Consider the following 115,343-nt stretch of genomic DNA (forward strand, 5'->3'; position numbering starts at 1 on the left):
GATTTTGCATAGCTTGGGCAAAACCATTCAATTGGTCTTCTTCCATGCCTGTTTTTCCAAAAATTGGTGTTGAAACTGGACCAGGATTTACGGAGTTCACACGAATCTTTCTTGGCGCCAATTCCGTTGCCGCAGTCCGTGTAAAAGAATTTAAAGCCGCTTTTGATGCCGCATAAACTGCTGTATTTGGCATTCCTGTATAGGCGTTTACAGATGACAAGTTGATAATTGAGGCACCATCATTTAATATCGGCAGAAATTTCTCAGTCGTAAAAAATGCACCTTTAAAATTAATAGCCATTTGGTGGTCAAACATATTTTCACTTATTTGCCCTATAGGTGCAGGCTGAAAAATCCCAGCATTTACGAATAACACATCAACTTTACCAAATTCTGCTTTTACTTGTGCTACCAAATCTTCTATTGCAGAAATATGTTTAACATCTGCAACGATACCTTTTACACCAAGTTCTTGAGCTGCTGCCTCAACTCTATCTGAATTTCTTCCTGTGATGACAACAGTGGCACCTTCACTCTTTAATGCTTTGGCAGATGCATAACCAATACCGCTATTACCACCAGTAACTACAGCAACTTTTCCATTTAATTTACTCATTATTTTTATGTTTTTATTCATTAATAATACTGGAACAATCATTCCGAATGCAAACATACAAATAACAGAACGTACATTCCAAATAAAACTAAAAGTTTAGCAAAAAAATAAAATAGGTGTTAAAAGGGCATATAGAAAATGACTATTAAAAATTATTTAAGCAACTTTGGTACGCTTACAAAATCAACTTCTATCGCTTAAAAACTATGTTTTAATTGGTCCACAATTTCATTGCCTCTATAAATGGCACCTTCCATATAACCACCATAGCTTGGTGACGTTTCAGAACCTGCAATTATAAATTTACCATTTAAATACTCTTGTTGATATACAGGATGGCCATTGTTGGCATGCGGATTTAGAAAGCTAGGAGTCGCTGATTGTAACAAGTTTTCTTGGCTCCAAACTTTTTCTTCATAAGAAAGATAGTTTTTTCCGGCTTCACCAAAGAATTTAAAAAGTTGCGCCTTTATGTTTTCTTCTCTGTACGCTTTGCTTTCGTTAGCTAAACCTGCGTTTAAAAAGCCCATTAATGCAAAATGAGTATTCTCAAAATCAGAATGGTCATAGAGTTCTGTAAAAGGACCTACATTACTAAAACCAATGCCAGACAAGCCTTTTTCTTTCCAAAAAGGCGTTTTATAAACCAATGCAAACTTAATGGAGTCTTTCATCCAAGTATGTGTGTTATTGGCAATCTCTAAAAGATTAGCATCTAATGGCGCAGAAAAAGCAACCGTATGCACTAAGAGTTGTGGTGGCAGTGTAGAAATAACTAGATCTGCAGTAAAGGTTGCAGTTTCTGTGCGTACATCTACTGAATTTTTGTTAGCATCAATGCGCACAACCTTCTGGTTGAGTTGCAATTCATCTCCTGAAAAATCCTGAGACAGTTTTTCTAAAATAGTTGCAGTGCCGCCAACAATTCTATAACTAATATCCTGGTTTCTTGGTAATTGAAAACGTTCTGGCATAGTGGTATTTGCAGCTTCATATAAAGCATCACCTGTCATGTTTTGCTCATATAAAGAAATTTGTAGTGCAGCACATAATTTGATTAGTGCTTCATTGTATCTCCAGAGCCAAGTGGCACCTAATTCTACTTTTGTATGATTACTGTCTTTGGTGAAAATTCTGCCACCAATTCTAGTATTCGCTTCTAGAATTTGAATAGAAAAGCCTTCCTTTTTTAATTTATATCCTAAATACAAACCTGAAAGTCCACCGCCAATAATTATTACTTTTTTCTTCATTAGGTCAAAGATAACTAAGATAGCATAGAAAATAATGTTTGAGAAAAGCCATTAAATTGACGAAAGTGAAAACTATAACATCGTCCATAAGTAATGGATGGCTTCTCGCCTATTTGCAAAATCCTTATAGTTTTTCTATTCGGTTTTTATTTGCTAAATTAGGTAATTAAACCACGTCAATACACATCAACGTTAGTTCTAATTTATGAGAAAAGCCGGAAATATTATTTTGATTTGTGTTCTGATATTTTTGGTTGGTTTGTTCGTTCATCCTAAAAAAGTCATATACATACCAAAAATAATGGGGAAAGTAGTTGACCAAAACGGAAACCCAATCCAAAACGCAACAGTCGCGCGCATTGAGAAAAATGAAATAAAAAATAAGGAATTTGGATATTATCAAGACGAGGAATTCAAATCACAAATCATTAAGACTGACATAAATGGGAATTTTGTGCTTACCGAAAAATCTGAAATTAATTGGTTGCATACACCTATTGATTTGCCATTTGTTTGGTGTTATGCAAATTTTGAGGTTTCAAAAGAAGGATATGAAACTTATAAAACTGGATATAATGCAGAGAAAAATAGTAAATTCAATGAAAACCTAAATGGCTGTAAAGACATTGAATTTAATCCAAGAATAGAATTAAAAAAACTATAGCTAACATAGTATATAAAAAATTGCTAGTTTTAGCTTAACCAATGTGAGTTACAATGTTTACTTGCATCGATTTTCCTTCGAACACGCAACACCCGAGCGCAGCGAACAGACGAAGTAAATCTTATACAAAACCGTAAGCAACCTAAAAAACTAACCTATTAATGAACTACTATTTCGATACAGAAGATGGTCCAACAAGAGAAACATCACACCCGAATTTTGTTAGCGCTATGACTTCTGAGTTTTATTATGATTGTACAGATGAATTTTCACCTTTTGGAAATGACGATGGAGCAGATTTATTATACAACCTTGAGGATTGGTATCGTGAAAAAAGACTTATTCGGAATACAGCAAAGTGGATGTTTAATCAAATTGACGAAATGGGATTTGAATATAAAAGTAAAGACTGCTCTGAATTAATGGATTTGAAGACAATTAATGAAATTCAAGAAAAAGATAACTACTTAATTTTATCAATGGACAATTCTATAATAGCTACTGGATTTGGACAAATTAAAATCACTGGTAAAATTGATACTAAAATAAAATTCTTGACTTTAAAAGCTCTCGACAGACAAATATTGGTAAATAGTGAAGACAGAAACAGGGTAGATTATATAAGTCGAATGGAAAAAATGAAATTAGATTTATCAAATTTTGAATAAAAAATAGCTTACAACACTGTGTATAGTTAATTGCTTCATTGAGCTTACTTGCGCATATTCCATCGGAATATTCACAGGTTCTTAAATGTTTGCTAACTTAGTGGCGCAACTACGTAACACTCGAGCGCAGCGAACAGACGAAGTAAAACATACACCAACGTTAGCAGCAACCCTCCATAACACTTGAAACTATCCGAATACTTAAAAATGACTAGTCGTAAAAACATAGTACTGAATAACAAAACAAACATAATTTACGGTGTAAGTTTAGCATTGCTTTTAATTCTTCTTAAATGGTTAGAACTTCGATTTATTATTTTTAATCATTCGTATGAAATATATAGCGGTGCAATTGCAGTTATTTTTACGGCATTGGGTATTTGGCTAGCTTTAAAACTTTCAAAACCGAAAACACAAACGGTTATAGTTGAAAAACAAGTATATATTAAACGTAAAGAAAATTTTGTCATAAACACATCGCTTATTGCTGAACTGCAACTCAGCAAACGGGAATTAGAAGTATTAAATTTATTGGCACAAGGACACAGTAATCAGGAAATCGCATCACAGCTTTTTGTTTCACTAAGCACAATAAAAGCGCACAATCAAAATCTTTTTAAAAAATTAGACGCGAAAAGGCGAATACAGGCAGTAGAAATGGCTAGAAAGCTAAATATCATTGCATAAAGACTAATACTTTAGTATAAAATTGGGTGTTTAACCAAAAAAATAGCCGAAAGTATAACCGAAAAAATACTTGCATTCGACACCTTTACACAAATAAAAAATAAATTAAAATGCGAAAAAATAGTCTCATTTACGGACTTATTGCAGGCGTTATCGTTTCGATTATAATGCTTATTTCTATGAATTATTATAGCCATTGTGAGGGCAATGTGGATTGGAACACAAGTATGCTTATCGGTTATGCATCAATGCTCATAGCCTTTTCGTTGGTTTTTGTCGGCATCCGCAATTATCGTGACAAGTTTAATAGCGGTGTAATTACTTTTGGGCAAGCATTTAAAATTGGCATTCTGATAGTGTTGATAGCTTCTACAATTTATGTTATTTCGTGGCTCATTTTCTACTTTTTCTTCATTCCCGATTTTATGGATAAATATGGTGCACAAGAACTTGCAATGATGAAAATAAACGGGGCAACTGCTCTGGAAATAGAAAATAAGACAAAAGAAATAGCGGACTTTTCCAAAATGTATAAAAATCCGTTCTTCAATGCAATGATGACTTATGCAGAAATTCTACCTGTAGGATTAATGATAACCCTCATCAGTTCATTAATTTTAAAAAGAAAAACAATTAAAAACTAAGCCATATGAAATTAGGAGCATTCTCTATTAGTCTTACAGTAAAAGACATTCATAAATCAAAGGAATTTTATGAAAAATTAGGTTTTACTTACAAGGGAGGGAACATAGACGAAAATTGGATTGTCTTGAAAAATGACAATGCCGTTATTGGACTTTTTCAAGGAATGTTTGAAAAAAATATTATCACCTTTAATCCAGGTTGGGATGGCAATGCACAAAATTTGGAGGAATTTGACGATGTAAGGCAAATCCAAACAAATCTTAAAAGTAGCGGTGTAACTTTAACCCGAGAAGCAGACAAATCAACATCGGGACCTGAATATATCACATTGACCGACCCTGATGGAAATGATATACTTATAGACCAACATCGTTAAGAGCAAAAAGGGCAACTGCTAATAATGTATCTAAGAAATAGCAGTTAAGAGTTAAAAAAAAACAGCATATTTATTTGCTACTTCTCACATACAAACACATTAGCTTACATAACCAAAATGAATTTACTAGACATCTTATTGGGTAAAAAAAAGACAATAAGTGATGACTTATTCAAAACTATTGAGAGTAGTCGAATTAAAAGCCAAAATCCTAATAAAAACTATTCGTGGTTAACTGAATATAAAATACCCAATGCAAAAGAGTTCACAGTTATCATTCTTGAAGGAAATAACCAAAAACCAAATTTAGTACAACTTAACAGAATTAAAAATATCCTGCAGAATCTTGATGAATTTTATCAAAAAATTGATATGGAATTAAAACCGCACTTGAAAAATATAGCTATCAATAAAAGGTATATTTATGAAAATTGGAAATCAGAATTTTATTTGGAAGCTATTTATCCTCTTGATGATAATAAAGTAGAATTTGAATTTTGTTTTAGCAGAATTAATAAGGAAAAAGAATTTATGATAATAACTTATCGCAATGGAAAACTAGAAAACGTTGATCTTAAAGCTTAAGTATTACGAAAGCCAACAAAGTACTGTGGCAAAGAACAAGTAAAAAGGCATTAATTTTTAACTAAAGTACATTTATAGTTTCCATCATATATTAATCCCGATTTAGCAATTGCAAAAGCCTATTTTAGTAGCTTATTACAGACCGCTGTTAATACTATTTTTTTACGCTTTCCTTTAGCTAAGATTCACTCGTAAAGATCTCGACAAGCTTTGTTGTGTAAAATTAATACTTGGTTATCAACTACTTTAAAAGAGCCTCACTAATTTCCTATTCCGTTTTTATTTGCTAAACTCCGTGCTTAACTACGCAACACCCAAGCGCAGCGAACAGACGAAGTAAACCATACACAAAATCGTTGTGCTTCGAATATATTTTTTAGAGCAACTTGTAATGAATTTATAAATTGGGAAATAATAATTTCACAAATACATATTAAGAGGTTACGATTTCAATAAAAAGTCTCCGGTAAAATGCTGCTGCTCCTTTTCGGGTAAGGTATGAAAACTTGCAGCTTGTACATCACGGAAGAGTCGTTCAAGGTGATGCTTTTTATAAAAACTTTGTCCGCCTACGATGCCCATAGCTTTGGTAACCGTGTCCTTGCAGGCATTAGCAACCAATGTCTTTCTAGTCAATACGGCAACACCCATTTTAGCTTCAGGCTGAAAATCTAAATTATTGGTAATGGCAATCATATCGTTATGGAGCACCTCAGCCAATGTAAGACTATTATAAATGTCGCCTAGCATAATAGTAATATGAGGTGATTTACACTGTTTTACTTTTAACATTTCAAGGGTAAGCGTCATTGCTTTCTCAGCAATGCCAACATAAGGTGCCATAGTTAAGGGTAATGCAACGGTAAGCACGGCATTCCAAAACATTGGAAATTCGCCTTTCAATCTTTTCATCACAATAGCAGCATTAGGAACAAACACATTGTCAAGGGTTACAGTCTGCGAACCGGTACCACGCATCCCAAGCGTATACCAATCATCTAATAACGCAATGCCTTCAGAAGTCATAGCAACTGTAAAGTGCAAGACCTGCCAACCTTCTTTTGGATCATGATAAGGCATGCTGGTCACCAAAACATCTCCGAGTGCAGATTGGCTAGCAAATTGCTTCCGACCCGAAACCAAATAACCTGTATCCGTTTTTATCATAGTGCCATTAGAATCAAGCCAATCACGTGCACCTGTACTCACCAAAACCAGATTGTTTTTAACCACCTCTTTTAGAAATGAACCTCCAGTGCCATGGTGTGTGTATTTCCATATATTGGCCGCAAGAAGATGTTGATGCATAGAAAGTGCCAATGCCGTAGAGGGGCAATAATGAGCAATTTTTACCAATATGTCGCACATCTCCTTAAAGGGCACTCCTCCTCCACCCAAGACTTTAGGAATCATAGCCGTTAAATAGCCGTTTGCTTTTAACAAGGCATAATTATCGGCGACAACAGTAGCGTTATGGTCATGGGTAATGCCGTTTGCTGCCAATTCTTCGCCTAGCGCATCTATAAGAGACAACCAGCGTTTAGAAGAGGTTTTTGTTGCTTTAGTTTTATCCATTTCCATAATCAGAGGTTAGACATATTGTTATACGGTTCTTAAACGGTCAGTTGTGCTTTTTGAAATTTTAAAGGAGTAATACCATGTTCAGTCTTAAAAACTCTTGTGAAATGTGCTGGACTTTCAAAACCACAATCAAAAGCCACTTCATATATTTTTTGCTGCGTATGTTCTAATAATGTTTTAGCATGAAGGAGACGCTTTTTAGTGAGCCATTTTCCGGGAGAAGTGTCGTAGATATTATAAAAATCACGGTTAAATGTACTTAAGCTGCGATGCGTTAGTCTGGCAAACTCATCTAGAGATAGATTATATATAAAATTAGCCTCCATGATATTTTGAATAGAGGGCTTTACATCTTGCGAAATCTGCTTAAAGTAACTCCCAATCTTGGGATTAGATGAGAGTGATAAAATATTGACTAATAATTCCTGAAATTTAATTTCCATCAAATATTTTGAAGGCTTTTCCTGATTAAAAAAGTACTCCACCATAGATGTAAAATAGGTGTTCAACGTCCTATCTAATTTTAGAGGGATCACACTATCACTAGGGATCTTGGTTTTTAGACTGCTGCCTATATCTGGTTTTTGGGAAATAAAATCTTTTATATAATCATCCGGAATAAAAATGACCATGGCACAAAAATCGGCATCAAAAAACTTATGAATAACGTTAGCTCCTTTTTTTACAAAAAGCACCTCATTAGCATGAGCCATATAACTATGTTCTAAGGTTCGCCATTTCTTTTTACCTTCTAATATATAAATAAAGTAGTTGAGATGAGACCATGCGGTGAAAATCGATTTTTCCTCCATACATCGATATTCCGAAAACATAAGTGAAGACACTTCAATTTTCTTGAATGTAGGATTGCTTTTTGCTGTATCGTAACCGTTTCCCATAGTTTTCAAATAATATAGATACTTTAAAGTTACAATTTAATAGCAGAATCAACGTATAAGAATCAGAATATCAAATATTAAGCTCTGTTTTTTAACACTGTAAAATTGAGTATTGATAAATAATAGGCGTGATGCCACCAATTCAAAGTGAAAATAAAATGCTAATCAATTTTTGCTGGCTTTAAGATCATATCATTTTCTATTGCCAGTGTTGCAAATTCTTCTGCACTTAGTGCTGTAGATTGTTTTCCAGGTGATGCACTTACTTTTTTAAAGAAATTCAACAAGCCGTGTTTAGCATTTGGTATCGTAGCGAATACCAATTTTAAAGGGGTATCTCCTGTGTTTTTAAAAGAATGCCATTCCCCTGGTGCGGTATACCATACGTAGCCTTCCTTAACAACGGTCTCTATGCGCTTAGCGTTCTCGTAACTTATAACAACACCCTCTCCTGAAATAAAATAAGCAATTTCTTCCGTTTTATTATGCTTATGTTCTGGGAGCGCTCCACCGACTCCTAACTCATATTTTGCAAAACCTGAAGACGCATTAGGGTGACTTTCAGCATCCATATAAATTTGAAGCATACCTCCCGAACCTAGATGGTCTTTACGTTCTGGAAAAATCCACAATTCATCAATAGAATCTGGATTCATGATGCGCTTACCAGTATCAGATTGAGAAGAATGACTATGGGTATGCGGTTCTGTTTCATCTGCATGATGATGTGGTGCTATGCCTTCTTCATCAATAGAAAGTTTGGCAATTGCTTCATTAGTTTTTTTGTCATGGTTAGCCTTTTCACCACAACCTACAACAACATTAAATAGGAGTAATAAAACACCTAATACCAATACTTTAATAACATTCTTATTTTTAATCATAATTATTTTTTTTTTAGGTTTTACAAAGGTTTAGTTTATGATATTACAAAATTAAAAAGAATATACAGGTCTCAATTGACCATGCCTTTCAATAAATTGACTGAGTATGTCAAAACTATAAATTTGAAAGAAATTGCATCTTGACTTTAACTCGGAACAATAAATTACGAGTGAGAACAGCGCATATCGTGTATAGCCAATTCTAGCCAACACAAAAACTAAAGACTAAAAATAACCCCATAAACAGTTATAAGTACATCTAAACTCCAAGCCATTACAAACATTTCAAAACCGTAATACCCACACTGTCTTTAGCATTTAAGACATATAAAGCGCCAGCCACTTCTTGGTAAAACCGCACACCAAGCACACATAGCGCAGTACCAATCCCACTTGGCAAAGTATCGGGTTCTAATGTCAACGTAGAACCAGCATAAGAACGATCTAAAACCAAAGGAGGCGCCATATGTAGGGTGTAATTCAAATCGTCAAAATCAAAATCCAACACACCATAAGTGAGTGCAATATGAGTAGCACCTTCCACAAAATCGACTTGCGTAATATCAAAATCAGTAAGTGTTAAAGCCATATTGGCACTAGAAACATCAAACGCAAAGGGTAAAACTTGCCGTACATTACACACTGGCGTATAGCTAAACTGTTCTAACAATTTAAAACCATCCGCCTGCCCTATCCCAATAGCAACAGACCGATTGCCGCGTTTATGAATTGTATCTAAAGCCTTTAATCGCGTAAACAAGCCCATCAAACGACTATGAAAATGTGTAAACTTATGTCCCTTATAAAACGGATACAAAGCAGATCTAAACGCCTTATTCACCGCTGAGCAATGTCCAAACTCATTGGCATTTTCACGTACGCGTTTCATACTAACCTTCGTTTTTATCGCTTTTCTAGTAAATCCACCACCCGCTTTTCGTGCAATCGGCTTACCATTCAAATAATAAAAATTAATGCCATTTAATGTCCCTACTAAAGGGATAATTCCGGTCTGTTGTGCCATAACATCATATTTTAAGTTAAACACTTGCAAAACAGCAATATACAAAATATTTTAATACAGGTTATAGCGTGGTTATAGCATACTTATAAGGGGCTTAAAACAAGCTTATAGCATAATAGAACACATTGAGTGAGGAATAATACTAATATCCAGAACAGTAATACGAGCTTATAACCTTAAGAGGTGTATCATTAATGTCGTAATTCTAACCTGCTGAAGAAAATCCTATCAGATGTTCTATTACGTTTATATTTGCTAAATTAGATATCAAAAACACATAACATAATCACACAAAAAATCGTAAGAATCAATATTACATACAATACTCCCCAATTCAAGGCCACATGAAATCATCACATCATCATTATGCCATTGAAGACACCACGCGTTCACCACAAGCGCATTGGTTGCCTCACTTACTTAATGGCGCATATAAATTACCAGGATTAGAAGGAAAAAAAGGGGTTTTATTTTCAAATTCTGTTTTAGAAAAATATATTCAAGAAGAAGAAAAACACGATAATTTTGAGTTAACATCGAGAATAAACAGAAGCATTAGAACATTATCTACTGGTGAGCAAAAAAAAGCATTGCTATCTTATCTACTGCAACAAAACCAAGATTTTATAGTATTAAATAATCCTTACGAAACCTTAGATAAAGCGTCTGTTTCTGTATTAAAACAACAGTTAATTACTTTGTCTAAAAGCATGCCTATTGTATTTATTTTCAACAGACAGGATGATCTATTACCCGTAATTACCCATATCATTACATTTGAAAAAGAGGAGCTCAAAGCATTAGTACCCATTGAAGACTATATTTTTAAAAGAAGTGCGTTTGTTTTTGATAAAGATATCCCAACGGCAATAACAACGTACACCAATATTCCAGAAGTGCTAGTAGAACTTAAAAATGTACATGTGAATTATGAGGATCGTTCCATTCTAAAAGATATCAACTGGACCATTAAAAAAAAAGAGTTTTGGCATTTAATTGGCCCTAATGGCTCTGGTAAGACGACGTTACTATCTATGATTTATGGAAACAATACTAAAGCCTATGGTCAAAACGTATATCTCTTTGGTAATAAAAAAGGCAGTGGCGAAAGTGTTTGGGAAATAAAGCAGAAAATTGGGTTTATTAGTCCTGCAATGTTAGAATTATTTAAACGAAGCTATACGGTTGAGCAAATGATTATTTCGGGCTTTTTTGATAGTGTTGGCTTATATCAATCACCATCGACCTTACAAATAAATACGGCTGCTCAGTGGATGGATGTCTTAAATTTAAGTAACCAAAAGAACACCTCTTTTCTTAAATTATCACCAGCTATTCAACGTTTGATATTGATAGCAAGAGCTATGATTAAGCATCCGCCTTTATTGATTTTAGATGAACCATTAATTAATGTAGATGATGAAGGTACAGCACTTGTTTCTGCTTTAATAAACAAAATAGCAAAGGAAAGTGATACGAGTATTTTGTTTGTTTCTCATCGTGACGAACCTAATATCCACCCAGATTTTATTTATAAGCTTCACCCTTCCCCAAATGGTTCTATAGGTATACAGAAATAACAAGAAAAGCCAATTTTAAAGAAACAACAAAAGGACTAGAAACTAGTCTGTAAAATTTATACTAAAAATAAACGCACCTCTTTAAATGCTTAAAGAGGTGCGTTATTTTTAAATACGATATTTCTATTGTTTATTAAAGTTCATTTTTTAAGTCTTCAATAGTTTTAGCCATCACAACACCTGGTAATTTTACTGGTGCAGCAACTTCTGCCAAAAATGTTCCCTTAACCTCACCTTTTTTATACGTCGTAAAACCTATACGATACAAGCCAGCAGTTAATGCTTTTGTTGGACTTCCTACTTCACTTTTGTAACGCAATAAAGAATTGTAGCTACTTCCACTTGGTTGTTTTGGCATTTCGCTACTATCATCATTAGTTGCTAATGTAGTCCATGTTGCACTTGCTACAGCATCTTCGGTAATATCTTCTTTCTTAAAAATTGTAGATCGTTCTAATGTGATATAAGTATCAAAAAAATCAGTAGAAGCAGCGTTTTCTGTGTATTCTTCAGTTTTAATAGCGTCTTTAACTTTGTTATTTCCAACAGGAGAAATCATTCTTACACCTAATTCTGGAGCCACTGCTGGTACCCAAACATAAATGTAATACATTTTTTTACCGTCTTTAATCTCGTCTTCATTTCCTGGAGAAGCATAACCTGCATAAGATATGACATCAGTGTATGGCACTTTCACCGTTTTTGGTCCAATTTTCTTTTCTGTTAAACCTCCAAACTTCTTTAATTTTTGTGCTTGAACGTTATACATTGTGCATAAAGCAAATACTGATAATACTACTAATTTAATTTTCATCTTTTTTAAATTTATTAATTAATTATACGTGTTATTCTTATTTTAATTCAAATGTGACAGTTACTCCATATACTTGTAAAGTAGACGTTTTTATTTATAATTGAACGACTTCCTATATTTAATATGTTTCTCATATTCTTAGGCAAATTTATACCAATAGACACCTTTATATAACCCTATATTTAGTGAAACTGAACACCCTGAAAACAGTAACAAAACCTACACTTTAATCATTTTCAAGCACTTAAAAACATTTTATTTTAAAGATGAAATAGTTTTTTAAGATTCTATTTACTTAAAATGAAAAATTAGGGCATAAAAAAACTGAATTCAAAAAAAGCTTTACCAGCTCATTTTAAATTCAGTTTTTAATTTTAATCAACGTTTCTACTAGCTTAAAAGCGCAACAATTTCAGAAAATTGCTTGTCCTTAGCATAATCTAAAGCCGTTTTACCTTCATTATCTTTAATGCTCGTATCTGCTTTATGCTCTAATAATAATTTTACAATATCTATTTTGTTGTACTGTGTGGCAAAGGTTAACGCTGTGGTTCCGTTATTATTAACCGCATTAACATCTGCCTTGTTTTCTAATAAAGTAATTGCCAAAGCTACATTGCCTTTAAAACTTACACCTATCAAGGCTGTATTACCTGAGCCGTCTTTAGCGTTTATATCTGCTTTATTTTCAATAAGTAGTTCTGTTGCCACGTCGTTATCAAAATAAGTCGCCAAAATAAGTGGTGTAAACCCACGAGCGTCGGTTTCATTTACCAATTGTGGATTAATACATATTAGGGCTTTTAAACGGTCTTTATCACCTGTACGGATGGCTTCAAAAAAAACATCTATATCTTTTTTCATGGTCTCTAAATTTTATAAAAAAAAGGAATGCGCTGTTACCGTGCATTCCTTTTTAATTACTGTAACATTTTATTATTTTATATCAAAACGGTCTGCGTTCATCACTTTAGTCCAAGCCGCAACAAAGTCTTTTACAAATTTTTCTTTGCTATCGTCTTGCGCATACAACTCTGCATAAGCACGTAATATAGAGTTAGATCCAAATACTAAATCTATACGTGTTGCTGTGAATTTTACTTCGCCTGTATTACGGTTTTTAATTTCGTAAACACCATTGTCTAAAGATTTCCATTCATAAATCATGTCAGTAAGGTTTACAAAGAAATCGTTAGTTAATGCACCTTCGTTTTCTGTAAACACACCATGTTTTGTACCGCCATAGTTGGTACCCATAACACGCATACCTCCTACTAGAACTGTCATTTCTGCTGCTGTTAATCCTAAAAGTTGTGTTTTATCTAATAACATTTCTTCAGGACTCACTACATATTCTTTTTTCTGATAGTTTCTAAAACCATCTGCAAGTGGCTCCATAGATGCAAAAGATTCTGCATCTGTCATCTCTTGTGTAGCATCACCTCTACCTGGAGCAAAAGGAACACTAATATTTAATCCTGCATTTTTTATTGCTTTTTCTACACCAACATTACCAGCTAACACAATAGTATCTGCAACGCTAATACCAAACTCAGCAGCAATAGGTTCTAATACAGACAATACCTTTTGCAATTGTGCTGGTGCATTACCTGCCCAATTTTTTTGTGGTTCTAAACGGATACGTGCACCATTAGCTCCTCCTCTAAAATCTGAACCTCTAAATGTTCTTGCACTATCCCAAGCTGTAGATACAAGCTCTGCAAGCGTTAAATCTGTACTTGCAATTTTAGCTTTTACAGCTTCTACATTATAATCGTAATTTCCTTTTGGTACAGGATCTTGCCAAATTAATTCTTCTTGTGGAACGTCTGGTCCAAACCAACGGTCTTTTGGTCCCATATCTCTATGCGTTAACTTAAACCATGCACGAGCAAAAGCATCTGAAAATGCGTCGAAATCATTTTTAAATCTTAATGAAATTTCTTTGTAGATAGGATCCATTTTCATGGCCATATCTGCATCTGTCATCATTGGGTTGTGCTTTGTAGTTAAATCTTCTACATCAACAGGCATATCCTCTTCGTTAATGCTTACAGGTTCCCATTGGTGTGCTCCTGCCGGACTTGTACGTAATTCCCACTCGTGGTTAAATAACATTTCAAAAAAGCCATTATCCCATTTGGTTGGGTGTGTGGTCCATGCACCTTCTAAACCACTAGTAACAGTATATCTTCCTTTTCCTGAATTTGTTGGGTTAGACCAACCTAAACCTTGTGCGTCTACATCTGCACTTTCTGGATCAGGTCCTAAAATACTAGCATCACCATTTCCGTGTGTTTTACCTACGGTATGTCCACCAGCTGTTAAAGCCACTGTTTCTTCATCGTTCATGGCCATACGCTTAAACGTCTCTCTAACTTGTAAAGCCGTTTTTAAAGGGTCTGGTTTTCCATTTACACCTTCAGGATTCACATAGATTAATCCCATTTGTACGGCTGCTAAAGGATTTTCCATCGTATCAGGACTATCAACATTACCGTAACGCTCATCACTTGGCGCTAACCATTCCTTTTCTGCGCCCCAATACACATCTTTTTCTGGATGCCATACATCTGCACGACCAAAGGCAAAACCATAAGTTTTTAATCCCATACTTTCGTAAGCAATAGTACCAGCAAGGATAATTAAATCTGCCCAACTTACTTTATTGCCATATTTCTTCTTAATTGGCCATAGTAAACGTCTGGCTTTATCTAAACTTACATTATCTGGCCAAGAATTTAAAGGTGCAAAACGTTGGTTACCAGTTCCGCCACCACCACGTCCATCTGCTAAACGGTAAGTTCCGGCGGCATGCCATGCCATTCTAATCATTAATCCTCCATAATGTCCCCAATCTGCAGGCCACCAATCTTGAGAATCGGTCATAAAATCATGCAAATCTTGCTTAAGTGCAGCAACATCTAATTTTTTTAATTCTTCGTGGTAATCAAAATCAGCACCAAGCGGGTTTGTTTTAGTATCCTGTTGGTGTAAAATATCTAGATTAAGGGTGTTTGGCCACCAATCTGTTACTGATTTCTCAGTAGTAGTCATTGCGCCTTGCATAAAAGGGCATTTGCTTGCGTCTCCGTTATTACTATGATCCATATTTCAGTTTTTTGTTTTTTAGTTTCGATAAAATTATATGAAAATGACGTTTCAGTTTGAAATCTCACATTTTAATATTTTATGTTTTAATAAGCAAAAACTATAGCTTTAAAATTAACGATAGCTGTTGTCAATAAAATTATGAAATTTTTAGCAATAAATATCAATTTATTTTTGTAACTTTTCTAAACAATTAAAACTACTAATTATGAGCACTACAGAATATACAAAAGTTTATTACGGGAATTTTATTTTAGCAACTCGTGTTAAAGACGAATTAGAAGTTGTAGGTATTATACCTATAATTAAAGATGAAGGCGAATCGCAACGTTTAGGAGGGCAAGGATCACTTAGTAATGGCATACAAGAAATCTACGTACATAATGATGAGTTAGAAAAAGCAAAAGCCATTGTTGCACGTGTTGAGGCAGATATGGAAGCGGCTTCTTAATTACAGAAAGTGCATTCCAAAATAAGACGTTCTTAGTATTTGTTGAATCAGAGAACGATTCTTTTATCAGGGATTCTATTATCATAGGTTTTAATGATTCAACATATCAACAAATATATTTTAGGGAAGAACCAGAACAATGGCATATAGCAAATTATAATAAGTCTACATTTCTTGTATTGAATAATAGAGTCTCTGGAATTAAACAGCTTAATGATTCTACCTTCAAAGGTGTTAATTTAAGCTATGAAGGTATAGAATTTGTTATGAAATTGCAAAAGCCAAAATGGAATAAAGAACAGATTTACAGTAAATGGGTAGAGGAGATTTATATAGATAAACCTGAAAGTTTTTTTCCTCCGCCACCTCCGCCCAGACTAGATAACGGTTACAGTTGGCCTCCATTTTATAAAATTTCGGAAGATGGAATTTCAAGTAGTCATTACTTTTATGATACATCAAAGTATAAAATAAATAATTCAGGTGTTTATATATCTATGCGCTTACGGAATTATTTAAACGGTGAAGAATTAAAATGGACTATAAAAGATGTAACCGATTCAACAATGGTTATTAATCGTTTGTTTGACAAAACCTTTATTGATATTGAATCAGTGAGTGAATATTCTGAAGATTTTAAACTTATTCGTGTAAAATGAGTCCTATATAAAACCAACGGATTCAATTATGAAAATAAGACTTCCTTTAATTATTGCAACTATTCTATTTGCAACGTCTTTAAATGCTCAAACATCAACACAACATGGACCAGATGGTTTTGTAAAAATTGCCCAGGGATCGGGTGGTTTTATTGCTAACATTGAAAGTGGAGACCGTTTTAGTCGTGACCATGATGTGGCTGGTGATATAAATGGTGATGGTGTTTTAGACTTAATTGTAGGTGCACGATCAGATGATGATGGTGCTACTGATGCTGGTGCAGTTTATATCTTGTTTATGAATTCTGATGGTTCTGTAGCATCAAATCAGAAAATATCAATGACCTCTGGAGGTTTTACAGATACACTTCCTGCCAACAGCTTTTTTGGATATGGTGTTGCTGGTATTGGTGATTATGATGGTGATACAATACCAGATATCGCTGTTTCTTCTACTTCACCTCAAAACACTGCATTATATATTATTCATTTAAACACTGATGGTACCGTTAAGAATTATGTAAAAAATGCCAATATTATGGCTCTAGGATTAACAGCCATTGGAGATATTAATGGTGACGGAAGAATAGACCTCATAGCAAGTGATCCTAAATCTGATGATGGCGGAACGAATAGAGGTGCCATAAATCTTATTTTCTTAGATGCAACATCTCAAGTCGTAACAAGTGATATTGTCACTATAAGTTCTACTCAAGGTGGTTTTGGAACCGGATTAGCAAATGGTGACGAGTTTGGTGGTAGAGAAACTGCAATGCTTGGTGATATAGATGATGATGGCACTTTAGAATTAGCGGTTGGCGCGTTTATGTCTGATGGCGGAAAAGGTGCTATATGGATGTTATCATTAGACGCAAATATGTTTAACGTAGTTAGTAAACTTAAAATTACAGAAGGTTTAAATGGGTTTACTGACGCATTAACTTTAGGTACAAATCCTAATGGTTCAGTAGGTGCGCAATTTGGACATGCATTGGCAGCTGTTGGTGATTTAAATGGCGATGGAATACCTGATTTGGTTACTGGTGCGAATCAACAAAATGAAGGTTGGGCTTATATATTATACTTAAATCCTGATAAAACAGTAAAAACATTTACTAGACTAAATAATACAGATGGCGGTTTTGATATTGTACTTGATAGTGAAGAACGATTTTCTAGATCTATTTCATTTGTTGGAGACCTAAGAGGTGATGGCACTATTGCTGTTAATATTGGTGGTGGAGCTGCTGGACCAGAAGGTGGGATTTTATATTTGCTATTTTTTAAACCTTGTGATTTTAATTTAACAAGTGGGAATAATTTTTATGCCGATGGCAATACACTCTTTACTAACTGGAATCATAATACCCAAACTGTAACTGACCCTCTAACTTTTGAGCAATGTACATTTAAAGCATTTGAAACAGATGCACCTTTTATGACGTATCAAGCAGATGATGGTAGATGTATTTGTAAAGATGAAACAGCTGTTTTAAGTGCAAGTACAGAAGGCAGTTCTGCTTATAGTAATCAATGCTACAGTGCACTATTATCTAATGATGAAGTGGTATTAAATCTATCTCAATTAAATATATATCCCAACCCTACAACAGATAAATTAAATATTGAATTATCTGAAGACTTGACCAACAATAATGTGGAAGTTTTTATTTACGCTACAGACGGTAAACTCATAACAACTAAGACTTTAGAGTTAAACACGTCACAAATTAATGTAAGTTCACTTGCTGAAGGTATTTATTTTGCTCGGTTTAATTTTAATGGCACTTATAAAAATATTCGCTTTATAAAACATTAAACAAAAAAAGCTAGTATTTTCATACTAGCTTTTTTTAAATATTAAAAACGTTTATAAAGACATTCCGTACATCTTTTCACGTAACTCCTTTATTTTCTTATCACTCATGTACTCATCAAAAGTAGTGTGACGATCAATAACGCCATTTGGTGTTAACTCAATAATTCTATTACCAACAGTTTGTGCAAACTCGTGATCGTGAGTGGTTAACATTATGGTTCCTTTAAAGTTTTTTAAAGAATTGTTAAACGCTGTAATACTTTCTAAATCTAAGTGATTTGTTGGTTCGTCTAACATTAAAACATTAGCTCTTGTCATCATCATTCGACTAAGCATACAACGTACTTTCTCACCTCCAGATAATACATCTGACGTTTTTAAAGCTTCTTCTCCACTAAAAATCATTTTACCAAGGAATCCTCTAATATTCACTTCCTCTCTCTCCTCTTCCGTTTGTGCCCATTGACGTAACCAATCTACTAAAGTTAATTTGTTATTAAAGAACTCACTGTTATCTAATGGCAAATAAGATTGTGTGGTTGTAACTCCCCAATTAAACTTACCAGAGTCTGCCTGTTCTTTACCATTTAATATTTGATAAAATGCGCTTGTTGCTCTAGAGTCTTTAGAATACACGACCACCTTATCTCCTTTATTCAAATTAATGTCTATATCCTTAAATAAAACTTCATTTTCTAAACTTGCGCTTAGACCTTCAACATTTAGAATCTGGTCACCAGCTTCGCGATCACGCTCAAAAATAATAGCAGGATAACGACGACTAGAACGTTTAATGTCTGAGATATTTAATTTATCAATCATTTTCTTTCTACTCGTTGCCTGTTTAGACTTTGCAACGTTAGCTGAGAAACGACGGATAAAATCCTCTAATTCTTTCTTTTTCTCTTCGGCCTTTTTATTCTGTTGTGCGTGTTGTCTTGCTGCTAACTGAGATGACTCATACCAGAACGTATAGTTACCAGAGAAATGGTTAATTTTTCCGAAATCAATATCAGAAATATGTGTACAAACAGAATCTAAAAAGTGTCTATCGTGAGAAACAACAATCACACAATTATCGTAGTTAGCTAAGAAGTTTTCTAACCAAGTAATAGTTTCGTAATCCAAGTCATTGGTAGGCTCATCCATGATTAACAAATCCGGATTTCCAAATAAAGCCTGTGCTAATAATACACGTACTTTTTGCTTACCATCTAAATCTTTCATTAAAGAATAATGGTAATCTTCCTTAATACCTAAGTTAGATAACATCGCTGCAGCATCACTATCTGCATTCCAACCATTCATTTCTTCAAACTGAACCTGAAGCTCACCAATTTTCTCTGCATTTGCATCTGTATAATCAGCGTAAAGTGCATCGATTTCTGTCTTTAACTTATATAATGGTTTGTTTCCTTTTAAGATGGTTTCTAAAACAGTGTCTTCATCATGCTTATTATGATTTTGTTCTAAAACAGACATACGTTTTCCGGGCTCTAAATGCACGCTTCCAGAAGTTGGATCCATTTTGCCAGCAATGATTTTTAAAAATGTAGATTTTCCGGCACCATTGGCACCAATAATTCCGTAGCAATTACCATTGTTAAATGTGGTACTTACTTCATCAAATAGTATGCGTTTTCCGAATTGAACCGAAAGATTAGAAACTGATAACATAATTTATAACTTTATTCTGTTGACCTTATTGAAATTTAAGGTGATTTTTTGAGATTGCAAAAGTAGAAAATTAAACGCAAACTCAACTAATTAACAAGACTAGGAATTTTAAATAATTCTTATTTTTTGAATTATTGGAGATTTATCTTCCTTTTTATGACTTAAAAATTAAGAAATGCTTTTGTTTATTGCTTTAATACATTAGAATAAAACATCTAATCACCTTAACTTTATGTGATTAGTCGAAATTTATAATCCTTATAACAAGTTTTAACGAGGTATTAACAAGAGTTGAGCTCATCAACGTATATTTTTGTTAGACAATCTTATACATAAATCCCATGCTTACTCGAAATATCGTAATTGCTGTTACTTTGCTGTCTGTTACTTTTGGATGCCATTTTAAAGGAGCCAATACTAGTGAGTATGCGTATATCGGTGGTGAAATTGTAAACCCAAAAAATAAGAGTGTTGTACTTTACAACACCAAGGGTAAAATTGTAGATTCTATTACTTTAGATGAGAATAATAGATTTCTACATAAAATAGAAAATCTTCAACCTGGTTTGCATTCTATTACACATGGTGGCGAATATCAAATGATGTTATTAGAGCCAGACGATAGCATAATGATAAGATTAAATACTTACGATTTTGACGAATCTTTAGTGTTTACTGGTAGTGGTGCCAAAAAGAACAATTACCTTCTTAAAACCTATTTATCTAACGAAAAGGAAGCTAAGCAACTGGTTAAGTATTCTAAAATGGAACCCGAAGCTTTTTTTGAGTTTGTAGAAAAAAGACGTTTAAGGCAGTTGGCAGATTTTGATGAATTTTTACTTAAAAATGAAGAGTCTGAATTTTTTAAATCTATTGTAGAAGCTAATATTAACTACAATACTTATGCAGACAAGGAAATTTATCCGTTTGCGTACTTTGGGAATAATAAAATGATTCATATCAAGGATTTACCTGAAAACTTTTTTAATCATAGAAACGACATTGATTATAATGCCAATCACTTAAGTCATTTCTTCGCTTATAACCGTTTTTTATTCTCTAACATTGACAATTTAGCAATCAACGATTATTACAAAAACAACCCTTACCATAGCAAATTTAATAGACATGCAATGGGTTATAATAAAACAAAGCTCGATTTAATTGATAGTATTATTAGTGATACAGCTATAAAAAACAACTTACTTAAATACAAAGCGAGAGAATATATTAGTAATAATCACACTGAAGATGAAGCTAATGAATTACTTGATTATTACTTAAGGAAAAGCACTAACGAGGAAGACAAGTCTTATATGAAAGAACTTGTTTCTTCTTTAAAACTATTACGTCAAGGCAATCCATTGCCAAATATTGAATTGGTAAGTTATAATGATACAGAACATTATATAGATTCCATTATTACAAAACCAACAATCATATATTTTTGGTCTTCTAATTCTAAATCGCAATATAGAAATAGCCACTATATGGTAGAAAGGTTGAAATCAAAGTATCCTCAAATGGACTTTATTTCTATCAATGTTAATGATAATGACGATAAATTCTGGAAGAATATTATTAATAATTACAATTTCCCAACTATTAATGAATTTAAGTTTAAGAACTCTAAAGCTGCCCGAAAAACATTAGCGGTTAATTATCTTAATAAGTCTATTATTGTAGATAAACATGGCATTATACTTCATCCTAATGTCAATATCTTTAGTTCAGAATTTGATGAGACACTTGAAAATTTGCTACAAAAAAAGCATCTTATTGTACAACAAGATGCTCTTTAAATAGTATAAGTTTAAAACTTAGTTTCCTTTATTATAATCTGCTAAGAATTTAGCTAAACCTGCATCAGTTAAAGGGTGCTTTAATAAACCTGTAATAGAACTTAAAGGACCTGTCATAACATCTGCACCTAATTTTGCACAATCAATAATATGCATTGTATGACGTACAGAAGCTGCTAAAATTTGAGTTTCAAAAGCGTAGTTATCATAGATGTGTCTAATTTCTGCAATAAGGTTTAATCCATCTGTAGAAATATCATCTAAACGACCAATAAAAGGAGATACATAAGTTGCACCAGCTTTTGCTGCTAATAAAGCCTGACCAGGAGAAAATACTAAAGTAACGTTTGTTTTAATTCCTCTATCAGAGAAATACTTACAAGCTTTAATACCATCTTTAATCATTGGTAATTTAATAACAATTTGATCATGAAGTTCAGCCAAAGCTTCACCTTCTCTCACCATGCCTTCGAAATCCGTAGAAATAACTTCTGCAGAAACATCACCTTCTACAATATTACAAATGTCAACATAATGCTTTAATATATTGTTGGTACCCGTAATACCTTCTTTTGCCATTAATGATGGGTTTGTTGTTACACCATCTAAAATACCCATGTCTTGAGCTTCTTTAATCTGCTCTAGGTTTGCTGTATCGATAAAAAATTTCATGTAAAATAAATTTGAATTGTTGTGATTTTAGTTGTTGCTAAATTACGACTTTCAACTATTTTAAATGTATGTTTTTAGGAATATATTATCATAGCGAAATCAATTGATAATAATGGTAAATTCTTTTGAAGTTGAATAGGAACACAAATTATCTTCCCATTCTTGCGTATCTTCATCATAGTATTCTGGCGGATCCACAGACAGATGAATTGTAAAAGTAAAACTCCCAGAAACTTCAGGAAAACCTTCAATAGAAGCAGTTCTAAAATCTGAATATAGTTCTAAACCATCTGGTAAATTTCCATAAACATCATAATAATAGTCATAGTAATTATCGTTAGGTTCATTCTTAATTTCTGAAGTTAATTCTTCATTGTAGTAATAGCCAATATTCCCTAAGTCAAAGGATTTATCGGGAATCTCTGGTCTTCTATTAATAATACAATCTACAATATTCTCGCAGCTAAGACATAACACACAAACGAAGAGAATTAAAAATTTTAATGATTTCATGATTGATGATTTGTGCGTAATGGCACAAATAATGTACCAATTCTGTGCTTTTAAGAATTAATAAATTACGATTCTATGATTAAATCAATTATCACTTCGCCTTTATCATTTTTTCTAATTACAGCAGCTGGCATAACAAGATCACCAATATCATGTCCCCAAATTCCATAGGTTCCGTTGGTTTCATTTCTGTTTCTTAAAGTTTTTCGCTCTTCTATAGGAATGGTTTTTATTTCTGCAGACTCCTCCTCTATTTTATAAATCATCTTATACGATAGACTTATCTGTAATGCTAAATCTTTACGAGAAAATCCTTTGGAATCTGAAGCAGTTATTTCAATCTCTACAGGATTTTTTAGAGGATAATCAATAATTAAAATGGCTTTAGTCTCAGTAAGTACAATCTTATCTTTATCAATTAAGTTATTTAATTCGGGTTCTGTGTAGGCTATAGAAAACCAAGGAATAATTCCTTCTTCATAATAATCAACATCATCTTTATCTGTTGCTTTTACTTGAAATAAAATCTCTGTTGCTTCTTGAGACACCTCTTCTAAAGGCTTTTCTGTTTTTTGTTTACATCCTATAATTAAAATTGCAAATAGTAATGTGATGGTTCTGTTTTTCATTTCTTCCTAATATTTCAATTGAATTAGCCATTTACCAACCAAATTCTCTGATACAATTGTTCCCCAACCTTCTGTCCCTGGATTATGCTCTTTGAATAAATTAAGATTAAATTCTCGATTAATTTCAATATCACACAACTCTTGTACATGATAAAGTAGTTTATAAGTTAAATCCGAATTCCAAGAACCATAAATTTGAGAGGCGCTAATCTCTCTTATATTTTGAGTAATTAGATCTAATTTTAAACTATGCTCTGGATATTTTTCAACTAGATCTATCGGAAAAGGATCTCCAAGTCCTGTAACTTCCACAGAGCTAAATTCATTATTCCATTTTAATAAATCTTCAGCAATCAATAATTTCAAATTTAAATCAATGAATTCATCTAAATCCGAATTATTAATATGATATTTCTTAGAATAAAGTTTCAAAGAAAAGGTTCCTAAAGCAACCAATGCTCTTATAGAAAGACCTTTAAATTCGTTATTTTTATTCAGCATATAAATCTCTACAACTTATAATGATTCATCAACATTTTCTCATAAACAGCATCTGGAAGAATTCGTTTTAAAACAATTGAGAATTTCTGTAAAAAAGCACCCACTTTATAATGAATTTTAGGGTTTTTAGACTCAATAATTTTATAAATAGCTTCCGCCATTTGTTTTGGGTCACTGCCACTATCGACGTGCTCATCCATCATACTCAAGGTTTTTCCATATGTTTCTTTGTATGGCGAATTCTCTAAAGCTGGTGCGTGATAACGACCTGCTGCAATGTTGGTGGCAAAATCTCCAGGTGCAACATTTGTCATATTAATATTAAAAGCTTTTAATTCCATTCTAAAGGCTTCCGTAATTAACTCTAAAGCGCCTTTACTCGCGCTATAAACACCTCTATATGGTAAACCCATATAACCAGCAATAGATGTAACGTTTATAATTAAACCTGAATTCTGTTTTCTCATAGACGGTAAAACGGCTTTAATAACATTGATTGGCCCAAAGAAATTGGTTTCAAAATTGCGTTTTATTTCTTCATCTGGTATTTCTTCAATTGGTCCTGTGATACCTGCACCTGCATTATTCAGTAAGATATCAATCTTAGATTCTTGAGCTAAAACATCAAAAACACACTTAGAAATAGTATCTGGTTTGGTAACATCTAAAGCAACAATAGGAAATTTACTATTAGGATAATTATCAGGATTCCTGCTCGTTCCATAGACTTTAAAACCTTTAGTTTGAAGAAACTCACCTACAGATTTTCCTATTCCAGAAGATCCACCTGTTATTAATACAACTTTAGACATACCTTATAATATATTATGATTTCGAAAATACAAATTCTTAAATTAGTAGACATTTATAAGAACATTAATAATTGCTATAAAACAAAAAAATCTTGATGCGCTGTGGCTTTCAAGATTTCAGTTTATTGTATAAAAAAAGGCAAGCTACCTACATCACACCGCTACGACCATTTACCTTTGCTGCGTTCCCGCCCTGGAGGATTCAACAGGAGCTGGTTGTGTAGGACTTGCCAGCCGCAAATATACAATCTTTTAATACTTACACAATAATTATATAGAGATTTTTAAACTGAATTTAATTTAATAACTTGCTGAAAATTCAAACCCAACTTATGCAACTTTCTAAATATTTCATTCTCTTTACATTAAGCCTATTTTTAACAAATTGTGGTGATACAAATTCATCTAAAAAATCTAATTTATCTATAAAAATTAATGAGCAATCATTAATGCTAGGCGATACACTTCAGTTATCTATTAATAACCCTAAGAATCTAGATGTTGCTAGTGTTAGCTATGATCTAAGTGGTAAACCTATAGAAAGTAATGCCGTATTAATTAACACAACTGTTGGTAACAAAACAATTACAGCAACGGTTAAAGTTGGTGATAAAACAGAAACGCTAACAAAATCTGTTGTGGTTTATAATAATGTAATCCCAACCATTTACACTTTTGAAATTGTAAACACCTACCCTCACGATATTACATCTTATACGCAAGGTTTAGAGTTTCATAATGGCAATTTATACGAAAGTACAGGGCAAAAAGGAGAATCTAAGCTAAGAAAAGTAAATTTTGAAACAGGTGAAGTCTTAAAGAATATAGATTTAGAAGATCAATATTTTGGAGAAGGTTTAACTGTACTTAACGATAAAATCTACCAACTGACTTGGCAAGCTAAAAGAGGATTTGTTTACGATGTAAATACATTTGAAAAACTAAGTAGCTTTAATTACGGAACTAGTAAAGAAGGTTGGGGAATTTGTAATGACGGAAAAACATTATATAAATCTGATGGTACGGAAAAAATCTATCTTTTAAATCCTGAAAACCTTACAGAGCAAAGTCATATTGAAGTTTATACTCAAAAAGGAAAAATACCAAGTCTTAATGAACTGGAATGGATTGATGGAAAAATATTCGCAAATATCTATCAAAGAAACGGAGTTGCCATTATAAACCCAAAAACAGGAGGTGTTGAAGGTGTTATTAATTTTGAATCTTTAAGAAAATTAGTAAAGCAGCATCCAGAACTAGATGTACTTAACGGAATTGCTTATAACCCAGAACGTGAAACTATATTTGTTACTGGTAAAAATTGGGATAAACTTTTTGAAGTTAAAATAGAGGCACAATAAAAAATTATAGCCTTTACTCACCCAAAAGGTCTGTTTACTCATTCTTAATTATATAACTAAATTAACTTTTGGTTCTTTGATATATAAATCAAAGCAACCATGAGAAAAGTTATTACTATAAACATACCTAAACCTTGCCATGAGGATTGGAACAAAATGACACTTAACAATCAAGGTCGTCATTGTGCATCTTGTAATAAAACCGTTGTAGACTTTACCAAACAAACTGATGAGCAAATTATAAAATCTCTAGAATCTAAAGGCAATCTGTGTGGTCGTTTTAAAACCCAACAAATAGATAGAGAGCTTGTTTTAGCCAGAAAAGACAAAAATAATTATTGGTCGTTAGCTGCTTCTGGCCTATTTGCTTTTATGGCTTTAGGAAGTCAAAACGCATTTGCACAAGGCGAACCAATAAAACAAGACACCATAATAAGACCAATGTTAAAAGGCAAAATAGCAACTTCTATTTTGAATGAACATATATATGTTGGCACAGTTACAACAGCTATTGATGGTTTACCTCTACCTGGTGCTACTATAATTCTTAAAGGAACATCAAGAGAAGCACATACAGATTTTGATGGAAATTTTACAATTAAAGGAAAAATAGGAGAAACTCTAGAATTGAGTTATGTAGGCATGGAAACTCAAAAATTGATATTAAACACAACCTATACAATGACTATTGCATTAAAAGACGATAGTTGTTTTGATGATTATGCTGCAGTTGTTTTTGTTTCCTACAATTATCAAAGCAATATAGACTGCAAAAGGAAAAAACGAAAAGCTAAACGCTTAACCAAAAAAGAAGCAATAAATAACGGAGAACAAGAAAGAACTGCTTTTGGTAAATTCTTCTACGGAATTAAAAGGTTGTTTAGCAATAAATAATATCTTTATACATCAAAAAACAAGGATGAAAGTATTCGAAAAAACCATAACTGTCTCACAAGATGATATCGACGACCTTAACCATGTTAATAATGTGCGTTATGTGCAATGGGTTCAAGATATTGCTAAAGACCATTGGTTAACTTATGCTACAAAAGACATATTAGAAACTTATTCTTGGTTTTTGGTTAATCATTTTATTGAGTACAAAAGTCAAGCGTTACTAGGCGATAAACTGCTTTTAAAAACTTATGTCCCAAAAGCCGAAGGTGTTTCAACCATTAGACATGTCGAAATCATCAATGCAGAGACCGATGAACTCATTGTAAAATCCAAAGCAAAATGGTGTTTAATTGATAATAAAACACAGCGACCTACTCGTATTATTCCTAAAATTGGTGAGCTTTTTGATTAAAGTGTTTTACTATAGATTCTGGTTGCACTTCCACTTCATTCAATGACCACATTTCACTTAATAATGACCTAATAAATTAATTACCTTAACATTTCTTTAGGTTAAAGTTTTTTTAATGAATTACTGATTATCAATTGAATCCCTTTTCTTTAGGGCATCAATCAATTCAATCATGCAAAAAACTACTATTCTTCTATTTCTATTAGTCTTACCTTTTATTAATAATGCTCAGACTTTAAGCGGAAAAATTTATGATGAAAAAGGCGTTGTAAAAAACATAAAAGTTTACAATAAAACGCAAGGTAGATTAACTCTAACCAATACAGATGGTGATTTCAAAATAGAAGCAAAAGTGAACGACAGTATTTTGTTTGAATCTTTATTCTATCATAAAAAAACAGTTGTTTTAAAAGATATCCATTTTAATGGTGTTGCCGTTTTTGAACTTAAAGAAATACTAAACGAACTCGATGAAGTTGAAATCATAGCAGAACCGGAACAACCTGTTTTCAAAGAAGAAACCTACAACAATGACCTTCAACATATATTAAAAGAAGACATAAAGAATAATCCGCACTTGTACAAACCTGCAAATGCAACAGGTGGAGTAGATATTTTAGCAGTCATTGGCTTGGTTGCTAAACTATTTAAAGATAATGATAAATACGTCGCTCCTATTTATCAACCCATTACATACACTCAAATGGATTCTTTATTCGAGAAAAGTTCATTTTTCAATAAAGAATTAATGACTAAAGATTTAAAAATTTCAGAAGATAAAACGCATCTATTTTATGATTTCTGCGAAGCCAAACAAATAAGTTCTGAATTACTAAAAGACGAAAACAAAATGCTATTACTAGAAGAGCTTGTTTTAAATAGTCAACTATTTTTAATTCTATTAGAGCAATATGGCGAAGAGTCAGTAACTAAGGATTAACCTTTATTTTTACTTTATTAGCTCGTTATTTAGATTGATTTTTAAGAATGAAAAATCGTATCGAGAACCTAATAGTAAATTGAATATAATATTCTCGATACAAATTTGATGCAAAAACGGCATCACATTCACTCAAACTGACGGAAACTACTAAATTATATTATAAAATAAAGATTCTTTGGTCATGCTTTCCTCAGAATGACAAACCTCATTTAATTTATACCCAAACTATAATAAATCCTAACTTCAAAAGTTATATTTTTAAGCCCTAATTATATTTATCACTTTATGAAGCGATTGCTATCATTTTTACTTTGTTTCGGAATCTTACTTTTTTGGAGCTCTTGCCGTAACGATTTTGAATTTTCACCAAGCCAAGGAAACTTAGAATTTGCAAGAGACACCATCTATTTAGATACTGTTTTTTCAACTATAGGTTCAAGTACGTATAACTTAAAAGTATATAATCGCAGTGATGATGATATTGTGATTCCGACAATACAACTTGAAAACGGTACTAGTTCATACTACAGAATGAATGTTGATGGCACAACAGGTTTAGAGGGTGAACAAGAAGGGAAATTTTTTGAAGATGTAGAATTATTAGCAAATGACAGTTTGTTCATTTTTATTGAAACAACCATAGATATTTCAACACTAGGAAGCTTAGGTAATCAGTTTTTATATACGGATCGTATTTTATTTGATGCAGGTAGTAATCAACAAGATATAGACGTGGTGACATTAGTAAAAGATGCCGTTTTTATTTATCCATCTAGAGATGAAGATACAAATATTATTGAGACCTTAACGTTTGATGTTGATGGCGACGGTACACCTGATGAAACAGCATTGCAAGGACGTTTTCTTGAAGATAGCGAACTTACATTCACCAACGAAAAACCTTATGTCATCTATGGTTACGCAGGCGTTGACACAGGTAAAACCTTAACGATGGAAGCTGGTGCACGTGTGCATTTCCATGCCGATTCTGGGATTATTGTAACTGATGGTGCCACTTTAAACATCAATGGAGACATAAGTACAAATCAAGAAACTCTTGAAAACGAAGTGATTTTACAAGGTGACAGACTAGAACCGCTTTACGAGGATATCCCTGGTCAATGGGGAACTATTTGGCTTTTTAACGGAAGTGAAAATATCAGCATTAATTATGCAACAATAAAAAATGCTACAATTGGTATTATTGCAGATGGAAATCGAGATGCTACTAACGATAAATTAACCATTACAAATTCGCAAATCTATAATACAAGTAGTTTCGGAATTAGAGGAACTGCGACTTCTATTACAGCAGAAAATATAGTCATAAACAATTGTGGTCAATCTGCTTTTGCAGGCACATTAGGCGGTAAATATAATTTTACACATTGTACCATTGCTAATTACTGGAATAGCAGTTTTAGGGATTTCCCTGCACTACTATTAAACGATTTTATTTTAGATGAAAACGGAACACCTACTGTATTTGGTTTAGTTGAAGCTAATTTTAACAATTGTATTATTTATGGTAATGATAATCCTGAGTTTTTAATAGAAAATGCCGGAAATACCTTTAACTATAAATTTAATAATTGTTTACTAAGATTCAACAACGAAACGCTTTCTGGTACTGGTAATTACGATTTTGACAATGTTACTTTTTTCGAGAACAACGTTTTTAATGAAGATCCAGATTTTGAAGACCCTTTTGAAAACTTAATGCGAATAGGAAATGATTCTGCAGCTAATGCCATTAACACCTCTACGTTTGGTGTGGATAATGACATTAATGGTGAATCTAGAACAAGTTCAATCGATGCTGGTGCATACATTCACACAACTTTTGAAGATTAAATAATCTCAGGTATTTTGAAATCAAAACTCAATTTCTCAAAATTTTTAATTGAAATACTCAAGTATCTATGGTTAACTTTTAATTGTCTTTTGGCAATACCTTTTATACTAGTCGTTATAGAAAAAGTAAGACGACCTGATTTTAAAAATTTATCGATCAACCAAATAATCATAGCAGGAATTATTTTAACCATTTCATTAATCTTGAATCTTATTTTGATATATAGAAAAAGCCCTTCAAAATAAATTGAAAGGCTTTTAATTATAAATTTATAGTTCAACTAATATGAGATACTGAAACAAGTTCAGTGTAACATAGTCTATATTTTATGCATTAAATAAAGCACGTCCTCCCATTAATGCATTTACTTTTTCAGCGACACCAGCTAAAACAGTATCATTATCATGATTCATTAAAACTTCATCAATTAAATCTACCACGTAAGGCATATCAGTTTCTTTTAAACCACGTGTTGTAATTGCAGGTGTACCAACTCTAATACCAGAAGTTACAAAAGGAGATTCTGTATCAAATGGCACCATGTTTTTGTTCACTGTAATATCTGCTTTCACTAAAGCATTTTCTGCATCTTTACCTGTAATATTTTTATTTCTAAGATCAATTAACATCATGTGGTTATCGGTACCTCCAGAAATTAAGTTGTAATCTTTAGCAACGAACGCTTTTGCCATAGCATCAGCATTGTGCTTTACTTGTAACATATAATGTAAAAACTCATCTGTTAATGCTTCACCAAAAGCAATGGCTTTTGCAGCAATAATATGTTCTAATGGTCCACCTTGGTTTCCTGGAAAAACACCAGAATCTAATAAACCAGACATTTTACGAAGTTTACCGTTCTTTAAAGTAATACCAAATGGGTTATCAATATTTTCTCCCATCATAATCATTCCACCTCTTGGTCCACGCAACGTTTTGTGCGTTGTAGTCGTCACAATATGACAATGAGGCATTGGATCGTTTAAAATTCCTTTAGCAATTAAACCTGCAGGATGCGAAATATCTGCTAATAAAACTGCACCAACACTATCAGCAACTTCTCTAAATTTAGCAAAATCGATATCTCTAGAATAAGCAGAAGCACCAGCAATAATCAATTTTGGCTGTTCTTTTTTAGCTTGATCAGCTAACATATCATAATCAATATAACCTGTATCTTTCTTTACACCATAAAATGTAGGATTATATAATTTACCCGAAAAATTAACAGGAGAACCATGTGTTAAGTGTCCACCATGAGATAAATCGAAACCTAAAATAGTATCACCTGGTTTTAAACACGCATGAAAAACTGCTGTATTTGCCTGACTCCCAGAATGCGGCTGTACGTTAGCATAAGCAGCACCAAACAAAGTCTTTGCTCTATCAATAGCAATGTTTTCAACCTCATCAACTACTTCGCAACCACCATAATAGCGCTTACCAGGATAGCCTTCAGCATATTTATTAGTTAATACAGAACCTGCAGCTTCCATAACTTGGTCGCTAACAAAATTCTCTGATGCTATTAATTCTATACCATCAATTTGGCGTTCTTTTTCAGCTTTAATGAGTTCAAAAATTTGTTCGTCGCGTTGCATATTTATTGTGTTTGTTAAATCAATACAAAAATAGTGAATACATTAGTTTAAATATCAAAAATTATGTAGGTTTGAATAGAAATTAATGAACATTTAATCAACAATTGCAATATGCCATTATCAGCCAATAATCCAGATAGAACGTCATGGTTACATGTCGGTAAGACTTCAGATTTTCCAATTCAGAACATTCCTTTCGGTGTTTTCTTAACCAGAGACGACATTATTACTATCGGAACTAGAATTGGTGATACTGCGATTGACCTTGGTGCTTTACATCAATTAGGCTATTTTGAAGGTATCCCTTTAACAGATGACATCTTTTTACAGGATACTTTAAATGATTTTATTGCTGATGGAAGAAAAACTTGGCGTTTAGTTAGAAACAGAATCGCACAAATTTTTGATGCAGAAAATGATACTTTAAAAAATAATGTTCCACATAAGGAAACTATTTTATTTCGTTTAGATGAAATTGAAATGCAGTTACCAATACAAGTTGGTGATTATACTGATTTCTACGCTAGTAAAGAACACGCAACTAACGTTGGCGCAATGTTTAGAGATCCAGAGAATGCGTTATTACCAAATTGGGTGCACATGCCTGTGGGTTATCATGGTAGAAGTTCTTCTATTATTCCTTCAGGAATTCCAATTCATCGTCCACAAGGACAAACGTTGCCAGAAGGTGCAGACAAACCTGTTTTTGGACCTTCAAAATTGGTGGATTTTGAATTAGAGATGGCTTTTATCACAACAGACGCTAATGATTTAGGTGAACCAATTCCTATTGAAGAAACTGAAGAATATATCTTCGGATTGGTATTATTTAATGATTGGTCTGCTCGCGATATTCAGAAATGGGAATATGTACCACTTGGACCATTCTTAGGAAAAAGTTTTGCATCATCAATGTCACCTTGGATTGTAACTTTAGATGCTTTAGAGCCTTTTAGAACTGAAAGCCCTAAACAAACGCCTAAACCATTAGAGTATTTACAAACTAAAGGTAAAAAGAGTTTTGATATTAATTTAGAAGTTGGTATTCAGCCAAAAGGAGCTAAAGAAACAGTGGTTAGTAAATCGAATTTTAAATACATGTACTGGAATATGGCGCAACAATTAGCGCATCATACTGTTAATGGTTGCCCTATTAATGCAGGAGATATGATGGGAAGTGGAACTATTTCTGGTCCGACACCAGATTCTTACGGTTCTATGCTAGAACTAAGCTGGAAAGGAACAAAACCTTTAAAGCTAAAAGATGGTACGGAACGTAAATTTATCAATGATAACGATACGGTTATTATGAGAGGTTATTGCGAAAATGATGATATTAGAATTGGTTTTGGTTCTGTAAAAACACAATTACTACCTGTTTTTGATTCTAAGAAAAAGAAGAAATAAGCAGTAAGCAGTAAGCTAAAAATATATATGAAGACCGAAGTTCAATTACTTTGGTCTTTTTTCTGCATTAATCTGAAAGTTAATACAGAAGACAATCTTTTGAAAAACCACCAACTTAAAACGGAGCTTCACAACTAAAACTTACCCATTCTTTTTTTACAGGATGCTCAAAACTCAAAGTCTCAGCATGAAGATGCAAACGGTTTGATACTGTACCATACAAATCATCACCAACTATTGGTGTATTTAATCCTTTATAATGCGCTGCATGCACTCTTAACTGATGTGTTCTCCCTGAGATTGGATAAAAATGTATTCTTGTTTTATTAGCCTCAATAGCAACAACTTTATACTTAGTCGTTGCTTTTTTACCATGTTCATAACAAACCAGTTGTCTTGGCCTATTATTTAAATCTACACGAAGTGGTAAATCTATTTCACCTTCTTTAGTTTCTAGAGTTCCATCTAATAAAGCAACATAACGCTTTTTAACTTTACGTTCTATAAACTGTTTTTGAAGTTTTTTGTGCGTTCTCTCATTTTTTGCAACCAACAACAATCCAGACGTTGACATATCTAAACGATGCAATAACAAAGGACCTGTTGCATTTGGTAAATAAGTTTGCATTCTGGTTAAAACAGAATCCTTAATTGTTTTCCCTGGGACTGATAAAAACTCGTGTGGTTTATTAAGAACTAAAAGAAAATCGTCCTCATAAATGATATCTAATTTACCTTTAAACACACCAGCTAACTCTATAGGGTTTGGTTCAACATTTAAACCTTGCATCATATGACCTAAAATAGGTTCACATCTACTACGACAAGATGGATAGAACTGTCCATGCTTTCTAACTTCTGCTGTTGGCGAAATTCCCCAATAAAACTCTGCCATTACAATAGGCTTTAGTTTATTCTGGTAAGCATATTGAAATAATTTAGGAGCTGCGCATTCTCCTGCAGCTGCAGGTGGTTTTCCTATATCTGTACTTTTAAAAATATCGATTAAATCTTTAGTTTCTCCTTTAGCATTTAAAAATCGATAATGCTCGTGGATTTCTTTTTGCAAACGTGCTGAAAGTGTTTTCCTTTCTATTTTTAAAGCTTCAATAGGTTTTACTAAAGCCGCTAAATTCTTTTCAGCCAATTCAACCTCAGCTTCAAGATTCAACTTTAAATATTTTAAATCAATATTACTCTGAATACTTTGCTGCTTTAAACTTTCAAAAAGTATTATTTTTTCTGAGTCATTAAGATTATGCTCTGCTTCTACTCTACGTTGTTTTCGTTTTTGTTTTTCAGCTTTAGCATTATTCTTAAAATTTTCAAGCTTTTGGATACTACTTAATCTTGTTAGTTTTAAATTTATTTCAGCTTTTTCTAATTCCGGATTCTTTTCTAAAGCTTCAATTTTAGTAGTTAAATCATTTAAATGAGCTTCATTTTGTTTGTAAAATCCATCTTTATTCAACGTATCATAAATCGGAGGCACAAACCCTTTTAAATGATTGCTCTCGGCTAATTTTCCTGAAAATGCTGTGATATAACCTAATTGTCCTTCTAAATTTTCAACAATCATTACACCAAACATTTTTCCAATTTTTAAAGATGTTTTGCTTTTATCTAAACCAAAATTATGTTCAAAATCTGTTTGTGTATTTAAGTAATCCTTTACTTCATCTGCAGCATTAACACATAATGGATGTGGTGTGTAATAAAACGGAAATGTAAATTGCTTTGGAAGTATTTCCGAATGCAACTCTATAGGATGAAAATAACCATTTTCGGTATCAAACATGGGACTTTTAATTGGTTTACAAAGAAACGAAAATTATAGATGACGTCAGTTCGAGTGATTCCTTTTTTTTTGGAATCGTATCGAGAACCATTAGAGTACCAAAGCGTCTCGACACTATTTCTCATGCTTCGAAATCACTTGAAGTGTCGAATACTTTGAATCCAAAAACAACTTTGGCATCATAATTGGAATTACTATTATATAACCAATAAAAACCTAACATTATGAAAAGATTTCTACTCTTAACAGTCCTTGTTTCAGTACTAGTATCTTGTAGTGCTAAAAAACAAATTGAAACCGCAATTAGCCATGGTAATTACGATGAAGCCATTTCTGAAGCGTTAAGAAAACTCGAAAACAATAAAGACAAAAACCGTAAGCAAGATTATATTGTAATGCTTGAGGATGCATACTATAAAGTATTAGAAGAAGATTTAAATGATGTTGAGCATCTTAAAAAAGACGGAAATCCTGAGCAATTTAAAACCATATATAATATTTATTTAGATTTAGAAGCAAGACAAAACGCCATTAAGCGTGTGATGCCTTTAAAAATAAATGGTAAAACATTGAACTTAGATTTTAATGATTACAGTTCTGAAATTGTAGATTATAGATATATAACGTCTGAGTATTTAATTGGTCAAGGTATTACACTGCTGGATTCTGGAGATAAATTTAATGCTAGAAAGGCTCATGGAATATTCAGTTATATTGAACAAATTAATCCGAATTTTGAAGAAAACAGAAGCTTAATGGCTGAAGCTCATGAAGCAGGTATGGATTATGTGCATGTGTCTATTCAAAACCAAACACATCAAATAATTCCACAACAATTAGAAGCTGAATTAGTTGATTTTAACACATACGGATTGAATGAGTTTTGGACAACCTACCATGCAAATGCTAATAATACTTTAGATTATGATTTTGCGATGCAATTACAATTAAAACAAATAAATGTTTCACCAGAGCGTATTAATGAAACACAAGTGCTTAGGCAAAAGCAAATCGTTGATGGTTGGGAATATCTATTAGATAGAAATGGAAATGTAAAAAAAGATAGTCTTGGAAACGATATTAAAATTGATAAAATAATAAACGTTAAAGCAAGATTTACTGAAGTATTACAAACTAAATCTGCACAAGTTATTGCTGATGTGGTTTATACAGATTTAAAACAAAATCAAATCATTGACACCTTTTCTATTGATAGTGGATTTGTTTTTGAGAATGTGTTTGGAATCTATAGAGGTGACAAAAGAGCTTTAGTTAGAAATGATATTGATTTATTAAACCAAAGAGAAGTTCGTTTTCCGAGTGATGAGCAAATGGTATTTGACTCTGGTGAAGATTTAAAACTAAAGTTGAAGGACATTATTGGTTCTTATAACATTAGAAGAAGTTAGTTCTAAACAATATATAAAAAGAAAACTCTTACCTTAGGTAGGAGTTTTTTGTTTGTAGCTGTTTTAATTATAGAACTCATTCTTTGGTTAAATTAAAAAAAGTCATTTTTTAACGCAACCCTTTATAAGAAAGTACATCTTATAAAAACAAAACCAATCATTATGAAAAAAATCACACTTCTGCTTCTATTCGCTTTTTATTCTATGTTTTGTTTTTCTCAAGATCCAACGGTTTATATCACCAACGGTGGAAGCAATTATTCTGTAATTGAAGGTAATACCTATACATTTACTGTAAGTATGTATAGCGCAACAACAACTGATGTTGTTATTGATGTAGCAACAATAGTAAATTCTGCTGACGCAAGTGACTACACACCTTTAAACACTACAATTACGATTCCTGCAGGACAGATAAGTAGTAACTCGCTTACTATTCCAACGTTTAATGACTCGACTGTAGAAACTGATGAATATTTTACTATTGAAGCCACAGTGACTTCTGGGAATACAGCAAATTCAAATATTACTAGAACTATTACTTTATGGGATAATGATACAACACCAACCGTAAACACTTATCTTACACCAACTAGAACTGAAGGTCAAACTTATAATCAACAAATATATTTGAGTAATTATTTTAGCTCAGATGTTACCATAAATATTACGAGTGCAGATATTACTGCAGATGCATCCGATTATAATGCTATTAATACTACTATAACTATTCCCGCAGGCCAACGAAGTAGTTACTTCTCTATTAATTCAATACAAGATGCTATTACAGAATCCGATGAAACCTATTTCGTAACGGCAACTATAACTTCTGGTAACACAACAAATAATAGTTTAGATATTACGGTTACTATTAAAGACGACGATACGATACCTGAATTTAGTATTAGTTCTAATACTGCTTCCGAAAGTTATTCTGGATATGTTTACGTTAGTTTAAATAGAGTTTATAACTCTGATGTAGTGTTACAATTAACGACAACTAATGGTACAGCAGACAATAACGATTACACAAATACCACACAAACTAAGACAATTGTAGCTGGATACTCATATACAAATTTTCAGATTCCCGTAACCGATGACACTTTAGATGAGCCTGAAGAATTTTTCAGCGCAACAATTATTGCAACTTCTGGAAATACAGTAAACATTTCAGAAACTGAAACTATTACTATTATCGATAATGACGGTTTACCTGACTTTAGCATTCAAGCTAACTATTATGATGATGATGATCCAAATGGTCAAGTTTCAAATAATTTAGCTGCAGAGGAAGGCTACGACCTTAAATTTACACCAAGATTAACACACCCAAGTCCTGTAGATACAAATATTGTAATAACAACAACTAACGGAACTGCTGATAATACCGATTACACAACATCAACCATAAATATCACAATTCCTGCTGGCCAGTACGTAAATTATTATGAAGACTATAGTTATCCAACTATTTTAGACCAATTAGATGAAGCCGATGAAAATATGTTTATTGATGCCGTCGTAACTTCTGGTAACACTTATAACACAAACTACACTGCTGAAGGTATTATTTTAGATAATTACCATCTTAATGCACAACGCGACGATATCACTTCAGTTCTTGAAGTTGGCACAACATATCAATTATTAGATAATGATACTTTTGAAGGTTTACCTGTTATTCCTGGAGATTTAAATGTATCGTTGGCAGATACAAATTCACTTGGAATTACTCTAAATGCTTCCGGAGTTTTAACAATTCCCGCAAATTTACCTATAGGATATTATTCCCTAAACTACCAAATTTGTGAAATTTATGACCCTAGCAATTGTGATACTGCATATATTATTATTAGAGTAGAATCACCTTTAGAAGTTAGTTACACAGCTGTTTATGATGATTTTAATGGTGACGGATTTACAAGTACTGGTGATACTGTTTCTTATGAATTTACAGTAACCAACAATGGAAATGCACCTATAACAAATATAGATGCAGAAGTTCCTTACCAAGATCTTGATATTGTTGGTGGTCCATTAGCTAGTTTAGGTATTGGACAGACTGATAGTACAACATTTACAGCCTTATATATCATAACCCAAGATGATATTAATTTTGGATATTATGCAGGTGATTTAGAAGGTGCTTATTTTTATGGTACATACTACGGTAATGAGCAAATTGCTTATCTCTTTGATGAAGCTCAAAGTTTTAGTTTACAACAATCAGATGGCATAGAAGTAAATGCCTTTGTAGATACTAATGGAAATGGCACACAAGAATCAGGAGAAATTAACTATCCATTAGGTCAATTTAATTATGAAATAAATAATGATGGCGTCATAAACAATTTATATGTGTCACCACATTACTTATATGAATCTAATCCAACAACAACTTATAATTTGACATATTCAGTAGATAGCGATTATGCTGCTTATAACACAACTACGGCAAGTTATAATAATATTACGGTTCCTGTTGGTTCTGGAATTACCACCTACGATTTCCCCATTACAGTAACGCCTTATAACGATTTATCTATTGATATTTCAGAAAGTTGGAGACCACCTATTCCTGGTTTTCATTACTGGAATTATATTAGTTATACAAACAACTCAACTGAAACAGTAACCTCTGGAACTATTGATTTCACTATAGATAATGCTCTTAATTTACTGAGTGTTCATGAGGTGTCTAGTTACTGGTATAATTATAATTCAGCTTCATATACCACAACAGCCACTGGTTTTAGTTATACATTTAATAATTTACAACCATTTGAAACAAAACGCCTTTGGGTAAGAATGCAAGTGCCTACTTTACCAACGGTTAGTTTAGGCCAATTAGTTACAAATTCTGTGGACATTGAATTATTGACGGGAGAAATTGTACCTACAGACAACAGCTCTAGTTTAACACAAACTATTGTAGGTTCTTACGACCCTAATGATATAACAGAAAAACATGGTGAAGACATTGTGCAGTCTACATTCTCAACCGACGATTACCTAACCTATACCATTCGTTTTGAAAACACAGGTACAGCAAATGCCATAAACATTAGAGTTGAAGATTTATTAGATGAACAATTAGACGAATCTACTTTAAAAATGGTTGATGCCAGTCATGCATATTCATTAGAACGCGTTGGCAAACAATTAGAGTGGAATTTTTCTGGAGTTAACTTACCGCCTTCGCAAGATGACGATTCGCAAATTGGTCATGGTTTTATAACATTTAAAATTAAGCCTTTCCCTGATTATGCAGTTGGAGATGTAATACCAAATACGGCAGAGATATATTTTGATTTTAATCCTGCAATTATCACCAATACTTGGAACACCAATTTTGTTGAATCCTTGAGTATAAATGATTTGAATTTTAGTGATTTAACTGTTTTTCCTAATCCTGTGAAAGATGTACTTCTAATTAGTAATTCTTCAAATATAACTTCCGTTGAAATTACTTCAGTTTTAGGAAAGCAAATTGTATCAACGTCAGTAGAGGCATTACATACTGAAATGGATTTAAGTGAACTTTCTAATGGCGTTTACTTTGTAAAAATAAAAGGTGATGAAGGAGAAAGAATTGTGAAGATCATAAAAGAATAATATAGTTTTAGCTGAAAGCCTCTCATTATTTGGGAGGCTTTTTATTTCCAACTTTATAAGATTGCTTAAAACGTTTACGCTTTTTACTCTGAGCTATTGATAAATTATCTTTTTCTCTTTTTAGTTTTTTTAACGCGTCTATTAAATGAGATTTAACTAATCGCTCTAAAACATCTTTTCGTTTTAAATAACTATATCCGCAAGCTAAGAGTAATAAAATACTTCCAGAAATTTCTATAGAGCCATTAGAAATTAAAGGAAATTGTGTATAAAGGTTGACACCTATTAAAGGTTCTGTATATAAAAATTGATACAATCCTAGAAATAAACAAAACAAACCCAAAATAGATAAGACAAAAATATTGATATTAGTACTTCTTTTTATTTTGCGTTCAGTACTAGCAATATATTCATCACTTAAAATTTTGTTTCCTGCTTTTCTTTCTTGACTAATAAAATTTAAAAACGCTTCTTCAACATTTTCTATAAAAATGCCATGATTACGCTTTAATAAATCTGCTTTAGTGATTTTATATTTAATGTAAATACTCAATACTAATTATAACGTTCTAATTCTAGCTCATTAATACCTCCATGACTAGCATGCGCAACCACTACACCATTATTAATTACTAATAGTTGTGGAGACTGATGCATTACTTGAAATTTATAACCAACCTCATTAGAAACATCTCTGTAGCTCAATAAATCTAGATAATATAAATCAGCATTATTATCTACATCATAAGCAGATACAAATTGTTTCATAACCATACTGCTTATTCCACAACGTGTAGAATGCTTAAATATGAGTTGTGTTTTGGTTTTAGATTTTTCAGCAATAACCTCTAATTGAGACACATCGCTTAACGGTTGCCAAGGTAATACCTTTTCAACTTTAGCTTCTTTTGGTTCTTTTGGTTCTGATGAACCGAATAATTTTTTAAACATATTATATTTTTAAATTGTCTATAGTCAGTTCTAATAGTTTGATTGTCTTCTAAACAAAATACTTAACTGACTGACCTAAGTCATTCCTTAAGTCGAAACAAATTCGTAATCTTACATAAGACAAAACGTCATTAACAAATGAGTCAAAACAGACATTTTGTCGTTTATTTCTTACATTTTTAAATTGGTAAGATAATTGTTTAAAGATAGTCAAACACAACAATAAAACAAGGTTGATTTGAGAACTCAAGAAGTTTCTAGTTAACTATAAAAACAATAAAATATGAACTTTAACAATTATACAATTAAGTCGCAAGAAGCCATACAGCAAGCTCAGCAGCTTGCTCAAGGTTTTGGTCATCAGCAAATAGAAAACGAGCACATTTTTAAAGCGCTCTTTAATGTTGATGAAAACGTATTACCATTTCTACTTAAAAAGTTGAATGTTAATATTCCAATGCTACAACAAATATTAGACAAAGAACTCGAAAGTTTTCCTAAAGTATCTGGAGGAGATATTATGCTCTCTCGTGATGCTAGTAAAACGTTAAACGAAGCATCAATCATCGCTAAAAAAATGAATGATGACTATGTTTCTATTGAACATTTAGTTTTAGCTATTTTTAAATCTAAAAGTAAAATCGCCCAAATCTTAAAAGACCAAGGAGTTACTGAAAAAGGTTTAAATGCGTCGATTGAAGAATTAAGAAAAGGTGACAGAGTAACATCTCAAAGTCAAGAAGAAACTTATAACTCACTTAATAAGTATGCTAAAAACTTAAATCAATTAGCACGAGATAGCAAATTAGATCCTGTGATTGGTAGAGATGAAGAAATTAGAAGAATTCTTCAAATTTTATCTCGTAGAACAAAAAACAATCCGATTTTAGTTGGTGAACCAGGAACAGGTAAAACAGCCATTGCAGAAGGTTTAGCGCACAGAATTATAGATGGAGATATTCCTGAGAACTTAAAAGACAAGCAAATTTTTGCTTTAGACATGGGTTCCTTAATTGCAGGTGCAAAATTTAAAGGTGAATTTGAAGAGCGACTTAAAGCCGTAATCAAAGAAGTAACCGAAAGCGATGGCGATATCGTATTATTTATCGACGAGATTCATACACTCGTTGGAGCTGGTGGTGGACAAGGCGCAATGGATGCTGCAAACATTCTGAAACCTGCTTTAGCACGTGGCGAATTAAGAGCTATTGGTGCAACTACCTTAGATGAGTATCAAAAATACTTTGAGCAAGACAAAGCTTTAGAGCGTCGTTTTCAAATGGTAAAGGTGGATGAGCCAGATACTGAAAGTGCAATTTCTATTCTTCGTGGTATTAAAGAAAAGTATGAAGCGCATCACAAGGTTCAAATTAAAGATGAAGCCATTATTGGTGCTGTGGAATTATCACAACGTTATATCACCAATCGTTTCCTTCCGGATAAAGCGATTGACTTAATGGATGAGGCTGCTTCTAAATTACGAATGGAAATTAACTCTAAACCAGAAGAACTAGATGTTTTAGATCGCAAAATAATGCAGCTAGAAATTGAACATGAAGCCATTAAACGTGAAAAAGATGAAACTAAATTAAAAAGCTTAAAAGCTGATTTAGCTAATCTTAAAGAAGAACGAAATGAGCTGAATGCCAAATGGATGTCTGAAAAAGAAGTGGTAGACAACGTTCAGAATATAAAAGAAGAAATTGAAAACTTTAAAATTGAAGCTGAACGTGCAGAACGTGATGGTGATTATGGAAAAGTAGCCGAAATCAGATACGGAAAAATTAAAGAGGCGAATGAGAAACTTGAAAAATTCCAAAAAGAATTAGCAGAGCAACAAGATACATCGCTAATAAAAGAAGAAGTAACCTATGAGGATATTGCAGATGTTGTTGCAAAATGGACAGGAATACCTGTAACTAAAATGCTTCAAAGTGATCGTGAAAAATTACTAAAACTGGAAGACGAATTACACAAACGTGTTGTCGGACAAGAAGAAGCTATTGAAGCAGTTAGTGATGCTGTACGTCGCTCGAGAGCTGGACTACAAAATCCACAAAAACCAATTGGTACCTTCTTATTTTTAGGAACAACTGGTGTTGGTAAAACGGAATTGGCTAAAGCTTTAGCAGAATATTTATTTGATGATGAAAATGCAATGACTCGTATTGACATGAGTGAATATCAAGAGCGTCATGCAGTAAGTCGTTTGGTTGGTGCGCCTCCAGGATACGTTGGATATGATGAAGGTGGACAATTAACAGAAGCCGTGAGAAGAAAACCTTATTCTGTAGTCTTATTAGATGAAATTGAAAAAGCACATCCAGATACATTTAATATCTTATTACAAGTATTAGATGAAGGACGTTTAACGGACAACAAAGGAAGAATTGCAGACTTTAAAAACACTATTATAATTATGACCTCTAATATGGGAAGTCAGATTATACAAGACCGTTTTGAAGCTACAAAGGACATTCCTTCTGCCATTGAAGCTGCAAGAATAGATGTTTTAGCATTACTAAAACAAACGGTAAGACCTGAGTTCTTAAACCGAATTGATGACACTATTATGTTTACACCTTTATCTAAAGAGAACATTGTTGATATTGTAGGTTTACAACTTAAAAGCATCACTAAAATGATAGCAAAACAAGGTATTACGTTTGATGCGACACCAGAAGCAGTAAGCTATTTAGCAGATAAAGGTTATAATCCAGAATATGGAGCAAGACCTGTAAAACGAGTGATACAAAAAGATGTTTTAAACCAGTTGAGTAAAGAAATATTAGCTGGTAAGGTTACAACTGACAGTATCATTTTATTAGATGAATTCGATGGGCAGTTAGTCTTTAGAAATCAAGGTGATTTAGTTGCTGAAGAATTGTAACAATTAATATAAACGGCTTTTTTTTAAAGCCGTTTATACATTGTTTTATATAATTTATTTTTCATTTTTTTACTGTAAGGAACTTCAATAAGAAATGTAATTCCAGTGGCGAGAATTAAAGAACATACTAATGCAATTCCTGAAGAGAACCAAAAGTTAAAATTCAATTTGCCTGACAAAATTGGAATAACATATTCAGTTGATATCACTTGATGAATTAAGTACAATGAAAAAGAGATTTTACCCAAAAATAATGAAGGCTTATTTATAATGAATTTCAGTTTTCCATTTACAAATAAAGTCATCAAAGAAAAATAAAAAATCAGCATAACCGCGTATTCCCAAAAGTCTATAAACTTTTTTGAATATCCGGAATAATCAAAAAGAGATATTTGAGAGAATAAACAAAGAATGACCATTCCATAATACTTAGTTAGATTTGTGTGCTTGGTGATAATTTGATAAAATAAAATACCTGTGAAAAATAATGGCCAAAATTGTATTAAAGGCATATAATAAAACAATCTCTTGACCCAAATGTTTTCAAATTGAAAGTGAACCATTAACACAATGAATAAGGTTAAAAATATTCCTATTTTATTTATGTGTTTTATTAATTTAAAATGAAATAAAATTAACATAAAACCATAAAACAACAACTCTACTATCATAGTCCAATAGGAGTCATCAAGGTTTGGAATTTTTAAGTAAAATTGAAACATAGTCATATTTCCAAAATACTCAACAATACTTACCTTACTAAAGTCCAAGAAATAAAAGCTATGAAATAGCAATACCAAAAAAGTTAAAGTAACACTTGCCCAGTATGTTGGATACAATCTACTTATTCTATTTATTATAAATTGGCTCGATTTCTTAACATATTTAAGACTTAGTAGAATAACAAATCCGCTTATTATAAAAAATAAATCGACTCCAGTTGTTCCTAGCTTAAATCCTAAATCGGCTTGATTTTTGCCCATTGTAAAATGAAAGAAAACCACCATAATTGCTGCTAAACCTCTCAAGGCATCTAATTCTTTAAATCTTGTTTTATTCATTCAGTTAAAATTGTACAGAGCAGCACTGTAACATTTAATTCTAATAACAGTCTATATAATGATTGGTTGGTTAAGAGCAACACAAATTTCAAGCGCTTGGAAGGAGTGTTGCTCTTCCTTTTTATAATTATACTGTTATAATTTTAATGCTTTCTTAGATTTTTCAAGCTGAACTTCAAATAATTCTTTGGTTAATTCAGTATTATACATTGGTAACATTTTTTGCAATAATTGTTTTCCTTTTTCTGTATTCAGAATCTCTGGAAATGCTTTTTCTAAAACACTCATCATAACATTTGTTGCTGTAGATGCACCTGGTGAAGCCCCTAAAAGACAGGTAATACTGCCGTTTTTACTGCTCACGACTTCTGTGCCAAATTGAAGTTTACCGCCTTCATATTCATCCTTTTTAATAATCTGAACACGTTGACCTGCAACTAACAATTCCCAATCTTCACTCTTCGCGTTTTTATAAAATTTCCTTAATTCATCCATACGGTCTTCATGGCTCATACTCACCTGTTCTACCAAATATTTGGTTAATGGTAAATTGTGCCAAAAAGCACCTAGCATTGGAGATAAGTTATCGAATTGAATAGATTTTAATAAATCGAAATTAGAACCTGCTTTTAAAAATTTAGGACTAAAACCAGCGAAAGGACCAAATAACAACTCACGCTTACCATCTATATATCTTGTATCTAAATGTGGTGTAGACATTGGTGGATCATTAGGTCCTGCTTTGCTGTAAACTTTTGCGTTATGTTGCTTAATAATAGCTTCATTTCTACAAACTAACCATTCACCACTTACCGGAAATCCGCCATAACCTTCCTTCTCCTCTATTTCAACTTTTTGAAGTAATAATAAACTTGCACCTCCTGCTCCTATAAAAACATGTTTAGACTCTACATGATGTTCCTCTTTTGTTTTTAAATCTTTTAATTCAACTGTCCAATCAATATCAGGACTAGGATCTACATCTTGCACTTCCATGTTGCAATTAACTGGTGTATTATATTTGGTTTCTAGAATAGAAAAAAGTTGTTTTGTAAGATTTCCATAATTGACTTCTGCGCCTCTTTCAATGCGAGATGCTGCCATTTCTTCGTTACCAGAACGATCTTCAGCTATTAAAGGAAACCAAGTTTTCATTTTATCAATATCTCTAGTAAACTCTATAGAATCGAACAAATAGTGCTCTTTAAACGCTTTAAAACGAGCTTCTAAATAATCTGAATTTGATTTACCTGTCACCCAACTATGATGTGGTACGTTTTTAATGAAATCTTCTGGATTATCAATGAGTCCTTCTTCAACTAAAAACGACCAAAACTGTTTAGACACTTCAAATTGTCTACAAATTTCAATGGCTTTTTTAATGGATACAGAACCATCTTCTTCTTGTGGACAATAATTTAATTCACACAAAGCTGAATGTCCTGTGCCTGCATTATTCCATGCCGCAGAACTTTCTTGCGCAACATCATCTAATCTTTCAACAATAAGTACTTTTAATTCTGGTTGTAAAATTTTTGAGATTAACGCTAAGGTGGCACTCATTATTCCACCACCAACACAAATTAAATCGTATTCTATATTTGTTTCTATCTTTTTAGTCATTCTTGTTCTATTTGAAGCCTAAATATAAACAGAGAATTAGGAATATGTATTTTATTCTAATGAATCTGTAACTAATTTTAAAGTTTTATGTCTAATGCATTGTAATCAATAAAACATAAGAATGAAAAAATTAATCGCTACAGTACTATTTTCAATATTGAGTGTTATATCTATAAATGCGCAAAAATTAGAAAATTCAACACTTTGGAAAATTGAAGGAAATGGTTTAGAAAAACCATCTTACATTTTTGGAACCATTCATATTACTTGTGATGCCTCCTTAGAAGACGATGTAAAGAAAGCACTAGATGAAACATCTCAAGTAGTTTTAGAAATAGATATGGACGATCCATCAATGCAAACCAAGATGATGGGAGGCATGTACATGAAAGACGGTAAAAAAATTAGCGATTTAGTCTCTAAAGAAGATTATGCCATTATAGATTCATTAATAACTAATGAAGTTGGTATGCCTCTAAAAATGGTAGAAAACATTAAGCCTTTTTTCTTAATTGCCATGCTTTATCCAAAAATGTTAGACTGCCCAATGCAATCTTTTGAGCAAGAGCTTATGGCTGTGGCTACTGAGCAAAAAGAGGACATTAATGGTTTAGAAACTATTGAGGACCAGATGAAAGTTTTTGATGATATTCCTTATGAAGACCAAGTTGCTGACTTATTAAAAACAGCAAAAGATAATTTACAGAAAGATAGAGATATGTTTACAAAAATGTTAGACATCTATAAAGATGAAAATATAGAGGCATTGATTGCAATGATGAATGATGACGAATCTTCTTCTGTAAATAAGCATCAAGACAAGTTATTAATAAATAGAAATAAAAACTGGATCCCGAAAATTAGTGAATATGCAATTGAGCAACCTACTTTCTTTGGTGTTGGCGCAGGTCATTTAGCAGGAGAATTTGGAGTCATTAATCTACTTAGAGAAGCTGGCTATACCGTTAGTGCCATTATGGAATAATCTAATACTATCTAAAATTTAGATATAAACTTAGCATAATATATAAAACAAAAAAAATGAGCTCAAATAATGAGCTCATTTTTTGTTTATTTAAAGTTTTATTCTTTTAAAATTTCATACCAACACCTAATCCAATTACTAAAGGATCAATGTCTACTGCTACTGGCAATACGCCTTCACCTGTGTCAACATCAACATCTGTAGATAAGAACAGTTTTTTAATATCAAAGTTTAAGAACCACTTATCAGTTAAGTTATAATCTATACCAGCTTGTAAAGAAAATCCAAATGTATTTTCATAATCCATACCAGCAACATCTCCTTCATTTTCACCATAAAAGAAAGTATAGTTTACACCTGCACCAACATAAGGTTTAAAGTCATCTGCATAAAAATGATACTGCAAGTTAAGTGTTGGAGGTAATAACCAAACATGTCCCAAATCAGCACCACCTTCAAGTTCTACATCATGTTTAGTAGTTGCCAAAATAAGTTCTGCTGCAATGTTTTTAGTAAAGAAATAAGTAAAATCCAATTCAGGAACAAAAGCCGTACTAATATCTACATCAGCACCAGCAATATCATCACCAGGAGAAGGTATTACAGAAATAAGTCTAAAACGCGCCTGCCATTTGTTAAAATCATCAGATGATGTATCATCTTGAGCATTAATATTAACTGTAAAACCAATTAGTAAAATAAATAATAATAAATTTTTCATGAGATTTGTTTTTAAAATTTTACAAATTTATAATTGATAAAAAGCTCAAATACTGACAAAAGTCATAGGTCAGTTTTATAAACAATTTTTAATTATCAAGTTATTAACCTCATGCAGTTTGTTTAGACTCAATTTTAACAATACATAACTAATTGACTACTAATTAGTTATGGGTTAATAAAAAAATATTCGACGAAATGCACAATAATTTTCAACGTTTAATGTGCTTTTTAACGGATAAATATTAACTTTGTCGAGCTATTTAATTCCAACGTTACCTTTTAAGTTTAATCATTTTTGTTGTGTTCCCTTAACATAATTATGGGAATTATTGCATTAATTTTAAGTACAAAAGCCCTAACTTTTTATCATGGAATTAAATAGATTCATTGACCACACATTATTAAGCGCCTCAGCTACCGAGGCAGACGTCCTAAAACTTTGCGACGAAGCTTTAAAATATCATTTTTATTCAGTTTGTGTAAACAGTAGTTATGTTTCTCTAGCTAAACAAGCTATTGGACGATCTAATGTAAAAATTTGCTCCGTTATTGGATTTCCGCTTGGAGCAATGTCTACAGAAGCAAAAATATTTGAAGCAAAAAACGCTATAGACCAAGGCGCCACAGAAATCGATATGGTTATTAATATTGGACGCCTTAAAAGCAAAAACTATGTTGCTGTTCTTAAGGATATCAGTAAAGTAAAAAAAGCCATTGGTTTTACAACGCTAAAAGTTATTTTAGAAATAAGTGAACTTTCTAAAAACGAAATTGTAAAAGCTTGTGAAATTTGCATCGACGCCAAAGCCGATTTTGTAAAAACATCAACAGGTTTCTCCAAAAGTGGAGCGACGTTAACTGCTGTAAAGATTATGAAAAAAACGGTAAGAGGCCAACTTAAAATAAAAGCTTCTGGAGGCATTAGAGATGCTGAAACTGCTCTTAAATACATTGAAGTTGGTGTTTCTAGAATTGGTGCATCTGCAGGTGTTGCTATGATGAATGACGAATATTCAACCGCAGCCTATTAGATACTCTACTCTCTCACTTTGAAGTGATTTATACTTTTTTTTGATTTTGAATTGTATTCAAATTATCTTAAAGCTCCTATAGTGCTATGACTAATTTTGGCTTAGATAGTATAAAACAGGAATTTTGATGAAATTTTGTTAAAATTTGAAGTAAAAATAAAAAGTATAAATCACTTCTTTGCTTAACTTTGTAATATGAGTGTACATATCGAAGCCAAAAAAGGCGAAATTGCAGAGACTATTTTACTTCCAGGAGATCCATTAAGAGCAAAATGGATTGCTGAAACATTTTTTGAAAACCCAGTTTGTTTTAACAAAGTCAGAGGCATGTATGGCTATACAGGCACTTACAAAGGCAAAAGAGTTTCTACTATGGGAACAGGAATGGGAGTTCCGAGTATTTCTATTTATTCGCATGAATTAATAACAGAATATGGCGTGAAAAACTTAATTAGAGTTGGAAGTGCTGGATCGTACCAAAAGGATGTAAAAATTAGGGATGTTGTTTTAGCAATGTCTGCCTCTTCTACTTCTGGTGTTAACGAATTGCGTTTTGGAGGTGCAGACTACGCACCTACTGCAGATTTTGGCTTGTTTATGAAAGCTGTAGAAGCTGCACGAGCTAAAAACATAGAAATTAAGGCTGGTAACGTTTTGTCTTCAGATGAATTTTACGAAGATGACAAAGAGTCTTTTAAAAAGTGGTCTAAATTCGGAGTGCTTTGTGTAGAAATGGAAGCTGCTGGTTTATATACCATTGCCGCAAAACATAATGCAAATGCATTAGCCATTTTAACTATTTCGGATTCTTTGGTTTCAGGTGAATCCACAACTAGCAAGGAACGCGAAACTACTTTTAAAAATATGATTGAAGTGGCTCTAGAATTAGCTTAACACCACAAAAACTAACAATCTTTTTCAATTATTATTATTATTATTAATTAAAGAATTTAATTCTATTCGTATAACAATCATGAAAAAAATAATCCTAATACTACTTATAACTTTAGTCGCATTTCCATCTTGTAAAGAAAAGACAACGGAAGAAAATGAAGACGTCATTGCAACCTACTACCTAATAAGACATGCAGAAAAAGACAGAGGCGATAAAAAGAATAAAGACCCACATTTAACTACAATTGGCCGCAAACGTGCAGAAAATTGGAAAAAACATTTTAAAGGTGTAAACTTTGATGCTGTATATTCTACCAATTACAACAGAACCAAAGAAACAGCAACTCCAACGGCAAAAGCTAATAATTTAGTGCTTCATTTTTACAATCCTTCAGACTTTAAAATTGAAGAATTCATGGAAAAAACAAAAGGAAAAACAGTTCTTATTGTTGGCCACAGTAATACCACTCCAAAATTTGCAAATGCGTTATTAGGTGAAGATAAATATGATGATATTGAAGACCATAATAATGCGAATTTGTATAAAGTTACTTTTACAAAAGATGGTAAATTTTCAGAGTTATTAATTGTCAACTAGCTGAACTTCTATATTCTTTAATTCAATTTTAGACAACAATTCTAACTGATTATTTTCAAAAACTTTACCTAGGTTTTCTAGAATAAACTTCGCATCCTCGGCTTTATAATTGTTATAGTCTACAAAACGTAATCCATTAACATAACGTTCATTATAAGCTTCTCTAAAACGCATTCCTATTTCCTTACCCTCATTATATGAATATGCAAAGTAATCCAACTTAAAAGAGTGTTTATTAATCCAATAAATAAAAATATCTTCATGGTCTTCGCCTCCACCTTCTGCACTAAATGTAACTTTAATCTTATAATAATCTTTACCTTTTATTTGCTCACTTACTAACAGTGCTTTATTTACGGCTTCATCATTTAAACCATAAGGTAAAACGGAAAAATAGTGTACCGAATTAACTGAAGCTTCATACTTTTTAGCAATGGAATCTTCGAGTTTCACGAAGTCTTTATTATCATAGCGTTCAAAACCTACATTACTCAACATATCAAAAATAGAATCGTTATCCTTTACTAAAATGCGTACTAAAAGAAATTCGTGATTCTTACGAAGTGCCTGGTAATAAACATCCCTAAATTCAAATTTTAAACTCGATTTTTTAAACTTTTCACCACCAGAAACTTCAATAGATTTATTAATAATCTCATCTGCAGTTAAGGCCTTAGTAACAGCTTCAGTAGTTATTGTATTTGTGTTAGAATTTTCATTCTTACATCCAAAAAGGACAACAACAAATACGAGTAGCAAATAATTCTTCATGATTAATTTATTTTCTAAAAATAAAGTCGTAAAACTAAAGATAAGATTACAATTTAATGAAGCATTAACGAATTCTTAGCAACTCTTAATCATTGTAGATTTTAAACTTCAAAAGTTATTTAAACGAAACTTTCTAACTAATAACTAAAAAACTATCTTTGCCATCCATGCAAAATAAGGTTAACATACTTAATAAGAAAGCAAAATTTCAGTACGAGATATTAGATAAATATACGGCTGGGATTGTACTTAGCGGAACTGAGATTAAATCTATTAGATCCAGCAAGGCTTCTATTGCCGAAAGTTTCTGCGAGTTTAATGAGCGTGGGGAACTTTTTGTTATTAATATGACGGTAGAAGAATACGCTTATGGCAACTACTACAACCACAGACCAAAAGCAGAACGTAAACTACTGCTTAATAAAAAAGAGCTTAAAAAGTTAAAAAAGGAAATAGACGTAAAAGGAAATGCTATTATTCCTTTAAAACTTTTTGTTAACGATAGAGGTTTAGCTAAACTAGTAATTGGTTTAGGAAAAGGTAAAAAACTCTATGATAAGCGCGAAACCATTAAAGATCGCGACAACAAGCGAAATTTAGACCGTATTAAGAAAGATTTCCGTTAGAAGACTCCTTTTATTATCTGCTATATTTATTATAAAAACAGTCTTGTTTTTATTAACTTACTTGCAAATATTTAAAATGAACAAGCTTGTAATCGTCCTATTTTTAGTTTTTAACTTTGGCAATGCTCAAGACCAAAACTATCTAGAATTTAGTAAAGAATTTGAAATTAACGAAAAGGTCTATCTATTTGGAGACAACGTGAAATTAAGAAAATCACCTTCAACAAATTCTGAAATCATAACACTTCTAAAAATTGGAGAACCTTTAAAAATAGTAGAAAAAAGTACAGAAACTTTAATGTACAATGGTATAGATTCACCTTGGTATAAAGTAAAATACAATAATCAGCAAGGCTATGTACTTGGTGGATTAATCTCTGCAACTGAAAAGAAAGATGGTAATGTTAGATTCCTTTTCAACTTTGAAATCGAAGATTCTAAACTATACGTAACAACAAGAGTTTTAACTGATACAACATCCAAATATTTTGAAAACAAATCAGAATTTAGAGGTGATAATTATTTATTTACAATTCATTTCTATGATAATAAAGGTATTGAAGACATTAACAATATCCTATTTGTTAATTATGTACCAGAATCTTGTGGAGCAAACTCAGGTGGTTACTACCTTTTTCTAGATGATAATGGATTATACAAAGTTTTAGACTTAAGGTCTGGTGCAGATATTGGCTTTTGGGAGTCCGAAACTTTAATTTTCCCAAATGACCCAAATGGAGAAAAAGACAAGATTATCTTTTTAAAGGAAGATGGACAATATCCAGATGATGAAGAATCAGACGATGAACCCATTTGGGAAAAAACGAGTAGTATTAAAATTGATTTAAAATGGGTGGACTCTAAAGTTTCACCTAATCCTAGAACTGTTTTAGACAAGATTGGTGACTATTAAATCTTATTACCAACTACTTACTCTTCGTTTTTAAGTTTCTTTAACTAAAGGAATTACAACTTTAAGATTCCTATAACTTTTACATTATATTTTTAGTCTATGTTTGAGACAGTATAAATTATTAGCGAAATTATTTAATACCCTAAGCAACCTTTTATCATAAAACTACGTCTTCATATATGTAAGGCATAATGTTTGTGATAAATCACAAATCTTAAGTCATTACCTAATCATCAATCTAAAATAATATGCAAAAAAAACTACTCTTCATCTTTTTAATTGCGTTCAGTACAATGGTTTCTGCTCAAATTACCGGAAACATCACAGATCAAAACAATAATCCGCTTCCCTTTGTAAACATTTTAATCGAAAACACATACAAAGGCACAACGAGTAATGACGACGGTTATTACGAGCTTAACATTTCTCAAACAAAAGACTACACCATCATTTATAGTTATTTGGGCTATAAAACGGTTAAAAAATCAGTTTCAATTTCAAAATTCCCTTATCAATTAGATATTTCTTTAGAGGAAGAATCTGTCTCTCTTGGCGAAGTTGTAATAGATGCAGAAAACGATCCTGCAAATGCAATTATGAGACAAGCCATTGCGCAACGCCAAGCTAATCTCGAAAAAATTGAGTCTTTTAAAGCCGATTTCTATTCTAGAGGATTAATAAAAATAAAGAATGCTCCAGAAAAAATAATGGGTCAAGAAGTTGGCGATTTAGGTGGTGGATTAGATTCTACAAGAAGTGGAATTATTTATTTATCTGAAACCATTTCAAAAATTCAATTTTTAAGTCCAGATAAATTAAAAGAAAAAATTAACGCTTCAAAAATTAGTGGTAACAGTAATGGTTTTAGCTTTAATACAGCTTTAGAAGTGGACTTCAATTTCTACAATAACACAATAAATTTCGGTAACGAAATTATATCACCAATCGCTAACAATGCCTTTGGTTACTACAAATACAAGCTAGATGGTGTTTTTTATGATGACAGAGGTAATTTAATAAACAAAGTTAAAGTAACTCCAAAACGTAAAAACGACCCTGTTTTCTCTGGCTATATTTATATTGTAGAAGACCAATGGGATATTTATGCATTAGAATTAGATATTACAGGTGTTCAAGCCAAAAATCCGGCTGTAGATATTATCTCACTACAACAGAGCTTTTCTTATTCTGAAAGCAATGATATTTGGGCAAAAATCTCTCAGAGTATCGATTTCAAATACGGATTATTCGGCATAAAAGGAGATGGTCGTTTTACTGCCGTTTATAGCAATTACGAATTCAATTCAGGATTAACCCGAAAGGATTTTAATAAAGAAATTGTCTCTTTTGAAAACGAAGCCAATAAAAAAGACTCTTTATTCTGGAATAAAATTAGACCTGTTCCTCTTACTTTAGAAGAACGTAACGACTATGTTACAAAAGATAGCATTCAAATTGTGCATGAGTCTAAACCTTATTTAGATTCTGTAGATCACGCTAAAAACAAATTCAAAATTGGAAATATTTTAGGCTACACCTATCAAAATTCGCATAAAAACTATCGTTTAGGGTTTGACATACCTCCTACTGCTACTCAGTTTAACACCGTACAAGGTTTCGCCGTTGGAGCAAACGTGTTTTATACTAAAGGCTATGATGATTATAAACGTTATTTAACCGTAAACGGAAATCTTCAATATGGAATTTCAGATGATAGATTACGAGCAACGGGTGGAGCAACTTATAAATTTAATAGCGTAAGCAATTCATATTTAACTTTATATGGAGGCGTTACAACCGTTCAATTTAATCCTGCAGATCCAATTTCACCATTAATAAATGGTATCAGCTCATTGTTTTTTGAGGATAACTACATGAAAATCTACGACAAGAGTTTTGTTACCGCTAATTATTCGGAAGAACTCTTTAACGGATTTAGGCTGTTTACAGGTTTAACTTACGAAAGACGAAAAGCACTTTTCAACACCACAGACCAAACTTATATTAATGATGATAACGATGCTTACACAAGCAATAATCCATTAAATGAATTGGCTTACGGAGTTGCACCTTTCCAAACACATAACATGCTAAAAGGTGTAATCAATGCTCGTATAAACTTTGGGCAAGAATACATGAGTTATCCTGATGCCAAGTACAATGTTGGAAATGATGATTATCCAACGTTACATTTAGGTTACGAAAAAGCATTTGGAGCGACTGTGGATGATTATAATTTTGACCAGATTAAGATTCGCTTAACACAATCCTTTAATGTAAAAGATAAAGGTAGATTTAACTATAATCTAAAAGCCGGAAAGTTTTTTAATGCAGACGATATCGCGTTTATGGATTACCAACATTTTAATGGTAACCAAACACACGTAAGCTTTGATGGCAACTACACTAATGTATTTAACAATTTAGATTACTATTCCGCAAGCACAAACGATTCTTATTTTGAAGCGCATGCCGAACACGATTTTAATGGATTTCTTTTAGGAAAAGTTCCATTAATAAACAAGTTGAATTTCAATTTAGTAATTGGTGCTCATTTATTAGCAACTCCAGATGTTAAGCCTTATCAAGAGTATTCAATTGGTTTAGATAATATTGGTTTCGGAAAATGGCGTTTCTTAAGAGTAGATTATTTACGGTCCTACCAAAGCGGATTTAAAAGTGATGCAATTGTATTTGGTTTGAAATTCTTTTAACTTTATAGCATGAAAAAAATCATATTAATACTATTCTTATTTTCATTTGTAACATTTGCTCAAGAAAAAAAAGACTATTCAAAAAACGTTGCCACCTTAGATAGCACAATTGCGACTTTATATTCAGTAATTTCTGGTGATAAAGGTGTAAAACGCGATTGGGCTTTATTTAAACATCTCTTCAAAAAAGATGCAAAACTCATCGCAACCGGAAAAAACCCAAAAGGAGAAACTGTTGTCCGTTATATGTCTACCGAAGACTATATAAACACTTCAGGTAATTGGTTAGTAGAAAACGGTTTTCATGAAGTTGAAATTAATCGAGAAACTCAAGTTTTTGGAAATATAGCGCACGTTTTCACGACTTACGAAGCCTTTAAAAGCAAAGACGACAAAGAACCTTTTATGAGAGGTATCAATAGTGTTCAATTATTTAATGACGGAAAACGTTGGTGGATTATTAATATTTACTGGACACAAGAATCTGATGAAAATCCTATTCCTGAGGTTTATTTGTCTAAAAATTAATAGACTTTAAACACTAATCTCTATTTCGTTAGAAATCTTCTCGATACAAAGTTTCAAAAAAAGAAATTTCACTCGAAGTGACGTTAGCTACAAAATTTTGATTCTTTTTCGAAAAAAACTAATTCTTATCTTCTAACATGGGTACAAATCTAAAATCACCAAATTCATGTTTTTCAAATTCTTTTGGCCCTTTTCTAATAAACATCGTCATTACTTGTACATCGTCACCTACAGGTATTACTAAACGTCCACCAATAGCCAACTGACTCAATAACGGATTAGGTACATAAGGCGCGCCAGCAGTTACAATAATACTTTGAAAAGGTGCTTCTTCTGGTAATCCTTTATAACCATCACCAAATATTAATTGTTTTGCTCTATAGCCAATTTTAGGTAAAAACTTAGATGTTTTTTTAAATAGTTCTTGCTGACGTTCTATACTATAAACCTTAGCTCCAAGTTCTAATAGTACAGCTGTCTGGTAACCACTACCTGTCCCTATTTCTAAAACTTTATCACCTTGTTTTACTTGTAATAATTCAGATTGAAAAGCTACAGTATAAGGTTGAGAAATCGTTTGATCAGCAGCAATAGGAAATGCTTTATCTTGGTAAGCATGGTCAATAAAACCAGAATCCATAAACAAATGTCTAGGTATTTTTCCAATAGCCTTTAAGACTCCTTGGTTTTTAATTTCTTTTTTTATCAGAGTTTCAACAAGTTGTTGGCGCATTCCTTGATGCTTAAATGTGTCTTTCAAAGCGTAGTTTAGTTTACGCTAAATTAATTTAAAGATGCAGAATTTCAAAGAAAGAATTTAAACAATATTTTATTATCATTTTCGCAGTATTTTATATTTTCTTTTTTCAATTTCTGAGCGAAAACGACTATTTTTGTTAAAAACAGAAAAACATGCTAAAAGCTGGTGTTCTTGGTGCTGGTCACCTCGGAAAAATACATTTAAGGTTACTTAACCAATCTAATAAATATGATCTCGTTGGTTTTTACGATGCAGATCCAGAAAATGCAAAACTTGTAGTTGAAGAATTCGGTTATAAATATTTTGATTCTATAGACGATTTAATCGATGCTGTAGATGTTGTAGATATTGTTACGCCAACGCTTTCTCACTACGATTGCGCTAAAGTAGCTATCAAAAAAGGAAAACATATTTTTATAGAAAAACCAATTACCAACAGAGTAGAAGAAGCTGAAACCATTAGAACTTTGGTTGCAGAACATGGTGTAAAAGGTCAAGTTGGACATGTAGAGCGATTTAATCCTGCATTTATTGGCGTAAAAGACCAGATAGTAAACCCTATGTTTATTGAGTGTCACAGATTAGCAGAGTTTAATCCTCGTGGCACTGATGTACCTGTGGTTTTAGACTTAATGATCCATGATATTGATATCATTTTAAGTGTAGTACAATCACCTGTAAAACATATTTCTGCAAGTGGCGTTTCTGTAGTGAGTGAAACACCAGATATTGCCAATGCAAGAATTGAGTTTAAAAACGGTTGTGTCGCTAATTTAACAGCAAGTAGAATTTCATTAAAGAACATGCGTAAAACGCGATTCTTTCAAAAAGATGCTTACATCTCTGTAGATTTTCTTGAAAAGAAATGTGAGGTCGTAAAAATGAAAGATGCACCAGATAATCCTGGTGATTTTGATATGATTCTTCAGAATGCAGAAGGTATTAAAAAACAAATCTATTTTGACAATCCAGAAATAACCAATAACAATGCTATTTTAGATGAGTTAGAAACATTCGCTGATGCAATTAATAATAACACTAAGCCAGTGGTTACTTTGCATGATGGCACGGAAGCTTTACGAGTTGCTAATATGATTATTAATCAGTTTTAATTCAACTTCAACTACACAAACTTTTCAACTTTTAAATTAATGAAAAACATAGCAGTTATAGGTGCAGGAACCATGGGAAATGGAATTGCCCACACATTTGCACAATCGGGATTTAATGTACAGCTTATAGATATTAGTGAAGACTCTTTAAAACGAGGCATGGATACCATTGCTCGAAATTTAGACAGAATGGTTGCTAAAGAAAAAATTAGTGAAGCTGATAAATTAACTACTTTAGGTAATATAACAACATTTACAAGCACTGAAGACGGTGTTAAAAATGCTGACTTAGTCGTTGAAGCTGCAACTGAAAATCTAGATTTAAAACTAAAAATATTTAAGCAGTTAAATGCTGTCTGTGGTGATAAAACCATTTTAGCGACAAACACATCTTCAATTTCTATTACTCAGATTGCTGCAGTAACATCGAGACCAGAGAAAGTTATTGGTATGCATTTTATGAATCCTGTGCCAATTATGAAATTGGTTGAAATCATTAGAGGTTACAGCACAAGTGATGAAGTAACTTCTACAATCATGGAATTATCTAAAACGTTAGGTAAAACACCAACAGAAGTTAACGATTATCCTGGTTTTGTAGCTAACCGAATTTTAATGCCAATGATTAACGAATCTATTGAAACACTTTACAATGGTGTTGCTGGTGTTGAAGAAATTGATACGGTTATGAAATTAGGAATGGCACATCCAATGGGTCCTTTGCAATTAGCAGATTTTATTGGATTAGATGTTTGTTTATCTATTCTTAATGTAATGTATGATGGTTTTAAAAACCCCAAATATGCACCTTGTCCTCTACTCGTTAATATGGTAATGGCTGGGAAATTAGGTATTAAATCTGGTGAAGGATTTTATGATTACGCTGAGAGTAGAAAAGCTGAGAAGGTTTCTGTACAATTCTCAAAGTAACTTCATGCTTGTCATTACAATGGCAGGAGCCAAAAAATAATATGAAGTATCAATTAATATATTGTCTTTTCTGTTTTGTAGTATTGTCTTGTAACAATAAAACAAAGAATACTGACTCAGATAATTCAAATATAGCCGAAGTATTAAAGGATACAATAATTGAGATAGAACAACAAAAAGATTACAAAACACTTATTTTAAAAGATACGACGTTTATATCCGAAGGTTTCGATTTTCCGGTTGGAAAACCTAATGCAAAAGGCTATTATAATGCTCAAAAGTTTCAAGAGAACAACTATTTAGGAGATGATTGGAATGGTGTTGGAGGAGGAAATTCAGACTTAGGAGACCCTATTTACGCCATAGCTAATGGATATATTAGTGAAGTTAAAGATTATGAAGGTGGCTGGGGAAATGTGATAAGAATTGTGCATTTACATAACAATCAACTTTACGAGTCACTGTATGCACATTGCGATTCTATTTTAGTAAATTCTAATCGTTTTATAAAAAAAGGAGAACAAGTTGCCACTATAGGAAATTGTAATGGAGCGTATTTTGCACATCTTCATCTCGAAATTAGAAATGAAGTAGATTTAGATATTGGTGGTGGTTATTCTGAAGATACAACTGGCTATTTAGACCCAACCGATTTTATTAAAAAAAACAGAAACTAAAGTGGTAAAAATCATCCCGTTTAAAGCCGTAAAACCAACAAGAGCTATTGTTGGTCTTGTGGCATCGCGTCCGTATCAAAGCTATACTTTAGATGAACGCGAATCTCGAATGGCATATAATCCATACAGTTTTCTTCATATTGTAAATCCTGGTTATAAATACGCACAAGAAGTTACAGGCGAAGAACGCTATAAACTTGTAAAAAATAGATACTCAGAATTTAAGGAAGATGGTGTTTTTGTTCAAGATGAAAAACCTTCGTTTTATGTTTATAAAATTGTAAATCGACTTGGCCAAGAATTCTGTGGAATTATAGCTGCAACAAGTGCTGAAGATTACGAAAAAAACGTAATTAAAAAACATGAAGACACTATAGCTAAACGCGAAGAAACCTTTAAAAGTTATCTTCAAACGGTTGGTTTTAATGCAGAACCTGTGCTTCTCACCTATCCTGATAATACTACAATTGCAGAAATTATAAAGGAAACACAAAAGGGTTATGCCGAGTTTGAATTTACAATGACCTACAGAGACACACATTATTTATGGAAAATAGATAATGCAGAAACTATTAAGACGATTCAGCATGAATTCAGTAAAATGAACACGGTTTATATTGCAGATGGTCATCACAGATCAGCTTCATCTTATTTGTTATATAAAGATGAAAAAGCAAAAAATCCAAATCATAATGGAAGCGAATCATATAACTTTTTTATGTCGTATTTAATACCCGAATCCAATTTGGTTATTCACGAATTTAATAGACTCATAAAAGATTTAAACGGCTTAACAAAAGAAGAGTTTTTAATAAAATTAGATGCTTCTTATCGAATTGAAAACAGAGGTTTAATACCTTATAATCCTTCAAAAGCACATCATTTTAGTATGTATTTAGATGGAGAATTTTATTCGCTCTATTTACGAAAAGGCAATTACGATTTTAAAACCGCTTTAGACGAATTAGATGCACAATTGCTTTATAAAACCATACTTAAACCTATTTTAGAAATTGAAGATTTAAGACACGATAATCGTATTGCATACGTTAATGGTAAACACGAAATGATTACTATTAAAAGCAGTGTTGATAATGGTGAATTTAAAGTTGGTTTTGGCATGTGTCCTTCAAACGTAGAACAGATGAAGCAAATTGCAGACGAAGGCTTAACCATGCCACCAAAAAGCACTTATATTTTACCTAAATTGAGAAGTGGAATTACTATATATGAGTATTAACAATTTAATCTATGAGAGCTATTCTAATTTTAATTTTATTACTTCTTTTTTTAATTGTTAAAGTGGAAAAATTAACCAACCAAAAAGAATATTAATTCAACAAAAGACTCAATGTATTTAGTAAATAAAGGTCTCAATTATATTAACAATTTCAGTTCCGAAAAATAATTATGAGTATTAAAGACAACCTTAAAAACATTAAATCCAGAATACCAGAAAACGTCACTTTAGTCGCCGTTTCAAAAACTAAACCTGTAAGTGATTTAATGGAAGCTTATAATACTGGTCAGCGCATTTTTGGAGAAAACAAAATCCAAGAAATGGCAGATAAACATGCTGAAATGCCAAAAGATATTGAATGGCACATGATTGGACATGTACAGCGAAATAAAGTAAAATACATGGCTGAGTTTGTGAGTTTAATTCATGGTGTGGACAGTTTTAAACTATTAAGAGAAATAGATAAGCAAGCTAAAAATCACAATAGAACTATAGATTGTTTATTACAAATTAAAATTGCAGAAGAAGACAGTAAATTCGGAATGTCAGTAAGCGATGCTTCTGCCCTATTACAATCTAATGAATTTTCAGAATTAAAAAACATTAAGGTCGTTGGCCTAATGGGAATGGCAACTTTTACAGATAATATGAATCAGGTTGAAAAAGAATTTAAATTCTTAAACAACACGTTTTCAGAACTTAAAAACACAAATCCTGAACTAAAAATTAAAAGTATGGGAATGAGTGGTGATTACCAGTTAGCAATTGCTTGTGGAAGTACCATGGTTCGGGTAGGAAGTAGTATATTTGGTGTAAGAAATTACAATAATTAGTTGATGTCTAAGTTTCAATACATACAATTATTTTACTAACTTCAAATAACAGAACACTATATACGCAATATTAGACATAGAAACCACTGGTGGAAAGTACAATGAAGAAGGAATTACAGAAATTGCTATCTACAGGTACAATGGTCATGAAATAACGGACCAATTTATTTCTTTAGTTAATCCGCAGCGCGAAATCCAACCCTTTGTAGTTAATCTTACAGGTATTAATTCTAACATGCTTAGAAATGCACCTAAATTTTACGAAGTAGCAAAACGCATTGTAGAAATTACTGAGGATTGTATTATTGTAGCTCATAATTCTTCTTTTGACTACAGAATTCTTAAAACCGAATTTAAACGCTTAGGATTTCCTTTTAAACGCAAAACCCTTTGTACAGTTGAGTTATCTAAACAATTGATTCCTGATATGGAATCTTACAGCTTAGGTAAATTAACTAGAGCTTTAGGGATACCTATGAGCGACAGACACAGAGCAAATGGTGATGCCTTAGCAACGGTAAAATTGTTTAAAATGTTGTTGAATAAAGATTTAGATAAGGTCATTGTAAAAGATGCGATTAAGATTGAACAGAAATCTAAAATAGCTCCTAATCTTAATAACATTATAGATGAATTACCATCACATACAGGTGTATACTACATTCATAATGTAGATGGAGATATTATATACATTGGTAAAAGTAAAAATATTAGAAAACGTATCGTTCAACATTTTACAGGTACCAATTCTAAGTCTAAGAAAATTCAGAAATTAGTAAGTACAGTGACTTACGAAAAAACGGGTAGCGAACTAGCTGCATTACTAAAAGAAAGTGCTGAAATAAAAAAGAACAAACCTATTTTTAATAGGGCATTACGCAGAAGTATTTTTACACATGCACTTTATAGTTTTACAGATAAAAATGGCTATATCAATTTAGAAATAGACAAGTCAGACAGAGACGATGTACCTATAACAACATTTAGCACAAGAGCAAGTGGAAAACATTTTATGTTTAAGGCTGTTGAAGATTTCAATCTGTGCCAAAAACTTACAGGTTTATACACTACAAAAACAAGTTGTTTTAAATACGAAGTTAAAGAATGTAATGGTGCTTGCATTAATGAAGAATCTGTTGAAGATTATAATAAACGAATAGAATTACTAAAAGAAAAATATAGTTACGATAATAAAAACATGCTTATCATTGATAAGGGTCGTGAAATAAGCGAAAAAGTAGTGTTTTTAATCGAAAATGGTATTTTTAGAGGCATGGGTTATTTCAACTTAAATCTTCAAATAGATAACAGAAAAATTCTAAAATCTGTTATTACTCCTATGACAAACGATAGAGATTCTCAACATATCATTCAGAGTTATCTAAGAAGAAATAAACGTTTAAAAATTATAGATTTAAATCAAGATTAATGAAATATAGGTTATTAATAGTTTCACTATTCGCTTCATTTTTAAGTTTCTCTCAAGGTTATGTTACTGATATGTCAGTTTCTAAAAGCGAATTAGAACAAACAATTTACTCTAAAGATTCTACAGCCGAAGCATTAGTTATCTACGATTATGGCAACAGTTTTGTTAATAACAAAACCTTTTGGTTAAATTCTCAGTTTAAGCAAAAAATTAAAATATTAAAACCTGAAGGCATCGATAGAGGCGAATTTGAAGTTATACTTTACAAAGGAAAATCTTCTACCGAAAAAATTGAGGATATTAAAGGTACAACCTACAATTTAGAGGATGATAAAGTGGTAAAAACCTATTTAACAAAAAAAGCCATTTTTAGAGAAGAAAACGAAAAATATACACGTGTAAAATTTGTTTTGCCTAATGTAAAAGTTGGCAGTATCGTAACCATAAGCTATGAAAAACAGTCGCGCTTTATGGCTAAATTTCAACCTTGGTACTTTCAAGGAGATGATCCTGTCTTATATAGTGAATACAATACCAGTATCCCAGGTAACTACGAGTATCATATAAAACTTGTTGGTGGTATTCCGTTTGACACGCATGATGTCAGTCTGAAAAAAAATTGCTTAGAAACAGGACGAGGAGCAAGCGCTGATTGCAGTGTTTCTAAATATATAATGAAAAACATACCAGCATATAAGTCTGAAGATTTTACTACTACGTCCTTAAATTATTCCTCCAGAGTAGAATATGAAATGAGTGTTTTTCATGGTTTTGATGGTAGAGTTGATAAAATTACTAAAACATGGAAAGATGCAGACCATGAACTCAAAGCAGATAGTGAATTTGGAAAACAACTCAGTAAAAGCAGTCTTGCAAAAAATATTTTACCTCAGTCTATTACCTCTATTCCTGACCAACTCGAAAGGGCTAAAGCGATATATCGTTTTGTTCTAGATAATTATACTTGGAACGGAAAATCTGAACGTTATGATGTTTCTGTCAAAGATTTAATAAAAGAAAAGGTAGGTAGTGTTTTTGAAATCAACTTACTCTTAGAAAACCTATTATCTAGTGAAGGCCTGAAGGTATATCCTATTTTAATGTCTACACGAGAAAACGGTTTTGCTACTAAAGTATATCCTGTTCTTACTGATTTTAATTATGTTATTTTAAAAACTACAATAGACGGAAAACATTATTTTCTAGATGCCACAGATAAATACTACACTTTTGGTGAATTACCTTTTAGAGCTTTAAATCAATATGGTAGATTAATTGATTTTGAAGATGGCAGTTACTGGGAAGATATTGTAGTGAGTAATTATTCTGGCAGAACACATAGAGTTCAACTATCTTCATTCACAGACGATGAATTTACCGGAACAATACAAAGTAGATATACTGGCTATCATTCTCATAAACCAAAGAAACAATATGACGAGAACCCTTCTAGTTATTTAGAGAATAAAACAAATACCCTTTCTGATATTTCAATTGACAACTTTGAAGTTGTTGATTTTGATGTTTCAAATCATAATTTTAATGAAAAATTTGATGTCAACATAGACCCCGAATTTATTGGTAACAAAATTTACCTTAATCCATTTCTTATCAAATTTTTTGAAGAAAATCCTTTTAAGCTTCAAGAACGTACTTACCCAATAGATTTTGGCTACAAAAACGTTTACAATTATAGTATGCAAATTAAGATAGATGAAAGTTTAACTATTCTTGAAACTCCTGAAAAGTTCAATTATTTGCTTCCTAATGGAGCCGGAAGCCTAGTATTTAATATAGAATTAAAAGATAACTTACTTACACTCTATTTTAAAGTTAAATTCAATTTACCCATCTATCTACCAGAATACTATCCTTATTTAAAAATTTTTATGGATAAGGTAGTAGAGCTTCAAAACAACACAGTTATTGTTTTAGAAAAGAAATAATTTTACTTTTCGTACTTTTAGATAATGAAATCGAATCAGAAACATAATTGGAAAACTAAACTTCATGAAATAATTTATGAAGCAGATACACCAGCAGGAAAGTTATTCGATATAATTCTGCTTATAGCTATACTTGCTAGTATTATTCTTGTTATGCTAGAAAGTGTTAATAGTTTTGATTCAAAATATCATACGTTTTTAAATATTTCTGAATGGATAATTACCATTCTCTTTACATTAGAATATATCGCGCGAATCATTTCTGTAAAGAAACCATTAAAATATATCACAAGCTTTTACGGCATCATAGATTTATTATCCACAATACCAAAATACTTATCATTAGTATTTATTGGCACACATGCATTAGTTGCATTACGTGCATTACGTTTACTACGAGTTTTCAGAATTTTAAAATTAGCCAGATATTTAGGTGCTTCAAACAATTTAATGTTAGCGTTAAAGGCTAGTCGAGTTAAAATATCGGTATTTCTATTTGCAGTAGTAATTATTTCTATCATATTAGGTACAATTATGTATTTGATAGAAGGTGAAGAAAACGGATTTACTAACATCCCTAAAAGTGTCTATTGGTGTATTGTAACCCTTACAACAGTTGGTTATGGAGATATCGCACCACAAACTCCATTAGGACAATTTATTGCATCTTTAGTTATGGTTTTAGGTTATGGAATTATTGCCGTACCAACAGGTATTGTAACAGCTGAAATCGCAAAAACAAAAGAACCAGAATTACATACTAACACACAGTCCTGCCCTAATTGCTCTGCTTATAATCATAAAGACAATGCCGAGTTTTGTTATGAGTGTGGCTACAAATTAAACCATGAGTAATTTTTTAATTTCTATTGTTGGACCAACAGCTATAGGAAAAACAGCTTTAAGTATTAAGCTTGCGCAACATTTTAGTACAGAAATCATCTCTGCAGATTCTCGTCAATTTTATAAAGAAATGTCAATTGGTACTGCTGTTCCTTTTGAAGATGAACTGAATGCAGCACCACATCATTTTATTCAAAATAAGTCTATCCATGATTATTTTAGTGTCGGTGATTTTGAACGCGATGCTATTTCAAAACTTAAACAACTGCATACAGACAAACCAATTGTTGTAATGGTTGGAGGTTCTGGTTTATATGTCAAATCTGTAACAAAAGGTTTAGATTATTTTCCTGAAGTTGATGCTAGTATTAGAACACAACTTAACTCTCAATTAGAGATAAATGGACTAGCTCTTTTACAAGAAAAATTACAATTGTTAGATCCAGAAACTTATAAAACTATAGCGATAGATAATCCTCAACGAGTTATTAGAGCTTTAGAAATCTGTATTGGTACAGGTAAACCTTATTCTTCTTTTCTTACCAATCCTGAAAAAAATAGAGCATTTAAAACTATAACTATTGGCTTAAATGCAGAACGGTCTATAATCTATGATAGAATTAATCAACGTGTAGATTTAATGATTGAAAATGGCTTGTTAGACGAAGTGAAATCTCTTATTCCTCACAAACAACTCAATGCCTTAAATACCGTTGGTTATAAAGAGCTATTCAATTATTTTGAAGGTGAATGGGCACTAGATTTTGCAATTTCAGAAATTAAAAAGAATACCAGACGTTTTGCAAAGCGCCAATTAACTTGGTTTAGAAAAGAAGAATCAATTGAGTGGTTTGATTTTAAAACTGATGTTGATGACATTATAAAGCACATCACCTCTAAATTAGGGTAAATGCGTATTATTCACTTGATTCTTTCAACTTGAAAACCCCTTTCTTGTTCAGTAAATTGCCAATAAAAGTAAAAAACAAAATACCTAAACCATCTGCGATTAAATCTGATATATCTAACGTACGATTAGGAAAAAAGGCTTGACTTAATTCTTCAATAAGCACGCAAATAGCTACTAAAAGTGTCCCTAGAGGTAATACTTCCCAATATTTAAAATTTTTAAATCTTAATGCGGAATTTACAGCCAAAGTAAAAAATCCAAATAGAAAAAAATGACCAATCTTATCACCATAAGGCAACCTATTCACAAAATCAAAAAAGACATTTTTACCACCTGTATCTGCAGAAAAGATAATCCAAATTATAAAAAGTAGAAATAGAGCCGTAATTCCTTTAATCCAATTACTCATTAATGAATTGTTCTATAAAACAAAAATCCAGCTCAAAGAACTGGATTTTTTTAATATCTAAAAAATGAACACCTTATTATTGGTTGTTTATAACTAATCTAAAGCCTTCACCATGTATGTTTAAAATCTCAACATTTGGATCTGGTTTTAAGTATTTACGCAACTTAGCAATATATACGTCCATACTACGAGATGTAAAGTAATTATCATCTCTCCAAATTTTTGTTAATGCTAATTCTCTTGGCATTAAATCATTTTCATGTAAAGCTAATAAACGTAATAATTCGTTCTCTTTAGGTGATAATTTTGAAGGATCTCCACCATCAAATTTTAAAAATCTTAATTTAGAATTTAAATCAAAACGACCAATTTTAAACTCAAATTGTTTACTATCAGCAACTGTATCTGTTGCTTTACGTTGCATTATAGCTTTAATCTTCATTAGTAAGACTTCACTATCAAACGGCTTGTTAAGGTAATCGTCTGCTCCTACTTTATAGCCTTTTAATACATCTTCTTTCATCGCTTTTGCTGTTAAGAAAACAATAGGCACATCTGTATTTTTTTCACGAATCTCTTTCGCTAATGTAAATCCATCTTTATAAGGCATCATAACATCTAAAATACAAAGATCATAATCATCTTTTTTGAACTTCTCAAAGCCTTCCATACCATTTTTAGCATGAACAACGTCGTAATCGTTCATCATTAAATAATCCTTTAAAACCGTTCCAAAATTTGGATCGTCTTCAACTAATAGTATTTTTTTGTTTTGCTCTTCCATAGTTCTTTTTTTTTTATGATATTAATGGCATCTTTATAATAAAAGTACTGCCTTTTCCTTTTTCACTTTCTACTGATATATGACCTTGATGATCATCTACTATTCTTTTTACATAAGCTAAACCTAGCCCATGACCTTTAACATTATGCACATTACCTGTGTGTTCTCTATAAAATTTCTCAAACACTCGTTTAGCAACTGCTTTAGACATTCCGTTTCCTTGGTCTACAACTCTTACAATGATGTTGTGTCCAGCGTTTTCGGTGTATACGTCTATTTTTGGCGCATCATCCGAGTATTTAATGGCATTGTCTAATATGTTAACTAGCACATTAGTAAAATGCGTTTCGTTTGCTAAAACCGATGAGTATTCAGCATTTAAATGTGTTTTTATATAACCCTGTCTATCTTCTACAATAAGCTCTACATGCGTTATAGCATCTTCTATTAAGTCGTGCAACTCATGTCTTTCCTTACTAATGTTGAGTTCATTCTTTTCTAGCTTTGAAATACGTAATACATTTTCTACTTGCGCATGCATCCGTTTATTCTCTTCCTTTATCATTCCTAAATAACGCAACACCTTTTCCTTATCGTTAATGATTTTAGGATTCTTAATAGAATCTAAAGCCAAATTAATCGTTGCAATTGGTGTTTTAAACTCATGCGTCATATTATTAATAAAGTCCGTCTTTATCTGTGATATTTGACGTTGCTTAATTAACTGATAAATAGCACTTACATAAGCAATAATTATAATACTTGTAAATACGATTGAGAGTATAATCATCTTTAAAATAGAAGATATCAGATACTTTTTTCGTTCCGGAAAATCAACCCAAAGGTTAAAAGTACTCTCATTATTATTATCTAAAAATATTTGTACACCTCGTGCTTCATCTGTCATTTCAAAATTTTGTGACATCACTTTAGTCGCTAAATCTTGATCATAAATAGCAAACTCAAAATCTAAATCAATACCTTCTTTTGTTAATTCCTTTCTTAAAAGTGCTTCTACCTGTTTTACAGTTATTCTTCTATAAACTGGTTTATCTTTTAGTATCGTTTTAATTGATTCCTCATAAACTTGTTTGTCTAAATCTCCTAAAGTGGAATATTCTTTTAGACTCGTTTCTGGATCTGTTCGTTTAATACCATCTATAGTTGTGGTATTATAATATTCCGTTACACGCTCGCTGTATAGTTTACTAATATTAAAACTATCTGCATCAATTTCAATGAACATTGATGGGACTTTATAAAGTTCTTCAAAAACCGTATTACGATGTATTATGGTTTTGTCATTAATATCGTCTTCTGTGGCTATGAATAATTGCTTTATTATTGAAGAATTTACCTTATTCTCATTATTTAGATAAGGTTTAAGCTTCTTAAAATAATCTCTAAACTCATTTTCTGCAATGGAACTAGAGACATAGCTTAAAGAACGTTTTACGCTACGTGTAAAATTCTTCTTTTCATTTTCTAAACTATTGTTTATAAAAAACGATTGCACAAAAATAATTCCGAGGAGTGATAAACTCATAAGAACCACCAATAAGACGAATAGCTTTTTGCCCATCAGCCAAATTTAACATTTTAACATTTAGTACAAATTAGGTTTAACCTAACGTTAACAAAAGAAAACGAATAATTATTGCTTTATTTTTTGAAGAATTTTCTCGTGAACCTTAACTGCTTGTTTTTTAGCCTCAACCAAGTCGTTATTAGTAATTACAAAATCAGATTTTTTTATCTTCTCTGCATCAGACAATTGATTTTTAATAATAGATTTCACCTTTTCTATAGAAGCATTGTCACGTTTTATAACGCGTTGTACCCTTAAGTCTTCATCTGCTACAACGGTAATAATGTAATTATATTGACTTTCAAGATTATTTTCAAAAATAATAGCTGCTTCTTTTATGACGTATTCTGAATCTTGTTTTTTTAGCCATCGCTTAAAATGTGACGCTACTTTAGGGTGCACAATAGCATTCATTTTGGCTAACAATTCCTTATTATTAAATATTTTTGAAGATAAATAAGGTCTATTCAGTTCATTGTTTTTATAAGCATCCTTACCAAACAAATCTATTAATTTTCGTCTTATAACTTTAGAATGATTCATCAGAGCTTTAGCTTCAACATCAGCAATATAAACAGGAACTCCTAAAGCTTTAAAATACTCTAAAATAGTGGTTTTCCCACTTCCAATTCCTCCTGTAAGTCCAACTACTACCATATTACAACTTAATATAATCTATTCGTTTTTGTCTAATATTAACGCGTTTAACAAAAGATGGCTTTTTTACCACTTTCGGTAATAAATAGGTCTGATTATTTCCTAAATCTTTATAATTACACTCAACTCTAAAATCGTCAGTTTTTACAGCATTATAATCTTCCAAGTCCACATAAAATGAAACGCTTACAGTTTTAGGAAAATAATTAATGTTAACGTTACTGGGTTGATTGGTTATAATAACAGGTACTTCTTTTATACCTTCTGTAAATCTGGCAACATCACCAGATACTTGTATTATTTTAGGAAATACCTCTATATTTTCTAATGATGAAATATCTAAATTTAAAGATGTACTTATAGGTTGATTGACACTAGTTAACAATAATTCTTCTGTTTTGATAGAATTAATTTTATTGACCATTGCGGCAGACCCAACAATCTTTACGCTATCTGTATTAAAATTAAAATCTCCTTTTAAATCATAACCAACTGCGTAATTAATGTTTTTAACCAATTCAACAGGAACAACTTTTGATGCTCTTTTAGAAAATGAAATTAAAAGTGTATCTGGCATTACAGAAAGTAATTGATAAGAATTACCTAGTTGCCCTTCTAATAAATACTTATGCTTTTGCACATCAAAAATAAACTGATTGCCCTTTATCGTTACATTATTTTTAGAATTAACAATCAATTCCTTAGACCTATTAAAAAGAAGAGGAACTAACGCAAAGCCTTTAGCTTCAACATATGCATCAATATAAGTAGTTGAATCATTTTTAATTATTATCTCATCTTCTACATTAATTAAATTAACCTTTACTTTAATGGTTTGCTTATAATCGCTAGATAGTTTAGAAAAAATTAGTAACACAAACGCAGCAATAAAGAACAAACTAAAACGCTTGTAATTTTTATTTTTGAAATAGTCTAATATGTTTGTGTTCTTATTTGGTTTCATTTTTTGAGCTAGAAAAACAATTGAGGAAATGATTCTTTAGGATTTTTTCTTAAAACGACCAACGTAAACGTTGATATCAAAAATCCAATACCATAACCAAAAAACTGTATAACAATGGCAAATAAAGCTTGAAAAGCAATTACAATACTTCTATTAAAAATTAAAGCTAAAACAAAGGCTATTATAAAATACAATCCATATAAGTAAATAGGTAAATAACAGTTAAATATCATTAAAAATAATGAAACAATTAGTCCCAAACTAAATAAAGTTGGAAACCAGTACACGAGACTTTTAGATTTTGGATGCCATTGATTAAGTATTGGCCTTACCATGCCAAATTTATTGACTTGTTTATAAAATTTGGACCAAGAAACACGTCGTTTATGATAAACATAAGCATTTTCTATAAGTGTTGTTTTATAACCTAATTTATGCAATCTAAGTGATAAATCTGGATCTTCACCAGGATGAATTTTACCAAAACCTTCCGAGGCTAAAAATGCAGTCTTAGATAAACCCATATTAAAACTTCGTGGTTGAAAATCCTCTACCTTTTGCTTACCTCCTCTTATTCCTCCTGTGGTAATAAATGAAGTCATGGCAAAGTTTATAGCTTTTTGAAGATTTGAAAATGAACTATGTGCAGCGTCAGGACCACCAAAACAATCGTAATAATTTTTGTCTAAAAACGTCTTTACTTCCATTAAATAATTTGAAGGCATTAACACATCAGAATCTAAAATGATATAGTAATTACCTTTTGCCTTTTGCATTCCGAAGTTACGAGAATCTCCAGGACCAGAATTTGGTTTAAAATAATAAGAGATATCTAATTTACTTTGAAATTTTTCTACAACATGCTCTGATGTATCAGAAGAACCATCCTCAACTATTACTATTTCAAAGGTATTATCGCCATCAAAATTCAAAAAACTACCTAGGAGTTCTTCAATTTCTTCAGGTCTATTATATACTGGGATAATAAAAGAAAAATCTAATGCCTTCATAAGTTACAAAGGTAAATAAACCTAACACAAAAATTAATGCTTAGAGTAGCTTAAATAAAATTATAATAAGATAAAAGGATTAACTAGTAAGAACCAAGAATTACAAGAATTATAAACAAAAAAAAGCCGCTAAATAGCGGCTTTTTAATAAATATAGGATTAGGCTATTATTGCTTAATCACTCTTATTGTTTGTGTAATATTTGCAATAGTTACTTTAACAAAATAAGCACCAGTTTGTAACTGAGACATATCTAATTCACTATCAATTGCATTAGGAGTGGCTCTTAATACTTCTTGACCTAGCATATTATACATTGAAACCTGCTCTATTGTATTTTGAGCATTTAATGTTAATGTATTTTTAACTGGGTTAGGGAAATATGTGAAAGCATTTACATCAAAATTGTCAACAGATAATGCTTCTTCAGATTCTGACCAAATTGCCAATGTAAATTCAGATGCTGAAGACGTAGTTGCATAATAATAGAAAACTCTTAATAAGTAAGTTTCACCAACTACAAAATCAGTACGGCTAATTCTTGGATTACCAAAAGTAGAATCATAATCATCACATTCTACTGATACTAAACTACCACATTCTCCACTAAATAATTCAATTACACCATCAAAATCATCAGTTACATCAATATTAATGTCTGCTGAAGTTGCAACAAAACTATACCATACATCATCATTTGAAGTCCCTGCACAAGCAGCAACTCCTGAATCTGTAGCTGCAGCTATTGAACCTTGAATTTGAGTTGCAGATGCAAAATCTGCTATTTCATTTTCTACAGTAACAGCAAATGCCCCTAAACAATCATCATTTAAAGGAGGACAATCGTAAACAAAAGCACCTACAAACAAATCACAAGTATTATCTGTACCATGTAAAATGTTTAAGTCAATACTAGTACCACTGGTATAAGGACCAACAGTTATAATTCCTAAGCTTGAAACAGCATACGTATTTGTACCATCATAAAGTTCTGGAATACCATCACCTAAAGCTGTAACATCAACATCTATTGAAAATTGATTATTTGCACAATCAGATACAATAGTAGCTGTTGCTTCTGCAGGAGCACAAGATGCAACAACAATATTAACATCTACATCCATAGTAACACCATAAGTTGAACTATTACATGGGTCTGTAGCATTAGCATTAGTATCATCCGTTACAATACGCATTCTATGTTGACCTAATGAAGCACCTGATGGCATCGTAAATGATGCATCTAATGTTGTTGGATCAGCGTTTGTTGATTCACCTGTATAAACTAAATCTGACGCATCAAATACTAAATCATCATCAAAATCAATCCAAATATTTGTTCCATATGTATAACCTGTTACGAATGTAATCTGAACATTTGAGTTAATACCAGCAGCCAAATCTACTGGAGAACCAGTAAAATCTTCATATGTAATATCACCACCACTTGCAAAATCTACAGAACCAACTTGTAGATTTGAAATACCATCACCATCATTACTTGATGGTACTGATGAACAATATCCTGTATATAAAGATAATGGTCCAATCCATGGGCTAACACCATCTCCACAATTAGCTCTTACGTATACATTGTAATCATGATCAGCAGTTAAAGAATTAATTGTATAAGGGTTTGTAACTTCAGTCTCTGTTGCAGTACCTGTAACAGTTTCACCATTAGTAATATCAACTACTTCAATATCCCATAGCGTTTCAGAGTCACCTGCTGTCCAAGCAATATCTGCTGATGTATATGAGAAACCTGTAACTAATAAATCTGAAGGTTCAACACATGCTGGCACTTCTTCCACGATAACATCGTCAATATAAAGGTACCATCCGTCTAGGCCTAGACCTGTTGCAGGCACATGAAATGCAATATAAACATCACCAGTATAAGCTGTTAAATCAATTATAACTTCTTGATATTCTATATTATCATAAGAAGCATTAGCCAATAACGTTTCTGTAAAATCAGTTGGTTCTGTACCTGTGGTAGATAATAAAACTGTAAAATCATTTGGTTCTCCTACTGATCTAACACGATGTTGAAATTTAAGTCTTTCTCCACCTGTTAATGCAAGTTGAGGAGAAACTAAATAATCATCGTTCGCACCTGCATTATAATCAGTGTATATTCCAAATGCTTGAGTTCCTGAATTAGCATAAGCTGCAGAATCATAAATTATCCATGCATCACCATCTTCGTTATTATCAATTGATGACCAACATGATAACGTTTCGCTCGTTGATTCTAAATCCTCTGTCCAAGGGAACATTGTAATAGTTTCACATGCTGTATAAAAAGAAAAAGGTCCAACCCATGGGCTTGTATCTCCTCCTCCACAATCTGCTTGCACATAGTACTCATAAGCCGTAGCAGCTGTCAAACTAGAAGCTTCAAACGGATTAGCAACAGAAGAATTAGTCGCTGTGCCTGTAGGTGTAAAACCTAATTCACCAAGCTCTACATTCCATGCCGATGCTCCTGCATTATCTGTCCAAGCTAAATCAGCTGTAGATGTTGTTATAGACATAGAACTTAAATCTGTTGGCTCTACACAAGAAGGGATTGTTTCAATAGAAATATTATCTAAGAAATAAGCATCATAACTACCAGTAAGACCGTGTTTAAATGCTAAATAGCTATCTGTTCCTGCAGGTATATTAACAGTATAACTTTCGTAATCATTAGTTACTAACGTTATAGTTTCTATTGCCGTAAAAGTTGTTCCATCAGCAGCATCTGTCAAAGTACCAACAATTAATTGTTGATCAATACTTCCGTCTACATCAAAACTAACTCTGTTTAATCCAGAAGTTAAATCCGTAGTTTCAGGACTAACTAATATATAATCGTTTGTTACATCTGCAGCGTTATACATGTAAAATGAATTTGCACCTGTAGAACTAACATAACCATATCCTGTACCACCATCAATAAATGACCAACACGTTGGTATTGTTGGTGAACTAGATGTACCTGTTGCCGTAGTATCAAAATCTTCCGTATATGGAACTGTAAAAGCTTCGCATTCAGTAGTAAATGTAAATGGTCCAGCCCAAGCACTTAAATCTGCTCCACAATCTGCTTGAACATAAAAATCATAACTAGTACCAGACATTAAACCTGTCTTTGTATAAGGGTTGGCAACTCCTGTATCTGTAGCATTCCCTGTAATTGCTTCACCTTGTTCAACAATTTCTATATTATATAAAGCTGAACTACCATTCTCTGTCCAAGACAAGTCTGCTCCTTCTATTGTAGTATTCGTTGCACTTAATAAAGAAGGCTGAGGACATGAAATAGTTTGCGTTAAAAAGATATTATCTAAATAAAAATAACTATCTCCACTTTGCCACTCTCCTCTAATTCTAAATTTAAAATCAGAGCCACTTGGCAAACTTGCTGCTGGTATAGTTTCAGAGTATTGCGAACAAGCCGTAGTTTCTGTAACTCCAAAAGACGAAATTGAATTCCAAGCAGCACCATCATCAGTAGAGTATTCTACATAAATAATATAATCAACAGGATTAGTTAAATATGGTCTCGCCAACCATTGAAATTCAACCGTAGTATCTGTTCCGTTTGAACCTCCAACATAATTTGGTGATGTAAAAGAACCATCATTTGATGCTGAACTGTACATGTTATCAGCGATGTTCCCTGATCCTTCACACAAATAAGCTTCAGCTGTACTAGTAAAATAACTTACTTGTGTCCATCCTGCTGGGAAACCAGAATCTAGACTTTCTTGAATAAAAATTTGCGCATTAGATTGCCAACAAAAAGCAACCAACGCAAATAACATTAATGTAATTTTTTTCATGTAAAATGGATTAAAAGTTAGTAATTCTTTAAAAATATGTTAATTCTTTAGAAGAAGAGGATGTTTAACTTTCAAATCGTTGAAATGTAAAAAATACCGCTAAGAGACCTAATTCGAGTTGTCTGTCAACTAACTATTGAAAATAAAGCTATAATATTTGAAATTCCGAAAATTTAAAAGAAAAAAAAAAGCCGTTTCGTATGTAACGAAACGGCTTTAGCATTAAAATATATGTAACCTTATTGGTTATCTATAAATGTTTCCATAACTGAATCACTCACTCCCATATTACTGAAACCGCCATCATTATATAAATTTTGAAGTGTTACGCGTTTGGTTAAATCACTAAATAAAGTAATAGTGTAATTAGCACAATCCATAGCTGAAGCATTTCCTAATGGTGACATTTTCTCAGCATAAGCAATAAAGCCATCGAATCCTTTAACTCCACTACCTGCTGTTGTTGGTGTTGGTGATTGAGAAATAGTATTTACTCTTACTTTTTTATCTCTTCCAAAGAAATAGCCAAAACTACGAGCTACACTTTCTAAATAAGCTTTATTATCTGCCATATCATTATAATCAGGAAAAACACGCTGAGCAGCCATATAAGTTAATGCTACAATACTTCCCCATTCATTCATGGCGTCTGCTTTGTAAAGCGTCTGCATCACTTTATGAAAAGACATCGCAGAAACATCGGTTCCCTTTTGTGTCCAAGCATAGTTTTGATCCGTGTAATGTTTTCCTTTTCTAACATTAATAGACATACCTATAGAATGTAAAACGAAATCAATTTTTCCGCCTAAAACCTCCATAGATTTTTCTATTAAATTTTGCAAATCTTCTTCTGAAGTTGCATCTGCAGGAATAATCTCTGATCCCGTAATTTTTGCCAATTCATCTATTTGACCCATTCTAATAGAAACAGGTGCATTGGTAAGAACAAATGTACCTCCTTCTTCATGCACACGAACTGCAGTTTTCCATGCAATAGAATTCTCATCTAATGCTCCAAATATGATTCCTCGTTTTCCTTTTAGTAAGTTGTATGACATGTTGTATTATTTTAGTTGGTTAGTGTTTTGTTGAATTCTTTATTATAGTATTCTTAATTTAATAATTGCTTAGCGTGTGCCATGGCAGAGTCTGTAATGTTTAACCCTCCTAACATTTGAGCAATTTCTACAATACGCTCTTCTTCATTAAGCTTTTTAAGTTGTGTATGAGTTATATCGTCTATATCTGTTTTAAATACTTTAAAATGCGAATCGCCTTTAGCCGCAATCTGAGGTAAATGTGTAATAGTAAATACTTGCATTTTAGCACTCATTTGTTTCATTATTTCTCCCATTTTGTTCGAAATCTCTCCGGAAACTCCAGTATCAATCTCATCGAACATTATAGAGGGTAATTGAATGTACTCTGCCAAAATGGATTTAATCGCTAACATTATACGTGATAACTCACCACCTGATGCTGACTTTTTAAGTTCATTAAAGCTAGAACCTTTATTTGCCATAAATAAGAACTGTAAATTGTCCTTTCCGTTTTTTGTAAATTTCTCTGTAGCTTCAAGCGCTACATTAAACTTAGCATTTGGCATTCCTAATTCAGATAAAATAGCTTCTAACTTCGAAACAAATACTGGAATTACTTTTTTTCTTTTATTATGAATCTTTAATGCAACTTGATTCAATTTTTCATTTAGCTTTAAAATCTCTTGTTCTTTAAGCGTTATAGTCTCATCTAAACTTTCTGTATTATTAATTTTAGATTGTAAATCATTTTTAATTCCTTTTAATTCTTCAATTTCTGAAACCGAATGCTTTTGAAATAAATTATTTACAATTTGAAGTGTATTACTTATACGCTCTAACTCTTCTGGGTCTGATGATAAGTTTTCCTCTAAATCATCTAGTTCTATTAAAATATCGTCAATTTCAATCCCAATACTTACTATGCGGTCTCTCAGAGATTCATAGGATTTACCGAAATTTGTAATTTTAGATAATTCTTGTTTTACTGAATTTATTTGATCTGCAACACCTAAAGATTCTGAATTTAAAATTGACTTCGCACTACTTAGCTTCTCTCCTATGACTTCAACATTATTGAGTTCTTCGTATTGCGACTCTAAATCTTCAAGATTTATTTTTTCCAAATTGATTTCATTTAGCTCATTAGATAAAAACAGATTGTAATCGTATTCTTTAATCAACTCAGCTTTAGACAATTTTAATTCCTCTAAATTCTTTTGAAGTATTTTATAGTCAATTAATCGCTTTGAAAATTCTTCGAGATTTGTTTTATTATCTGCTAACGCATCAATGACTTTAAACTGATAATCATCTTGTGTTAGTTGTTGCGTTTGGTGCTGAGAATGGATATCTATTAAATAACTACTTAGCGAAACCAAACTCTCTAGAGTTACTGGTGTATCGTTAATGAAGGCTCTAGATTTACCAGATGCTAAAATTTCGCGTCTTATAATTGTCTGCACATCATAGTCTAAATCTAGTGTTTTAAATAACTCTTTTAAATCATAATTTGCAATATCAAAAACAGCTTCGATAACACACTTTTGGTCTGCCGTTTTTACCTGACTTAAATCTGCTCTTTTCCCTAAGACTAAGGATAAGCCTCCTAATAAAATAGATTTACCTGCACCAGTTTCTCCTGTAATAATTGAAAGTCCATTATTAAAAGAAACATTTAACTCATCGATGAGTGCGTAGTTTTTTATGTAAAGTGATGTTAACAACTGCTTAGTTTTTTATAATACAAAATTAAGGGATTAAGCCTTTATAATTATAAAGCGGAAGAAAAATAAAAAAGATTCTATAATAAATTATAGATGATTAGATTTTGAATGACAATTAAATCTAGAAAACTAATACTTAATATTTCGCCATTTTTGAGAATACATAGGCGCTATTCTATTTAAAGTATCCATAGCATCCGAAATATTTACAGACGGTCCACCTGAGAGTATATCTGTAATTTCATCTGCTTTTGCATCAAAGAAAACACGCATTAAGAATGAATTAGGACGTACACTATGCACTTTTTTTAATTCGTCAAAGACTGAAATAATTTTATTTTTTCCTTCCTTTTGGTTTTCATTCATTATATCTAAACCTTCAATATGATATTTATACATCGCAGACCTCATACCACCATAAGATGGTGACATTAAATTATCTATTAAGGCAAAACGCGACTGTAAACCATCTTCTAATTTCCAGCCTTGTCCGTTTAATTGCTGCGAATAACTAGCAATGGTTTGTGCTTGTTTAAAATAATCATCGCCTCCTTTTAACTCAAATGAATCTGCATCCATACCTAATATCATATAAACATGAAAAGATAAAACTGAGATTAAATTAGATTCGAATTGTGTCTCATTAAACACTAAATTCTGAAATTCTAGATATTGAAAATTAAATTCTTTGTCATTATAATTAAACACAGGAGAACTGTATGTAGAATTAAAGATTGGTCTTGAAGATGACACTTGTAATGAAGCCGAAAACATATCGTTATTGTTTTCCTTTACATTAATTACCATACTGCAACTAATACGTTCATTCTGCTTAAACGTTTTATTAGTCCATTTTGTATTATTTATAAACTCCGTTAATTGCTTTTCGAGAGTTTTGTAGATCATATCGTTCTCGTTACCTGTTTGCTGTGCAATAACGCTAACTGTACAATTCAATTCTTGAGAGAATGCAACTGTTGAGATTAATAAAGTAAATAAAAGAATTAATTTACGCATGGGTTTGTTTTAATATAAGTTGCATTAAATCTTCAGCAACATCTGCTTTAGACTTTAATTCATTTTCTATAATAGTGTTAGAAGACGTTATAAATGTAACTTTATTTGTTGATACTCCAAAACCTGCTCCTTTATCTTGCAATGAATTTAAAACAATAAGGTCTAAATTCTTAGATTTTAATTTACCCTTGGCATGTTCTAATTCGTTATTCGTTTCTAACGCAAAGCCTACTAAATATTGGTCTATTTTAATCTCACCTAGTGATTTTAAAATATCCTTTGTCTTTTCTAACTCTACTGTAAACGTAGAATCCTTCTTTTTTATTTTCTGATCAGATACATTTTTTGGTCTATAATCAGCAACTGCAGCAGAAAGAATAGCGATATCGCATACTTTAAAATGCTTATGAACTTCATTATACATTTCCTCAGCACTAACCACAGGTTTCACTGTTACGAAGTTATGTGCTATTTTTTGATGTGTTGGGCCAGTAACTAAAATAACCTCAGCACCTAAATTTGAAGCTGCTTTTGCAATTTCAAAACCCATTTTACCACTAGAATGATTTCCTATAAAGCGAACTGGATCTAGAGCTTCATACGTTGGACCAGCTGTAATTAAAACACGTTTACCTTTTAATGGTAATTGCTCTAATATATCCTTTTCAATATAATTTATAATATCTTCTGGCTCAGCCATACGACCTTCTCCAACTAAACCACTCGCAAGTTCACCTGTTCCGGCAGGTATTAACTTATTCCCAAATGAGGTTAATTTATTAAAAGAAGTTTTTGTAGATTGGTGCAAATACATATCTAAATCCATTGCTGGTGCAAAGTAAACCTGACATTTTGCAGAAAGATAAGTCGCTAATAATATGTTATCACAAACTCCATTTGCCATTTTAGCCATAGTGTTGGCAGTAGCAGGTGCAATTACAAAGATGTCAGCCCATAGACCTAAATCAACATGACTATTCCATGTTGGGTTGTCATCATCACCTTCTTCAACAAAAGATGAATATACAGGATGTTTTGATAATGTGGAAAGTGTAAGAGGAGTTATAAAATCCTTAGAAGCAGGTGTCATAACGACTTTAACGTTGGCACCTGCTTTTATGAATAATCTTACTAAACTAGCAGATTTATAAGCGGCAATACCTGCGGTAATGCCTAATAGAATATTTTTGTCTTTTAAAATAGACATTTAATCACGATTGAGAATCTTCAGTATTTCTATGATAGATTTTATCATCTAACCACTCTTTTACTGCTAATGCATGTGGCTTAGGCAATTTTTCGTAAAACTTAGAAACTTCAATTTGTTCTTTGTTTTCAAAAATCTCTTCTAAACTGTCGTTATACGTTGCAAACTCTTCTAGTTTGTCAATTAACTCACGTCTAATATCAGTATTTATCTGTTCTGCACGCTTTGCAATTACAGAAATAGCTTCATAAATGTTATCTGTTGAAGCATCAATTTCGTTTCTGTTATAAGTAATAGTACTTACAGGTGCATCTGTCTTTTTTAAATCCATCGTTATAATGTTTTAACTTTTAGTCGTTAATGTCTTTAATTCTTCTTGTAATCTTTCATTCATTAAAGTAGCACTTTCTAAATTTTCGTAATTTGGATATGTTTTCTTTAATGCATTATAATAGCCTATTGCTTCGTTAAGTCTGTCTTCCTTTAAATAATCTATACTTAAAATTGCTAAATTGTAAGCAGCATCTAATCTATAATAATAGGCTTCACTTCTTAATGTTGTTCCAGGAAACTCAAGTAAAAAGTTATTGAATGATTTAATTGAAGCTTTAAAATCACTTATCAAATCATATTGCTTAGCAATTTCAAAAGCTTTTTTCTCTAGTTTAAAATCTAATTCTTTTACCAAAGTATTCGCTTCATTTAAATACTGCGAATTAGGATAAGCATTTACAAACAATTGTAACTTCTCAATAGCCTCAACGGTTTCTTTCTGCTCTTTAGAATATACAGGAGAGTTATGATAATAGCCCTTTGCAGATAAAAACGAAGCTTGTTCTGCTTTTTCACTTTGTGGGTAAATATCAGTAAACTTATCTAAATGATAACTCGCTATATAGTAATCACCTAATTGGTAAGAACACATAGCGTGCATAAACGTCAGCTTTTCAGCTTGAGGTTTCCCTCTATATTTTTGAAGTATTTGATCTAACAACCTGAATGATTTTGCCCATTTCTGTGCATCATAAAGTTCTTCTGCCATTTCAAACTTCGCTGCAGTATCATCAGATTTTAGTGTTTTCTGAAAATCGCTACATGAAATAAATAGAATACTTAATAAGAGTATATATAGTCCTTTCTTCATAAATTTTAAACAGGATGCAAAAGTAAGCATTATTAACGGAATTTAAAAACAATTATTATTGGCTAAATTAAGCGTTGTTTATAGTCTAAAAACCTATTTATATAAAGTTTAACTTTTACCTAATACTTTTAGTTCATTTTTAATAGTGGCTTTTAACCCATCTGTTGCCTCTACTAATGGTAAACGAACATAAGATTTTGAAATATTTAACCTTTCTAAAACTGCTTTTATTCCTGAAGGATTGTTCTCAGAAAAAATTAAAGCCGTTATAGGCATTAGTTTAAAATGAATATCATAAGCTTCCTTTGCTTTACGAGCTATACCCAAACGAATCATTTCTGAAAACTCTTTAGGCAATGCTTGTCCTATTACAGAAATAACGCCAGAACCTCCAGCTAATGCCACTCCTAATGCTAAATCATCATCACCAGAAAGTACCAAAAAACCTTTTGGCTTTGTTCTCAATAATTCTAAATACTGATGCACATTATTACCAGCTTCTTTTACTGCTACAATATTATCAAAATCCTTAGCCAGCCTTAAAGTTGTCTCTGGTGACATGTTAGATGATGTTCTACCTGGAACGTTATATAAAATTATTGGTTTAGGTGATACCTCAGCGATGGCTTTAAAGTGCTGATAAATTCCTTCTTGTGTAGGCTTGCTGTAATATGGCGACACAGATAAAATTCCATCAATAGTAGAAAAATCTGTTGCTTTTATTTCACTTACAACATTTGCTGTATTATTACCTCCTATCCCTAATACTAATGGTAATCTACCTTTGTTTACTTTAGATATAAAAGCAATAAGCTCCTTTTTCTCATCTGTAGTAACAGTAACACTTTCTCCTGTGGTTCCGCTAATTACTAAATAATCAGTACCGTTTTCAATATTATATTCTACAAGACGCTCTAATGCATCAAAATCGATACTTAAATCTGCGTTAAAAGGTGTGATTAATGCAACACCAGTCCCTATAAACTTGGTCATTATAATTTTTTTAGTATGTTTAAATATTTCTTTAATTCTTGTTTAAAAATATTGATATCCTTTAATTCTATATCAATTATTAAATCATAAAGTCGTTCGTCTTCATTTGAAATTCCCACTTTAAATAGCGCTTTAGATGCTGCTGTAATTTGATTAAGATGTAAAACTGGGTTTTTATAAAAACAAATCATCATATCAAATGGTTCATTTATAAAAGCTTCTAAATCGGAATTTTTTATTTTCCCTTTCCAACCAAAATCTTTAGGACTAAAATGGGCGTTCCATTGGTTGTGCTCTAATTTATCATCCATCGTAAAGGCAACTATTTTATGCTTTGGTGACGTTAATCCTAAAGCTTTAAAATAAACTCTAAATACTTCAAACTCATGAAACTCACTAGCATTTAACAATACTGCAACGGTCTTTATTTTATCGTTGTTTAAAGTAGGTTTATGTTCTGCCAACAATTTGTTGACATATTTTCGATTTGATTTTTCTTTAAATGCTTTTAAAATCATTTATCTTTAGCCTTTGTGCAAATTTAATAAAAGCACTCACAATTTAATATAAACTTTATATAAGTTATTCAATGACTATTAAACACACTTTAAAACTTTGTTTTTTGTTGCTCATTTTCTCTTGTGCATCACCAAATATTTCTAAAATTGAAGGTAAGCGACTTAATATTGACGAAAACCTAAAGTCAGATGAAGCTATCGAAGCTTTTATAAAACCCTACAGAGAACACGTTAATAAAGATATGGACAACGTCATATCTTACGCACCTGAGACTTATACTAAAGGAGATGGTAAATACAATACGGCTATTGGAAACCTAATGGCAGATGCTGTTTTTAGTGAAGGCAACCCTGTTTTTAATAAACGAACTGGTAAAAACATTGATTTTGTATTACTTAATCATGGCGGAATACGTTCTATAATATCTAAAGGAGATATTACCACCAGAACAGCTTACGAAATAATGCCTTTTGAAAATTCTGTAGTTGTAGCTGAATTAAAAGGTGAGCAAATTAATGAAATGATACAATACCTATCTAAGGCAAAACGTGCACATCCAATTTCAAGCCAATTACAATTAACTTTAGATAAAGATGGAAATATTAAATCTGCAACAGTTCATGGAGAACCAATAGATACGACTAAAACATATAATGTAGCTACAAATGATTACCTCTACAATGGTGGAGATGGCATGGTGTTTTTTAGTAAAAATGAAGGTTTACACGTTTTAAACTACAAAATAAGAGACGTCCTAATAGACAATTTTAAAAAGAGAGATACTTTAAACCCAAAACAAGACAACCGTTTTATTCAGCTTAACGATTAAGATTATGAAAAGAAGACAATTTATACAAAAATCTACTGCAGCAACAGTATTAGCTGGTGTTGGCGGACTTAGTTTACAGTCGTTTGGGTCTAGTACAAAAAAAATAACCATCTTACATACTAATGATGTCCATAGTCATATAGACCCTTTTGGACCAGATGATGGAAGAAATGCGAATAAAGGTGGTGTAGCTAGACGTGCTACTTTAGTAGAATCTATAAGACAAGAAAACCCTAATACACTTTTACTAGATGCTGGTGACATTTTTCAAGGTACACCTTACTTTAATTATTATGGTGGTGAATTAGAGTTTAAGCTAATGAGTATGCTTAAATACGATGTAGCTACTATTGGTAATCATGATTTTGATAATGGTATTGATGGACTTTATGCTCAAATTCCACATGCCGATTTTGAATTTGTTTCTGCAAATTATGATTTCTCAAACACCGTAATGGATACGCATGTAAAGCCTTATAAAATTATTATCAAAGATGGTATTAAGATAGGAATCTTTGGTCTAGGAATCAAACTAGATGGCTTAGTAGACAAAAACATGTATAAAGAAACGGTTTACCATGATCCTATTGAAAAAGCTCAAGACATGTCTAGAGTTTTAAAAGAAGACGAAAAATGTGATTTAGTAATTTGCTTATCTCATATAGGATATGAATATAAAAACAGGCCAGATAAAGTGAGCGATATAAAGCTTGCAAGAGCAACTAAAGATATTGACCTCATTATTGGTGGACATACACATACATTTTTATCTAAACCCACTATAGAAGAAAACAGCGTAGGTAAAAAAGTTTTAGTAAATCAGGTTGGTTGTTACGGTTTGTATTTAGGTAAAGTAGATTTCTATTTTAATTCTGGGAAGCATATAAAATCAGATGGCGCTTCAATTATGGTTTAGAAATCCCTTTTTATTTTAGTGTTATCACAATGCTATTCTGAATTGAAATTACCTAACTATTCTTAACCTCTAAAGGTTCATCCTCATAGGCTGCAATAGGTTCAGTAACCTTATATTGTGATTGCGCATATAAGAAGAAAAAAGCCATGACTAAAAAGAAAGCGTACACAAAACTTAGGCTATCATCACTTAAGATGTAGAAATAAGCTAGTTGTATAATTTCTGAGAATGCCATGAAAATGGTTCCTAGTAAAAACAACATAGACTTTGAATTGTTTCGATACATATAATCGACTAAAGCAAAAGATAATAAGGCCATAACCACGGCATTGTAGGTGTATTCTAAAATATTCTGATAATAAGAAAACGAACCTTCCGTAGTGCCTGATATTAAAGAGACGCAAAACACATCTAAGACTATTAATACTATAATAGGTACTGTTAATTCAGAGAATACAACTTTTAGATTTAACTGACTTATTGTTTTAATGATGAGTAGTACATAAGATATAACAAAAAGAATATTTGTTATATAGTATAAATAATCTGTTTCATTCTCCATTATCTTTGGGGTAAACCATGCAATAGCACTTAAAACTTGTGCTATTGTAAAAACCACTAAGAACGAAGTAAAAAACTTAGACCTATACACTGATTTATTAGAATAGAACCATGTAAGTAATAATAATATTACTGCACTTAGGACAGCTGCTTCTACTTCCTTAGCAAAACCTTGAAGTAAAATGTAGATGCCTCCTAAGAGTAATAATACTACTTTGAAAATTTTATTTACTAACATTAATTAATCCCTTATTAACGGAAGCAAATATAAACATTTTTTTTACACTTAATCGCATAAAATATGTATTTCATCGAATAAACAGCTGTATACGTGTAGGAATTTACTTTAAAAGACCTAAAAACTCTAATTCTGTGAGTATCTGAATATTTAAATTTTCGGCTTTTTTACGTTTACTAGGTCCCATTTTGTCACCTGCAACAACATAAGTTGTTTTAGATGAGATAGATGAAGATACTTTCCCACCATTATCTTCTATCAGTTTCTTAAGCTCATTTCTAGAAATGGTTTCAAAAACACCAGAAACTACAAAAGTCTGACCTTTAAGCTTATCGGTTTGGTTAGCTAATTTCTCTGCCGAAATTTCTAATTGCACTCCAAAGGACCTTAAACGCTCTATAATGTGTTTGTTTTCTTCCATAGAGAAAAAGTGAACGACACTCTCTGCAATACGCTCACCTATTTCATCTACTGTAACTAAATCTAATAGAGAAGCAAACATAAGTGCATCGATAGATTTATAATGTTTTGCTAATTTCTTGGCAACTGTTTCACCGACATATCTAATCCCTAAAGCAAACAAAACACGCTCAAATGGAATTTGTTTTGAAGCTTCAATACCATTAATAAGATTTACAGCACTTTTTTCTGCCATACGTTCTAACGGAATTACTTGCTCTACAGTCAATTCATATAAATCTGAATAATTATGAATCAAGCCTTCCTTTACTAATAAAGCAACCGTCTCTCCTCCTAAGCCATCAATATCCATAGCTTTTCTAGAGATATAATGTTGAATTCTCCCAACCACTTGTGGTGGACATGCCGTATAATTAGGACAGTAATGCTTTGCTTCACCTTCTAGTCTTACTAATTCCGTATGACATTCTGGACAGTTTGTAATATAGGTTGTTGGTACCGAATTCTCCGGACGCTTAGTAAAGTCAACCGCAATTATCTTTGGTATAATCTCACCTCCTTTTTCAACAAAGACCTCATCACCTTCTCTAATATCTAATTTTTCAATTTGGTCTGCATTATGAAGCGATGCACGTTTTACAGTGGTACCAGCCAATTGCACAGGTTCTAAATTAGCCACTGGTGTAATGGCTCCTGTTCTCCCAACTTGGTAAGTGATTTCATTTAAACGCGTAGACACTTGTTCAGCTTTAAACTTATAAGCCATTGCCCAACGTGGCGCTTTTGCCGTAAAGCCTAATTCGTCTTGTTGATACAAATTATTAACCTTTACTACTACGCCATCTATTTCGTAAGGTAAATTATGTCTGTTTTCATCCCAATAGTCTACATATTCTAAAACCTCATCAATTGATTTTACCAGTTTAGCTTCTTGTGGAACTTTAAAACCCCAAGCTCTAGCTTTCTCTAAACCTTCAAATTGTGATGTGATATTAATATTGTTTCCTACTATACTATATAGCAAACATTCTAAAGGACGTTTGGCAACTTCAGAACTATCTTGCAGTTTTAAACTTCCTGAAGCTGTATTTCTTGGATTTTTATAAGGTTCTTCTTCATTTTCAATCCGTTCTTCGTTCATTTTTAAGAAGCCTTCAATAGGTAATACAATTTCTCCTCTAATATCAAAACGCTCCGGGAAATCACCTTTTAATTGAAGCGGAACGGTGTTAATGGTTTTTATGTTTGCGGTGACTTCATCACCTTGTACTCCATCTCCACGAGTTACAGCTCTTAATAATTTACCGTTTTCGTAAGTTAAGCTTATAGATGCACCATCGTATTTTAATTCGCATGTATAATTAACATCACCATCAACCATCTTTTTAATACGCGTTTCCCAATCCAATAAATCCTCTTTAGAATAGGAATTATCTAAAGAATACATTCTGGAATCATGAACCGTAGTTTTAAAATTCTTGGTGATGGCTCCTCCTACACGTTGTGTTGGTGAATTAGCATCGAAAAACTCAGGATGAGCTTCTTCTAAAGCTTGAAGTTCTTTTAATTTTATATCAAATTCATAATCACTAATGGTTGCATCATCTAAAATATAGTAATTGTAGTTGTGCTGACGTATTTCTTCTCTAAGTGATTCTATTTTTTGTTTTGTATTCATTTATTCTTATTCTATTTTTTAAATTGAAGTTTTAAATATTGTGGATTTACAACTTCACTTCCATTGTAGATATTCGGATTTACTATTTTAAATACAATTGTATCGTTAGATAACCATTTTACATTATCACTTTCAAAATTAATCCAATTGGGAAAAGTAAACACATAATCTAAAATGATTGTTTGATTTGGCTTTACACTATAAATTTCTAAATAATTGATTTCGCTATAAATATTATAGCTAAAGCAAATGATTCTTTTTTTGTTTGGTGAGAAATTAGGAAACTCAGGAAACACAAACTTTGTTTCTCCCGTTTCTTTATCTATTACACTAAACAAAGCTTCTTCTGCTTTATAGTACACTCCATAAACGAGATATGAATTAATAACATCAATATCTCCATAATATGTATACGAAGCTGCACTGTAATCCATCTTACTTTTAAAAGTTAGTATACTATCTTTTATAGGAAGATTAAAATTCTCTGTTTTATCTTCATTTTTAGTAATCTTAATCGAAGGGTTTTTAGTTAAAAAATATGAATTATCTTGATTTACAGAATTGAATTTACTTGCTGATATCAGTTCATATTTAAAATAATCAGAAAGATTTTCAATATAGGCATCGTCATTATAGTCTTGCTCAGCGGGAGTTTTTATTACAGAACCATAAATTAAGTCTTCATCATAAACTTTTACATCTTCAATATCACCTAAATAACCTTCAAAAACATATCGTTTTTTATGACGTCTACCATCCTCAAAATCTTCATAATTAATAATTGCCCATCTCCCTTTTACAATTTTGTTTTTGTCTTTTATTTCAATAGAATCTTTAGTGTAACCAATTACGTTAACAATATCACCATTATTAAACTTACCTATAACTTGCCCTCCCGCTTTTCTAATATTTAATCCATTTTGTGCAATCACATATTTTTGCTCAATTATAGAATCGCAAGACATGTCTTCATATAACTTATCTATAACAAAATAGGGATTATCTCGAGTTCTATAAGTGTAACTTTTATAATTACACGTATTTATATAATATATTGAAAAATGATTATGAGTATTGAAATTTTTGGTATTTAAACGGTCAATATATATGGTGTCATTTTTTGTTATAATTCCTAAAACTCTTTTACTAGTTATTGAAGCTAAATTTTGCGACTTTAAAGAGTCAATGATATTTGATGCAGAAAAATTAAATGCATTGTTTAAAGCTTGAACTCCTTCTATGTTTTTTATAATTTCGAATTCTTTCTGAGAAGGTTTCACATACAGTAATTGTTTACCTTCAATAATAAGCGTGTCCTTTTCAATAGAACTAAAATCATAAGCTTGCTCAATAAATACTTTTATCTTTTCCGTTTCTTGTGAATTCATTTTACAAGAAAAACAAATAAATACAACTATTAAGATTAACCAAACTCTCATACTATATCTTTACTCCTTTCAACATCCTATCATTCCCATTCAAATCTTTAAGCAACTCAACAGCTTCAAAATTTGCATCAACTAATAACTGCTTTGTTTCTTCTCCAAGATATTCGTTAATTTCAAAATATAATTTACCGTTTGGTTTCAACTTTTTAACTGCAAAATCAGTAATCGCTTTGTAGAATATTAAAGGATTGTTGTCCTCTACAAACAAAGCCAGATGTGGCTCGTTATCTAAAACGTTGGGTTGTATTTCTTGTTTTTCTAATTCTCTTACGTATGGTGGATTAGACACAATGACATCAAACTTTGTATTTTCAAAAAACAAATTCCAATTTGACGCTTCTAATATACTTGCCTCAATAAAGGTTATATCTACATTATTACCTTTAGCATTTTCTTTTGCCATTGTTAACGCCTCACTACTTACATCTAAAGCGTAAACTTTTGCTTTTGGTAAGTTTTTAGCTAACGAAATTGCTATACAACCAGAACCTGTGCCAATATCTAGGATTTTTATAGACTTCCCGACTGCCCTAGCTGTGACAGAACGAATTATTAAATCTACAAGTTCTTCTGTCTCTGGTCTCGGAATCAGCACATGCTCTTTTACTTTAAATGGCAATCCGTAAAATTCTGTTTCACCTAAAATATATTGAATAGGTTTTTGCTGTTTTAAATCTTCTAAAACTTTAAAAAAAGTATCTGTTTCAGGTTTTGTCATTGCTAATCCTGGTTCTAATGTCAGTTGAATTCTTGGTACATTTAAATAATGCTCGGTACACAAATAGAAGAAACTATCCACTTCATGTTTACCATAAATAGCATCTAATTCTATATGAAATATATGTTGAAGTTCTTTTAATACCATTACTTACAAATCTTTAAGCATCCAAACTGTACACGAGTAATGACCTGTGTTTCCCATTGGCTTATCAATAGATTTAAAACCTACTTTTCTATATAATTTTCGGGCATCATCCATATAAGGTAAGGTTTCTAAATAGCATTGTTTAAAACCAGATTGCTTAGCAAAATCTAAACATTTATGCATCATTTCGCTTCCTAAACCTTTTCCTCTGGCTTCTGGCATAAAATACATTTTCTGTAATTCGCACACATTACCTTCGTAATTATCTAAAGGCGAAATTCCGGCTCCTCCAATGATATCACCACCTCTTTCTACTACAAAATACGCTTTCTTTGGCGCATTATAGGTTTCCGTCATACAATCTAAAGCAGAGTCTTCATAAGCTGTGCCCACTTTTGGAACACCCATTTCTATTAAAACAGTCCTAATTGCTTTTGCAATTTTAGGATTATCCTTAGCTTCAATTTCTCGGATAACAATAGTATCTTTGCGCACTTAATAATTAATTTTTAGTCAGAATCAAAAATACATATAAAAACAATTTTATGTTTAAAAGACTCTTAATGTTTTCCCTAACTTTTACACTACTTTTCAACTGTTCTGTAACTAAAAAGCCAGAATTTGTTAGGCTTGACACTATTGAAATATTAGACTCTAGTTCTAAATCAATTACATTAAAAGTAGATGCTTTATTCTTAAATAAAAACCATGTTGGTGGTACATTAAAAACAGACGATTTTAAGGTATACATCAATGACATTGAAGTTGCAAAAATCGTTTCAGACGAATTTGATGTGCCTAAACGAGAAAATTTTACAATTCCATTAACCGTTGCTGTGGATACAGAGAAACTTGTTGACAAGAATAGCTTAGGTGGATTGATTGGAAGTCTTATATCTCAAAATTTAAAAGTGCACTATAAAGGTGATATTAAATATAAAATTATGGGTTATTCATCCACCTATACAGTTGATGAAATCCAAGATGTAAAAATTAAATTATAGTTGACAACACACGAAACTTATATAAAACGTTGTTTGCAAATTGCCAAAAACGGATTGGGAAGTACAAGACCAAACCCTATGGTTGGTGCTGTAATTGTGCATAATAATTTGATAATTGCTGAAGGTTTCACAAGTGCTTATGGTGGCAATCATGCTGAAGTAAATGCTATAAACGCGGTAAAAGACAAATCGCTTTTAACTAAATGCACACTTTACGTAACATTAGAACCTTGCAGCCATTTTGGAAAAACACCACCTTGTAGCGATTTAATTGTAAAACATAAAATTCCGAATGTAGTCATTGGCTGTATTGACGATAATCCTGAAGTTGCAGGTAAAGGTATTGCTAAACTCAAAGCTTCTGGCTGTAATGTTACCGTTGGTATTTTGGAAGCCGAATGTAAAGTGCATCACAAGCGATTTTTTACATTTCACAATAATAAGCGTCCTTATATTATACTCAAATGGGCAGAAACAGCTGATGGTTTTATCGCGCCAATTAAGAAAGACGAAAAAAAACCAGTTTGGATAACCAATAAATATTCTCGTCAATTAGTACATAAATGGCGTGCCGAAGAGCAAGCTATTTTAGTTGGAACAAATACTGTTATTGAAGACAATCCGAGTTTAACGGTTAGAGATTGGTCTGGCGAGAATCCGATTAGAGTGGTATTAGACAGAACTTCAAAATTAACTTCTGATTACTCTATTTTTAATGATGAAGCCAAAACTATAAGAGTTACGAATAAAGATATTGATTTTGAAAAACCAATAGCGATTCAAATAGCAGATGTATTATTCAAACAAAATATCAACTCTATTATTATAGAAGGTGGCTCACAAACACTTCAAACATTTATAGACGAAAATCTTTGGGATGAAGCTCGCGTTTTTACAGGAAACACAAGTTTTAAAACAGGAATTAAAGCACCAAAATTAATTGGGAAGTTAATTTCTGAGTCTCAAATCAAAAATGATTTATTAAAAATATATGCAAAAGATTAAAACACTAATTTTCGATTTTGGTGATGTATTTATCAATTTAGACAAGTCAGGTGCTATGCAACATGCTTTAGATTTATTTAATTTAAAGACGTTTGATGCAGATATGATTGAAACTAATATACTTTATGAAGTAGGAAAAATTTCGACTTCTGAATTTATTGCGTTTTATAAATCAAAATTTCCCAATGTTAGTGAAACCAAACTTATTAATGCTTGGAATTGTATCATAAAGGATTTTCCTGAACACAGATTCGAATTCATTAAAAATTTAGCAAATCAAAAAGATTATAAGCTCATATTGTTGAGTAATACCAACGATATGCATATTGATTTCATAAAAGAAAATGTTTCATTTTACGAAGAATTCAAAGCCTGTTTTGATGTTTTTTACTTGTCTCAAGAGATTCATTATAGAAAACCAAATACAGATATTTTTGAATTCGTGCTAAAAGAAAACAATCTTAATGCTAATGAATGTCTTTTTGTCGATGACACCAAAGACAATACTGATACTGCAGCTGGTATGGGTTTCCACACATGGAATATTGACGAAACAAAAGAAGATGTCGTGACTCTTTTTGAAACTAAAAAAGAACTCTTTTGATATATTTATTGTTTAGCGTATTGTCATCTACGGCAATTTTTGTGCTGTTTAAACTTTTTAGCAAATATAAGATAGACACACTTCAGGCTATTGTCATTAATTATGCAACGGCTTTTTCATTTGGGTTAATTTTCAACGATGCACAAATTACCGTTTCAGAAATTATACAAACCAATTGGTTTATAGCTGCTATTGGTTTAGGCTTTCTATTTATTGCCATATTTAACGTAATGGCACTTACAGCTCAAAGAAACGGACTTTCAGTAGCTTCTGTTGCTAGTAAAATGAGTTTAATAATTCCGGTGATATTCGGAATTTATGTCAATAACGAAAGTACAGAAGCTCAAAAACTAATCGGAATCGCACTGGCTTTAGTCGCCGTTTACTTAACATCTATTAAACAGAAAGATAATTCTGTAGTTACAAAATCTATCTACTTACCTATTATTCTTTTTATAGGTTCTGGTATAATAGATACTTCTGTGAATCATTTTGCACCAAAAGGCAATATTCCGCTATTCCTTTCTTCTATTTTTGGTATTGCTGCAATTATTGGCTTCTCTTTATTTGCTTATAAATCTATTACTACTAAAAAAAGATTTCAACTTAAAAGTATACCATTCGGAATTCTCTTAGGTGTTGTAAACTATGGTTCTATGTATTTTCTACTTTTAGCATTACGAGTAGAAAACACAGAAAGTTCAACAATATTTACCATTAATAATATTGCCATTTTAGCACTTTCTACATTGGTAGGCTTGGTTTTATTCAAGGAAAGCATTTCTAAGAAAAACTGGATTGGTATTATCTTAGCCTTCATTGCCATATTATTAGTTACACTAGCTTAATGGAAAACGACGTATATAAAACCATTACTAAACCAGCCCAAGGCGAATTATTTAAAGACAAAAATAGTAAGTTCTATGGTTTTGCTTTTCCTGTCACAAACGAAGAACAAATAAGACAGCATCTCGAAGATTTAAAAAAAGAGCATTATGCTGCCAGGCATTGGTGTTATGCGTACCAAATAGGAACTGAAACGATTCAATATAGAGCTAACGATGATGGAGAACCTAACAATTCTGCCGGAATGCCAATCTATGGACAGATTCAATCTTTTGAAGTCACCAACATCTTAATTATAGTGGTAAGATATTATGGAGGTGTAAAATTGGGAGTCGGAGGCTTAATTAATGCCTACCGAACAGGAGCGCAATTAGCATTAGAAGCCTCAAAAATTGTTGAAAGAACCATAAATAAAAAGTATCAGCTCAAGTTTGAATATAAAAACATGAGTAAAGTGATGCGAATTTTAAAAGAAAATGATGTTGAAATTACAAATCAAACCTTAGAATTAAATTGTTTGTTAGAAATATCTGTCAGAAAAAGCCACACTTCTAAAGTATTTGATTTGTTCTATCAATTTTTCGGTGTTGAAATCAAAGAATTATAACGAATAATTTTGCAGTTTGTCTAAAAGATATTTTGGACATCGTGTAGGTCTATTCTTCTTCATATCAATAAATGCTAAAATTGTGCTTCCTGTTGCTAATAAAATGTCGGACTCATTTCGTAATTCATATTCAAATTCAATAGATGCTGTTGGCATTTTTTTGAGCGTAGTTTTTACTTTAACAACATCATCATAACGTGCTGAATTTTTGTAGTTTACAGAAAGAGATACAACTGGCAACATTATTCCATCTGCTTCCATTCCACTGTAACTCAACCCAAACTCGCGCAACCACTCAGTTCTGCCTACTTCAAAGTACACAGCATAGTTAGCGTGGTACACAACGCCCATTTGGTCTGTCTCACCATAACGGACTCGTATTTTAGTTTCATTAAAATTCATTTATATAGATTTGTTTAGTAATTATTTTGTAATTTTAAATTCGTTTTAAACATGAGGAAAAAAAACTAAATATTCAAAACTTTTTAATTTTTTTATTAAGAATTTTGTTCACATATTTGCCTCGTTCAAAACTACTAGAGAATCCTAATTCTCTTTTTTTTTGCTAATTAATCTAACAACGAAAATTCAACTTAACGCATGGATAACACAGCGCAATCTGTATGGAGTAATTGTCTTGCCTTTATTAAGGATAATATACAACCACAAGCCTATAAAACTTGGTTTGAACCTATAGACGCTGTTAAACTTTCTGGTAATGCATTAAGTATTCAGGTTCCTAGTAAATTTTTCTATGAGTGGTTAGAAGAACATTATGTAAAAATATTAAAAGTTTCTCTTACTAAAGAATTAGGTGAAGATGCCAAATTGGTTTACGTTATTAAAATGGAAAACACATATGGTAACAAACAACCTTTCACTGAAAAGATTCCTAGTTCTAACCGTTCTGCCGTAAAATCGCAAGATGTGGATGTGCCTTTTAATAATAAAAGCCCTGAACTTAGAAACCCGTTTATAATTCCTGGAATTAGAAACGTAAAGATTGAGTCTCAACTAAACCCAAGTTATAGTTTTGAAAACTTTCTAGAAGGTGATTCTAATCGTTTAGCTAGAAATGCAGGTATTGCAGTTGCTAACAAACCAGGAGGTACTTCTTTCAACCCACTTTTAATTTTTGGTGGTGTTGGACTAGGTAAAACACACTTAGCGCATGCTATAGGCGTTGATATTAAAGATAAATATCCTGAAAAAACAGTTTTATATATTTCTGCTGAAAAATTCACGCAACAATACATAGATTCTGTTAAGAAGAATAATAGAAATGACTTTATTCACTTCTATCAAATTATAGATGTTTTAATTATTGATGATGTACAATTCTTGTCTGGTAAAACAGGAACACAAGATGTATTCTTCCATATATTTAATCACTTACATCAAAACGGAAAGCAAGTTATTTTAACAAGTGACAAAGCTCCTGTAGATATGCAAGATATTGAGCAACGCTTATTATCTCGTTTTAAATGGGGACTTTCTGCAGAATTACAAACTCCAGATTTCGAAACTAGAGTTTCTATCTTAAAAAATAAGCTTTACAGAGATGGTGTTGAAATGCCTGATGACATTGTAGAGTATGTTGCAAAACATATTAAAACTAATGTTAGAGAGCTTGAAGGTGCAATTATTTCATTAATAGCCCAGTCTTCTTTCAACAAAAAGGAAATCACTATCAATCTTGCAAAAGATATTGTAGAGAAGTTTGTTAAAAACACGAAAAGAGAAGTATCAATTGATTACATTCAGAAAGTAGTATCTGATTATTTCCAAATGGATGTTAATACGCTACAATCTAAAACACGTAAGCGTCATATTGTGCAAGCTCGTCAATTAGCAATGTTTTTTGCAAAAAAATACACTAAAGCCTCTTTAGCGAGTATTGGTTCTCAAATTGGGCAACGCGATCATGCTACTGTTCTTCATGCTTGTAAAACCGTTGATAATTTATCTTCAACAGATAAGCAATTTAGAAAATACGTAGAAGATTTATCTAAAAAATTAGCGCTTTAATTACCTCATATTATGACTCGTATCTTAATGATATGCTTGGGGAATATTTGTCGTTCGCCATTGGCTCATGGTATTATGGAATCTAAACTTCCAGAAGACCATTTTTATGTGGATTCTGCCGGAACAGCTGCATACCATATTGGTAATGCTCCAGACAGACGCTCTATTGCTGTAGCCAAAAAATATGGTTTAGACATCAGTACTCAAAGTGCTAGACAATTTAAAGTTTCTGACTTTGATACTTTTGATTATATCTACGCAATGGATTCATCTAATTATGATAATATAATTAGCCTAGCTAGAAATAATACTGATATTAAAAAAGTTAGGTTGTTTCTCGATGCCAATCCTTCTATTCAGAATAAAAACATGCCAGACCCTTATTATGGCGAACAAGATGATTTTGAATACGTCTACAAACTTGTAAACGAAACTTGCGATATTTTAGCCAAGGCTTTAAACGGCTAAAATTGACGTATTCTCATCCTCACTTCTTTTTTGTAATTTAGTAGCTGAACCATTCTCTAATTAAGATGAAATCTTTAATAGCATTATTCTTTATTACATTTTTATTTATTCAACTTTCTCATTCGCAAAGTCTAGAGTTAGAGTTTTATGCAAACAATTTAAATAAACCTGTAAGCATTAAACATGCAGGAGATGACAAACTTTACGTTGTAGAACAAAGTGGTTATATAAAAATTGTAAATACTGATGGGTCAATTGAAAGTACTGCATTCTTAGACATAGATAATATTGTTATAAATACAGGTTCTGAAAGAGGGCTACTTGGTTTAGCTTTTCATCCTAATTACAGTACAAATGGATATTTCTTTGTAAACTACATTAATAATTCTGGAAATACCGTTATTTCTCGATTCTCAAGACAAGCATCAAATCCGCTTTTAGCAGATGCATCTTCTGAATTGGTTATAATAGACTTTATTCAACCATATAGCAATCACAATGGTGGTGATTTAGCGTTTGGCTCAGATGGTTATTTATATATAGCAACTGGTGATGGTGGCTCAGGTGGTGACCCAGACAATTATTCTCAAAACACATTAAGTCTATTGGGAAAAATACTAAGGTTAGATATTGATTCTCCTTCCGGAACTGAAAATTATAGTATCCCTGCTGATAATCCATTTCTGGGAGACACTAACATAAGAGAAGAAATATGGGCTTACGGATTAAGAAACCCATGGAGGTTTTCCTTTGATCGCCTAAATGGCGATGTTTGGATTGCTGATGTTGGCCAGAATGCATACGAAGAAATAAATCATGTTACTGCCCTTGAAGCTTCTACAGGCTTAAACTATGGTTGGCGTTGTTACGAAGGTAATTTAACTTACAACACTAATGGTTGTTCTACGCCAAGCTCATACACCTATCCCATAGAAGGTTATAACCATTTTGGTGATGGCGAATCTAAATGTTCAATAACTGGTGGCTACCGTTATCGTGGAACTCAGTTTCCAAATTTTAATGGTTATTATTTCTTTGCTGATTATTGTAGTCAAGAAATTGGCTATTTAGTTTATAATGACACTACTGATACTTGGACTAAAATTTTACAAGATTTTAATGGCAACTGGTCTTCATTTGGAGAAGATGTAAACGGTGAATTATACGTCTCTGACCCAACATCTGGAAGCATTTATAAAATTACAGATACCTCCTTAGGAATTCATGATAACCTAATTTCAGAAATTTCAGTCTATCCTAATCCAACGGAGAACAAATTAAGTATTAATTTTGGATTGAATTATACTAGTGAACTTTCAGCTAAAATATCTATATTCGATTTGCAAGGAAAGCAAATAAAAACAATACAACGAAATACTGAAATGATTCAAAACATCAGTACTTCTGAGCTCTCTAACGGTATATACATATTAAAAGTCGTTGGAGACAACAATAAACAATTTATTCACAAACTGGTTAAACATTAATGAGAAATTCAAAAGGGATTTTATATCTTATACCAACACGATTAGGCGATAATCCACCACTAGAAGTTTTACCAATTTCTATAAAAAAAACTATAGAAGATCTAGATTATTACATTGTTGAAAACGAAAAAACAGCACGTCGTTTTATAAAACGTGTATCACCTAGTAAATCACAACCATCATTAAAACTGCAAGTTTTAAATAAATACACAACTGAACAAGAACGTAACACTTTTTTAAATAGTTGTTTAGAAGGGATTTCTATGGGTTTACTATCAGAGGCTGGTTGTCCTGCAATTGCTGATCCTGGAGCAGACATTGTAGCCTTAGCTCACCAAATGGATATTAAAGTTGTGCCGCTAGTTGGACCATCATCTATTGTTTTAGCTCTAATGGGTTCTGGCATGAATGGCCAAAGCTTTACATTTAATGGCTATTTACCAATTGATAAAAGTGAACGAAAAGCCAAACTAAAGGCCTTAGAGCGCATATCTGCTGAACATAATCAGTCGCAAATTTTCATTGAAACACCATACCGAAATATGAAAATGCTTGAAGATTTAGCCAACACCCTACATCCAAACACTAGGATTTGTGTGGCTTGCGACTTAACACTACCTACTGAATTTATTAAAACAAAGACAGCAAGCGATTGGAAACATAATAAAGAAGATTTTCACAAGAGACCTGCAATCTTTATTATTCAGAAAGATTAATAAGAATTTAGCAAATAGGCAAATTACAATGTAACTCTCGCTTTCTTATCTGGCGTGATTATAGATGTATCGTAACCTGAAAACTTTTTCATATATGTTTTTACGGTAGAACCATAAGCATCAGAAAGATTGTTTCCTCCATAACTACGCAAAAATTTCTTAACACTACCTGGTCCTGCCAAGTGTGCAGCGGCTAAAATACCTGATTCAGTCACTTTTACGCCTGCAATATGTTTACCTTCAAAACGCTTTATATCTTTTCTTAAAACCCATTTATTACGTTCTGCATTAGCTATAAATGCTTTCTCTTGTAATTCTGGATTATACAAAAACTGATTAGGTGTATAAATTCCTAGTATTTTTAAAGTTTCAGTACCGAATTGATATTTCCCTAAATATCCCAAAGTATTTACCGTAAAATAATCGCCTTGAGATTCTTTAAATGCAATAGCTTCTTTAAACCCTTCAAAAGATTTACCTAGATAAGGCGTAAACATATTCTGTTTAGTAGCATGGTTATTATCAACCATTGCTAAATCTTCTGAAATATTATAATTAAGCTCTAATCCTTCTGTAGAATAAGCATCAGGATTTAATGTAGTGTCTGGATATAAAGCTAACGCTAATAACAAACAAACTGTAAACGGTATTATAAAAGTCTTAACCTTTTTTTTAATCATAACAGCTAAATTTTAATGTGAAATAATTTCCCCAAATCACTCCGCAAAATTCGGGTGCAAATATACAACAATTTTGTTATTACTGAAAATCAACCGATTAAGTGTTAAAATTTTAACTTAAAAGTATACAGGATACCATTTTACACGACCATTGTCATTAAGTTCTAATGTTGGAAATGGAACTTTAATTACGTTGAAAACGTCAAAAATGGTTTTCAGGACGTTAGATTTTGTTTTAATTTTGGTTAAGTCAACATCTAAACTCAAGTAAAATTGACGTCTTCTATTTTGATTTAAAAATAAAGGGTCGCTTGCCTCACCTGTTAACATTCCTTCTGCTCCATAACCAAAAGCAAAATTCAACCAATTAGGTATGGTTTCCGTTTTTAAAAATGAATTAATATTAGCACTCAACCAATAGGTTTGTCCGTTATAATCTTTTAAAAATTCTTCAGATAACCCATCGCCTAACTTATTTGGTCGTTGCTTTGCAAATTTTGTTCTATGAAATGAGTATTTTATAACGATGCGTTGTTCTTTCCAAAGTAATTCTTGACCGACGTATAATCCTGTTCCTACTGTATTTGCTGACATATCTGTCCAAGAAAACCCCCATTCTTTAGAAAAACCATCTAAAACTTCTACAGCCGTTAAAAAGCCTAAACCCAAAGTAGAACCATAAATTAGTTGGTCTTTTTCACTCACACCAGACCAACTTAGTGTGCTGGCTCCTATCCTTCCCAACTGATAAGATGAAAACATATGTCCCATTTTATCCATCTGTAACCATTCTCCACTATCGTTTAATGTCTTAAAACTAGAACGCGGATAATCTGCATACCATAATTGATTAAGACCAATCAAGGTTGCAGAAGCTAAAACTGATTCTGAAATTACAACAGCGTTGCGTCTAGATGTATTTAAACTATCACTCGGCTTTAAAAACTGATTGAGTTTAGACTGAGAAAAAAGCATTCCACTTGCCAATAAAAAAAATACAATATGACAATATAAATTTTTCAAATCTTACTTATTAATGCCTTGAGAAGACAAATAGCTATGATATTGCCTTGCATTATTATTGTGTTGTCCTAATGTTTTTGCAAACTTATGATAACCTATACGCTTTGCATCTGCCGCAAAATAAAGGTAACTATGCTTTTCTGGGTTTAAAACGGCTTTTATTGCTGACAAATCTGGCATAGCAATTAAACCTGGTGGCAAACCAGAATATTTGTATGTATTATATGGAGAATCAATTTCTTTGTGGATATTTAAAACACGTCTAATAATTGTGTTTTTATATTTAGGTAATTGATAAGCTGCAAATTTTAAAGTTGGATCCGCTTGTAAAGGCATTTTAATTCTTAATCGGTTAAGATAAACACCAGCCACTCTAGGTTGCTCATCTGCTTGCTTAGACTCTTCGTGCACAATTGAAGCTAAAGTTATCACTTCATTAGGCGTTAAATTTAGTTTCTTAGCTTGTGCTTTTCTAGTGTCTGTCCAGAATCGGTTATACTCTGTTAACATTCTATCTCTAAAGGTCTCTGCAGATGTATTCCAAAAGAATTCATAACTATTTGGTAAATACATACCTAACGCTGTTCCTTTATTAAAATCGTTTTTAGATAGAAATGCTGAGTCTGTCATTGCATTTAAAAGCGACAAACTATCAGCTTCAATTTGTGTACTTATTCTGCCTGCTAAATCTTCTAAATTATGCTGATTATTGAAAGCGATTTTAATAGGAAGATTTTTACTTCGGATGGAATTAATAACGTCATTATTATTCATACCCTTTGTAATAGCAAAACGACCAGCCTTAATATTGGTGTTATATTTCTTTTGGTTTGCTAAGGCGTCAAATGCATTAATATCGCCTAAAAGTGGCTCTAACTGCGCACGCACTTCTGAATATGTTGCATTGGTTGGTACATAAATATAAGCTGTTTCATTATTGAACTTTGTATTAGGCTTAAACATAGCGCCATAAATATAATATGCAAAATAGCCACAAATAGCCAAGCCAATTAGAGCAACTGCCCAAAGAATTTTTTTAATATACATAGTTAATCGTTAATTCGTTGTAATAGGAATTCGTCAGTATAAATTTCACCGTTAAAACTCCAATCTTTTTTTAATCCTATTTTCTTAAATCCATTACCCTCGAAAAGATTTAAGCTTGCTTTATTACTTTCAGAAATATTAGCATAAATTTGATGCAAATGTAAAGTCTCAAAACAATAATTCACCAATAATTCTAGGGCTTCTTTACCAAAACCTTTATTTCTATTTTCTTTATTTTGAATAAGAATTCCGATGCCAGCACGTTTGTTTTTTACATCAAAATCAAACACATCAATTAAACCGATGGTTTCATGTTCAGCATTACAAATAGCTAAACGTAATTGTTTCGCCTCAAAAATATCTTGTTGTGCATTTTCAAGGTATTGTTTTATTAAAAAACGAGAATATGGTGTTTGCGTATCACTTAAATGCCATAAATCTGTGTCATTTTCAATCGCGTATACAAACTCTAAATCTTCAGGCTCTAAAGATCTTAAATAGATATCATTTCCTTTTAGGCTTACCATTCTATTTCGCCTTTAAAAACTTGCTCTGCAGAACCAACTAACCAAATATTGTTGTAACCAGAATCATCATTATTAAAAGTAACTTTGAGCTGACCACCTTGCGTTTTTAAGCTAATTTGGTTGCTTTTAGTCTTACCTGTCTTGTGCATAGCAATGGCCACAGCTGTAACGCCTGTTCCGCAAGATAATGTTTCATCCTCAACGCCTCTTTCGTAAGTTCTTACTGCAAAATTATCGGCATCTAGTTGTTCTACAAAATTTACGTTACTTCCCACTTCTTTATAAGGTGCACCATATCTAATTTTTTCACCATTAGATTTTACTTCAAAATTAGAAATACCAGAAACCAACTCTACATGGTGTGGCGAACCTGTATCTAAAAACTGATGAGCTTCAAATTCTTCAATTTTAGAAACATCTTGCATTTGTAAATGAACAATACCATCATTAACCTTCGCATTATGTAAGCCATCAATAGCAATAAACTCTGTTTCATTTTCTATAATTCCTAAGAATTTAGCAAAGGCAACAATGCATCGTCCACCATTTCCGCACATGCTACTTTCGTTACCATCTGCATTATAATAAACCATTTTAAAATCTGAATTCTCATCATTTTCTAACAGAATAAATCCGTCAGCTCCAATACCAAAACGTCTATCACATAAGCGCTCAATACCTTTAGTATTATTTTTGTCTATTGTCTGCAAACGATTATCTACCATGATAAAATCGTTTCCTGTGCCTTGATATTTGTAAAATGTCATATTCATCATAAAAGGCAAATATAAGAATAATAGCGATTAAAATGAGTTGTTAAACACGCGTTAAAGTTGAAGTTAAAAAGACGTTAAATTCAAATTTGAATTCAATATTTCTCTAATTTTAATCGTTAGAAAGTAAAATATAATTAAACTTAAATCTGAAAAATTATGAAGAAGATTATAACATTAGTATTTGTTTCGGCATTAGGTGGACTTTTAACTTTAGGAGGTTACAAAATTTTTGTTGAACAAGAGTCACAACAATTAGCGGTAGAGCAATCTAATGATTTACCAGTGTTTGTGCCAACAAATAATTCTGTTAACACAATTAATAACGCTGCAATTGCTCCTAATTTTGTTGAAGCTGCGGATAAATCTTTAGATGCCGTAGTACATGTAAAAAACACAGCTATTGTAAATGCTCCAACATCAATGAGAGACTTGTTTTATGGTCGTAGCTCGCAACGTGCGCAAGTTGGCACAGGTAGTGGTGTTATCATTTCACCAACAGGTTACATTGTAACAAACAACCATGTTATTAAAAATGCAAACGAAATTAGCATTACTTTAAATAATAATAAAGCCTATCTGGCAGAATTGATTGGTACAGACGAAACTACAGATATTGCATTATTAAAAATTGTAACCGATGAAGACTTGCCATTTATGGCTTTTGGCGATTCTGATAATGCTAAAGTTGGAGAATGGGTTTTAGCCGTAGGTAATCCTTTTAACCTTAACTCTACAGTTACAGCCGGAATTATAAGTGCAAAATCTAGAGATTTATCGGGTAACCATTCGCAATCTTTTATCCAAACAGATGCAGCTGTAAACCCAGGAAACTCTGGTGGAGCTTTGGTAAACACAAATGGTGATTTAATAGGAATTAATACCGCTATTTCATCACAAACCGGTTCTTATATTGGTTATTCTTTTGCCGTACCAAGTAATATTGCTCGTAAAATTGTAAATGATATTATGGAATACGGTAACGTGCAAAATGGTATTCTTGGTGTTGTTGGTGGTGCTTTAAATAGTGCAGCTGCTGAAGAATTAGGAACAACTACAACTGAAGGGTTTTATGTTAGCGAAGTACAAGAAGATACAGGAGCAGAAAAAGCAGGTATACAATCTGGTGATATTATTAATAAGATTGACAACGTTAAAATCCATAAATTTTCAGACTTAACAGGTTATTTAAAAACTAAAAGTCCAGATGATGTAGTAAACGTTACATTACTTAGAGATGGTGAAGAAGAAACTTTACCAGTAACATTGCTAAAACCATCTACATATATTTTACCAACAATAGGTATTATAAAGAATGCTACAAAGCAAGACCTTAAAAAGTATAAAACGGATTCTGGTGTAAAAATTTCTAAATTCGATAAAAATTATAAAGCCTATTGGAATAAAAATGGAATTGAAGAAGGTTCTATTATTTCAAAAATAAATGGTAAAAAATTAAACTCTATTGATGACGCAGAAAATGCAGTAAAGGCAAGATCTTTAAATGAGCCACTTCAAATTGAAGTCATAAATAATAAAGGAGAAAAAGTCGTCTATAATTTTAGTTAAATTGAAATAAATATTAGGTTAAAAGAACCCTTCAAAGTATTATTCTTTGAAGGGTTTTAATTTTCGTTAAAATGTTCTACGAAAACGTTTGAAATATAGTATTTTTGCAAAATTAATAAACAACAATTTAATCTCTTAACTAATAAAATATGGGTTTTAATGCCACTTACGAAAAGGAGTTAGCGTTTCAAGCTGATCGTCGCAGAGCAACGGTAGAATTTATAAAAATCATAAGCGACTTATGGTATGATAAATCTATTGAGCTCGTTTTGTTTAGAAATCAATTAATAGACAGAAATGTGAGCGAAATTTTAAATCTACATGAATATGCAGGTGAATTTGTTCAAAAACCAATTTCTATTTTCGATTCTGTTGAAATTGCACAAGCTATTAGTGCTTTAAATTTTCCGCCAGCGAAGTTAGACATAGGAAAACTGACTTATGAATTTCATTTAGAAGATCAAAAATACAGCAACGCAACTGCTTTTGTTGCTGCAAAGCTGGGTAATGCTAAAGATAATAAAGCTATTGAACCAAAAGATGTTGTTCTTTATGGTTTTGGTAGAATTGGCCGTTTAGTAGCGCGTGAGTTAATGACACGTACAGGTAAAGGAAACCAATTAAGATTGAGAGCCATTGTAACTAGAGGAGAGATTAATGAAACCGTATTAGAAAAGCGAGCTTCGTTATTAAGAAACGACTCTGTACATGGTGATTTTTGCGGAATGGTTAGTGTCGATGTAAAAAACTCTGCTTTAATTATTAACGGAACTACTGTAAAAATTATTTCAGCTAATAAGCCAGAAGACATTGATTATACAAAACACGGTATTAAAAATGCCTTAATTATAGATAATACAGGTGCGTTTAGAGATAAAGAAGCATTAAGTAGACACCTAAAAGCCAAGGGAGTTGACAAAGTATTATTAACAGCACCAGGAAAAGGGATACCTAATATTGTACATGGTGTAAATCATAAAGAACATAATCCTGATAAAGTAAAAATATTTTCTGCAGCTTCTTGCACTACCAATGCAATTACACCAATATTAAAAGCAGTTGAGGATTCTTTTGGTATTATAACAGGTCATTTAGAAACGATACACGCTTATACTAACGATCAAAATTTAGTAGATAATTTTCACAGTAAATATAGACGTGGACGTGCTGCTGCCTTAAACATGGTCATTACTGAAACAGGTGCTGGTAAAGCAGTAAGTAAAGCATTACCATCTTTAGAAGGTAAACTAACTTCAAATGCTATTAGAGTACCTGTACCAAATGGATCATTAGCTATTTTGAATTTAGAATTAAAAAATGAGACTTCAGTAGACAGTATAAATACAATAATGAAAAAGTATGCTCTTGAAGGTGATCTGGTAGAACAAATAAAATACGAAATGAGTGACGAACTCGTATCTAGTGATATTGTAGGAAGCTCCGCTCCTTCTATCTACGATAGCAAAGCAACTATTGTTAGAGAAGATGGGAAAAATGCTATACTATATATATGGTATGATAACGAATATGGATATAGTCATCAAGTTATTCGTTTAGCAAAATATATTTCTAAAGTAAGACGCTATGCTTATTATTAGAATTTGTGAAAAAGAAAATGAAAGAAATCCTGCCTTATGGCAGGATTTTTTTTGCTGTAAAATTTGATACTTACTTATAGTTTTATACTTACAACATATAAAATGTAGATTATTACTACATCTATTAACATCTAAACTATTAATTCTACCGTATATAAATTGCCTCACGTCATTGTGAGGCTATTTGTTTGATAAATGTTTATGGAAATACTCATAAAATTATTATCTTGGCAATCAATTAATCCATCAAAACCAAAATTACTCATTAGATGAAATTCCTAACCAAAGTCTCTGTAATTCTTTTAGTTACACTTAGTTTACAAACTATAGAAGCACAAACTGAAACAGAAACAGAAGAGAAATTATCTCTTAACAGTGGTACAATAGATAATCAGTTTGAATATTTAATTCGAAAATCTGGTAAGTATCAAGAATATAAAGTTGTAAAGAGAACATGGTTATTTACTTTAAAAGCTCATGTTGCAGATACACTTAAGGCTGTCCATAAAGATTTATCAGATACGCAAGCCGTTGTAAAAAAGCAAGCTGATGAAATTGAAAGTTTAAAATCTAATTTAGCAAATACAGAAACTACTTTAAATGCTACTAATGACGAAAAAGATAATATTTCGTTATTTGGAATACAAACTAGTAAAGCTAGTTATAAAGTCTTAATGTGGAGTATAATTGGTGGACTTTTTGCTTTACTTCTATTATTTATTTATAAATTTAAAGGTAGTAATTCTGCAACTAAAGATGCTAAGCATAAATTAGAAGAAGTAGAAACTGAATTTGAAGAACACAGACGAAACGCTCTAGAACGAGAGCAAAAAGTAAGACGTCAATTACAAGACGAATTAAATAAGCAGAAGTCTTAAGAAACAACAAACTCAGCATATTATATAACAACTAATGAATCCGTAATTTTAAATTGCGGATTTTTTTATTGAAGAATATAATTGCGAAGAGTGTATTTTAGAATAGAGCACCTTTATAAATTTCCTCAATTAATCTTATCTTCGCAAATTATACAAATAAACTATGCGCATAGATATCATAACTGTTTTACCAGAACTATTAAAAAGTCCTTTTGAAGCCTCAATCTTAAAAAGAGCAATAGAAGCTGGTTTGGTAGAAGTTCATTTTCATAATTTAAGAGATTTTGCAACAGGAGGTTACAAATCTGTTGATGACACTCAGTTTGGTGGAGGCGCAGGCATGGTAATGAGTATTGCTCCTATTGATAAATGCATTTCTAAATTACAATGTGAACGTAATTACGACGAGATTATTTATATGACTCCTGATGGTGAGCAATTAAATCAGAGTATTGCCAACCAAACCTCTTTAAAAGAAAATATCATAATTCTTTGCGGACATTATAAAGGTGTTGATCAACGTGTACGCGATAGATTTATTACAAGAGAAATATCAATAGGAGATTATGTACTCTCTGGAGGAGAGTTAGCTGCAGCCGTATTATGCGATTCTGTAATACGCTTAATTCCAGGAGTTTTAGGCAACGAGACCTCTGCTCTTACCGATTCTTTTCAAGATAATTTATTAGCACCACCAATTTATACCAAACCAAGAGAATATGATGGGATGAAGGTTCCAGAAGTATTATTCAGTGGAAACTTTGCTAAAATTGAAAAATGGAGAGAAGACCAAGCCTATAAGAGAACACAAGAAAGACGACCAGATTTGCTTGAAGATTAAATTTTAATTTTAAATCTATTGTGTTTAATCAAAAAAGTACTACTTTTGCAAACCAATTTAGACCAACCTCTGGCGATAATCGTGAATGTTGCTTTGAATTAACTATTATAAATAATTAAAAAATGAATTTAGTAAAATTTGTACAAGACGAATTTGTAACACGTAAAGAGTTTCCTGAATTTGGAGCCGGTGATACAATTACAGTATACTACGAAATTAGAGAAGGTGAAAAAGTGCGTACGCAGTTTTTTAGAGGTGTTGTATTACAACGTAAAGGAAGCGGATCTTCTGAAACGTTTACTATCCGTAAAATGTCAGGAACAGTTGGTGTAGAGCGTATCTTCCCAGTAAACTTACCTGCTTTACAAAAGGTAGAAGTTAACAAACGAGGTAAAGTACGTAGAGCTAGAATTTTCTACTTTAGAGGTCTTACTGGTAAAAAAGCGAGAATCAAAGAAGTTAGAAGATAATTCAAACTTATATATTACAATAAAGAGCCTTCTGAAAAGAAGGCTTTTTTTGGTTATAAACAATTGTTAATAACTACGGTTCACAAACTGTTGATATCTAATAAGTTAAAAATAATTATTTTTCGAAATATTTATGTAATTTAGTGAAACAATTAATAACAAACCTGGTTTGGTTTTTAAGTTTCATTAAAATTAATGTTAATTGTTACTAAAGACTCGTTCTTTATGTATTGAGGTTATTTTTTGAGATTGTTTAGCAACTTGCATCTACAAGTGCCTGTGAAGCAATCATGAAACTTTAATTTTGTAACATACTTTCGTAGGTTACCTTATTAAAGTAGAAAGCTCAGAAAAAGTAATGGAATCGAAAGTGAACATGAAAAAGATGAGCAATGTTTTAAACCTAATTTTCGTTCATGCGAGTGAGTATCTTAGGAAAAACATCAAGAAAAACAAACCTAAGAATCAAAGTAATATCAGGTCAATACATTTTGAAAGATATGAAATGTTTCGAAATTTGAAACAGAAACCCTAAAACTGAAAAACTGTTGACATTAGTCAGGCAGAAGAGTTAGTGTAAACTAAATAGGTGAAAAAGTTAGTACTGTTTCTAAGAAAGCCATGTCAGCAGAGATTTTTCTGAGTGATATGGCTTTTTATTTTTATAAAAAAAGCATTACATTTTAAAAGTCATTTATACAATTCATCCATTTCTTTTGTATTCTTGTAAGATGAACTCACACCTAATAGACCAAAAGTATTTTAACTCAAAAGATTTTACGACAAACCTGCTTCCAAAGGCAGAATATACAGGCTGTGTATTCACAAATTGCACATTTGAAAGCTCGGATGTTTCTAACGTTAACTTCACTGAATGTGATTTTGTAGATTGTAATTTTAGCAATGTCAATGTAATGAATACCACTTTCAATGACGTTGCTTTTATAGGTTGTAAAATTTTAGGTGTATTATTTCAAAGTTGTAATCCATTCTTGTTGTCTTTTAAATTTACAAATTGCATTTTAAACCTCAGTGGCTTCTATCAAGTAAAAATAAACCATACTCAGTTTCTAAATTGCACTATGCATCAGGTAGATTTCACAGAAGCTGAAGCTAAAAAAACACGATTTAAAGATTGTGATTTATACATGTCTACTTTTGACAGAACTAACATTGAACAAGCAGATTTTACATCAGCTATTAACTTCAATATTAATCCTTCTAAAAATCAAATTAAGAACGCTTCATTTTCAAATGAAAATATTTCTGGACTGCTAGAAAGCTTTAATATTAAGATAAAACAATAAATCGTTGGTTTTAAGTAGTATTTTATTAATTCCTTAAATATTGGTGCTCTTTAGTACAAATCTAGCACCCAAAAAATCAAACGTTTTCGTATATTTGCTCTGCTTAATTTTAAGCAACTTATTATTCTAATTATTTTCAAGACTTATGACAAAAACAGCAAAGATTGTTTATACAAAAACGGATGAAGCACCAGCTTTAGCAACACGTTCATTTTTACCAATTGTTAAAGCATTTACAGAGTCTTCAGGTATTGCTATAGAAACAAAAGATATATCATTAGCTGCTAGAATATTAGCAATTTTCCCAGATTTTTTAACAGACGATCAAAAAGTAACGGATACCATAGCTGAATTAGCCGAATTGGTAAAAAAACCAGAGGCTAATATTATAAAATTACCAAATATTAGTGCATCAGTTCCACAACTTACTGCAGCGATAGAAGAATTGCAAGGAAAAGGATTTAAGATTCCTGATTATCCGGAAGAACCAAAAGATGATACTGAAAAGGAAATTAAATCACGTTACGATAAAATTAAAGGTAGTGCTGTAAATCCTGTATTGAGAGAAGGAAACTCAGATAGACGTGCACCAAAAGCTGTTAAGAATTATGCTAAGAAAAATCCACATAGTATGGGAGCTTGGTCATCAGATTCTAAAACACATGTAGCAACAATGACTAAAGGTGATTTTGCACACAATGAAAAATCAGTTACTCTTGCTAATGCGACTTCAATCAATATAGTTCATACAGATACTAAAGGCAATAAAACCAAATTAAAAGAAGGTTTAGATCTATTAAAAGACGAAATTATTGATGCTACTATAATGAGCAAAAAGGCATTGCTTGAATTTTTAGAAGAGCAAGTAGAAGATGCTTTAGATCAAAGTGTATTGTTTTCGTTACACATGAAAGCAACAATGATGAAAGTTTCTGACCCAATTATTTTTGGGCACGCAGTACGTGTCTTTTTTAAAGATTTATTTGAAAAACATGGTAAGACCTTCGATAAAATTGGCGTTGATGTTAACAATGGCTTTGGTAATTTACTTGAAAAATTACATGATTTACCAGAAGATAAACGCGACGAAATTAGAGATGATATTAGATTTGCACTAGATCATAGCGCAGATTTAGCTATGGTAAATTCAGATAGAGGAATTACGAATTTACATGTACCAAGTGATGTTATTATTGATGCTTCTATGCCTGCAATGATTAGAACTTCTGGTCAGATGTGGAATGCTGAAGGTAAACAACAAGATACTAAAGCGGTAATACCAGATAGTAGTTATGCTGGTATTTATAGCACAACAATTGACTTCTGTAAAAAACATGGCGCATTTGACCCTACAACTATGGGGACAGTTCCTAATGTTGGGTTAATGGCTCAGAAAGCCGAAGAATACGGTTCTCATGACAAGACTTTTGAAATTGCTTCTAAAGGAAAAGTTGAAGTAATCGATGCTGATGGTAATATACTATTAACACATAAAGTTGAAGCTGGTGATATTTGGAGAATGTGCCAGGTTAAAGATGCACCAATCCAAGATTGGGTAAAGTTAGCCGTTACAAGAGCGAGAGCTTCTAAAACACCTGCTGTTTTCTGGTTAGATAAGAAAAGAGCACATGATGCAGAATTAATTAAAAAGGTAAATACATATTTAAAAGATCATGATACTGAAGGTTTAGATATTAGAATTTTATCTCTTGTTGATGCCACTAAATTTACTTTAGAAAGAATTAAAGAAGGAAAGGATACAATCTCTGTAACTGGAAATGTTTTAAGAGATTATTTAACTGATTTATTCCCTATTTTAGAAGTAGGAACAAGTGCAAAAATGTTATCTATTGTTCCGTTGATGAATGGTGGTGGCTTATTTGAAACTGGAGCTGGTGGATCTGCACCAAAACATGTTCAGCAATTTATTGAAGAAGATCACTTACGATGGGATTCTTTAGGTGAATTTTTAGCATTAGCAGTTTCATTAGAGCATTTTTCTGAAGTAAACAAGAATAAAAAAGCTAGTATTTTAGGAGCAACTTTAGATGATGCTTCAGATAAATTACTAGAAAACAAAAAAGGACCTTCTAGAAAAGTAAATGAATTAGATAATAGAGGTAGTCATTTCTATTTAGCTTTATATTGGGCTGAAGCTTTGGCTAACCAAGATAGTGATGCAGATTTGAAAGCTGAATTTACAGAAATCTACAAAAATCTATCCTCTAGTGAAGAAACTATTGTTAAAGAATTAATAGATTGCCAAGGTGAACCTGTAAATATTGATGGTTACTATTTGCCTAACGAAGAATTGATTTCTAATGCAATGCGTCCTAGTAAAGTATTTAATGATATTATCAATTAATCTTATTTAGATTAAGGTTATGTTAAAAAGCTTCTTTCGAGAAGCTTTTTTTATGCTTTTAATTTACTTTTAACGTAACATCATTATAAGTTAATCGTTATAATAAAAACTCATCATCAATCATATTCAATATTCATCACATATGAAATTACTTTTCAGAGGATTTATACTATGTCTCCTATTGTATTCCTTTAATCTCAAAGCTCAAGAAAAATTCACATTAAGCGGAACAATTTCAGATAATCTCAGTAATGAAACACTAATTGGTGTTAATATTATAATTCCGGCATTACAAACAGGAACCATGACTAACGAATATGGCTTCTACTCTATCACGTTACCTTCTGGTACTTATGATATTCAAATTAGTTATTTAGGTTTTACTACTATAAATGAAACTATAGAGCTTACATCAGACCTCTCTAAAAATTATAAACTTGAAGAAGCTGCCGAAAGTTTAGATGAAGTTATTATTACAGAAAATATTGAAAAATTAAATATTAAGAAACCTCAAATGAGTGTTAATTCTTTATCTATTAAAACAATAAAGAATATGCCTGTTGTTTTAGGAGAAGTAGATGTAATAAAATCAATAACACTACTACCAGGAGTAACCAATGCAGGAGAAGGCGCTTCTGGGTTTAATGTTAGAGGTGGTGCAGCTGATCAAAATTTAATACTTTTAGATGAAGCTACCATTTTTAACTCGTCACACCTGTTTGGTTTCTTTTCTGTATTTAATCCAGATGCAATTAAAGATTTAAAACTCTATAAAGGAGGAATTCCTGCTAAATACGGTGGACGTGTATCCTCTGTATTAGATATTTACCAAAAAGAAGGAAACAGTAATTCGTTTCACATGAATGGTGGAATTGGCTTAATTTCGAGTCGTTTACTAGCAGAAGGGCCTATAAAAAAAGAAAAAGGTTCGTTTTTAATTGGAGGAAGAAGTAGTTATGCTCATTTATTTTTACCGCTTTTCGATATTGATAGTAAAGCTTACTTCTATGATTTAAACACCAAATTAAGCTACAATATTAACAGTAATAACAATATTTACTTGTCAGGATATTTTGGGAGAGATGTATTTGAAATCTCTGATAGTTTTCAAAATACATTTGGTAATACTGTACTTAACTTTCGATGGAATCATTTATTTTCTGATAAAATATTTTCTAATCTATCTTTAATTTATTCGGACTATTACTACGGATTAGAATTAGGTTTCGTTGAGTTCGATTGGGTTTCTGGTATTAAAAATTTCAACCTCAAATACGATTTTAAACATTACATAAATAATAATTTCAAATTAGAGTATGGGTTTAATAGTATGTATTACGATTTTAATCCTGGAGAAATTAAACCTACAACCGATACTTCAGGAATCAATCCTTACAAATTAATAGATAAGTACGCCTTTGAAAATGCTATTTACATAGATGCAGAACATAAATTAAGTAATAAACTTTCTGTAAGTTATGGGGCTAGATTGAGTATGTTTCACCGTTTAGGTCAGGATGAATTAAATATTTACGAGAATGATTTACCTTTAACTTTTAATGAGGAAATCGGCATTTATGAAAAGGCAGATCCAATAGGTACTGAAACTTTTAATAAGAGTGATGTTATAAAGTCATTTGCTAACTTAGAACCAAGATTAGCTATTGCATACCAATTAAATGATGTTTCTTCTGTAAAGGCAAGTTACAATCGTATGAGCCAGTACTTACATTTATTATCTAACACATCTTCTCCAACACCATTAGATGTTTGGACACCAAGTGGAAAATATGTAAAACCTCAATTATTAGATCAAGTCGCCATTGGATATTTTAAAACTTTTAAAAATAACACTTATTCATTAGAGGTTGAAAGCTTCTATAAAACTATAAAAAATCGAATTGATTATGTTGATGGTGCTGATTTAATTGCTAATGACGCTATAGAGCAAGTAATTCTTAATGGAGAAGCAAGAGCATATGGATTAGAAGTTCTGCTTAGAAAAAATGAAGGGCGATTTACAGGTTGGTTGGCTTATACACTTTCTAAATCTGAACAAAAAACTCCTGGAAGAACGGTAGTCGAAACCGGAATAAATAATGGACAATGGTACAACACAGCTTATGATAAAACCCACGATATTTCACTGACTGGAAGTTATGAACTCAATAAAAAATGGTCTATTAATTCAAATTTCATATTCCAAACGGGTCAACCAACAACTTATCCTAATAGCCAATATGAATACAACGGACTAGTAATTCCTAATTATGAAGCTAGAAATTCAAGCAGACTTCCAACGTATCATCGTTTAGATATATCAGCAAACTTTAACCCTAAACCCGAGAGTAAAAAAAGTTTTAAAGGAGAATGGGTATTCGGTATTTATAATGTTTATGGTCGTAAAAATGCAGCTAGTATATCATTTCGAGAAAATAGTGATAC

At 31.9% G+C, this 115,343-nt stretch carries 106 protein-coding genes and 1 other RNA gene (2 of these 107 only partly in view); 56 read left to right on the plus strand and 51 right to left on the minus strand.

The features are described from left to right. Both Q0807_RS14430 and Q0807_RS14435 read right to left on the minus strand, forming a co-directional pair. Positions 1-616: the 5' portion of an SDR family oxidoreductase gene (locus tag Q0807_RS14430; RefSeq protein WP_299110944.1), read on the minus strand. The gene continues 140 nt to the left of window position 1, outside the view; only the first 616 of its 756 coding nucleotides appear in the window; it begins with the start codon at positions 614-616; its stop codon lies off the left edge, out of view. A 197-nt stretch (positions 617-813) separates the two neighbouring features. Continuing rightward, positions 814-1,869, minus strand: a complete 1,056-nt coding sequence (locus tag Q0807_RS14435) for an FAD-dependent oxidoreductase (protein WP_299110947.1) — start codon at positions 1,867-1,869, stop codon at positions 814-816. Between the two features lie 301 nt (positions 1,870-2,170). Here Q0807_RS14435 and Q0807_RS14440 point away from each other — a divergent pair, with 301 nt between their 5' ends. The 6 genes from Q0807_RS14440 (at position 2,171) to Q0807_RS14465 (ending at position 5,494) form a co-directional block, all read left to right on the plus strand. After that, entirely contained in the window at positions 2,171-2,533 is a 363-nt protein-coding gene (locus Q0807_RS14440; protein ID WP_299110949.1) for a hypothetical protein, read from the plus strand. Positions 2,534-2,694: 161 nt separating this feature from the next. Beyond that, positions 2,695-3,201 carry a hypothetical protein gene (locus Q0807_RS14445; protein ID WP_299110950.1) on the plus strand — a complete coding sequence of 169 codons (507 nt, stop codon included), beginning with the start codon at positions 2,695-2,697 and terminating at the stop codon, positions 3,199-3,201. Positions 3,202-3,408: 207 nt separating this feature from the next. Next, the gene (locus tag Q0807_RS14450; RefSeq protein ID WP_299110952.1) at positions 3,409-3,888 is read left to right on the plus strand and encodes a response regulator transcription factor; all 480 of its coding nucleotides are present in this window, start codon (positions 3,409-3,411) and stop codon (positions 3,886-3,888) included. Between the two features lie 110 nt (positions 3,889-3,998). After that, on the plus strand, positions 3,999-4,532 hold the full coding sequence (locus Q0807_RS14455) for a DUF4199 domain-containing protein (protein ID WP_299110954.1): 534 nt from the start codon (positions 3,999-4,001) through the stop codon (positions 4,530-4,532). Between the two features lie 5 nt (positions 4,533-4,537). Next, positions 4,538-4,909, plus strand: coding sequence for a VOC family protein (locus Q0807_RS14460; RefSeq protein WP_299110956.1), 372 nt, complete (start codon positions 4,538-4,540; stop codon positions 4,907-4,909). Positions 4,910-5,026: 117 nt separating this feature from the next. After that, positions 5,027-5,494 carry a hypothetical protein gene (locus tag Q0807_RS14465; RefSeq protein WP_299110958.1) on the plus strand — a complete coding sequence of 156 codons (468 nt, stop codon included), beginning with the start codon at positions 5,027-5,029 and terminating at the stop codon, positions 5,492-5,494. A 441-nt stretch (positions 5,495-5,935) separates the two neighbouring features. On the opposite strand, the gene Q0807_RS14470 is transcribed toward Q0807_RS14465, so the two are convergent. From Q0807_RS14470 to Q0807_RS14485, 4 genes are all read right to left on the minus strand, one after another. Next, positions 5,936-7,075 (minus strand): acyl-CoA dehydrogenase family protein, encoded by a 1,140-nt coding sequence (locus tag Q0807_RS14470; protein WP_299110960.1) that lies wholly within the window; start codon positions 7,073-7,075, stop codon positions 5,936-5,938. Between the two features lie 32 nt (positions 7,076-7,107). Next, positions 7,108-7,974 carry an AraC family transcriptional regulator gene (locus tag Q0807_RS14475; RefSeq protein ID WP_299110963.1) on the minus strand — a complete coding sequence of 289 codons (867 nt, stop codon included), beginning with the start codon at positions 7,972-7,974 and terminating at the stop codon, positions 7,108-7,110. A 161-nt stretch (positions 7,975-8,135) separates the two neighbouring features. Next, positions 8,136-8,858, minus strand: coding sequence for a cupin domain-containing protein (locus Q0807_RS14480; RefSeq protein WP_299110966.1), 723 nt, complete (start codon positions 8,856-8,858; stop codon positions 8,136-8,138). Positions 8,859-9,132: 274 nt separating this feature from the next. Further along, positions 9,133-9,747, minus strand: a complete 615-nt coding sequence (locus Q0807_RS14485; protein ID WP_299110969.1) for a hypothetical protein — start codon at positions 9,745-9,747, stop codon at positions 9,133-9,135. Positions 9,748-10,226: 479 nt separating this feature from the next. Between Q0807_RS14485 and Q0807_RS14490 the strand changes: the two genes are divergently transcribed. Further along, entirely contained in the window at positions 10,227-11,462 is a 1,236-nt protein-coding gene (locus tag Q0807_RS14490) for an ATP-binding cassette domain-containing protein (protein WP_299110972.1), read from the plus strand. Between the two features lie 133 nt (positions 11,463-11,595). Here the strand turns inward: Q0807_RS14490 and Q0807_RS14495 are convergent, their stop codons facing one another. The 3 genes from Q0807_RS14495 to katG form a co-directional block, all read right to left on the minus strand. Then, positions 11,596-12,276, minus strand: coding sequence for a Lipl32 family lipoprotein (locus Q0807_RS14495; protein WP_299110974.1), 681 nt, complete (start codon positions 12,274-12,276; stop codon positions 11,596-11,598). Positions 12,277-12,666: 390 nt separating this feature from the next. Then, on the minus strand, positions 12,667-13,140 hold the full coding sequence (locus Q0807_RS14500; protein WP_299110976.1) for an ankyrin repeat domain-containing protein: 474 nt from the start codon (positions 13,138-13,140) through the stop codon (positions 12,667-12,669). Positions 13,141-13,212: 72 nt separating this feature from the next. Next, on the minus strand, positions 13,213-15,387 hold the full coding sequence (gene katG, locus Q0807_RS14505) for a catalase/peroxidase HPI (protein WP_299110978.1): 2,175 nt from the start codon (positions 15,385-15,387) through the stop codon (positions 13,213-13,215). 208 nt (positions 15,388-15,595) lie between these two features. On the opposite strand from katG, the gene Q0807_RS14510 reads away from it, so the two are divergent. The 3 genes from Q0807_RS14510 (at position 15,596) to Q0807_RS14520 (ending at position 18,316) form a co-directional block, all read left to right on the plus strand. Further along, positions 15,596-15,838: a DUF2007 domain-containing protein gene (locus tag Q0807_RS14510; RefSeq protein WP_299110980.1), complete on the plus strand. Its 243-nt coding sequence runs from the start codon at positions 15,596-15,598 to the stop codon at positions 15,836-15,838. A gap of 179 nt (positions 15,839-16,017) precedes the next feature. Further along, the gene (locus tag Q0807_RS14515) at positions 16,018-16,497 is read left to right on the plus strand and encodes a hypothetical protein (RefSeq protein WP_299110982.1); all 480 of its coding nucleotides are present in this window, start codon (positions 16,018-16,020) and stop codon (positions 16,495-16,497) included. Between the two features lie 28 nt (positions 16,498-16,525). Further along, on the plus strand, positions 16,526-18,316 hold the full coding sequence (locus Q0807_RS14520) for a T9SS type A sorting domain-containing protein (RefSeq protein ID WP_299110984.1): 1,791 nt from the start codon (positions 16,526-16,528) through the stop codon (positions 18,314-18,316). A gap of 51 nt (positions 18,317-18,367) precedes the next feature. Here Q0807_RS14520 and Q0807_RS14525 read toward each other — a convergent pair whose 3' ends face one another. Next, a complete protein-coding gene (locus tag Q0807_RS14525; protein WP_299110986.1) occupies positions 18,368-19,993 on the minus strand; it encodes an ABC-F family ATP-binding cassette domain-containing protein in 1,626 nt (541 codons plus the stop codon). A gap of 341 nt (positions 19,994-20,334) precedes the next feature. Here Q0807_RS14525 and Q0807_RS14530 point away from each other — a divergent pair, with 341 nt between their 5' ends. Further along, positions 20,335-21,795 (plus strand): thioredoxin-like domain-containing protein, encoded by a 1,461-nt coding sequence (locus tag Q0807_RS14530; RefSeq protein WP_299110988.1) that lies wholly within the window; start codon positions 20,335-20,337, stop codon positions 21,793-21,795. 18 nt (positions 21,796-21,813) lie between these two features. Here Q0807_RS14530 and fsa read toward each other — a convergent pair whose 3' ends face one another. From fsa to ffs, 6 genes are all read right to left on the minus strand, one after another. After that, a complete protein-coding gene (gene fsa, locus Q0807_RS14535; RefSeq protein ID WP_299110990.1) occupies positions 21,814-22,467 on the minus strand; it encodes a fructose-6-phosphate aldolase in 654 nt (217 codons plus the stop codon). Between the two features lie 99 nt (positions 22,468-22,566). Then, entirely contained in the window at positions 22,567-22,980 is a 414-nt protein-coding gene (locus tag Q0807_RS14540; RefSeq protein ID WP_299110993.1) for a hypothetical protein, read from the minus strand. A 65-nt stretch (positions 22,981-23,045) separates the two neighbouring features. After that, complete coding sequence (locus tag Q0807_RS14545; protein WP_299110995.1) at positions 23,046-23,609, minus strand: hypothetical protein; 564 nt, start codon at positions 23,607-23,609, stop codon at positions 23,046-23,048. Positions 23,610-23,615: 6 nt separating this feature from the next. Further along, on the minus strand, positions 23,616-24,110 hold the full coding sequence (locus Q0807_RS14550) for a hypothetical protein (protein ID WP_299110997.1): 495 nt from the start codon (positions 24,108-24,110) through the stop codon (positions 23,616-23,618). Positions 24,111-24,118: 8 nt separating this feature from the next. Beyond that, complete coding sequence (locus Q0807_RS14555; RefSeq protein ID WP_299110999.1) at positions 24,119-24,922, minus strand: SDR family oxidoreductase; 804 nt, start codon at positions 24,920-24,922, stop codon at positions 24,119-24,121. A 134-nt stretch (positions 24,923-25,056) separates the two neighbouring features. After that, positions 25,057-25,155: signal recognition particle sRNA small type (gene ffs / locus Q0807_RS14560), an RNA gene on the minus strand. 99 nt (positions 25,156-25,254) lie between these two features. Here ffs and Q0807_RS14565 point away from each other — a divergent pair. From Q0807_RS14565 to Q0807_RS14585, 5 genes are all read left to right on the plus strand, one after another. Continuing rightward, positions 25,255-26,283, plus strand: a complete 1,029-nt coding sequence (locus Q0807_RS14565; protein WP_299111001.1) for a glutaminyl-peptide cyclotransferase — start codon at positions 25,255-25,257, stop codon at positions 26,281-26,283. Between the two features lie 99 nt (positions 26,284-26,382). Then, a complete protein-coding gene (locus Q0807_RS14570; RefSeq protein WP_299111004.1) occupies positions 26,383-27,177 on the plus strand; it encodes a carboxypeptidase-like regulatory domain-containing protein in 795 nt (264 codons plus the stop codon). A gap of 25 nt (positions 27,178-27,202) precedes the next feature. Beyond that, a complete protein-coding gene (locus tag Q0807_RS14575; protein WP_299111006.1) occupies positions 27,203-27,592 on the plus strand; it encodes a thioesterase family protein in 390 nt (129 codons plus the stop codon). A gap of 172 nt (positions 27,593-27,764) precedes the next feature. Then, on the plus strand, positions 27,765-28,532 hold the full coding sequence (locus Q0807_RS14580; RefSeq protein WP_299111008.1) for a hypothetical protein: 768 nt from the start codon (positions 27,765-27,767) through the stop codon (positions 28,530-28,532). Positions 28,533-28,820: 288 nt separating this feature from the next. After that, positions 28,821-30,389 (plus strand): hypothetical protein, encoded by a 1,569-nt coding sequence (locus tag Q0807_RS14585; protein WP_299111010.1) that lies wholly within the window; start codon positions 28,821-28,823, stop codon positions 30,387-30,389. 327 nt (positions 30,390-30,716) lie between these two features. On the opposite strand, the gene glyA is transcribed toward Q0807_RS14585, so the two are convergent. Next, positions 30,717-31,991: a serine hydroxymethyltransferase gene (gene glyA, locus Q0807_RS14590; RefSeq protein WP_299111012.1), complete on the minus strand. Its 1,275-nt coding sequence runs from the start codon at positions 31,989-31,991 to the stop codon at positions 30,717-30,719. 111 nt (positions 31,992-32,102) lie between these two features. Here glyA and fahA point away from each other — a divergent pair, with 111 nt between their 5' ends. Then, entirely contained in the window at positions 32,103-33,398 is a 1,296-nt protein-coding gene (fahA, locus tag Q0807_RS14595) for a fumarylacetoacetase (protein WP_299111014.1), read from the plus strand. Between the two features lie 115 nt (positions 33,399-33,513). Here the strand turns inward: fahA and Q0807_RS14600 are convergent, their stop codons facing one another. Further along, positions 33,514-35,196 (minus strand): RluA family pseudouridine synthase, encoded by a 1,683-nt coding sequence (locus Q0807_RS14600; protein ID WP_299111016.1) that lies wholly within the window; start codon positions 35,194-35,196, stop codon positions 33,514-33,516. A gap of 224 nt (positions 35,197-35,420) precedes the next feature. Between Q0807_RS14600 and Q0807_RS14605 the strand changes: the two genes are divergently transcribed. After that, a complete protein-coding gene (locus tag Q0807_RS14605) occupies positions 35,421-36,605 on the plus strand; it encodes a hypothetical protein (protein WP_299111018.1) in 1,185 nt (394 codons plus the stop codon). Positions 36,606-36,767: 162 nt separating this feature from the next. After that, positions 36,768-40,223, plus strand: a complete 3,456-nt coding sequence (locus Q0807_RS14610; protein ID WP_299111021.1) for a Calx-beta domain-containing protein — start codon at positions 36,768-36,770, stop codon at positions 40,221-40,223. A 25-nt stretch (positions 40,224-40,248) separates the two neighbouring features. On the opposite strand, the gene Q0807_RS14615 is transcribed toward Q0807_RS14610, so the two are convergent. Both Q0807_RS14615 and ytxJ read right to left on the minus strand, forming a co-directional pair. Beyond that, the gene (locus tag Q0807_RS14615) at positions 40,249-40,776 is read right to left on the minus strand and encodes a hypothetical protein (protein WP_299111023.1); all 528 of its coding nucleotides are present in this window, start codon (positions 40,774-40,776) and stop codon (positions 40,249-40,251) included. A 2-nt stretch (positions 40,777-40,778) separates the two neighbouring features. Then, on the minus strand, positions 40,779-41,174 hold the full coding sequence (gene ytxJ, locus Q0807_RS14620; protein ID WP_299111025.1) for a bacillithiol system redox-active protein YtxJ: 396 nt from the start codon (positions 41,172-41,174) through the stop codon (positions 40,779-40,781). Between the two features lie 283 nt (positions 41,175-41,457). Here ytxJ and clpB point away from each other — a divergent pair, with 283 nt between their 5' ends. Beyond that, entirely contained in the window at positions 41,458-44,064 is a 2,607-nt protein-coding gene (gene clpB / locus Q0807_RS14625) for an ATP-dependent chaperone ClpB (RefSeq protein WP_299111027.1), read from the plus strand. A gap of 23 nt (positions 44,065-44,087) precedes the next feature. On the opposite strand, the gene Q0807_RS14630 is transcribed toward clpB, so the two are convergent. Continuing rightward, positions 44,088-45,125 (minus strand): acyltransferase, encoded by a 1,038-nt coding sequence (locus Q0807_RS14630; RefSeq protein WP_299111029.1) that lies wholly within the window; start codon positions 45,123-45,125, stop codon positions 44,088-44,090. 135 nt (positions 45,126-45,260) lie between these two features. Continuing rightward, positions 45,261-46,748 carry a malate dehydrogenase (quinone) gene (gene mqo / locus Q0807_RS14635; RefSeq protein ID WP_299111031.1) on the minus strand — a complete coding sequence of 496 codons (1,488 nt, stop codon included), beginning with the start codon at positions 46,746-46,748 and terminating at the stop codon, positions 45,261-45,263. Between the two features lie 121 nt (positions 46,749-46,869). On the opposite strand from mqo, the gene Q0807_RS14640 reads away from it, so the two are divergent. Then, on the plus strand, positions 46,870-47,733 hold the full coding sequence (locus Q0807_RS14640; RefSeq protein ID WP_299111034.1) for a TraB/GumN family protein: 864 nt from the start codon (positions 46,870-46,872) through the stop codon (positions 47,731-47,733). 106 nt (positions 47,734-47,839) lie between these two features. Here the strand turns inward: Q0807_RS14640 and Q0807_RS14645 are convergent, their stop codons facing one another. Next, on the minus strand, positions 47,840-48,454 hold the full coding sequence (locus tag Q0807_RS14645; RefSeq protein ID WP_299111036.1) for an OmpW family protein: 615 nt from the start codon (positions 48,452-48,454) through the stop codon (positions 47,840-47,842). 370 nt (positions 48,455-48,824) lie between these two features. On the opposite strand from Q0807_RS14645, the gene deoC reads away from it, so the two are divergent. The 3 genes from deoC to Q0807_RS14660 all read left to right on the plus strand — a co-directional run bounded on the left by deoC (position 48,825) and on the right by Q0807_RS14660 (position 50,979). Then, positions 48,825-49,487: a deoxyribose-phosphate aldolase gene (gene deoC, locus Q0807_RS14650; protein WP_299111038.1), complete on the plus strand. Its 663-nt coding sequence runs from the start codon at positions 48,825-48,827 to the stop codon at positions 49,485-49,487. A 195-nt stretch (positions 49,488-49,682) separates the two neighbouring features. Next, positions 49,683-50,381 (plus strand): purine-nucleoside phosphorylase, encoded by a 699-nt coding sequence (gene deoD / locus Q0807_RS14655; RefSeq protein ID WP_299111040.1) that lies wholly within the window; start codon positions 49,683-49,685, stop codon positions 50,379-50,381. A 79-nt stretch (positions 50,382-50,460) separates the two neighbouring features. After that, a complete protein-coding gene (locus Q0807_RS14660; RefSeq protein ID WP_299111042.1) occupies positions 50,461-50,979 on the plus strand; it encodes a histidine phosphatase family protein in 519 nt (172 codons plus the stop codon). Here Q0807_RS14660 and Q0807_RS14665 read toward each other — a convergent pair. After that, entirely contained in the window at positions 50,965-51,750 is a 786-nt protein-coding gene (locus tag Q0807_RS14665; protein WP_299111044.1) for a DUF6503 family protein, read from the minus strand. The two genes, Q0807_RS14660 and Q0807_RS14665, sit on opposite strands and share 15 nt — an antisense overlap. Before the next feature lie 167 nt (positions 51,751-51,917). On the opposite strand from Q0807_RS14665, the gene smpB reads away from it, so the two are divergent. The 4 genes from smpB (at position 51,918) to Q0807_RS14685 (ending at position 56,531) form a co-directional block, all read left to right on the plus strand. After that, positions 51,918-52,376 carry an SsrA-binding protein SmpB gene (smpB, locus tag Q0807_RS14670; protein ID WP_299111046.1) on the plus strand — a complete coding sequence of 153 codons (459 nt, stop codon included), beginning with the start codon at positions 51,918-51,920 and terminating at the stop codon, positions 52,374-52,376. Between the two features lie 76 nt (positions 52,377-52,452). Continuing rightward, positions 52,453-53,289 (plus strand): SH3 domain-containing protein, encoded by an 837-nt coding sequence (locus Q0807_RS14675; RefSeq protein ID WP_299111048.1) that lies wholly within the window; start codon positions 52,453-52,455, stop codon positions 53,287-53,289. Positions 53,290-53,537: 248 nt separating this feature from the next. Beyond that, on the plus strand, positions 53,538-56,003 hold the full coding sequence (locus Q0807_RS14680) for a DUF5686 and carboxypeptidase regulatory-like domain-containing protein (protein WP_299111050.1): 2,466 nt from the start codon (positions 53,538-53,540) through the stop codon (positions 56,001-56,003). 9 nt (positions 56,004-56,012) lie between these two features. Further along, positions 56,013-56,531, plus strand: coding sequence for a hypothetical protein (locus tag Q0807_RS14685; RefSeq protein WP_299111052.1), 519 nt, complete (start codon positions 56,013-56,015; stop codon positions 56,529-56,531). Positions 56,532-56,649: 118 nt separating this feature from the next. On the opposite strand, the gene Q0807_RS14690 is transcribed toward Q0807_RS14685, so the two are convergent. After that, on the minus strand, positions 56,650-57,291 hold the full coding sequence (locus tag Q0807_RS14690; RefSeq protein WP_299111054.1) for a protein-L-isoaspartate(D-aspartate) O-methyltransferase: 642 nt from the start codon (positions 57,289-57,291) through the stop codon (positions 56,650-56,652). 152 nt (positions 57,292-57,443) lie between these two features. Between Q0807_RS14690 and Q0807_RS14695 the strand changes: the two genes are divergently transcribed. The 9 genes from Q0807_RS14695 to miaA all read left to right on the plus strand — a co-directional run bounded on the left by Q0807_RS14695 (position 57,444) and on the right by miaA (position 67,211). Then, positions 57,444-58,403 carry a Gfo/Idh/MocA family protein gene (locus tag Q0807_RS14695; RefSeq protein ID WP_299111056.1) on the plus strand — a complete coding sequence of 320 codons (960 nt, stop codon included), beginning with the start codon at positions 57,444-57,446 and terminating at the stop codon, positions 58,401-58,403. Between the two features lie 39 nt (positions 58,404-58,442). Beyond that, on the plus strand, positions 58,443-59,333 hold the full coding sequence (locus Q0807_RS14700) for a 3-hydroxyacyl-CoA dehydrogenase family protein (protein ID WP_299111058.1): 891 nt from the start codon (positions 58,443-58,445) through the stop codon (positions 59,331-59,333). A gap of 41 nt (positions 59,334-59,374) precedes the next feature. Further along, the gene (locus tag Q0807_RS14705; protein WP_299111060.1) at positions 59,375-60,010 is read left to right on the plus strand and encodes a M23 family metallopeptidase; all 636 of its coding nucleotides are present in this window, start codon (positions 59,375-59,377) and stop codon (positions 60,008-60,010) included. A 1-nt stretch (position 60,011) separates the two neighbouring features. After that, complete coding sequence (locus tag Q0807_RS14710) at positions 60,012-61,250, plus strand: DUF1015 domain-containing protein (protein ID WP_299111062.1); 1,239 nt, start codon at positions 60,012-60,014, stop codon at positions 61,248-61,250. A 170-nt stretch (positions 61,251-61,420) separates the two neighbouring features. Continuing rightward, complete coding sequence (locus Q0807_RS14715; RefSeq protein WP_299111064.1) at positions 61,421-62,083, plus strand: YggS family pyridoxal phosphate-dependent enzyme; 663 nt, start codon at positions 61,421-61,423, stop codon at positions 62,081-62,083. A 58-nt stretch (positions 62,084-62,141) separates the two neighbouring features. Next, positions 62,142-63,512, plus strand: a complete 1,371-nt coding sequence (locus Q0807_RS14720) for an exonuclease domain-containing protein (protein ID WP_299111179.1) — start codon at positions 62,142-62,144, stop codon at positions 63,510-63,512. Further along, positions 63,512-65,458 (plus strand): DUF3857 domain-containing protein, encoded by a 1,947-nt coding sequence (locus Q0807_RS14725; protein ID WP_299111066.1) that lies wholly within the window; start codon positions 63,512-63,514, stop codon positions 65,456-65,458. Before Q0807_RS14720 ends, Q0807_RS14725 begins: the two co-directional genes overlap by 1 nt. A 24-nt stretch (positions 65,459-65,482) precedes the next feature. Then, positions 65,483-66,313, plus strand: a complete 831-nt coding sequence (locus Q0807_RS14730; protein ID WP_299111068.1) for an ion transporter — start codon at positions 65,483-65,485, stop codon at positions 66,311-66,313. After that, positions 66,306-67,211 (plus strand): tRNA (adenosine(37)-N6)-dimethylallyltransferase MiaA, encoded by a 906-nt coding sequence (gene miaA / locus Q0807_RS14735; protein ID WP_299111071.1) that lies wholly within the window; start codon positions 66,306-66,308, stop codon positions 67,209-67,211. Before Q0807_RS14730 ends, miaA begins: the two co-directional genes overlap by 8 nt. 7 nt (positions 67,212-67,218) lie before the next feature. Here miaA and Q0807_RS14740 read toward each other — a convergent pair whose 3' ends face one another. The 15 genes from Q0807_RS14740 to Q0807_RS14810 all read right to left on the minus strand — a co-directional run bounded on the left by Q0807_RS14740 (position 67,219) and on the right by Q0807_RS14810 (position 84,099). Then, on the minus strand, positions 67,219-67,620 hold the full coding sequence (locus Q0807_RS14740; RefSeq protein WP_299111073.1) for a VanZ family protein: 402 nt from the start codon (positions 67,618-67,620) through the stop codon (positions 67,219-67,221). Between the two features lie 76 nt (positions 67,621-67,696). Next, positions 67,697-68,404, minus strand: coding sequence for a response regulator transcription factor (locus Q0807_RS14745; RefSeq protein WP_299111075.1), 708 nt, complete (start codon positions 68,402-68,404; stop codon positions 67,697-67,699). A 13-nt stretch (positions 68,405-68,417) separates the two neighbouring features. Beyond that, positions 68,418-69,950 (minus strand): sensor histidine kinase KdpD, encoded by a 1,533-nt coding sequence (locus Q0807_RS14750; protein ID WP_299111077.1) that lies wholly within the window; start codon positions 69,948-69,950, stop codon positions 68,418-68,420. Positions 69,951-70,058: 108 nt separating this feature from the next. Then, a complete protein-coding gene (coaE, locus tag Q0807_RS14755; protein WP_299111079.1) occupies positions 70,059-70,649 on the minus strand; it encodes a dephospho-CoA kinase in 591 nt (196 codons plus the stop codon). Between the two features lies 1 nt (position 70,650). Further along, positions 70,651-71,613 carry a hypothetical protein gene (locus Q0807_RS14760; protein ID WP_299111081.1) on the minus strand — a complete coding sequence of 321 codons (963 nt, stop codon included), beginning with the start codon at positions 71,611-71,613 and terminating at the stop codon, positions 70,651-70,653. 8 nt (positions 71,614-71,621) lie between these two features. Continuing rightward, positions 71,622-72,623 (minus strand): glycosyltransferase, encoded by a 1,002-nt coding sequence (locus tag Q0807_RS14765; protein WP_299111083.1) that lies wholly within the window; start codon positions 72,621-72,623, stop codon positions 71,622-71,624. A gap of 167 nt (positions 72,624-72,790) precedes the next feature. Then, positions 72,791-76,456, minus strand: coding sequence for a choice-of-anchor J domain-containing protein (locus Q0807_RS14770; protein WP_299111085.1), 3,666 nt, complete (start codon positions 76,454-76,456; stop codon positions 72,791-72,793). Between the two features lie 239 nt (positions 76,457-76,695). Further along, positions 76,696-77,514, minus strand: coding sequence for an enoyl-ACP reductase (locus Q0807_RS14775; RefSeq protein WP_299111087.1), 819 nt, complete (start codon positions 77,512-77,514; stop codon positions 76,696-76,698). A gap of 53 nt (positions 77,515-77,567) precedes the next feature. After that, entirely contained in the window at positions 77,568-79,220 is a 1,653-nt protein-coding gene (gene recN, locus Q0807_RS14780; RefSeq protein WP_299111089.1) for a DNA repair protein RecN, read from the minus strand. Positions 79,221-79,349: 129 nt separating this feature from the next. Next, positions 79,350-80,237, minus strand: coding sequence for a DUF4835 family protein (locus Q0807_RS14785; RefSeq protein ID WP_299111092.1), 888 nt, complete (start codon positions 80,235-80,237; stop codon positions 79,350-79,352). Next, entirely contained in the window at positions 80,230-81,444 is a 1,215-nt protein-coding gene (gene coaBC, locus Q0807_RS14790; RefSeq protein WP_299111094.1) for a bifunctional phosphopantothenoylcysteine decarboxylase/phosphopantothenate--cysteine ligase CoaBC, read from the minus strand. Before coaBC ends, Q0807_RS14785 begins: the two co-directional genes overlap by 8 nt. A gap of 4 nt (positions 81,445-81,448) precedes the next feature. Continuing rightward, the gene (locus Q0807_RS14795; RefSeq protein WP_299111097.1) at positions 81,449-81,775 is read right to left on the minus strand and encodes a DNA-directed RNA polymerase subunit omega; all 327 of its coding nucleotides are present in this window, start codon (positions 81,773-81,775) and stop codon (positions 81,449-81,451) included. A gap of 12 nt (positions 81,776-81,787) precedes the next feature. Further along, positions 81,788-82,588, minus strand: coding sequence for an outer membrane protein assembly factor BamD (locus Q0807_RS14800; protein WP_299111100.1), 801 nt, complete (start codon positions 82,586-82,588; stop codon positions 81,788-81,790). A 108-nt stretch (positions 82,589-82,696) separates the two neighbouring features. Continuing rightward, the gene (gene dapA, locus Q0807_RS14805; protein ID WP_299111102.1) at positions 82,697-83,581 is read right to left on the minus strand and encodes a 4-hydroxy-tetrahydrodipicolinate synthase; all 885 of its coding nucleotides are present in this window, start codon (positions 83,579-83,581) and stop codon (positions 82,697-82,699) included. Continuing rightward, on the minus strand, positions 83,581-84,099 hold the full coding sequence (locus Q0807_RS14810) for a hypothetical protein (RefSeq protein ID WP_299111104.1): 519 nt from the start codon (positions 84,097-84,099) through the stop codon (positions 83,581-83,583). The genes dapA and Q0807_RS14810 overlap by 1 nt, the downstream gene beginning before the upstream one ends. A gap of 71 nt (positions 84,100-84,170) precedes the next feature. Here Q0807_RS14810 and Q0807_RS14815 point away from each other — a divergent pair, with 71 nt between their 5' ends. Both Q0807_RS14815 and Q0807_RS14820 read left to right on the plus strand, forming a co-directional pair. Further along, complete coding sequence (locus tag Q0807_RS14815; RefSeq protein ID WP_299111106.1) at positions 84,171-84,929, plus strand: 5'-nucleotidase C-terminal domain-containing protein; 759 nt, start codon at positions 84,171-84,173, stop codon at positions 84,927-84,929. A 4-nt stretch (positions 84,930-84,933) separates the two neighbouring features. After that, positions 84,934-85,845, plus strand: a complete 912-nt coding sequence (locus Q0807_RS14820) for a bifunctional UDP-sugar hydrolase/5'-nucleotidase (protein ID WP_299111108.1) — start codon at positions 84,934-84,936, stop codon at positions 85,843-85,845. Between the two features lie 52 nt (positions 85,846-85,897). On the opposite strand, the gene Q0807_RS14825 is transcribed toward Q0807_RS14820, so the two are convergent. From Q0807_RS14825 to Q0807_RS14845, 5 genes are all read right to left on the minus strand, one after another. After that, positions 85,898-86,644: a hypothetical protein gene (locus tag Q0807_RS14825; RefSeq protein WP_299111109.1), complete on the minus strand. Its 747-nt coding sequence runs from the start codon at positions 86,642-86,644 to the stop codon at positions 85,898-85,900. 103 nt (positions 86,645-86,747) lie between these two features. Continuing rightward, on the minus strand, positions 86,748-88,742 hold the full coding sequence (ligA, locus tag Q0807_RS14830) for an NAD-dependent DNA ligase LigA (RefSeq protein WP_299111110.1): 1,995 nt from the start codon (positions 88,740-88,742) through the stop codon (positions 86,748-86,750). An 11-nt stretch (positions 88,743-88,753) separates the two neighbouring features. Then, entirely contained in the window at positions 88,754-90,130 is a 1,377-nt protein-coding gene (locus Q0807_RS14835; protein ID WP_299111111.1) for a hypothetical protein, read from the minus strand. 52 nt (positions 90,131-90,182) lie between these two features. Next, the gene (gene prmC, locus Q0807_RS14840; RefSeq protein WP_299111112.1) at positions 90,183-91,055 is read right to left on the minus strand and encodes a peptide chain release factor N(5)-glutamine methyltransferase; all 873 of its coding nucleotides are present in this window, start codon (positions 91,053-91,055) and stop codon (positions 90,183-90,185) included. Between the two features lie 3 nt (positions 91,056-91,058). Continuing rightward, positions 91,059-91,550, minus strand: a complete 492-nt coding sequence (locus tag Q0807_RS14845) for a GNAT family N-acetyltransferase (RefSeq protein ID WP_299111114.1) — start codon at positions 91,548-91,550, stop codon at positions 91,059-91,061. Positions 91,551-91,600: 50 nt separating this feature from the next. On the opposite strand from Q0807_RS14845, the gene Q0807_RS14850 reads away from it, so the two are divergent. Genes Q0807_RS14850 through Q0807_RS14870 form a run of 5 tightly spaced genes read left to right on the plus strand, consistent with a single transcriptional unit; the run spans position 91,601 to position 95,121 of the window. After that, on the plus strand, positions 91,601-92,059 hold the full coding sequence (locus Q0807_RS14850; protein WP_299111116.1) for a hypothetical protein: 459 nt from the start codon (positions 91,601-91,603) through the stop codon (positions 92,057-92,059). Then, entirely contained in the window at positions 92,060-93,064 is a 1,005-nt protein-coding gene (gene ribD, locus Q0807_RS14855; RefSeq protein ID WP_299111118.1) for a bifunctional diaminohydroxyphosphoribosylaminopyrimidine deaminase/5-amino-6-(5-phosphoribosylamino)uracil reductase RibD, read from the plus strand. Further along, the gene (locus Q0807_RS14860) at positions 93,051-93,668 is read left to right on the plus strand and encodes an HAD family phosphatase (protein ID WP_299111121.1); all 618 of its coding nucleotides are present in this window, start codon (positions 93,051-93,053) and stop codon (positions 93,666-93,668) included. The genes ribD and Q0807_RS14860 overlap by 14 nt, the downstream gene beginning before the upstream one ends. Continuing rightward, entirely contained in the window at positions 93,665-94,516 is an 852-nt protein-coding gene (locus tag Q0807_RS14865) for an EamA family transporter (RefSeq protein WP_299111123.1), read from the plus strand. Before Q0807_RS14860 ends, Q0807_RS14865 begins: the two co-directional genes overlap by 4 nt. Continuing rightward, complete coding sequence (locus tag Q0807_RS14870) at positions 94,516-95,121, plus strand: YigZ family protein (RefSeq protein WP_299111126.1); 606 nt, start codon at positions 94,516-94,518, stop codon at positions 95,119-95,121. The genes Q0807_RS14865 and Q0807_RS14870 overlap by 1 nt, the downstream gene beginning before the upstream one ends. Here the strand turns inward: Q0807_RS14870 and Q0807_RS14875 are convergent. Next, positions 95,116-95,523 (minus strand): thioesterase family protein, encoded by a 408-nt coding sequence (locus tag Q0807_RS14875; RefSeq protein ID WP_299111129.1) that lies wholly within the window; start codon positions 95,521-95,523, stop codon positions 95,116-95,118. The two genes, Q0807_RS14870 and Q0807_RS14875, sit on opposite strands and share 6 nt — an antisense overlap. A gap of 198 nt (positions 95,524-95,721) precedes the next feature. Between Q0807_RS14875 and dnaA the strand changes: the two genes are divergently transcribed. From dnaA to Q0807_RS14895, 4 genes are all read left to right on the plus strand, one after another. Then, positions 95,722-97,149, plus strand: coding sequence for a chromosomal replication initiator protein DnaA (dnaA, locus tag Q0807_RS14880; RefSeq protein ID WP_299111131.1), 1,428 nt, complete (start codon positions 95,722-95,724; stop codon positions 97,147-97,149). A 12-nt stretch (positions 97,150-97,161) separates the two neighbouring features. Next, positions 97,162-97,617, plus strand: a complete 456-nt coding sequence (locus Q0807_RS14885; protein WP_299111133.1) for a low molecular weight protein-tyrosine-phosphatase — start codon at positions 97,162-97,164, stop codon at positions 97,615-97,617. A gap of 65 nt (positions 97,618-97,682) precedes the next feature. Then, on the plus strand, positions 97,683-99,104 hold the full coding sequence (locus Q0807_RS14890; protein WP_299111135.1) for a PQQ-dependent sugar dehydrogenase: 1,422 nt from the start codon (positions 97,683-97,685) through the stop codon (positions 99,102-99,104). Next, the gene (locus tag Q0807_RS14895) at positions 99,104-99,820 is read left to right on the plus strand and encodes an SAM-dependent methyltransferase (RefSeq protein WP_299111138.1); all 717 of its coding nucleotides are present in this window, start codon (positions 99,104-99,106) and stop codon (positions 99,818-99,820) included. Before Q0807_RS14890 ends, Q0807_RS14895 begins: the two co-directional genes overlap by 1 nt. A 23-nt stretch (positions 99,821-99,843) precedes the next feature. Here Q0807_RS14895 and Q0807_RS14900 read toward each other — a convergent pair whose 3' ends face one another. The 5 genes from Q0807_RS14900 to dapF all read right to left on the minus strand — a co-directional run bounded on the left by Q0807_RS14900 (position 99,844) and on the right by dapF (position 103,870). Then, positions 99,844-100,500 (minus strand): peptidoglycan-binding protein LysM, encoded by a 657-nt coding sequence (locus tag Q0807_RS14900; protein ID WP_299111140.1) that lies wholly within the window; start codon positions 100,498-100,500, stop codon positions 99,844-99,846. Positions 100,501-100,617: 117 nt separating this feature from the next. Beyond that, positions 100,618-101,523 carry a DUF2279 domain-containing protein gene (locus Q0807_RS14905; RefSeq protein ID WP_299111143.1) on the minus strand — a complete coding sequence of 302 codons (906 nt, stop codon included), beginning with the start codon at positions 101,521-101,523 and terminating at the stop codon, positions 100,618-100,620. A gap of 3 nt (positions 101,524-101,526) precedes the next feature. Then, positions 101,527-102,570, minus strand: a complete 1,044-nt coding sequence (gene mltG, locus Q0807_RS14910) for an endolytic transglycosylase MltG (protein ID WP_299111145.1) — start codon at positions 102,568-102,570, stop codon at positions 101,527-101,529. Positions 102,571-102,572: 2 nt separating this feature from the next. Continuing rightward, positions 102,573-103,097 carry a GNAT family N-acetyltransferase gene (locus Q0807_RS14915; RefSeq protein WP_299111147.1) on the minus strand — a complete coding sequence of 175 codons (525 nt, stop codon included), beginning with the start codon at positions 103,095-103,097 and terminating at the stop codon, positions 102,573-102,575. After that, on the minus strand, positions 103,091-103,870 hold the full coding sequence (gene dapF, locus Q0807_RS14920) for a diaminopimelate epimerase (RefSeq protein WP_299111180.1): 780 nt from the start codon (positions 103,868-103,870) through the stop codon (positions 103,091-103,093). The genes Q0807_RS14915 and dapF overlap by 7 nt, the downstream gene beginning before the upstream one ends. Before the next feature lie 159 nt (positions 103,871-104,029). Here dapF and Q0807_RS14925 point away from each other — a divergent pair, with 159 nt between their 5' ends. The 8 genes from Q0807_RS14925 to Q0807_RS14960 form a co-directional block, all read left to right on the plus strand. After that, the gene (locus tag Q0807_RS14925; protein ID WP_299111149.1) at positions 104,030-105,439 is read left to right on the plus strand and encodes a trypsin-like peptidase domain-containing protein; all 1,410 of its coding nucleotides are present in this window, start codon (positions 104,030-104,032) and stop codon (positions 105,437-105,439) included. 149 nt (positions 105,440-105,588) lie between these two features. Beyond that, entirely contained in the window at positions 105,589-107,037 is a 1,449-nt protein-coding gene (locus Q0807_RS14930) for a glyceraldehyde-3-phosphate dehydrogenase (RefSeq protein ID WP_299111152.1), read from the plus strand. Between the two features lie 269 nt (positions 107,038-107,306). Continuing rightward, positions 107,307-107,915, plus strand: a complete 609-nt coding sequence (locus Q0807_RS14935; RefSeq protein ID WP_299111154.1) for a tRNA (guanine-N1)-methyltransferase — start codon at positions 107,307-107,309, stop codon at positions 107,913-107,915. A gap of 163 nt (positions 107,916-108,078) precedes the next feature. Next, positions 108,079-108,756, plus strand: coding sequence for a tRNA (guanosine(37)-N1)-methyltransferase TrmD (trmD, locus tag Q0807_RS14940; protein ID WP_299111156.1), 678 nt, complete (start codon positions 108,079-108,081; stop codon positions 108,754-108,756). A gap of 122 nt (positions 108,757-108,878) precedes the next feature. Further along, complete coding sequence (gene rplS / locus Q0807_RS14945; RefSeq protein ID WP_299111158.1) at positions 108,879-109,226, plus strand: 50S ribosomal protein L19; 348 nt, start codon at positions 108,879-108,881, stop codon at positions 109,224-109,226. Between the two features lie 731 nt (positions 109,227-109,957). Continuing rightward, entirely contained in the window at positions 109,958-110,533 is a 576-nt protein-coding gene (locus Q0807_RS14950; RefSeq protein ID WP_299111160.1) for a pentapeptide repeat-containing protein, read from the plus strand. A gap of 145 nt (positions 110,534-110,678) precedes the next feature. Continuing rightward, positions 110,679-112,898 (plus strand): NADP-dependent isocitrate dehydrogenase, encoded by a 2,220-nt coding sequence (locus Q0807_RS14955; RefSeq protein WP_299111162.1) that lies wholly within the window; start codon positions 110,679-110,681, stop codon positions 112,896-112,898. A 142-nt stretch (positions 112,899-113,040) separates the two neighbouring features. Further along, positions 113,041-115,343, plus strand: the 5' portion of a protein-coding gene (locus Q0807_RS14960) for a TonB-dependent receptor (protein WP_299111164.1). The gene runs 73 nt beyond the window's last position; only the first 2,303 of its 2,376 coding nucleotides appear in the window; the start codon lies at positions 113,041-113,043; its stop codon lies beyond the right edge, outside the window.

It is taken from the genome of uncultured Winogradskyella sp. (genome assembly GCF_947495255.1).
GTDB lineage: Bacteria > Bacteroidota > Bacteroidia > Flavobacteriales > Flavobacteriaceae > Winogradskyella.

What these genes read in the sequence shown, in the direction of transcription:
- Q0807_RS14435 (WP_299110947.1), bottom strand. Translation starts at nt 1,869, where the DNA reads ATGAAGAAAAAAGTAATAATTATTGGCGGTGGACTTTCAGGTTTGTAT.
- Q0807_RS14440 (WP_299110949.1), top strand. Translation starts at nt 2,171, where the DNA reads ATGGGGAAAGTAGTTGACCAAAACGGAAACCCAATCCAAAACGCAACA.
- Q0807_RS14445 (WP_299110950.1), top strand. Translation starts at nt 2,695, where the DNA reads ATGAACTACTATTTCGATACAGAAGATGGTCCAACAAGAGAAACATCA.
- Q0807_RS14450 (WP_299110952.1), top strand. Translation starts at nt 3,409, where the DNA reads ATGACTAGTCGTAAAAACATAGTACTGAATAACAAAACAAACATAATT.
- Q0807_RS14455 (WP_299110954.1), top strand. Translation starts at nt 3,999, where the DNA reads ATGCGAAAAAATAGTCTCATTTACGGACTTATTGCAGGCGTTATCGTT.
- Q0807_RS14460 (WP_299110956.1), top strand. Translation starts at nt 4,538, where the DNA reads ATGAAATTAGGAGCATTCTCTATTAGTCTTACAGTAAAAGACATTCAT.
- Q0807_RS14465 (WP_299110958.1), top strand. Translation starts at nt 5,027, where the DNA reads ATGAATTTACTAGACATCTTATTGGGTAAAAAAAAGACAATAAGTGAT.
- Q0807_RS14470 (WP_299110960.1), bottom strand. Translation starts at nt 7,075, where the DNA reads ATGGAAATGGATAAAACTAAAGCAACAAAAACCTCTTCTAAACGCTGG.
- Q0807_RS14475 (WP_299110963.1), bottom strand. Translation starts at nt 7,974, where the DNA reads ATGGGAAACGGTTACGATACAGCAAAAAGCAATCCTACATTCAAGAAA.
- Q0807_RS14480 (WP_299110966.1), bottom strand. Translation starts at nt 8,858, where the DNA reads ATGATTAAAAATAAGAATGTTATTAAAGTATTGGTATTAGGTGTTTTA.
- Q0807_RS14485 (WP_299110969.1), bottom strand. Translation starts at nt 9,747, where the DNA reads ATGAAACGCGTACGTGAAAATGCCAATGAGTTTGGACATTGCTCAGCG.
- Q0807_RS14490 (WP_299110972.1), top strand. Translation starts at nt 10,227, where the DNA reads ATGAAATCATCACATCATCATTATGCCATTGAAGACACCACGCGTTCA.
- Q0807_RS14495 (WP_299110974.1), bottom strand. Translation starts at nt 12,276, where the DNA reads ATGAAAATTAAATTAGTAGTATTATCAGTATTTGCTTTATGCACAATG.
- Q0807_RS14500 (WP_299110976.1), bottom strand. Translation starts at nt 13,140, where the DNA reads ATGAAAAAAGATATAGATGTTTTTTTTGAAGCCATCCGTACAGGTGAT.
- katG (WP_299110978.1), bottom strand. Translation starts at nt 15,387, where the DNA reads ATGGATCATAGTAATAACGGAGACGCAAGCAAATGCCCTTTTATGCAA.
- Q0807_RS14510 (WP_299110980.1), top strand. Translation starts at nt 15,596, where the DNA reads ATGAGCACTACAGAATATACAAAAGTTTATTACGGGAATTTTATTTTA.
- Q0807_RS14520 (WP_299110984.1), top strand. Translation starts at nt 16,526, where the DNA reads ATGAAAATAAGACTTCCTTTAATTATTGCAACTATTCTATTTGCAACG.
- Q0807_RS14525 (WP_299110986.1), bottom strand. Translation starts at nt 19,993, where the DNA reads ATGTTATCAGTTTCTAATCTTTCGGTTCAATTCGGAAAACGCATACTA.
- Q0807_RS14530 (WP_299110988.1), top strand. Translation starts at nt 20,335, where the DNA reads ATGCTTACTCGAAATATCGTAATTGCTGTTACTTTGCTGTCTGTTACT.
- fsa (WP_299110990.1), bottom strand. Translation starts at nt 22,467, where the DNA reads ATGAAATTTTTTATCGATACAGCAAACCTAGAGCAGATTAAAGAAGCT.
- Q0807_RS14540 (WP_299110993.1), bottom strand. Translation starts at nt 22,980, where the DNA reads ATGAAATCATTAAAATTTTTAATTCTCTTCGTTTGTGTGTTATGTCTT.
- Q0807_RS14545 (WP_299110995.1), bottom strand. Translation starts at nt 23,609, where the DNA reads ATGAAAAACAGAACCATCACATTACTATTTGCAATTTTAATTATAGGA.
- Q0807_RS14550 (WP_299110997.1), bottom strand. Translation starts at nt 24,110, where the DNA reads ATGCTGAATAAAAATAACGAATTTAAAGGTCTTTCTATAAGAGCATTG.
- Q0807_RS14555 (WP_299110999.1), bottom strand. Translation starts at nt 24,922, where the DNA reads ATGTCTAAAGTTGTATTAATAACAGGTGGATCTTCTGGAATAGGAAAA.
- Q0807_RS14565 (WP_299111001.1), top strand. Translation starts at nt 25,255, where the DNA reads ATGCAACTTTCTAAATATTTCATTCTCTTTACATTAAGCCTATTTTTA.
- Q0807_RS14570 (WP_299111004.1), top strand. Translation starts at nt 26,383, where the DNA reads ATGAGAAAAGTTATTACTATAAACATACCTAAACCTTGCCATGAGGAT.
- Q0807_RS14575 (WP_299111006.1), top strand. Translation starts at nt 27,203, where the DNA reads ATGAAAGTATTCGAAAAAACCATAACTGTCTCACAAGATGATATCGAC.
- Q0807_RS14580 (WP_299111008.1), top strand. Translation starts at nt 27,765, where the DNA reads ATGCAAAAAACTACTATTCTTCTATTTCTATTAGTCTTACCTTTTATT.
- Q0807_RS14585 (WP_299111010.1), top strand. Translation starts at nt 28,821, where the DNA reads ATGAAGCGATTGCTATCATTTTTACTTTGTTTCGGAATCTTACTTTTT.
- glyA (WP_299111012.1), bottom strand. Translation starts at nt 31,991, where the DNA reads ATGCAACGCGACGAACAAATTTTTGAACTCATTAAAGCTGAAAAAGAA.
- fahA (WP_299111014.1), top strand. Translation starts at nt 32,103, where the DNA reads ATGCCATTATCAGCCAATAATCCAGATAGAACGTCATGGTTACATGTC.
- Q0807_RS14600 (WP_299111016.1), bottom strand. Translation starts at nt 35,196, where the DNA reads ATGTTTGATACCGAAAATGGTTATTTTCATCCTATAGAGTTGCATTCG.
- Q0807_RS14605 (WP_299111018.1), top strand. Translation starts at nt 35,421, where the DNA reads ATGAAAAGATTTCTACTCTTAACAGTCCTTGTTTCAGTACTAGTATCT.
- Q0807_RS14610 (WP_299111021.1), top strand. Translation starts at nt 36,768, where the DNA reads ATGAAAAAAATCACACTTCTGCTTCTATTCGCTTTTTATTCTATGTTT.
- ytxJ (WP_299111025.1), bottom strand. Translation starts at nt 41,174, where the DNA reads ATGTTTAAAAAATTATTCGGTTCATCAGAACCAAAAGAACCAAAAGAA.
- clpB (WP_299111027.1), top strand. Translation starts at nt 41,458, where the DNA reads ATGAACTTTAACAATTATACAATTAAGTCGCAAGAAGCCATACAGCAA.
- Q0807_RS14630 (WP_299111029.1), bottom strand. Translation starts at nt 45,125, where the DNA reads ATGAATAAAACAAGATTTAAAGAATTAGATGCCTTGAGAGGTTTAGCA.
- mqo (WP_299111031.1), bottom strand. Translation starts at nt 46,748, where the DNA reads ATGACTAAAAAGATAGAAACAAATATAGAATACGATTTAATTTGTGTT.
- Q0807_RS14640 (WP_299111034.1), top strand. Translation starts at nt 46,870, where the DNA reads ATGAAAAAATTAATCGCTACAGTACTATTTTCAATATTGAGTGTTATA.
- Q0807_RS14645 (WP_299111036.1), bottom strand. Translation starts at nt 48,454, where the DNA reads ATGAAAAATTTATTATTATTTATTTTACTAATTGGTTTTACAGTTAAT.
- deoC (WP_299111038.1), top strand. Translation starts at nt 48,825, where the DNA reads ATGGAATTAAATAGATTCATTGACCACACATTATTAAGCGCCTCAGCT.
- deoD (WP_299111040.1), top strand. Translation starts at nt 49,683, where the DNA reads ATGAGTGTACATATCGAAGCCAAAAAAGGCGAAATTGCAGAGACTATT.
- Q0807_RS14660 (WP_299111042.1), top strand. Translation starts at nt 50,461, where the DNA reads ATGAAAAAAATAATCCTAATACTACTTATAACTTTAGTCGCATTTCCA.
- Q0807_RS14665 (WP_299111044.1), bottom strand. Translation starts at nt 51,750, where the DNA reads ATGAAGAATTATTTGCTACTCGTATTTGTTGTTGTCCTTTTTGGATGT.
- smpB (WP_299111046.1), top strand. Translation starts at nt 51,918, where the DNA reads ATGCAAAATAAGGTTAACATACTTAATAAGAAAGCAAAATTTCAGTAC.
- Q0807_RS14675 (WP_299111048.1), top strand. Translation starts at nt 52,453, where the DNA reads ATGAACAAGCTTGTAATCGTCCTATTTTTAGTTTTTAACTTTGGCAAT.
- Q0807_RS14680 (WP_299111050.1), top strand. Translation starts at nt 53,538, where the DNA reads ATGCAAAAAAAACTACTCTTCATCTTTTTAATTGCGTTCAGTACAATG.
- Q0807_RS14685 (WP_299111052.1), top strand. Translation starts at nt 56,013, where the DNA reads ATGAAAAAAATCATATTAATACTATTCTTATTTTCATTTGTAACATTT.
- Q0807_RS14695 (WP_299111056.1), top strand. Translation starts at nt 57,444, where the DNA reads ATGCTAAAAGCTGGTGTTCTTGGTGCTGGTCACCTCGGAAAAATACAT.
- Q0807_RS14700 (WP_299111058.1), top strand. Translation starts at nt 58,443, where the DNA reads ATGAAAAACATAGCAGTTATAGGTGCAGGAACCATGGGAAATGGAATT.
- Q0807_RS14705 (WP_299111060.1), top strand. Translation starts at nt 59,375, where the DNA reads ATGAAGTATCAATTAATATATTGTCTTTTCTGTTTTGTAGTATTGTCT.
- Q0807_RS14715 (WP_299111064.1), top strand. Translation starts at nt 61,421, where the DNA reads ATGAGTATTAAAGACAACCTTAAAAACATTAAATCCAGAATACCAGAA.
- Q0807_RS14725 (WP_299111066.1), top strand. Translation starts at nt 63,512, where the DNA reads ATGAAATATAGGTTATTAATAGTTTCACTATTCGCTTCATTTTTAAGT.
- Q0807_RS14730 (WP_299111068.1), top strand. Translation starts at nt 65,483, where the DNA reads ATGAAATCGAATCAGAAACATAATTGGAAAACTAAACTTCATGAAATA.
- miaA (WP_299111071.1), top strand. Translation starts at nt 66,306, where the DNA reads ATGAGTAATTTTTTAATTTCTATTGTTGGACCAACAGCTATAGGAAAA.
- Q0807_RS14740 (WP_299111073.1), bottom strand. Translation starts at nt 67,620, where the DNA reads ATGAGTAATTGGATTAAAGGAATTACGGCTCTATTTCTACTTTTTATA.
- Q0807_RS14745 (WP_299111075.1), bottom strand. Translation starts at nt 68,404, where the DNA reads ATGGAAGAGCAAAACAAAAAAATACTATTAGTTGAAGACGATCCAAAT.
- Q0807_RS14750 (WP_299111077.1), bottom strand. Translation starts at nt 69,950, where the DNA reads ATGAGTTTATCACTCCTCGGAATTATTTTTGTGCAATCGTTTTTTATA.
- coaE (WP_299111079.1), bottom strand. Translation starts at nt 70,649, where the DNA reads ATGGTAGTAGTTGGACTTACAGGAGGAATTGGAAGTGGGAAAACCACT.
- Q0807_RS14760 (WP_299111081.1), bottom strand. Translation starts at nt 71,613, where the DNA reads ATGAAACCAAATAAGAACACAAACATATTAGACTATTTCAAAAATAAA.
- Q0807_RS14765 (WP_299111083.1), bottom strand. Translation starts at nt 72,623, where the DNA reads ATGAAGGCATTAGATTTTTCTTTTATTATCCCAGTATATAATAGACCT.
- Q0807_RS14770 (WP_299111085.1), bottom strand. Translation starts at nt 76,456, where the DNA reads ATGAAAAAAATTACATTAATGTTATTTGCGTTGGTTGCTTTTTGTTGG.
- Q0807_RS14775 (WP_299111087.1), bottom strand. Translation starts at nt 77,514, where the DNA reads ATGTCATACAACTTACTAAAAGGAAAACGAGGAATCATATTTGGAGCA.
- Q0807_RS14785 (WP_299111092.1), bottom strand. Translation starts at nt 80,237, where the DNA reads ATGCGTAAATTAATTCTTTTATTTACTTTATTAATCTCAACAGTTGCA.
- coaBC (WP_299111094.1), bottom strand. Translation starts at nt 81,444, where the DNA reads ATGTCTATTTTAAAAGACAAAAATATTCTATTAGGCATTACCGCAGGT.
- Q0807_RS14795 (WP_299111097.1), bottom strand. Translation starts at nt 81,775, where the DNA reads ATGGATTTAAAAAAGACAGATGCACCTGTAAGTACTATTACTTATAAC.
- Q0807_RS14800 (WP_299111100.1), bottom strand. Translation starts at nt 82,588, where the DNA reads ATGAAGAAAGGACTATATATACTCTTATTAAGTATTCTATTTATTTCA.
- dapA (WP_299111102.1), bottom strand. Translation starts at nt 83,581, where the DNA reads ATGACCAAGTTTATAGGGACTGGTGTTGCATTAATCACACCTTTTAAC.
- Q0807_RS14810 (WP_299111104.1), bottom strand. Translation starts at nt 84,099, where the DNA reads ATGATTTTAAAAGCATTTAAAGAAAAATCAAATCGAAAATATGTCAAC.
- Q0807_RS14815 (WP_299111106.1), top strand. Translation starts at nt 84,171, where the DNA reads ATGACTATTAAACACACTTTAAAACTTTGTTTTTTGTTGCTCATTTTC.
- Q0807_RS14820 (WP_299111108.1), top strand. Translation starts at nt 84,934, where the DNA reads ATGAAAAGAAGACAATTTATACAAAAATCTACTGCAGCAACAGTATTA.
- Q0807_RS14825 (WP_299111109.1), bottom strand. Translation starts at nt 86,644, where the DNA reads ATGTTAGTAAATAAAATTTTCAAAGTAGTATTATTACTCTTAGGAGGC.
- ligA (WP_299111110.1), bottom strand. Translation starts at nt 88,742, where the DNA reads ATGAATACAAAACAAAAAATAGAATCACTTAGAGAAGAAATACGTCAG.
- Q0807_RS14835 (WP_299111111.1), bottom strand. Translation starts at nt 90,130, where the DNA reads ATGAATTCACAAGAAACGGAAAAGATAAAAGTATTTATTGAGCAAGCT.
- prmC (WP_299111112.1), bottom strand. Translation starts at nt 91,055, where the DNA reads ATGGTATTAAAAGAACTTCAACATATATTTCATATAGAATTAGATGCT.
- Q0807_RS14850 (WP_299111116.1), top strand. Translation starts at nt 91,601, where the DNA reads ATGTTTAAAAGACTCTTAATGTTTTCCCTAACTTTTACACTACTTTTC.
- Q0807_RS14860 (WP_299111121.1), top strand. Translation starts at nt 93,051, where the DNA reads ATGCAAAAGATTAAAACACTAATTTTCGATTTTGGTGATGTATTTATC.
- Q0807_RS14870 (WP_299111126.1), top strand. Translation starts at nt 94,516, where the DNA reads ATGGAAAACGACGTATATAAAACCATTACTAAACCAGCCCAAGGCGAA.
- Q0807_RS14875 (WP_299111129.1), bottom strand. Translation starts at nt 95,523, where the DNA reads ATGAATTTTAATGAAACTAAAATACGAGTCCGTTATGGTGAGACAGAC.
- dnaA (WP_299111131.1), top strand. Translation starts at nt 95,722, where the DNA reads ATGGATAACACAGCGCAATCTGTATGGAGTAATTGTCTTGCCTTTATT.
- Q0807_RS14885 (WP_299111133.1), top strand. Translation starts at nt 97,162, where the DNA reads ATGACTCGTATCTTAATGATATGCTTGGGGAATATTTGTCGTTCGCCA.
- Q0807_RS14890 (WP_299111135.1), top strand. Translation starts at nt 97,683, where the DNA reads ATGAAATCTTTAATAGCATTATTCTTTATTACATTTTTATTTATTCAA.
- Q0807_RS14895 (WP_299111138.1), top strand. Translation starts at nt 99,104, where the DNA reads ATGAGAAATTCAAAAGGGATTTTATATCTTATACCAACACGATTAGGC.
- Q0807_RS14900 (WP_299111140.1), bottom strand. Translation starts at nt 100,500, where the DNA reads ATGATTAAAAAAAAGGTTAAGACTTTTATAATACCGTTTACAGTTTGT.
- mltG (WP_299111145.1), bottom strand. Translation starts at nt 102,570, where the DNA reads ATGTATATTAAAAAAATTCTTTGGGCAGTTGCTCTAATTGGCTTGGCT.
- Q0807_RS14915 (WP_299111147.1), bottom strand. Translation starts at nt 103,097, where the DNA reads ATGGTAAGCCTAAAAGGAAATGATATCTATTTAAGATCTTTAGAGCCT.
- dapF (WP_299111180.1), bottom strand. Translation starts at nt 103,870, where the DNA reads ATGAATATGACATTTTACAAATATCAAGGCACAGGAAACGATTTTATC.
- Q0807_RS14925 (WP_299111149.1), top strand. Translation starts at nt 104,030, where the DNA reads ATGAAGAAGATTATAACATTAGTATTTGTTTCGGCATTAGGTGGACTT.
- Q0807_RS14930 (WP_299111152.1), top strand. Translation starts at nt 105,589, where the DNA reads ATGGGTTTTAATGCCACTTACGAAAAGGAGTTAGCGTTTCAAGCTGAT.
- Q0807_RS14935 (WP_299111154.1), top strand. Translation starts at nt 107,307, where the DNA reads ATGAAATTCCTAACCAAAGTCTCTGTAATTCTTTTAGTTACACTTAGT.
- trmD (WP_299111156.1), top strand. Translation starts at nt 108,079, where the DNA reads ATGCGCATAGATATCATAACTGTTTTACCAGAACTATTAAAAAGTCCT.
- rplS (WP_299111158.1), top strand. Translation starts at nt 108,879, where the DNA reads ATGAATTTAGTAAAATTTGTACAAGACGAATTTGTAACACGTAAAGAG.
- Q0807_RS14950 (WP_299111160.1), top strand. Translation starts at nt 109,958, where the DNA reads ATGAACTCACACCTAATAGACCAAAAGTATTTTAACTCAAAAGATTTT.
- Q0807_RS14955 (WP_299111162.1), top strand. Translation starts at nt 110,679, where the DNA reads ATGACAAAAACAGCAAAGATTGTTTATACAAAAACGGATGAAGCACCA.